Origin of the sequence: Hymenobacter sp. YIM 151500-1 (genome assembly GCF_025979885.1) — a bacterium.
Classification (GTDB): domain Bacteria; phylum Bacteroidota; class Bacteroidia; order Cytophagales; family Hymenobacteraceae; genus Hymenobacter.
Genome location: NZ_CP110139.1, coordinates 173015 through 288357 on the forward strand (window position 1 = coordinate 173015; position 115343 = coordinate 288357).

Annotated in this window: 86 protein-coding genes (2 of these 86 running past the window's edge); 37 read left to right on the forward strand and 49 right to left on the reverse strand. The window is 62.5% G+C overall.

Annotated features, from left to right (window positions below):
• Positions 1-2402, forward strand: the 3' portion of a protein-coding gene (gene cphA / locus OIS53_RS00665) for a cyanophycin synthetase (RefSeq protein ID WP_264680458.1). The gene continues 229 nt to the left of window position 1, outside the view; the window shows 2402 of its 2631 coding nt (coding positions 230-2631); its start codon lies off the left edge, out of view; its stop codon occupies positions 2400-2402.
• Positions 2403-2561: 159 nt separating this feature from the next.
• Here cphA and OIS53_RS00670 read toward each other — a convergent pair whose 3' ends face one another.
• Positions 2562-3509: a hypothetical protein gene (locus OIS53_RS00670; protein ID WP_264680459.1), complete on the reverse strand. Its 948-nt coding sequence runs from the start codon at positions 3507-3509 to the stop codon at positions 2562-2564.
• Positions 3510-3622: 113 nt separating this feature from the next.
• Here OIS53_RS00670 and OIS53_RS00675 point away from each other — a divergent pair, with 113 nt between their 5' ends.
• Together OIS53_RS00675 and kdsA are read left to right on the forward strand one after the other, a co-directional pair.
• The gene (locus OIS53_RS00675; protein WP_264680460.1) at positions 3623-4225 is read left to right on the forward strand and encodes a TPMT family class I SAM-dependent methyltransferase; all 603 of its coding nucleotides are present in this window, start codon (positions 3623-3625) and stop codon (positions 4223-4225) included.
• A gap of 93 nt (positions 4226-4318) precedes the next feature.
• Positions 4319-5143, forward strand: coding sequence for a 3-deoxy-8-phosphooctulonate synthase (gene kdsA, locus OIS53_RS00680; protein WP_264680461.1), 825 nt, complete (start codon positions 4319-4321; stop codon positions 5141-5143).
• 443 nt (positions 5144-5586) lie between these two features.
• Here the strand turns inward: kdsA and OIS53_RS00685 are convergent, their stop codons facing one another.
• On the reverse strand, positions 5587-6417 hold the full coding sequence (locus OIS53_RS00685) for an O-methyltransferase (RefSeq protein ID WP_264680462.1): 831 nt from the start codon (positions 6415-6417) through the stop codon (positions 5587-5589).
• A 179-nt stretch (positions 6418-6596) separates the two neighbouring features.
• Complete coding sequence (apaG, locus tag OIS53_RS00690; RefSeq protein ID WP_264680463.1) at positions 6597-6983, reverse strand: Co2+/Mg2+ efflux protein ApaG; 387 nt, start codon at positions 6981-6983, stop codon at positions 6597-6599.
• A gap of 114 nt (positions 6984-7097) precedes the next feature.
• On the opposite strand from apaG, the gene OIS53_RS00695 reads away from it, so the two are divergent.
• Positions 7098-7763: a uracil-DNA glycosylase gene (locus tag OIS53_RS00695; protein ID WP_264680464.1), complete on the forward strand. Its 666-nt coding sequence runs from the start codon at positions 7098-7100 to the stop codon at positions 7761-7763.
• A 146-nt stretch (positions 7764-7909) separates the two neighbouring features.
• On the opposite strand, the gene lepB is transcribed toward OIS53_RS00695, so the two are convergent.
• The 6 genes from lepB to OIS53_RS00725 all read right to left on the reverse strand — a co-directional run bounded on the left by lepB (position 7910) and on the right by OIS53_RS00725 (position 13820).
• The gene (gene lepB / locus OIS53_RS00700) at positions 7910-9115 is read right to left on the reverse strand and encodes a signal peptidase I (RefSeq protein ID WP_264680465.1); all 1206 of its coding nucleotides are present in this window, start codon (positions 9113-9115) and stop codon (positions 7910-7912) included.
• 208 nt (positions 9116-9323) lie between these two features.
• On the reverse strand, positions 9324-10043 hold the full coding sequence (gene dapB / locus OIS53_RS00705; protein WP_264680466.1) for a 4-hydroxy-tetrahydrodipicolinate reductase: 720 nt from the start codon (positions 10041-10043) through the stop codon (positions 9324-9326).
• Positions 10044-10128: 85 nt separating this feature from the next.
• The gene (locus tag OIS53_RS00710; protein ID WP_264680467.1) at positions 10129-10767 is read right to left on the reverse strand and encodes a DUF5683 domain-containing protein; all 639 of its coding nucleotides are present in this window, start codon (positions 10765-10767) and stop codon (positions 10129-10131) included.
• 15 nt (positions 10768-10782) lie between these two features.
• Complete coding sequence (locus OIS53_RS00715) at positions 10783-11742, reverse strand: ParB/RepB/Spo0J family partition protein (RefSeq protein WP_264680468.1); 960 nt, start codon at positions 11740-11742, stop codon at positions 10783-10785.
• A gap of 505 nt (positions 11743-12247) precedes the next feature.
• Positions 12248-13057 (reverse strand): ParA family protein, encoded by an 810-nt coding sequence (locus OIS53_RS00720; protein ID WP_264680469.1) that lies wholly within the window; start codon positions 13055-13057, stop codon positions 12248-12250.
• Positions 13058-13139: 82 nt separating this feature from the next.
• Entirely contained in the window at positions 13140-13820 is a 681-nt protein-coding gene (locus tag OIS53_RS00725) for a metal-dependent hydrolase (protein WP_264680470.1), read from the reverse strand.
• Positions 13821-13904: 84 nt separating this feature from the next.
• Between OIS53_RS00725 and OIS53_RS00730 the strand changes: the two genes are divergently transcribed.
• Positions 13905-15581: an ABC transporter substrate-binding protein gene (locus OIS53_RS00730; protein WP_264680471.1), complete on the forward strand. Its 1677-nt coding sequence runs from the start codon at positions 13905-13907 to the stop codon at positions 15579-15581.
• Positions 15582-15784: 203 nt separating this feature from the next.
• Here OIS53_RS00730 and yidC read toward each other — a convergent pair whose 3' ends face one another.
• The 4 genes from yidC to tssD all read right to left on the reverse strand — a co-directional run bounded on the left by yidC (position 15785) and on the right by tssD (position 21848).
• A complete protein-coding gene (yidC, locus tag OIS53_RS00735; protein ID WP_264680472.1) occupies positions 15785-17698 on the reverse strand; it encodes a membrane protein insertase YidC in 1914 nt (637 codons plus the stop codon).
• Between the two features lie 513 nt (positions 17699-18211).
• Positions 18212-19858 (reverse strand): CTP synthase, encoded by a 1647-nt coding sequence (locus OIS53_RS00740; RefSeq protein ID WP_264680473.1) that lies wholly within the window; start codon positions 19856-19858, stop codon positions 18212-18214.
• Between the two features lie 539 nt (positions 19859-20397).
• Complete coding sequence (locus OIS53_RS00745) at positions 20398-20856, reverse strand: SMI1/KNR4 family protein (protein WP_264680474.1); 459 nt, start codon at positions 20854-20856, stop codon at positions 20398-20400.
• Entirely contained in the window at positions 20856-21848 is a 993-nt protein-coding gene (tssD, locus tag OIS53_RS00750) for a type VI secretion system tube protein TssD (RefSeq protein WP_264680475.1), read from the reverse strand. The genes OIS53_RS00745 and tssD overlap by 1 nt, the downstream gene beginning before the upstream one ends.
• Positions 21849-21942: 94 nt before the next feature.
• Here tssD and OIS53_RS00755 point away from each other — a divergent pair, with 94 nt between their 5' ends.
• The 3 genes from OIS53_RS00755 (at position 21943) to OIS53_RS00765 (ending at position 26316) form a co-directional block, all read left to right on the forward strand.
• Positions 21943-23310 carry a D-alanyl-D-alanine carboxypeptidase/D-alanyl-D-alanine-endopeptidase gene (locus OIS53_RS00755; protein WP_264680476.1) on the forward strand — a complete coding sequence of 456 codons (1368 nt, stop codon included), beginning with the start codon at positions 21943-21945 and terminating at the stop codon, positions 23308-23310.
• Positions 23311-23434: 124 nt separating this feature from the next.
• Positions 23435-24472 (forward strand): PDDEXK nuclease domain-containing protein, encoded by a 1038-nt coding sequence (locus OIS53_RS00760; RefSeq protein WP_264680477.1) that lies wholly within the window; start codon positions 23435-23437, stop codon positions 24470-24472.
• Between the two features lie 173 nt (positions 24473-24645).
• Complete coding sequence (locus OIS53_RS00765; RefSeq protein ID WP_264680478.1) at positions 24646-26316, forward strand: OmpA family protein; 1671 nt, start codon at positions 24646-24648, stop codon at positions 26314-26316.
• A gap of 959 nt (positions 26317-27275) precedes the next feature.
• Here OIS53_RS00765 and serA read toward each other — a convergent pair.
• Positions 27276-29177: a phosphoglycerate dehydrogenase gene (serA, locus tag OIS53_RS00770; protein ID WP_264680479.1), complete on the reverse strand. Its 1902-nt coding sequence runs from the start codon at positions 29175-29177 to the stop codon at positions 27276-27278.
• 23 nt (positions 29178-29200) lie between these two features.
• Between serA and OIS53_RS00775 the strand changes: the two genes are divergently transcribed.
• Genes OIS53_RS00775 through OIS53_RS00785 form a run of 3 tightly spaced genes read left to right on the forward strand, consistent with a single transcriptional unit; the run spans position 29201 to position 32151 of the window.
• Entirely contained in the window at positions 29201-30253 is a 1053-nt protein-coding gene (locus tag OIS53_RS00775; RefSeq protein WP_264680480.1) for a hypothetical protein, read from the forward strand.
• Positions 30254-30280: 27 nt separating this feature from the next.
• Complete coding sequence (locus OIS53_RS00780; RefSeq protein ID WP_264680481.1) at positions 30281-30937, forward strand: hypothetical protein; 657 nt, start codon at positions 30281-30283, stop codon at positions 30935-30937.
• Between the two features lie 32 nt (positions 30938-30969).
• A complete protein-coding gene (locus OIS53_RS00785) occupies positions 30970-32151 on the forward strand; it encodes a serine hydrolase domain-containing protein (RefSeq protein WP_264680482.1) in 1182 nt (393 codons plus the stop codon).
• Positions 32152-32300: 149 nt separating this feature from the next.
• On the opposite strand, the gene OIS53_RS00790 is transcribed toward OIS53_RS00785, so the two are convergent.
• A complete protein-coding gene (locus OIS53_RS00790; RefSeq protein ID WP_264680483.1) occupies positions 32301-33023 on the reverse strand; it encodes a DUF421 domain-containing protein in 723 nt (240 codons plus the stop codon).
• 190 nt (positions 33024-33213) lie between these two features.
• Between OIS53_RS00790 and OIS53_RS00795 the strand changes: the two genes are divergently transcribed.
• Both OIS53_RS00795 and OIS53_RS00800 read left to right on the forward strand, forming a co-directional pair.
• A complete protein-coding gene (locus OIS53_RS00795; RefSeq protein ID WP_264680484.1) occupies positions 33214-33912 on the forward strand; it encodes an alpha/beta hydrolase in 699 nt (232 codons plus the stop codon).
• A gap of 126 nt (positions 33913-34038) precedes the next feature.
• The gene (locus OIS53_RS00800; RefSeq protein WP_264680485.1) at positions 34039-34605 is read left to right on the forward strand and encodes a glycosyl-4,4'-diaponeurosporenoate acyltransferase CrtO family protein; all 567 of its coding nucleotides are present in this window, start codon (positions 34039-34041) and stop codon (positions 34603-34605) included.
• Between the two features lie 55 nt (positions 34606-34660).
• Here OIS53_RS00800 and OIS53_RS00805 read toward each other — a convergent pair whose 3' ends face one another.
• Positions 34661-35611: an aldo/keto reductase gene (locus OIS53_RS00805; protein ID WP_264680486.1), complete on the reverse strand. Its 951-nt coding sequence runs from the start codon at positions 35609-35611 to the stop codon at positions 34661-34663.
• Between the two features lie 261 nt (positions 35612-35872).
• On the opposite strand from OIS53_RS00805, the gene OIS53_RS00810 reads away from it, so the two are divergent.
• The 3 genes from OIS53_RS00810 to OIS53_RS00820 all read left to right on the forward strand — a co-directional run bounded on the left by OIS53_RS00810 (position 35873) and on the right by OIS53_RS00820 (position 39705).
• Positions 35873-36451 carry a YdeI/OmpD-associated family protein gene (locus tag OIS53_RS00810; RefSeq protein ID WP_264680487.1) on the forward strand — a complete coding sequence of 193 codons (579 nt, stop codon included), beginning with the start codon at positions 35873-35875 and terminating at the stop codon, positions 36449-36451.
• A gap of 575 nt (positions 36452-37026) precedes the next feature.
• Positions 37027-37845, forward strand: a complete 819-nt coding sequence (blaOXA, locus tag OIS53_RS00815; protein ID WP_264680488.1) for a class D beta-lactamase — start codon at positions 37027-37029, stop codon at positions 37843-37845.
• 282 nt (positions 37846-38127) lie between these two features.
• On the forward strand, positions 38128-39705 hold the full coding sequence (locus OIS53_RS00820) for an N-acyl-D-amino-acid deacylase family protein (RefSeq protein ID WP_264680489.1): 1578 nt from the start codon (positions 38128-38130) through the stop codon (positions 39703-39705).
• A 104-nt stretch (positions 39706-39809) separates the two neighbouring features.
• Here OIS53_RS00820 and OIS53_RS00825 read toward each other — a convergent pair whose 3' ends face one another.
• The 4 genes from OIS53_RS00825 to OIS53_RS00840 all read right to left on the reverse strand — a co-directional run bounded on the left by OIS53_RS00825 (position 39810) and on the right by OIS53_RS00840 (position 46491).
• Positions 39810-41141 carry an alpha-amylase family glycosyl hydrolase gene (locus tag OIS53_RS00825; RefSeq protein WP_264680490.1) on the reverse strand — a complete coding sequence of 444 codons (1332 nt, stop codon included), beginning with the start codon at positions 41139-41141 and terminating at the stop codon, positions 39810-39812.
• A gap of 282 nt (positions 41142-41423) precedes the next feature.
• Positions 41424-41897 carry a DinB family protein gene (locus OIS53_RS00830; protein WP_264680491.1) on the reverse strand — a complete coding sequence of 158 codons (474 nt, stop codon included), beginning with the start codon at positions 41895-41897 and terminating at the stop codon, positions 41424-41426.
• A 31-nt stretch (positions 41898-41928) separates the two neighbouring features.
• Positions 41929-43353, reverse strand: a complete 1425-nt coding sequence (locus OIS53_RS00835) for an alpha-amylase family glycosyl hydrolase (RefSeq protein ID WP_264680492.1) — start codon at positions 43351-43353, stop codon at positions 41929-41931.
• 189 nt (positions 43354-43542) lie between these two features.
• Positions 43543-46491 (reverse strand): TIM-barrel domain-containing protein, encoded by a 2949-nt coding sequence (locus OIS53_RS00840; protein ID WP_264680493.1) that lies wholly within the window; start codon positions 46489-46491, stop codon positions 43543-43545.
• Between the two features lie 553 nt (positions 46492-47044).
• On the opposite strand from OIS53_RS00840, the gene OIS53_RS00845 reads away from it, so the two are divergent.
• The 3 genes from OIS53_RS00845 to OIS53_RS00855 all read left to right on the forward strand — a co-directional run bounded on the left by OIS53_RS00845 (position 47045) and on the right by OIS53_RS00855 (position 48229).
• On the forward strand, positions 47045-47386 hold the full coding sequence (locus OIS53_RS00845) for a hypothetical protein (protein ID WP_264680494.1): 342 nt from the start codon (positions 47045-47047) through the stop codon (positions 47384-47386).
• 65 nt (positions 47387-47451) lie between these two features.
• Positions 47452-47832 (forward strand): hypothetical protein, encoded by a 381-nt coding sequence (locus tag OIS53_RS00850; RefSeq protein WP_264680495.1) that lies wholly within the window; start codon positions 47452-47454, stop codon positions 47830-47832.
• Between the two features lie 43 nt (positions 47833-47875).
• Positions 47876-48229: a hypothetical protein gene (locus tag OIS53_RS00855; protein WP_264680496.1), complete on the forward strand. Its 354-nt coding sequence runs from the start codon at positions 47876-47878 to the stop codon at positions 48227-48229.
• Between the two features lie 195 nt (positions 48230-48424).
• On the opposite strand, the gene ggt is transcribed toward OIS53_RS00855, so the two are convergent.
• Complete coding sequence (gene ggt, locus OIS53_RS00860) at positions 48425-50170, reverse strand: gamma-glutamyltransferase (RefSeq protein WP_264680497.1); 1746 nt, start codon at positions 50168-50170, stop codon at positions 48425-48427.
• 433 nt (positions 50171-50603) lie between these two features.
• Between ggt and OIS53_RS00865 the strand changes: the two genes are divergently transcribed.
• Entirely contained in the window at positions 50604-52649 is a 2046-nt protein-coding gene (locus OIS53_RS00865) for an alpha-amylase family glycosyl hydrolase (protein WP_264680498.1), read from the forward strand.
• Positions 52650-53013: 364 nt separating this feature from the next.
• On the opposite strand, the gene OIS53_RS00870 is transcribed toward OIS53_RS00865, so the two are convergent.
• Both OIS53_RS00870 and OIS53_RS00875 read right to left on the reverse strand, forming a co-directional pair.
• The gene (locus OIS53_RS00870; RefSeq protein WP_264680499.1) at positions 53014-53499 is read right to left on the reverse strand and encodes a YdeI/OmpD-associated family protein; all 486 of its coding nucleotides are present in this window, start codon (positions 53497-53499) and stop codon (positions 53014-53016) included.
• Positions 53500-53529: 30 nt separating this feature from the next.
• Complete coding sequence (locus OIS53_RS00875; RefSeq protein WP_264680500.1) at positions 53530-54573, reverse strand: glycosyltransferase family 4 protein; 1044 nt, start codon at positions 54571-54573, stop codon at positions 53530-53532.
• A 394-nt stretch (positions 54574-54967) separates the two neighbouring features.
• Between OIS53_RS00875 and OIS53_RS00880 the strand changes: the two genes are divergently transcribed.
• A complete protein-coding gene (locus OIS53_RS00880) occupies positions 54968-57400 on the forward strand; it encodes a glycoside hydrolase family 31 protein (protein WP_264680501.1) in 2433 nt (810 codons plus the stop codon).
• A gap of 268 nt (positions 57401-57668) precedes the next feature.
• Here OIS53_RS00880 and OIS53_RS00885 read toward each other — a convergent pair whose 3' ends face one another.
• The 7 genes from OIS53_RS00885 to OIS53_RS00915 form a co-directional block, all read right to left on the reverse strand.
• A complete protein-coding gene (locus OIS53_RS00885; protein WP_264680502.1) occupies positions 57669-57830 on the reverse strand; it encodes a hypothetical protein in 162 nt (53 codons plus the stop codon).
• A 121-nt stretch (positions 57831-57951) separates the two neighbouring features.
• Entirely contained in the window at positions 57952-58392 is a 441-nt protein-coding gene (locus tag OIS53_RS00890; RefSeq protein ID WP_264680503.1) for a hypothetical protein, read from the reverse strand.
• 10 nt (positions 58393-58402) lie between these two features.
• Positions 58403-58852, reverse strand: a complete 450-nt coding sequence (locus tag OIS53_RS00895) for an SMI1/KNR4 family protein (RefSeq protein WP_264680504.1) — start codon at positions 58850-58852, stop codon at positions 58403-58405.
• 23 nt (positions 58853-58875) lie between these two features.
• A complete protein-coding gene (locus OIS53_RS00900) occupies positions 58876-60465 on the reverse strand; it encodes a polymorphic toxin-type HINT domain-containing protein (protein WP_264680505.1) in 1590 nt (529 codons plus the stop codon).
• Between the two features lie 8 nt (positions 60466-60473).
• Positions 60474-62105 (reverse strand): phage baseplate assembly protein V, encoded by a 1632-nt coding sequence (locus OIS53_RS00905; RefSeq protein ID WP_264680506.1) that lies wholly within the window; start codon positions 62103-62105, stop codon positions 60474-60476.
• A gap of 1028 nt (positions 62106-63133) precedes the next feature.
• The gene (locus OIS53_RS00910) at positions 63134-65284 is read right to left on the reverse strand and encodes a heparinase II/III domain-containing protein (RefSeq protein ID WP_264680507.1); all 2151 of its coding nucleotides are present in this window, start codon (positions 65282-65284) and stop codon (positions 63134-63136) included.
• 165 nt (positions 65285-65449) lie between these two features.
• The gene (locus tag OIS53_RS00915; protein ID WP_264680508.1) at positions 65450-67918 is read right to left on the reverse strand and encodes a zinc-dependent metalloprotease; all 2469 of its coding nucleotides are present in this window, start codon (positions 67916-67918) and stop codon (positions 65450-65452) included.
• Positions 67919-69164: 1246 nt separating this feature from the next.
• On the opposite strand from OIS53_RS00915, the gene OIS53_RS00920 reads away from it, so the two are divergent.
• Positions 69165-70742 carry an alpha/beta hydrolase gene (locus OIS53_RS00920; RefSeq protein WP_264680509.1) on the forward strand — a complete coding sequence of 526 codons (1578 nt, stop codon included), beginning with the start codon at positions 69165-69167 and terminating at the stop codon, positions 70740-70742.
• Between the two features lie 138 nt (positions 70743-70880).
• Here OIS53_RS00920 and OIS53_RS00925 read toward each other — a convergent pair whose 3' ends face one another.
• The 3 genes from OIS53_RS00925 to OIS53_RS00935 all read right to left on the reverse strand — a co-directional run bounded on the left by OIS53_RS00925 (position 70881) and on the right by OIS53_RS00935 (position 74118).
• Entirely contained in the window at positions 70881-72113 is a 1233-nt protein-coding gene (locus OIS53_RS00925) for an esterase/lipase family protein (protein WP_264680510.1), read from the reverse strand.
• 158 nt (positions 72114-72271) lie between these two features.
• Complete coding sequence (locus OIS53_RS00930) at positions 72272-73144, reverse strand: rhomboid family intramembrane serine protease (protein WP_264680511.1); 873 nt, start codon at positions 73142-73144, stop codon at positions 72272-72274.
• A 107-nt stretch (positions 73145-73251) separates the two neighbouring features.
• On the reverse strand, positions 73252-74118 hold the full coding sequence (locus OIS53_RS00935) for a hypothetical protein (RefSeq protein ID WP_264680512.1): 867 nt from the start codon (positions 74116-74118) through the stop codon (positions 73252-73254).
• Between the two features lie 182 nt (positions 74119-74300).
• Between OIS53_RS00935 and OIS53_RS00940 the strand changes: the two genes are divergently transcribed.
• From OIS53_RS00940 to OIS53_RS00955, 4 genes are all read left to right on the forward strand, one after another.
• Positions 74301-74507: a hypothetical protein gene (locus OIS53_RS00940; protein ID WP_264680513.1), complete on the forward strand. Its 207-nt coding sequence runs from the start codon at positions 74301-74303 to the stop codon at positions 74505-74507.
• 304 nt (positions 74508-74811) lie between these two features.
• Complete coding sequence (locus tag OIS53_RS00945) at positions 74812-76086, forward strand: class A beta-lactamase-related serine hydrolase (RefSeq protein WP_264680514.1); 1275 nt, start codon at positions 74812-74814, stop codon at positions 76084-76086.
• 66 nt (positions 76087-76152) lie between these two features.
• Positions 76153-76791: a M15 family metallopeptidase gene (locus OIS53_RS00950; RefSeq protein WP_264680515.1), complete on the forward strand. Its 639-nt coding sequence runs from the start codon at positions 76153-76155 to the stop codon at positions 76789-76791.
• Between the two features lie 558 nt (positions 76792-77349).
• Positions 77350-79110 carry a glycoside hydrolase family 10 protein gene (locus OIS53_RS00955; RefSeq protein WP_264680516.1) on the forward strand — a complete coding sequence of 587 codons (1761 nt, stop codon included), beginning with the start codon at positions 77350-77352 and terminating at the stop codon, positions 79108-79110.
• A 246-nt stretch (positions 79111-79356) separates the two neighbouring features.
• Here OIS53_RS00955 and OIS53_RS00960 read toward each other — a convergent pair whose 3' ends face one another.
• The 3 genes from OIS53_RS00960 to OIS53_RS00970 form a co-directional block, all read right to left on the reverse strand.
• Positions 79357-80664, reverse strand: coding sequence for a hypothetical protein (locus tag OIS53_RS00960; RefSeq protein WP_264680517.1), 1308 nt, complete (start codon positions 80662-80664; stop codon positions 79357-79359).
• A 42-nt stretch (positions 80665-80706) separates the two neighbouring features.
• Positions 80707-82293, reverse strand: a complete 1587-nt coding sequence (locus OIS53_RS00965; protein ID WP_264680518.1) for a SusD/RagB family nutrient-binding outer membrane lipoprotein — start codon at positions 82291-82293, stop codon at positions 80707-80709.
• Positions 82294-82381: 88 nt separating this feature from the next.
• A complete protein-coding gene (locus tag OIS53_RS00970) occupies positions 82382-85504 on the reverse strand; it encodes a SusC/RagA family TonB-linked outer membrane protein (protein ID WP_264680519.1) in 3123 nt (1040 codons plus the stop codon).
• Between the two features lie 394 nt (positions 85505-85898).
• Between OIS53_RS00970 and OIS53_RS00975 the strand changes: the two genes are divergently transcribed.
• Both OIS53_RS00975 and OIS53_RS00980 read left to right on the forward strand, forming a co-directional pair.
• Positions 85899-87098: an acyltransferase family protein gene (locus OIS53_RS00975; RefSeq protein ID WP_264680520.1), complete on the forward strand. Its 1200-nt coding sequence runs from the start codon at positions 85899-85901 to the stop codon at positions 87096-87098.
• A gap of 270 nt (positions 87099-87368) precedes the next feature.
• Entirely contained in the window at positions 87369-87875 is a 507-nt protein-coding gene (locus tag OIS53_RS00980) for a DUF2059 domain-containing protein (protein WP_264680521.1), read from the forward strand.
• A 214-nt stretch (positions 87876-88089) separates the two neighbouring features.
• Here the strand turns inward: OIS53_RS00980 and OIS53_RS00985 are convergent, their stop codons facing one another.
• The 3 genes from OIS53_RS00985 to OIS53_RS00995 all read right to left on the reverse strand — a co-directional run bounded on the left by OIS53_RS00985 (position 88090) and on the right by OIS53_RS00995 (position 93450).
• Entirely contained in the window at positions 88090-89718 is a 1629-nt protein-coding gene (locus tag OIS53_RS00985; RefSeq protein WP_264680522.1) for a 3-(methylthio)propionyl-CoA ligase, read from the reverse strand.
• Between the two features lie 51 nt (positions 89719-89769).
• Positions 89770-90153, reverse strand: a complete 384-nt coding sequence (locus tag OIS53_RS00990; RefSeq protein ID WP_264680523.1) for a GxxExxY protein — start codon at positions 90151-90153, stop codon at positions 89770-89772.
• 90 nt (positions 90154-90243) lie between these two features.
• Entirely contained in the window at positions 90244-93450 is a 3207-nt protein-coding gene (locus OIS53_RS00995) for a glycoside hydrolase family 3 N-terminal domain-containing protein (RefSeq protein ID WP_264680524.1), read from the reverse strand.
• Positions 93451-93701: 251 nt separating this feature from the next.
• On the opposite strand from OIS53_RS00995, the gene OIS53_RS01000 reads away from it, so the two are divergent.
• On the forward strand, positions 93702-94562 hold the full coding sequence (locus tag OIS53_RS01000; RefSeq protein WP_264680525.1) for a radical SAM protein: 861 nt from the start codon (positions 93702-93704) through the stop codon (positions 94560-94562).
• 210 nt (positions 94563-94772) lie between these two features.
• Here the strand turns inward: OIS53_RS01000 and OIS53_RS01005 are convergent, their stop codons facing one another.
• The gene (locus tag OIS53_RS01005; protein WP_413775170.1) at positions 94773-95522 is read right to left on the reverse strand and encodes a superoxide dismutase; all 750 of its coding nucleotides are present in this window, start codon (positions 95520-95522) and stop codon (positions 94773-94775) included.
• A gap of 202 nt (positions 95523-95724) precedes the next feature.
• Here OIS53_RS01005 and OIS53_RS01010 point away from each other — a divergent pair, with 202 nt between their 5' ends.
• A complete protein-coding gene (locus tag OIS53_RS01010; protein WP_264680526.1) occupies positions 95725-96990 on the forward strand; it encodes a carboxypeptidase-like regulatory domain-containing protein in 1266 nt (421 codons plus the stop codon).
• Positions 96991-97234: 244 nt separating this feature from the next.
• On the opposite strand, the gene OIS53_RS01015 is transcribed toward OIS53_RS01010, so the two are convergent.
• Positions 97235-97951 carry a 3-ketoacyl-ACP reductase gene (locus OIS53_RS01015; RefSeq protein WP_264680527.1) on the reverse strand — a complete coding sequence of 239 codons (717 nt, stop codon included), beginning with the start codon at positions 97949-97951 and terminating at the stop codon, positions 97235-97237.
• Positions 97952-98235: 284 nt separating this feature from the next.
• Here OIS53_RS01015 and OIS53_RS01020 point away from each other — a divergent pair, with 284 nt between their 5' ends.
• A complete protein-coding gene (locus OIS53_RS01020; RefSeq protein WP_264680528.1) occupies positions 98236-100044 on the forward strand; it encodes a DUF885 domain-containing protein in 1809 nt (602 codons plus the stop codon).
• Between the two features lie 86 nt (positions 100045-100130).
• Here the strand turns inward: OIS53_RS01020 and OIS53_RS01025 are convergent, their stop codons facing one another.
• A complete protein-coding gene (locus tag OIS53_RS01025) occupies positions 100131-103343 on the reverse strand; it encodes a TonB-dependent receptor (protein ID WP_264680529.1) in 3213 nt (1070 codons plus the stop codon).
• Between the two features lie 574 nt (positions 103344-103917).
• Here OIS53_RS01025 and OIS53_RS01030 point away from each other — a divergent pair.
• Positions 103918-104427, forward strand: coding sequence for a DUF4126 family protein (locus tag OIS53_RS01030; protein WP_264680530.1), 510 nt, complete (start codon positions 103918-103920; stop codon positions 104425-104427).
• A 141-nt stretch (positions 104428-104568) separates the two neighbouring features.
• Here the strand turns inward: OIS53_RS01030 and OIS53_RS01035 are convergent, their stop codons facing one another.
• On the reverse strand, positions 104569-104886 hold the full coding sequence (locus OIS53_RS01035) for a hypothetical protein (protein WP_264680531.1): 318 nt from the start codon (positions 104884-104886) through the stop codon (positions 104569-104571).
• 114 nt (positions 104887-105000) lie between these two features.
• Here OIS53_RS01035 and OIS53_RS01040 point away from each other — a divergent pair, with 114 nt between their 5' ends.
• A complete protein-coding gene (locus OIS53_RS01040) occupies positions 105001-105714 on the forward strand; it encodes a Dph6-related ATP pyrophosphatase (protein ID WP_264680532.1) in 714 nt (237 codons plus the stop codon).
• A 217-nt stretch (positions 105715-105931) separates the two neighbouring features.
• Here the strand turns inward: OIS53_RS01040 and OIS53_RS01045 are convergent, their stop codons facing one another.
• From OIS53_RS01045 to OIS53_RS01055, 3 genes are all read right to left on the reverse strand, one after another.
• Positions 105932-106840 (reverse strand): RES family NAD+ phosphorylase, encoded by a 909-nt coding sequence (locus OIS53_RS01045; RefSeq protein ID WP_264680533.1) that lies wholly within the window; start codon positions 106838-106840, stop codon positions 105932-105934.
• An 81-nt stretch (positions 106841-106921) separates the two neighbouring features.
• Positions 106922-107977, reverse strand: coding sequence for an MBL fold metallo-hydrolase (locus OIS53_RS01050; RefSeq protein ID WP_264680535.1), 1056 nt, complete (start codon positions 107975-107977; stop codon positions 106922-106924).
• A gap of 68 nt (positions 107978-108045) precedes the next feature.
• Positions 108046-109563 (reverse strand): HTTM domain-containing protein, encoded by a 1518-nt coding sequence (locus OIS53_RS01055; RefSeq protein WP_264680536.1) that lies wholly within the window; start codon positions 109561-109563, stop codon positions 108046-108048.
• 123 nt (positions 109564-109686) lie between these two features.
• Between OIS53_RS01055 and OIS53_RS01060 the strand changes: the two genes are divergently transcribed.
• Positions 109687-110373, forward strand: a complete 687-nt coding sequence (locus OIS53_RS01060) for a hypothetical protein (RefSeq protein WP_264680537.1) — start codon at positions 109687-109689, stop codon at positions 110371-110373.
• A 67-nt stretch (positions 110374-110440) separates the two neighbouring features.
• On the opposite strand, the gene OIS53_RS01065 is transcribed toward OIS53_RS01060, so the two are convergent.
• Complete coding sequence (locus OIS53_RS01065) at positions 110441-110884, reverse strand: hypothetical protein (protein WP_264680538.1); 444 nt, start codon at positions 110882-110884, stop codon at positions 110441-110443.
• A 410-nt stretch (positions 110885-111294) separates the two neighbouring features.
• Here OIS53_RS01065 and OIS53_RS01070 point away from each other — a divergent pair, with 410 nt between their 5' ends.
• From OIS53_RS01070 to OIS53_RS01080, 3 genes are all read left to right on the forward strand, one after another.
• Complete coding sequence (locus OIS53_RS01070) at positions 111295-111702, forward strand: thiol-disulfide oxidoreductase DCC family protein (protein WP_264680539.1); 408 nt, start codon at positions 111295-111297, stop codon at positions 111700-111702.
• Positions 111703-111816: 114 nt separating this feature from the next.
• Positions 111817-112821: a zinc-binding dehydrogenase gene (locus OIS53_RS01075; RefSeq protein ID WP_264680540.1), complete on the forward strand. Its 1005-nt coding sequence runs from the start codon at positions 111817-111819 to the stop codon at positions 112819-112821.
• A gap of 123 nt (positions 112822-112944) precedes the next feature.
• On the forward strand, positions 112945-113232 hold the full coding sequence (locus tag OIS53_RS01080) for a hypothetical protein (RefSeq protein ID WP_264680541.1): 288 nt from the start codon (positions 112945-112947) through the stop codon (positions 113230-113232).
• 152 nt (positions 113233-113384) lie between these two features.
• Here the strand turns inward: OIS53_RS01080 and OIS53_RS01085 are convergent, their stop codons facing one another.
• Together OIS53_RS01085 and rfaD are read right to left on the reverse strand one after the other, a co-directional pair.
• Positions 113385-114797 carry an FAD/NAD(P)-binding protein gene (locus OIS53_RS01085; RefSeq protein WP_264680542.1) on the reverse strand — a complete coding sequence of 471 codons (1413 nt, stop codon included), beginning with the start codon at positions 114795-114797 and terminating at the stop codon, positions 113385-113387.
• A gap of 532 nt (positions 114798-115329) precedes the next feature.
• Positions 115330-115343 carry the 3' portion of an ADP-glyceromanno-heptose 6-epimerase gene (rfaD, locus tag OIS53_RS01090; RefSeq protein ID WP_264680543.1) on the reverse strand. Its footprint extends 952 nt past the window's final position, so 14 of the gene's 966 nt are visible here — the last part of the coding sequence; its start codon lies beyond the right edge, outside the window — the gene reads right to left on this strand; the stop codon is at positions 115330-115332.

Consider the following 115343-nt stretch of genomic DNA (forward strand, 5'->3'; position numbering starts at 1 on the left):
TACTTGATGGTGAGCCGCTGGGACACGTAATTCAGCACGTGGCGCTGGCCTTGCAGCGCATGGCCGGCATGCCGGTGTACTGGGGCAAGTCGTACCCCGCGCACCAGCAGGGAGTGGAGTTTGTGGTGTTTGCCTACCAGGAGGAGCGGGCCGGCCGCGTGGCCGCCGAGGCGGCCGTGCAGCTTGTGGAAGACGTGTGCCAGGGGCGTAGCGTGAATGTAAAGCCCATCATTGATGAGCTGCACGAAATCCGGGAAGAAGAGTTTTTCGGCCCCAGCACCTATAGCATCGTAGCCGAGGCCGCCTCGCGCAATATTCCCTACATCCAGCTCAAAAACAGCAACATTATCCAGCTGGGCTACGGGGTCAACCAGAAGCGCATTTGGGCTACTACCACGTCGTATACCTCCCACGCCGGGGTGGAGGTAGCCGGTAATAAGAACCGCACCAAAGCCATGCTCCACGATGCCGGCGTGCCCGTACCCAATGGCACCACGGTGTACTCGGAAAACGGCCTGCGTGACGCCGTGGAGGAGTTGGGCTTCCCCATTGTGACCAAGCCTCTGGACGGCAACCACGGCAAGGGCGCCACCATCCGCATTATGAACTGGGAAGACGCGGTAGAAGGCCTGAAAGCTGCCCAGCACTATTCCAGAGCCGTCATCGTGGAGCAGTTTATCCAGGGCCACGACTACCGTATGCTGGTGGTAAACGGCAAGCTGATTGCGGCGGCCAAACGCACGCCGGCCGCCGTAACCGGCAACGGCGTCAGCAGCATTCAGCAGCTGATTGATGAAGTGAACAAGGACCCGCGCCGGGGCGTGGGCCACGAAAAGGTGCTGACCAGCATCAAGGCCGACCAGCACACGCTCGACATCCTGAAGCAGCACGACCTGACCCTGGACAGCGTGCTGCCCGCCGGCCAGGAAATCTACCTGAAGAGCACCGCCAACATCAGCACCGGCGGCACCGCCACCGACGTGACGGACCTCGTGCACCCCTATAACGTGCTGCTGGCCGAGCGCGTGGCTGGCATCGTGGGCCTCGACATCTGCGGCATCGACCTGCTGGCCTCCGACATTGCCATTCCGCTGAATGAGTCGCGTGGCGCCGTAATTGAGGTAAACGCGGCGCCGGGCTTCCGCATGCACATTTCGCCTACCGAAGGCCTGCCCCGCAACGTGGCCGAGCCGGTAGTGGACATGCTGTTCCCCAGGGGCACCACGGCGCGCATTCCGATTATGGCCGTGACGGGCACCAACGGTAAAACCACCACCACGCTGCTAATGGCACACATTGTGGCCACCAAAGGCTACAAAGTGGGCCATACCACCACCAACGGTATCTACATCCAGGGCGTGCAGCTGCAAAGCGGCGACTGTACGGGTGGGCAGAGCGCTGAGTTTGTGCTGAAAGACCCGACGGTGAACTTTGCGGTGCTGGAAACGGCGCGGGGCGGGATGCTTCGCTCGGGCCTGGGCTTCCACACCTGCGACGTGGCCGTGGTGACCAACGTGGCCGCCGACCACCTGGGCCTGCGCGACATCTACACGGTAGAGGAAATGGCGGCTGTGAAAGGCGTGCTGCCCCGCACCGTGCGCAAAAATGGCTGGGCCGTGCTCAACGCCGACGATGACCTGGTGTACGCCATGCGCGAAAAGGTGGACTGCAACGTGGCCCTGTTCAGCATGGATGAGCACAGCCAGCGCATCCGGGAGCATGTGGAAAACGGGGGCGTGGCGGCTGTGTACGAGGAAGGCTACATCACCATCTACAAAAACTCCTACAAGCTGCGCATCGACCGGGCCGCCGAGTTTCCGGTGACGTTCGGTGGCCGGGCCACCTTCAACATCGAAAACTGCCTGGCGGCGGCCCTGGCCTGCTACTGCTACGGCTTCGACAAGGACGACATCAAAACAGCTCTGCGCACATTCGTGCCATCGGCCACCAAGACGCCGGGCCGCATGAATGTCTACAAGTTTCCGCAGTTTGAGGTCATCGTCGATTACGCCCACAACACGGCCGGCATCGAGAAATTTGCCGAGTTCCTGAACGCCACCGAAGCCACCCACAAAGTCGGCATCGTATCAGGCCTGGGCGACCGGCGCGACGAAGACACGCTGGGTTTTGCCCGCGTCGCTGGCCGCATCTTCGACGAGGTGATTCTGCGCCAGGACCGGGACCTGCGCGGCAAAACCGCCGCCGAGCTGCGCGAAATCATGGAGCGGGGCCTGCGCCTCGATGCACCCAACCTGCCCATTACCTACATCGAAAACGAAATGGACGCCATCGACCACGCCCTGAACACCGCCCGGCCCGGCTCCGTTATCGTGCTCCTGACCGAAAACATCAAGGGCACCCTAAAGAAGCTGGACGAGTACGAGACGCTGATAGGGGCGTAAGTAGGGGCTCAGGGATTTAGTGCTTAGGGTCTTGGATGACGGCCAATTATGTAAGCCTCAACCCAACAAAAAAGCTCTGGCCAGTCTGGCCAGAGCTTTTTTGTTGGGTTCAAAATCAATAAAGACAAACGGGGGAGAACAGAACATTATCTTAAGTCCCTACTTCAGTGTAAACGTCGTTTTGCCAATCATCACACCGCCTTCGTACAGCTCCACGGTGTGCAGGCCGGTTTTGTAGGGGGCGCCTTTGGCGTACAGGAATTGCACGGGCTGGCGGGTGTTGTCGAATACGAGGTCCTGCTTGGCCGTGTAGAAGGCCTCGGCGCCGTCAATCATAAAGGTGCCGCCGCCGGTGCTCAGGTTGTAGAGGGCCGCGCCGTCGGGCTCAATCAGGCGCATCATGATTTGCTTGGTTTCCTTGGGCGTTACCTCGTTGCGGCCCAGGTTGAAGGTTACTTTGATTTTCTCGACGCGGCGGGCCTTGAACTCGTTGTCCTCGTCGTCCTTCTCTTTGTTGCGGCTGTTAACCACTCCCACCCGGATGTTTTCGGCTTGCAGGCGCGAGGCAATGCTCACCTTCTCGCTCAACTCCTGGTTGGAGCGCACCACCGTCGAAATGGTGTCGGTGAGGCGGTTCTGGCGCTCTTTCAGCGTGGTGGTTTCGGTGAACAGGGCTTCGTTGTCGGCTTTCAGCTGGGCAATTTCCTCGTCTTTCTTGCGCAGCTGAGCTTCCAGATTGGCCGCGCGCTGCTTGTAGCGGCGCTGCTCGGCAATGCTGAAGCTGCCCGCCTTAAAGGAGCGCAGCTTGAGCAGGTCGGCGTTGATTTGCGCAATCTTAGCTTCCAGCGAGTCGTTGGCTAGCCCCATAGCCTGTACTTCCTGGCTCTGGCGCTCGTAGTCCGACTTCAGTGCCTCGTACTGCTTGATCTGTTCTTCGAGCTTGGCATCCTTCACCTGCACATCGGCCTGCAGCTGCTCGTTCTGCTTGGTTTTCTGCTGGTTCATGTAGAACAGCACGCCGTTGATGCCCAGTAGCACCAGAATTAGCGCCACAATCAGCAGGATACGGTTGTTGTTCTTCGGCGCGGGGCTGTGGTCTTGTTCCATAGGAAAACAGGGTTAAGTGAGGTCCGGACAGTCCGGGACGAGATTGTACCTTTGGGGCAAAAATAACGGACTTCTGTACCCAGGCAAGCCCCAAGGTACAATGCCGCCGCATTATGTCACCAGAAGCACCCTTGGATGCCGCCTACTGGCAGCAACGCTACGCCGCCGGCCACACCGGCTGGGACGCGGGCCAGATAACGCCGCCACTCTTGAATTATTTTGTGCAGCTTGGACTTCCTGATGCCCGCCGCATTCTGATTCCGGGTGCCGGGCGGGCCTATGAAGCTGAGTATCTGCACCGTCAGGACTGGCCCAATATTTTCGTGGCCGACGTAGCGACGGCGCCGCTGCACGACCTACGCCAGCGCGTACCCGACTTCCCGGCGGAGCATCTGCTACTCGAGGATTTTTTTCAACTGGCCCCCACGCCGCCCTACGATTTGCTGGTGGAGCAGACGTTTTTTTGCGCCCTCGACCCCAGTCTGCGCCCAGCCTACGCCCGGCAGTGCGCCCAGTTGCTGCGGCCTGGTGGCACGCTCGTGGGCTTGCTCTTCGACACCGAGTTCAGCCAGCCTGGTCCGCCCTTCGGTGGGTCGCGGGAGGAGTACCGGCCTTATTTCGAGCCCTACTTTGAGTTTGTGCACTTTGACACGGCTACTAATTCCATTAAGCCCCGGCAGGGGCGGGAACTGTTCATCTGTCTGCGCCGGAAGTAAGGCTTCTTTTCTTTTTTCTCACTTGCTTGCGTACCGGCAGCTCACGCGCGGCGCAAGCTGAACCGCAGGAAAACGTAGTTAAGCGTACGCTATATGATTAATTCTCTTGCCCGCGCCCTGCCGCACTTCCGCCACACCGACTCGGGGCAGTTTTTTCTGATGGCTGGTCCCTGCGTGATTGAGGGCGAAGACATGGCCCTGCGCATTGCCGAGCAGGTACGCACCCTCTGCGACCGGCTCCAGATTCCATATATCTTCAAGGGCTCCTACCGCAAAGCCAACCGCAGCCGCCTCGACTCGTTCACCGGCATCGGCGACGAAACGGCCCTGCGCATCCTACAGAAAGTAGGCCGCGAAATCGGCGTGCCCACCGTCACCGACATCCACGAGTCGGACGAGGCAGCCTTGGCGGCCGAGTACGTGGACGTGCTGCAGATTCCGGCCTTCCTGTGCCGGCAGACGGATTTGCTGGTGGCCGCCGCTCAGACCGGCAAGGTCGTCAACATCAAGAAAGGCCAGTTTCTGAGCGGCGAGTCCATGCAGTTTGCCGTGGACAAGGTGCAGCAGTCGGGTAATGAGCACGTCATCCTCACCGACCGGGGTAACTCCTTCGGCTATTCCGACCTGGTGGTGGACTTCCGCAACCTGCCGGCCATGCGCCGCTTCGGGGTGCCCGTGGTGATGGACGTAACCCACTCCCTGCAACAGCCCAACCAGGGCAGCGGCGTCACGGGCGGCCAGCCCCAGCTCATCGAAACCATTGCCAAAGCCGCCATTGCCGTGGGTGCCGACGGCCTGTTCATTGAAACCCACCCGACGCCCGCCACGGCCAAGTCGGACGGTGCTAACATGCTGGCCCTGGACCAGTTAGAGGCTCTACTGGTTAAGCTTACACGGGTGAGGGAGGCCGTGCGCTAAGTTTAGGCGGCTGAGTTACGGTTGGTTGCATTTGGTTTCAAAACAAAGCCTATATTTGTTTCGTTGGAAGCGAAAGTAGCAGAGAGCTTCCGCCCCCTGCTACCGTTTCCGCTTAGGGGCTGAAGAGCATATATAATCCTCCTACGCCTCCCAAAGCAGCCAAAACCTTCACTACGAAGGTTGTGGTAACCCGGATGGAGCAATGAAATTGCAGCCCTTCCAGGTCGGTACGTCTCAAGCCCATAACCAAGTGGATTTGAGGGTGGCCTAAACACCCTTCTTATCCTGAAGCCCGTGTTACCGCACGGGCTTCGCTGTTTGTTAAGCAGCCGTGTTGGCGGGGTGACAACCGTACGTTATGCCAAATATACTAGTAATCGTGCGGGAGTGTTAAGCCTGCTTGCTAAAAAAAATAGTAAACATATTGGCCTCCTGCTTACTGTTCAGGTTGATAACCGCCGGGTCTGTTCCAGCAACTGGTCCAGCCAGTAGTCAAACCGCAGGGTAAAATGCTGTTTAGGTAAGTTGCGGCGAAAGAACACAAGGCCCACGTAGAACAGGTCGATGGTGAGCGTAACGTCGGGGTGCTGACGGATGGTGCGCCAAGCCCGCTCCATTTCCGAGGACCAGTGAATGTCGTCGAGCACAAACAGGCTGTGCTCGTTGCGGTGCAGGTTGAGTTGCTCGAAGTAGCGCACCGTGGGCTCGTAGCGGTGGTTGCCGTCAAAGAAAGCAAAGTCTACGGGCGCTGATAGCGCCGCCAGGGTAGGGGCGAGGGTATCGTCCAGGTTACCCTCTACCAGCTCCACATTACGGAGGCCCAGCTCCGCGAAGGTCTGGCGGGCTACGGCGGCCGTTTGGGGGCAGCCCTCGAAGGTAACAACGCGGGCCCGCGAATCGGCCGAAGCCAGGTAAGCCGTGCTCAGGCCCAGGGAAGTGCCCAGCTCCAGCACCGTGCGCGGCTGCATGAAGTTGACCAGCCGAAACAAGAGCTGCCCCAGCCGGGGCGGCTTGGCAGCCGTGCGGGCAATGTCGCGCAGGTGGCGGGTGCGGCCCGCGCCGGTGTGGGAGCCCGCCCCAAAATCCCTTACCGTAATCGTGGTGTCGTCGGTGAGCAGCTGCTGGCGCCGGGCTTCCACAGCTTCGTAGGCCGCAAAATGGCCGTCGTGGTGGATGACGTGGGCGTACAACCCGAACACAAAGGGCGAGTGCAGCCCGTGAGCGTTGCCCGAGCGCCACAAAAAGCGCAGGTAGCTGAGAAGTTGGAAAAGCAAAACGGGCGCAGCTTGAGTAGAAAAGCGCAACGAAGATAGATGGAGCGCGAATTATAAAGCTCGCGCTACGCTACGGCTGGCTACAAACGTATCTTCGTTGGCCTGCGGCTCGTGCTACACCATAAAAAAGGCCACCCCAGCACGAAGCCAGGGCGGCCAAAACCTAATCACAAGCCAGCTTAGTTCAGCCGATACGGCACCACCAGCGTGAATTCCGGAATCTCAACGGCAAACTCGCTGCCATCCATGAGGCGCTCCATCTGGTAGGAGCCGCGCATCTTGCCCAGGCCCGACTTGAGGTTGCAGCCCGATACGTACTGGTGCGACTCGCCGGGCTCCAGCACGGGCTGCTGGCCCACTACGCCTTCGCCTTCCACTTCGCGCACCACGCCGTTGGCATCGTAGATGTACCAATGGCGCCGCAACAGCTTCACGGTAAACTCGCTATTGTTGCGGATATCAATTTTGTATGCAAAGACGTAATGCTCCTGGCCCGGACTCGAGTAGTCGGGCAGGTAGTTGGTGGTAACGCTGACGGTTACGCCCTGTGTCGTGGTTGTGTTCATGGCTCCTGGGTGTCCGGGTAGGGGAAAGCTAACAGCCGTATGCAGAATTTGGTTTATCTACGCAGCTGGCTTGCGTAAAGCCTTACCAACCCGAATAAAAAAATCCTGTCCTGTATGTCGGTAAAGATAGAAGAAAGCTGGCGCAAGGTACTAGCCGCCGAATTTGAAAAACCCTATTTCCAACACCTCATTGCCTTCGTAAAAGGCGAGTACGCTACGGCCACCGTCTACCCACCGGGCCCGCAGATTTTTCACGCCTTCGAGGCCTGCCCTTTCGAGCAAACCAAGGTGGTGATTCTGGGCCAAGACCCCTACCACGGCAAAGGACAAGCGCACGGGCTGAGCTTCTCGGTGGCCGAGGGGGTCCGGACGCCGCCTTCTTTGCAAAACATCTTCAAGGAGCTGCAAAGCGACCTGCCCGGCACGCCGCCTGCGCCCAACGGCAACCTCGACCGGTGGGCCCGGCAGGGGGTGCTGCTGCTCAACGCCACGCTCACCGTGCGGGCCGGGGAGCCCGGCAGCCACCAGAAGAAGGGCTGGGAGCAGTTCACCGACGTGGTAATTCAGAAAGTATCGGAGCAGAAAGAGCACGTGGTATTCATCCTCTGGGGCGCCTACGCCCAGAAGAAGGTGGAGCTGATTGACACCCGCAAGCACCTCGTGCTCAAAGCCGCCCACCCCTCACCCTACGCCGCCGACCGAGGTTTCTTCGGCTCCCGCCCCTTTAGCCAAACCAACGCGTATCTAGAGCAGCACGGCCTGGAGCCAATTCAGTGGTGAGTCGCGGATTGACGCGGATTAAGTTGATTTCGGATACGGCAGCAGTTGTCGGCACTGTTTTAAAGCGCGAAAGCGAGCTTGCGTAATGCAAGCTCGCTTTCGTTATAATCGTCAGCAAAATCCACGAATTCCAGTGAATCCGTGATTTAATGCACTAGATTGAACAGGCGGTTCCAGCGGATTTTCTGCAGAAACGAAGCATGCGGGTCCACCGACAGCCAGATGAGGACAGCTTTGCCTACAATGTGGTCCTCGGGCACGAAGCCCCAGAAGCGCGAGTCGAGGGAGTTGTGGCGGTTGTCGCCCATCATAAAGTAGTAGTTCTGCTTGAAGGTGTAGCTCTTCAGCGGCTGCCCGTTCTGCAGAATCTGCCCGGTGGTGGCGTCTACGCTCATGCCTTCGTTGTGCTCGTAGCGCAGAATGATTTTCTGGTAGATGGGCGAATTCTGAGGCGTGAGCTGCACAGTCTGGCCTTCTTTGGGAATGGGCAGGGGACCGTAGTTGTCCTTGTTCCAGGCGGGGAAAGGCGGGTTGGCCAGGGCCTGGCTGTAGGGCGAGTCGGGGTTGTTGGGGAACACCTCCTCAGGCTGACTGGCGGGCGTTTTCAGGTCCACGATTCCCTTCACGTAGGGCTGCTGCTTGAAGTAGTCGTAGGCCGCCTGGGTCATGTGCACGGTGTAGCCCAGGCCGTACTGCTGCGTTTGGATGGGGGAAGGCAGGCCGTCGGGCGTGTCGTAGTTGACTACCCCGAGCCGCCTAAAGGCAGCCAGCAGGTCGTCGTTGGGCTGGGGCACTTGCAGGAAGTAGCTGCTCTGCATACCCGGCGTGTTGGGTGCCGGCTGGCCGTTGATGTACACCTGGCCCTGCTTAACTTCGAGCACGTCGCCGGCCAGACCAATGCACCGCTTGATGTAGTTGGTGCGCAGGTCGGCGGGGTGCTCGGCCTCGAAGGGCACGTTGAACACCACCACGTCGTTGTGCTTGATTTCCGAAAAGCCCGGCAGGCGGTAGCTGGGCAGCTGGATAGCGTCGGAGTAGCTTTTCAGGCTGGTTCCCCACAGGGTTTGATGGGTAAGGGGCACTTGCAAAGGCGTTTGCGGGGTGCGCGGGCCGTAGTGCAGCTTGCTTACAAACAGATAGTCGCCCACCAGCAGGGAGTTTTCCATGGAGGGCGTGGGGATGGTGTAGGCCTCGAAAGTGGCCCAGCGGATAAGCGTGGCCGCCACTACTGCAAACAGAATAGCGTCGCCCCACTCCCGAAACACGCTCTTGGGTTTCTTGGGCGGGCCGCCGGCCGGCGTAGCCGTCGGCTTTTGGTTTTCAAGGTATTTCTCCCAGGACTGAACAGCCATAAATAAATGGGCTAGAAAGTACGTAGCCGGCAGCTGCCGGCCGTCTTCCAGCTTCAACGCCGGAAGATGCGAAATAATGCGGGAAGGCGGAAAGTTGAGAAGTTTATAAGTTGAGAAGGTAGAAAGTTAAAAGGGCGGCTCAGTAGCGCCTTGCCATTATCTCACTCCTTAACTTTCTACCTTCTCAACTTCCCAACTTTCTATCTTCCTACAGTCCCAGCAGGTCCTGCATACCAAACACGCCGTGGCGGCCGGGTAGCCACTCGGCGGCCAGCAGGGCGCCCTGCACAAATCCGTCGCGGGTGTGGGCCTCGTGCTTCAGCTCCAGGCTGTCGGCAGCGGAGGTGTACGTAACAATGTGCGTGCCCACCACCGTGCCCGTGCGCTCCGACAGAATAGCCAACTCGTGCGGCTCGGTGGCGGCTTCGTTGCGCCAGGAGGTTTTTGCAGGGAAGTGGCGCAGAATGCCCTGGGCCGCCGTGAGGGCCGTGCCGCTGGGCTGGTCCACCTTCTGGGTGTGGTGAATCTCGCGGACCTGCACGTCGTAGCCCCCAAACTGGTGCATTTTGGCGGCTATGTACTCGTTGAAGTGAAAGAACAGGTTGACGCCCACGCTGTAGTTGGAGGCGTAGAACAGGGGCGTGCCGGTTTGCTCACTCAAGGCCTGAGCCTCGGGAAAGTGGTGCAGCCAGCCCGTAGAGCCGCACACCACCGGCAGGCCCTGGCGCAGGCAGGCCGCCACGTTAGCAAAAGCCGAATCGGGGTGGGTAAACTCGATGGCTACGTCAGCCTGCGCCGGCGAAAAATCGGTGATGCCCACCTCGGGGCGAGACGGGTCCACGATGCCGGCAATTCGGTGGCCCCGGCTCAGGGCCTGGGCTTCGATGGCCCGGCCCATTTTGCCGTAGCCAATCAGGAGAAGATTCATTTGCTAACGTTCTGAAAACGGTGGTTGGCGACGTTTGCACCAAAACGCCACCGGACGGCCTCAAGAAGCCGGGGAGAGAAAACACTTATTTAAGCTGAAGCGTGAGGGCTACGCCCGCCTGGGGCCGGACGCTGCCCCCCGCTGGCGGCAGCAAGGTAGGGTCAATCCGCAGGCTCAAATCTTCACTGACATCAAAGTCGCGCAGGTGGGCGTCCACTAAGGCATCCAGAATAGTGAGCGTGTACGCCAGGGCCGTGTAAGCAATAAAGGTGTCACGCTTACGGCGGTAGAAAACAATGCCGTTCTGCACATTTTGCACGCTGGTCTCCTGACTGGACCGTGGGCCAGGGTCGGGCTGGCCATTTTCGCGGGCCTGCTTGCCGCGTACGTATTCTTTGTAGCGAATCTGGTAGAAATACAAGCCGTAGCCGGTGCCGCCCAGCGCCCCATACACCAGCGGCAGCTTCCAGTACCGGCGGTTGTAGAGCTGGCCGGCGCCGGGCACCGCTGCCGCCAGGATAGCCGCTTTCTGGGGCCGCGTCACCCGGAAGCCCAGCAGCCGCTCGGTGCGTCGCAGCGAGTCGGTGCGGGCGTCCTGGGCCGGTGCTACCCGCGCCGAGTCGGGCCCGGTTGTCACAATTTGGGCGTGGGCGAAGCGGGCCAGCGGCAGCACCGCCAGCAGCACCGAGAGTAGTGCTACGTAGAATACTCCGCTCGTCTTCATGGGGTAGTTTATGTTTTACGCAGGATGCAGAATGTGCAAAATGCGTTGCATATCCTCCACCGAGTCGAAGGCAATCTTGATTTCGCCGCGGCCCTGGGGGCCGGGCTTTACCAGCACACGGGAGCCAAACCGCTCGGACAGGTGGCGCTCGGTGCGGCGCAGCTCGGCGGTGGGCACCAGCGAGGCGGCGGGCTCAGCGGCTTTCTTGGCGTCGTCGGGGGCGGGACTGGCGGGGCCGCTGCGCACCAGCTGCTCCACGCGGCGCACCGAGAGGTCCTCGGCTACGATGCGGTGGAACAAGCCCAGCTGCTGCTCGGTGCTCTCGATGTTGATGAGGGCGCGGGCGTGGCCCATGCTGATAACGTTGTCGCGCAGGCCAATCTGGATATCCGGGGGCAGCTTGAGCAGGCGCAGGTAGTTGGTCACGGTCGAGCGGTTCTTGCCCACCCGGTCGCCCAGCTCTTCCTGCTTCAGGCTGCACTCACTCACCAAGCGCTGGTAACTCAGGGCTATTTCGATGGCGTTGAGATTTTCGCGCTGGATGTTCTCAATCAGGGCCATTTCCAGCATCTGCTGGTCGTCGGCCTTGCGGATATAGGCCGGAATGGCGTCGAGGCCGGCCAGCTTGGAGGCTTGCAGGCGCCGCTCCCCGCTGATGAGCTGGTAGGCGTTGGTGCCGGTTTGGCGCACCGTTACGGGCTGGATGATGCCCTGAATCTTGATGCTCTCGGCCAGCTCCTGCAAAGCCTGCTGGTCGAAATGGGTGCGGGGCTGGTAGGGGTTAGCCTCAATCTGCCCTACCGGAATCAGCCCCACGGAGTTTACGGGGTGAGGCACCAGCCCCAGCCGCTCGCTCTTCTTCTCGTAGCTGCCTTCAATCAGGGCATTCAGGCCCCGGCCGAGGCCGCCGATTTTGCGCTTTGCCGCCGCGGGAGCCGCTGCCGGAGTATTCTTTTCTTCGTTTTTCTCGGACATACCTGCAATCAGCCCTCGCCCAATAGCACGTGGCGAAAGCGGGAGTCAAAAATACACAAACGCCGGGGATGGGCCGGAAATTTTATGTGGCACAAGCTTCAGCTTGTGGCCAGTGAGTGGAAGGCCAGAAAACCAGCAGCTTGTCCAGGGCTATTCCTCAACTGATAAGCTACGAAGACGAGAGCTAATGTTAGAACTAGAGGGTATTTTCCTCCTTTAAAAGGAGGAGCTAGGGGTGGTAGACTGTTGACCCCACCCCCAACCCCCTCTCCAGAAGGAGAGGGGGCTCTAGTTCTATGCTGTAGCTCTAATTGCTGTTCTGTCGATTGTCGACCACCCCTAACCCTCCTTTCCAAGGAGGGGAACTAGCTTGTAGTTTTAACCTTAGTTCTAATCCAAAGCCTGGGTTATTTCTGGAAACGCGCTGCTGGCCCATTGCCGGAAGCTACAAGCTGAAGCTTATGCTACAAAAAACGGCCGGCGAAACTCGCCGGCCGTTCTGGTGCTAGGCTGCGGTGTCTTCGGCGGCTTCCGGCTCGCCGGCCGCCTCCACGTTCTTTTCCACGATTTCGCGGGCCAAGTTGAGGTAGCTGATGGAGCCTTTGCTTTCAGCATCGTGCAGAATGACGGGGATGCCGAAGCTGGGCGACTCCGACAGCTTCACGTTGCGCGGGATGATGGTGTCGAAGACCAATTGCTGGAAGTGGAGCTTCACTTCTTCGACCACCTGGTTGCTCAGGCGCAGGCGCACGTCGTACATAGTGAGCAGGATGCCCTCAATTTCCAGCTCCTCATTCAGGCGGCTCTGGATGATTTTGATGGTGTTCAGCAGCTTGCCCAAGCCTTCGAGGGCGAAGTACTCGCATTGCACGGGGATGATAACCGAGTTGGCGGCCGTCAGCGCATTAACCGTAATCAGACCCAAGGAAGGAGAGCAGTCGATGATGATAAAGTCGTACTGCTCGGCCAGGGGGCGCAGGGCCTCCTTCATCTTTTCCTCCCGATTGGGTAGGTTGATCATTTCCACCTCGGCACCCACCAGGTCGATGTGGGAGGGCATCAGGTCGAGGTGGGGAAGCAGGGTGGTTTGCAGGATGATGTCCTGGGCGTTGATGCCGTCCACCATGCACTCGTAGATGCTGTTCTGAATGTCTTTGGGGTCGAAGCCTACGCCGGAGGTGGCGTTGGCCTGGGGGTCGGCATCCACGAGCAGGGTCCGATACTCCAGCGCCGCCAGCGAGGCGGCGAGGTTAATCGAGGAGGTGGTTTTGCCGACCCCGCCCTTTTGGTTGGCTACCGCAATGATTTTGCCCATATCGGGGGTGGTTGAGTGCTCGGGTCTAGCAGTGGCAACCTACAAAAATGCAGGAAAAGTCCACTGCCTGCCGCTAAGTGGCTTACAAAGTAACGGATTCGCCGATTTTCAGCAGCACCAGCTCTTTGCCAGCCTGCTGGGCTTTGGCCGTGGCCTCGGCGTGGTTGATGCTGATGGGCGGGAAGGAGTCGAAGTGCATGCCGATGATGCGGGAAGCGCCGGTCCAGTCGGCGGCCACCAGGGCATCGTCCACATCCATGGTAAAATGCCCGCCGATGGGCAGTAGGGCCACATCCAGCTTGTGCCGCTCCCCGATGATTTTCATGTCGTAGGTCAGGGCCGTGTCGCCGGCGAAGTACAGGGTCTTACCCTCGGCTTCGATGATAAAGCCGGCCGCTACCCCACCATACGAGCCATCGGGCAAGGAGCTGGAATGAGCGGCGGCCACCATCTTCACCGAGCCGAAGGGCAGCCGCACGGTGCCGCCCAGGTTGATGCCGTAGGTGGCGTTCAAGCCTTTCTGCTCAAACCACCCCACCACTTCCGCCACGCCCACCAGCTGGGCGCCGGTGCGCCGGCCGATTTCCTCTACGTCGGCCACATGGTCGCCGTGGCCGTGGCTGAGCAGGATGAAGTCGGCGGGAATGGCCTCCACGTCAACTTCCTGAGCCAACGGGTTGGGCCGGATGAAGGGGTCGAAGAGGACAGCGCTGCCGCCCGCCCGGAGCAGGAAGCAGGAGTGGCCGTAGTAGGTCAGCTGCATACAGAAAGGATAGGTGGACGGCGCAAGGGCCGCAAACCCCGGATGTGGGATACCTTTGCAAATATACACTGTTTCGCCGTTCCCATGCTCCCGTTTTTGCGCTGTGCCGCCGGTTTTGGCTTGCTCTCGACCAGCCTGCTACCCGCCTGCTCGGGCCCCGCGCCGGCCACCGATGCGCGCCGCGTCTTCCGTTACAACCAGCCGGAAAGCCTCACTTCCCTCGACCCGGCTTTTGCCCGCAACCAGGCCAATACCTGGGCCGTGACCCAGCTCTACAACGGCCTGGTGGAGCTGGACGATAGCCTCAAGCCCGGCCCCAGCCTGGCCCGCCGCTACGACATCAGCCCCGATGGCCGCCGCTACACCTTCACCCTGCGCCCCAACGTGTTTTTTCACGACTCGGAGGTGTTTGCGGGGGGCAAGGGCCGGCGCGTCACGGCCCAGGACTTCGTGTATTCGTTTCGGCGCCTGCTGGACGGGGCCACGGCCAGCCCCGGCGGCTGGATTTTTCGGGGCAAGGTGCTGGAAAAAGCCGATGGGGAGCCCTCGGACACCTGCTTCGTGGCCGTGAATGATTCCACCCTGCGCATTCATTTGCAGGAGCCGTTTATTCCGTTTCTGGGCATCCTGACCATGCCCTACGCCTACGTGGTGCCGCGCGAGGCCGTGCAGCGGTACGGTAAAGACTTCCGGGAGCATCCGGTGGGCACGGGGCCGTTTCAGTTCAAGGAGTGGGACGAGGGCAACGCCATCATCTACCACCGCAACCCCGGCTACTGGAAGAAGGATGCCCAGGGCCAACGCCTGCCCTACCTCGATGCCGTGCAGATCAGCTTTATCCAGGACCGCAAAACCGAGTTCCTGACGTTTATGCAGGGCAAGCTGGACTTTCTGAGCGGCATCCGGGCCGGCTCCCGCGACCTGCTGATGTATCCGGACGGCCGGGTGCGGGACGACTTCCAGGGCAAGTTCCGCCTCCAGAAAGTACCTTACCTGAACACCGAGTACCTAGGCATGCAGCAGGACCTACGGAACTTACGCGGCGACAACCTGGCCACCGGCCAGGCCTTGCAAGACAAGCGGGTGCGTCAGGCCCTGAACTACGCCCTCAACAAACCCGAGCTGCTGGCCTATTTTCTCAATAACGTGGGCAAACCGGGCCATTCGGGTTTCGTGCCGGCCTCGCTGCCCTCGTTTGATGCTCAGCAGGTGCCCGGCTACACCTACCAGCCCGACAAGGCCCGGCAGCTGCTGCGCGCCGCCGGCTACGGCCCCGGCCTCAAGCCCCTGCGCCTGCGCCTGAGCACCGTGGCCGAAACCAAGGAATACGCCGAGTACTACCAGAAAAAGTGGGCCGAAGTAGGCGTGCAGGTCGACATCGACGTGAACCAGGGCGCCGCCCACGGGGAGCTAATCGACAATGGCCGCGCTGCCTTCTTCACCCGCAGCTGGCTGGGCGACTACCCCGACGCCGAAAACTACCTGGCCTTGTTTTATAGCAAGAACTTCGCCCCGGCCGGCCCCAACAAAACCCACTTCCGCCGCCCCGCCTACGACCAACTCTACGAGCAAGCCAAGCTGGAGCAGAACACCCAGGAACGCTACGCCCTCTACCAGCAGATGGACCGCCTCATCGTGGAAGAGTGCCCCGTCATTGCCGTGTACTACGACGAGGTAGTGCGCCTCACCCAGAACAACGTGCGCGGCCTCACGCCCAACCCCATGAACCAGCTGGTGCTGGAGCGGGTGCGGAAGGAGTAGTTGCCTCACCCCCTAGCCCCCTATCCTTCCGAGAGGGGAAACTAGCTGCTAGTTTTTTAGAGCTAAAATCAGATAGTAATTCTAAAGCTAGTCCCCCCTCTCTGAAGGAGAGGGGGCTAGGGGGTGAGGCACCTACAGCTAGAGAAGAAAAAACCCCGCTACCATCCGGCAGCGGGGCTTTGTGTACTTAAACGCAGCTTAACCTACGACCTCCGCGTTTTGCGCGGGCGTTTCGGCGACACGTCGGCGGCGCCGGTGCCGGGTTCGGCGTCGGTATCGTCGGCGGCGGGAGTGGGGCGGTTGCCGCCCTGGCGCTGCTGGGCTTCGCGCTCCTGGGCAGCTTTCATGGCATCCTGGAGACGGGCAGCGAAACCGGTGGGCTTCTTGTCCTTGTTCTTGATTTTGTTGGCCTCCAGCTTGGCCCGTACCTTGGTGTCGTCGACGAAGCGGCGGGTAATGGCCTGCTGGGCCAGGGTTACCAGGTTCGATACGAGGTAATACCAGGTGAGGCCGGCGGCGAAGTCGTTGAGCACGAACAGGAACACCACCGGCATCAGGTAGCTGTAGAACTTCATCGGGCCCTGCATGGCCGTGGGGTTCATGCTGTTGCTCTGGTAGGTCATGAACAGGGTCGAAATCGTCATCAGCACCGTGAACAGGCTGATGTGGTTGCCGAGGAAGGGCAACGCGAAGGGCAGCTTGATGGGGTCGTCGTAGGTGCTCAGGTCCTTGGCCCACAGGAAGCTTTCCTGGCGCAGCTCGATGGCGTTGGGGAAAAACTGGAACAAAGCCAGCAGAATCGGGATGGTGAGCAGGGTGGGGATGCACCCACTCAGCGGCGACACGCCCATGGTCTGGTACAGCTTCATAGTTTCCTGCTGCTGCTTCATGGCGTCGTCGGGGTGCTTTTCCTTGATGGCGTCGATTTCCGGCTTCAGCACCTTCATGCGCGCCTGCGACTCGTAGGTTTTGTAGGTCAGCGGCCAGGTCACGAGCTTAATCAGCACCACCAGCAGGGCGATGATGATGCCGTAGGAGCTGATGAACTGCTCCAGAAAGTGGAACACCGGCAACACCACGAAGCGGTTCATCCAGCGGAAAATTCCCCAGCCCAGGTACACGTTCCGGTCGAAGCCGGGCGCCACATCCTTGAGCACGTTGAAGGCGTTGGGGCCGAAGTAGAAGCGGAACTGGGCCTTGCCCTGCTGCACGTCGGCGGCCGGCACGGTGAGCGTGGTGCTCAGGGTCTTGATGAAGGTGGTGTCCTGGAGGTTCACCGTCGAGGTAAACTGGCCCGAGGCAAACGGCGCCCCGTCGGCAATCAGCCCCGCCACAAAGAAGTCGTGCTTGTGGGCGGCCCACTTCAGCGGCTCCGTCACCTTGATTTCCTCCGGGTTCTCGGAGGCTTCGGTCAGGGCGCCGTGGTCTTCGGAAGCCAGGTAGTGGTTGATGGTGGTGTGGTTGCGGTTCTGCTTGCGGTCCTGCTCGGTCTGGCGCACGTGGTCCACGAAGGTCAGCGTCAGCGGCTCCTGGGCTACGGTGGAGGTCAGGTTCTGGAAGCGCAGGCTGTAGCCCACCTCGTAGCTGTCATCAAACAAGGTGTAGGCCTGCTCCATCTGCCCCCCGGCCACGGCGGCCGTAAAGGTCAGGCGCTGGCCTTTACGCTCTCCCTCAGTTACGGGCTGCGCAGCGCCAGGCTGAAAATACAAATCCGACAAACGCACCGTGCGGCCGTCGGTGGTTTGGAAGCGGGCGTCGAGCTGGGCGCTTTGGGCATCAAACAGGTCGAGGGGCTGGCCGAAGAACGTCTTGTACTTGTTCAGGCGCACGGCCTCCACGCGGCCTCCTTTGGAGGAAAAGGTAACGGTCAGGTTGTCGTTTTTCAGCTGAACCTGCTGGATCGTGCCCTGAGCCGCTGTGGCAAACGCGCCCAACTGCCGGGCCAAGGCGGCCGAATCCAACGGCGCGGGCGCGGCGTTGGGGGCGGCCGGGGCGGCAGTTTCCGTTTTGGCCGGTGCCGCGGCCGAGTCCGGTTTGGGCTTCTGGGCGAAGAACTGAAGATAAATCAAGAGCAAGGCCGCCATCAAAAACAGGCCAATTGCTGAATTTCTGTCCATTAGTAGAGGTGCGTACAGAGAAGTGAGAGGTGAGACGCGGACGAGGTAGGCCACAGCCCGTGCTCAATAATCCGGCTATATCCCCGCAAAGGTCGGAGTTGTCAGGCGAATATTTTTCGCCGCGGCTGTTTTGTCAGCCTGGCGGCAGACTTAGCCAGCAGAGCTGGCGCGTCTGCCCGCCGGGAAATGGGGCAAGTCTCCGGACTTGCGGCCGCGCAGCGGCCAGCCGGTGCCGCGCCGCATGAACAAGGAGTGGGGCAGAAGACTGTAACGCGAAGTTGTACTTCGCGAGGCGCGTGGACGATTGGTGTGGCATCGTTCCAACGCCTCGCGAAGTACAACTTCGCGTTACACATTTCAAGTCTTGTACACGGTTGTATGCGGCGCGGTGCCGCTTGGCCGCCTGCGGCAGGCGCAAGTCGGGAGACTTGCCCCATGTTCGTGGCTAGAAGTCGCGCCGCCTGTGGCGGCAAGACTTCTGCCAGGGTTGCCACCGGCGTCTGCTGCCAAGCCTTACACTTTTCGGTGCTGGATGGCGGCTTTCACGAAGCGCACGAACAGCGGGTGGGGATTTTGCACGGTGCTTTTCAGCTCGGGGTGAAACTGCCCGGCCACGAACCAGGGGTGGTTGAGAATTTCTACCACTTCCACTAGGCCGGTTTCGGGGTTGATGCCGGAGGGGACCATGCCGGCCTCCTCGAAGCGGGCCAGGTACTCGTTGTTGAACTCGTAGCGGTGGCGGTGCCGCTCGCTGATGTGGTTGCGGGCGTAGGCTTTGGCCGCCTTCGAGCCCCGGCGCAGCTCGCAGTCGTAGGCACCCAGGCGCATGGTGCCTCCTTTCTGGGTGATGCTCTTCTGCTCCTCCATCATAGCAATCACGGGGTCCGGGGTGTGCGGATTCATCTCCGTGGAGTTGGCTTCGGGCAGGCCCAGCACGTGGCGCCCGAACTCCACCACCGCCACCTGCATCCCCAGGCAGATGCCGAAGAACGGAATGCCGTTTTCGCGCACGTAGCGCACGGCCGCAATCTTGCCCTCGAAGCCCCGCTCCCCGAAGCCCGGCGCCACCAGCACCCCGTCGCAGCCGTGCAGAAGCTGGGCTACGTTGTCGGCGTTCAGGTGCTCACTCTGGATGCTGCGCACCGTGACTTTGCACTCGTTTTGGGCGCCGGCGTGCACGAAGGCCTCGTTGATGGACTTGTAGGCGTCGGGCAGCTCCACGTACTTGCCCACCAGGGCAATGGTCACTTCCTCGGTGGGGTTTTTCAGGCGGCCTAGGAAGTCTTTCCAGGCGTCGAGGTCGGGGTGGGGGGCGCCGCCCGTGAGCTTGAGCTTCTTGATAACCCGGTCGTCGAGCTGCTCCTTGAGCATGAGCAGGGGCACGGAGTAGATGCTGTCGGCGTCGAGGCTCTCGATAACGGAGTTGATTTTGACGTTGCAGAACAGCGCAATCTTGCGGCGCATCTCCATCGGAATCGGGTGCTCGGAGCGGCACACCAGAATGTCGGGCTGGAGGCCGGCCTCGCGCAGGTCGCGCACCGAGTGCTGGGTTGGCTTGGTTTTCAACTCCCCGGCCGCCGCCAGGTAGGGCAGCAGGGTCAGGTGAATGACGAGTGAATCGTTGGGCGGCAGCTCCCAGCGCAGCTGGCGCACGGCCTCCACGAAGGGCAGGCTCTCGATGTCGCCGATGCAACCCCCGATTTCGGTTATCACCACGTCGAACTCGCCGGTCTGGCCCAGCAGGAGCATGCGCCGCTTGATTTCGTCGGTGATGTGGGGCACCACCTGCACGGTTTTGCCCAGGTAGGCGCCTTCGCGCTCCTGCCGAATCACGTGGTCGTAGATGCGGCCGGTGGTGACGTTGTTGGCCTGGGAGGTGGGCGTGTTCAGAAACCGCTCGTAGTGGCCCAGGTCGAGGTCGGTTTCGGCCCCGTCGTCGGTCACGAAGCACTCCCCGTGCTCATAGGGGTTGAGCGTGCCGGGGTCGATGTTGATGTAGGGGTCGAACTTCTGGATGGTAACCCGGAAGCCGCGGGCCTGGAGCAGCTTGGCCAGGGAGGCCGAGATGATGCCTTTGCCCAGCGAGGACGTAACGCCGCCCGTTACGAAAATAAACTTGGCCGTAGTGGCAGCCGCGGAGGTGGAAGTTCGGTCTGGCATAACGGGAAACAAAGCTACAGGATTCTGCCGGGCCGCCGGGCTTGCAGGTAGTTTTATTTCGGCGTAGGGAGGGGGCTGACGGCGAGGGGGTGCGCTTCTTTGCAGGACGATCAGCGCGAGCAGCTGCTGAATTACAAGCTGATGGTGTACGTGTGCAGCGGCGACGAAAGCGAGAAGCTGCAATGGTTTCGCACTATCAACATTGCGGGCGAGCGGCTGACCGAGCAGGAAATTCGCAACGCCGTGTTTGCCGGGCCGTGGCTGAGTGACGCCCGCCGCTACTCCCATAAGACTGGCTGCCCTGCCTATCAAATAGGACCTTGGCCGGCAGTACTATTCAAAAGCCTTTGTCCAGTGCGGACAAGGGCTTTTTACTCTTCTTCCTTATTCGGGCGGGTCCGCGAAACACACCCGCCCGGCAGAAGGCAAATCTTCCCTGTCAGGCGGGGTGGAGATGTACATTCGTAAATTATCGTATTCCTGGCCGATGCTTCCACAACAGAGCCGGTTACGCTTCCGATAGCGAGGACAAATACAACTTAGACCGTAGCGGGCTTATGGTCTTTCAGCAAGTCACAAAACTCAGTGAAAGTATCTGCCAAAAAGTAGGTATCTCCCTCATCCTCACGAGATTTGGCAAAAAAGTGGTTGTGGTCCCAATAGTACACGCCCTTATCCTCCCCTTCGGTGATGAGCAAGATTTGGTGTCCGCCTGGGTCGTGGCCTATAACCAACTCTTTTTCCCCTATTTCTTCATCGTGTTCTGCTAGCCAATAGCCCAGCGTGAGGCCGCGGCTTTGCTCGTTCGTCAACCCATACAGGACGTGTAGTAACACCTCTTGGTCAAGGTCTTTCACGAAAAATGTTTGTTTGTTCACTCTCGCGCCGTTATGCTTGATGAGGAACTGGCGGTAGTCCTCTGGCAGCGAAAAGCCTATTTGTTGCTCAAATGCCCGAACGGCTTCCTCGCTGTTTTCTCCCCAGGGTGAGATATTCATCATGGCTGCTTTTTTCTTAAAACGCGCTTCGTAACGGGTGCTGAATCGGACTGGGTAGGGGCTGAGTTGGCCTGCTGCTTGAGCAATGAGCGGGCCCCGTAGTGGGTAAAGCGCCTATGAATGGTAAAATCTACCTCCTGCATAGTCCGCATGTTTTGCTTGTGGTGCCACGTGTTGCCATCTAAAATGGGCCCCAATGGCGCTAATTCGTCTGCCTTCGCAAAGTCTTTGTCGCAGTCCCCAATCATCCCCTCAATATCGACTTGCTGCCGGGCGTACTTGTCAAAGTTAGGCTCGTCGCCTTCATAGACAACTGAATTGTGCTCCCAATCAGTGTACTTCCAGTTGCCGTTGTCCAGCAGCTCGATGATGCCGCCTTTGCGGTACCACTTGGCAATCGCAGGAGCGTAGAGCGGCTTCTGCTGCGGGTCGAGAGCTGTCTTGGGCGGCTTGGGTGCCTGCGGCGGGGCAGCCGTTGGCGGAAGGGGAGGGGGCGCTGAACGTAGGGTGGCGCGCAAGGCGGGGGAAGGCAATAGCTCCGGCGGCTTGTTCAGGGCATTGAAGCGGACAACCGGGTCTTTCTCCCACCAGAGCTTGCTGTAGTTTTCCACCCGCGTCCCATCCAGGTTGATAGCCGTGGGCGCGAAGTACACATCGGTTTCCAGGGAGGACCGGCCGTTCTGGCCTCGGGCATCGAAGTGGACTGTGTAGTGTACGCAGTAGGCATCGTAGAACGTGAGGCGGCGGAAGGTGTGGCCTTCTTCGTGAAAGAAGCCCACGTGCCCGCTCACCTGCCGGTAGGAGTCTACCGCCAGCTCAGCCCAGAGGTTCTCCAGGGCCTCCAGCCCGGTAAGCGTAAGCCGGATGAGGCCGGCCAGCATGTCGGTGGTGGGCTGGCCCGTGTGGGCGACACGTTGCAGCAGAGAGTGTTGCGTGGAGGTGCAGGAAGCCCGATGACCGGCAACCTGCGCTTCGGCATGTAGGATGGGCACGACGAATAGCGTTGGTTAGCCCACCAAAATAGCTTTTTTCTGATTCAGGTTCTGTGGCATTGCCTGCACATCTTGCAGCTTCTAGCTCCAACCTATGCCCCGCCGCTTCCGCTCCCTGCTGCTCCTGTTGCTGCTTGCCGTTGCCCAAACCGGTGCCGCCCACGGCCCCGGCGACGATGAAGCACCCGAAACCAACGTGCTGCGGGGCCGCGGCCCGCGCTGGCTTAACCGGCTGCTCACGGAGTCGGCGGTGCTGCGCCAGCACCACGTGGGCATGAGCTTGACCGACGTAGCTACCGGCGAGAAACTGTATGAGCTGAACGCCGACCGGTACTTCACTCCGGCCAGCACCATGAAGCTGTTCAGCTTGTACGCGGCCCTCAAGCTGCTGCCGCCCGATTCGCTGCCGGCCCTGCGCTACGTGGTGCGCGGCGACTCGCTTATCTTCTGGGGTACCGGCGACCCGACCCTGCTGCACGGCGACGTGCCCAGCCGCCGCGCCCTCGACTTCCTGCGCACCCGCCCCCAGCAGCTGTTCTATACCGATATTCCCTGCGTGCCCGCCTTCGGGCCGGGGTGGGGCTGGGACGACTACAACTATTATTACCAGCCCGAGCGGGGCGCCTTTCCGGTGTACGGCCATACGGTGCGTTTCTATGCCACGGCCGGGCAGGCGTTGCCGCGCGTGCACCCGCGGTTTTTCAAGGATGCCACCCGCCCGGTGCCCGCCGGCACGCCCAATCCCGCCCAGGACCACGTGCGCCGGCCGCTGCTGGAAAATCAGTTTTGGGTGTATCCGAGCCCGAAGAACTGGGTGGATGAAACGCCCTTCCGCACCAGCCCCGCCCTGCTGCGCCAGCTGCTCCAGGATACCCTGCGCCGGCCCGTGGGGCAGGTGCCGTTTCGGGTGCGGCCCCAGGACTCGGTGCGCACCCTGCGCGGCCTGCCCGTTGATTCGCTTTACCGCCGTATGCTGCGGGTGAGCGACAATTTCCTGGCCGAGCAGGTACTGCTGCTGTGCTCCAGCCAGCTTGGCCTTGATTCCCTCGATACGGGCCGCGTTATCCGGCTCATGCAGCGCCAGCACTTGCAGGGCCTGCCCGACGCCCCGCAGTGGGCCGACGGCTCCGGCCTCTCGCGCCTTAACCTCGTCACGCCCCGCACGCTCACGGCCCTGCTGCTGCGCCTGCATCAGGAAGTGCCCGAGCCGCGCCTGCTGGACCTGCTGGCCGCCGGGGGCCGCCAAGGCTCTTTGCGCCGCCGCTACCGCGACCCGGCCGGGCCCTGGCTCTGGGGCAAAACCGGCACGCTCACCAACAACCACAACCTCTGCGGCTACCTGCGCACCCGCTCCGGCCGGCTACTAGCCTTCACATTCATGAACAACAACCTGCCCGGCGACGACACCGCCGTGCGCAACGAGATGGAGCGCATCCTGGGCGAAGTGCGGCGAAGGCTGTAGGGGCGCGTCGCACGCGACCGACTGGCAGACCATCTGCAACCTTGCTACCACAAGTGACGCCGCCCGGCAGCCCAATCAAGCGGCGTATTCATCAGCGTATTACCTCTTACCTTATCACTTCTTTATGCAGTCTACCCTTCACGACTACCAGCAGCTGCTCGCCGACATCAAGCAGCGGGTACGGGCCGCCCAGTACCGCGCCTTGCAAGCCGTCAATCAGGAGCAAATGCAGCTCTATTGGGAGCTGGGCCGCCTCATTGCCGAACGTCAACACCAGCAAGGCTGGGGCAAAAGCGTGGTTGAAACGCTGGCCCGCGACCTGCAAGCCGAGTTTGTTGGCGTCAGCGGATTTTCAGCGCAGAACTTGTGGTATATGCGGCAGTTTTATCTGGAATACAGCGCCTCAGAAATTCTCCAACCACTGGTTGGAGAAATCAGCTGGGCCAAGCACCTGCTGATACTGAGCAAGTGTAAAGACCCGCAGGAGCGACTGTTCTACACGCTGCAAACCCGCCGGAACAACTGGACCAAGGCCGTGCTGCTGCACCAACTCAAAGCCCAGGCCTATCAAAAAACGCTGCTTGCCCAGCATAATTTCTCCGCCACGCTGCCCGCCGCCCAACAGGCCCCCGCTACGCTGGCGCTGAAAGACGAGTATTTGTTTGACTTTCTGGAGCTGAGCGCCGAGCACTCCGAATATGAGCTGGAGCAGGCCCTGCTGGGCAACGTCCGGCGCTTCCTGAGCGAAATGGGCGGCGACTTCACCTTCATCGGCAACCAGTACCGCCTGGAGCTGGAGGGCAACGAGTACTTCGTGGACCTGCTGCTGTTTCACCGGGAGCTGCAGTGCCTGGTGGCCGTGGAGCTGAAGATTGACGAGTTCCGGCCGGAGTACGCAGGCAAGATGAATTTTTATCTGTCGCTGCTCAACGCGCAGGTGCGCAAGCCGCACGAGCAGCCCAGCATCGGCATCATCATCTGCCAGAGCAAGCAGCGCACCGTAGTGGAGTTTGCCCTGCGCGACATCAACAAGCCCATTGGCGTGGCCACGTACACCTACACCGACACGCTACCGCAGGAGCTGCGGCCGTTCTTCCCCAGCAATGAAGAGCTGGTGCGCCGCCTGGAGGCCGTGACCACCGCACTGAAAGGACCAGCGTAGGCCCGGCCGGCGGTGGCGACGAGCCGTAAGGCCACCGCTTGCCGCCGCGAAGGCGCGGAAAAACGTGTGGTATGCTCCGGCTCTGGTGCAGGTTGTGAGTTTCAGCTTATCTTGAGAGGCTGGCGCGGCACCACGTTGCCGTTAAATACGCGCCTGTGCTGATTATACCCTCGATGAAGCACTTGTATCGGAGCATTCGTTGGGCGGTGGGTGGCTTGGTTCTGCTCACGCCCGTAGTAGCCGCCGCCCAAACTGCTGAGCGGCGCACCAGCATTGGCATTACCGCCAACGCCTTGCAGTACCAGGGCCGCTTCGGCTCCGACTTCTGGAAGTGGGACCAGAACCAGTACGCGCCCGGCCTGGTTATCAACCAGTATCTGGGCCGCGGGCTGGACATAAACACGCAGCTATTCTACGCTGAGCTGAAAGGTCGCAGCGCGCCCACCCGGTTTTTTGCCACCACCCTCGTCAATGCCAATGCCAGCCTGAAGCTGAAGCTCAACAATGGCTGGGCCCTGAAAGAAAACGCCGTGGTGCAGCCTTACCTGCTGGCTGGTACCGGCCTGGCCTACGTGAGCCGCACGGGGCAGGCCGACACCGTGCGCGTCGACAACCAGCAGAGCTTTCTGGACCTGCACGCCGGGGCCGGCATCAGCCTGCGCCTGGGGCCGGTGGTGAGCCTTTTTGTGCAAAGCAGCCAGCACCGCCCCCGCCACGCCCGCTTCGACGGCCTGCCAAACCCCGCGGGGCGTGCCGACCAGCTGTGGCAGCACGCCGCCGGGCTGACCTTCAGCCTGGGCCAGGCTCCCGACGCCGATGAAGACGGCGTGCCCGACCGGGAAGACAAATGCCCTGGCACGCTTGCCTACGTGAGCGTGGACGAGCGCGGGTGCCCGCCCGATGCCGACCAGGACGGCGTACCCGACTTCCAGGACCAGTGCCCCGACCAGGCCGGCAACTTCAGTCTCGGCGGCTGCCCCGATGCCGACGACGACACCGTGCCCGACGCCGAAGACGCCTGCCCCAACGAAGCCGGCTCTATCGCCCTGCAAGGCTGCCCCGACACCGACCAGGACGGCGTGCCCGACAAAGACGACCTGTGCCTGGACACACCCGCTGGCGCGGCCGTAGACGCAAAAGGCTGCACCGTGGGCACTGCCACCACCACCACGCCCCCAACCGCCCCCGCCAACGACCCTGACAACGACGGCGTGACCGGCGCCGCCGACCGGTGCCCCGCCAGCCCCGGCCCGGCTGCCAACCGCGGCTGCCCGGAACTGAAAGCGGAAGCGCGCACCCTGCTGCGCGAAGCCACCCGCCGCATCGGGTTCGAGCTGAACCGGGCCACGCTGCTGCCCTCGTCGTATGCCGTGCTCGACAGCCTGGCCCAGCTGCTGCGCCGCTACCCCGACTACTCGCTCAGCATTGCCGGCCACACCGACAGCCGCGGTCCGGCCGCTTACAACCTGCGCCTTTCCCGCGAGCGGGCCGCCGCCGCCCGGCAGTACCTAATAGCCCAGGGCGTATCGGCCGCGCGCGTGGAAGGCCGCGGCTATGCCGCCCGCCACCCCCTGGCCTCCAACGCCACCGACGCCGGCCGCGCCCGCAACCGCCGCGTCGAGTTTGACCTGTTCCTGACCGGTGACCCCAACGCCGCCCAGGTCAAGTACGGCCCCGAGCCCACGGCCGCCGCCGCGGCGCCCGCCCGGAAAAAAGCGTCAAAGAAGCCTACAGCCCGAAAAGCGCGAACCAAAGCACAAAAGCGGCCGGTACCCGGCAAAGGCAAAAAGGCCGGTCGGCGCCCTCCTGGACAGAGCAGCAGGCACGACCAGCCCAAATGGTAGCCCGCCGCTACCTTGCTGCGTACGCCTGTCCCACGCGCCCCGTTATCAAAACCCAGCACAAAGCCGAAACCGAGGAAGCGCCGCGCCGCTACTTCTGGAGCCTGACGCCCCGGCAGCGGCTGGAACTGGCCATGAAACTGAACCAGCAGGCACGAGCCATTTATGCCGCGAATCCTGCTAACGTGCCGCAATCCATAGCTTCCACTGATGGAAGAAAAGTATTTAAATCTGCTACGCCTATTCCGCGCCAAGAGCGTTGAAGGTGCAGAAGCAGAGGTGTGATTATAAGCAGCAGCCGGTCAACATATCTTAACGGCTGCTCCTAGGTCGTGTGGGAGGCGGAGTAAGGATTATTGACGAAGGCGGTTGATTTCTTAAGCGCGTAGCAAAAGAATCCACAACGCTGTACACCTTGTGGTTTTGGCGGTTGTGTGTTGATAGGGCTATTCTCCACACAGATGGGTCGTAGTTCCCGTAAGTCAAGCCCAAGCTGTCATATTGCGCCGGCGAACAAGCTCTACCCAGTACTTTCTTTGTTATAATTCTGTAAAAAGCGTCACGGTACGCGTCACGGTAATATGTCCCCGGAGTTATAAGTTCGAGACCTGTGGCAATAAGAATTAGTTTGTTATCAAATTCCGCATAAGTGTTTGGACGGCAAAAATCAACGATTGGCACAAATTCACCAGCGGGATACAAAACCATTTGTAGGCTGTCATACGCTATGGTTTCATATTCCAGACAGTACAGCGAACTGCTGCCCCAGCGCTTGTCATAAGCCCGAATCAGACGTTTCAGCCCTTCATCCAGCGGAGTCTTTTGTGGTGCACTAGCTCGTTGTATAGTTTCTTCCAAGGCCACTGCCTTGGAGGGGTTAACGTCTGGTTGACATCCTGTCACAAGATAGACCAGCACCAGAAGCCGCAATACCAACATGAATCACTTACTTTTTAATACTCCTAATACAGCACCCGAAACTTGATGGTGTGCTCCACTTTGCGCAGCTCGCCGATTACCTCCTGCTCGTATTCTTTGTCGATGTCGGTGATGACGTAGCCGATGTGCTCGTTGGTTTTCAGGTACTGGCCGAGGATGTTGACGTGGTGCTGGGCCAGCACGTTGTTGATGCGGGCCAGCACGCCGGGCACGTTGTGGTGGATGTGGATGAGGCGGTGGGCCTGCTGCTCGGGCAGCTGAATATTGGGGAAGTTGACTGACTGCTGGGTGTTGCCGGTGTTGACGTACTGCATGATGCGCTCCGGCACAAACTCGGCAATGTTGCGCTGGGCCTCGGCCGTGGAGCCGCCGATGTGGGGCGTGAGCAGCACGTTGGGCAGGCCGCGCAGCTCACTCTCGAAGGTTTCCTGGTTGGTTTTGGGCTCGTAGGGAAACACGTCGACGGCGGCCCCGCCCAGGTGGCCCGAGCGGAGCACGGCGGCCAGGGCCGGCACGTCCACCACGTGGCCGCGGGCGTTGTTTAGGAGCAGGGCGCCGGGCTTCATCAGGGCTAGCTCCCGCGCCCCGATGAGGTTGGTGTTGGCAGGGCGGCCGTCTACGTGCAGGGTCACGATGTCGGCCTGCTGGAGCAGCTCGTCGAGGGTGCGGCACTTCACGGCGTTGCCCAGCTGGAGCTTTTCGGCCACGTCGTAGTAGAGCACCTGCATGCCCACGGCCTCGGCCACCACCGAGAGCTGGCTCCCGATGTTGCCGTAGCCCACGATGCCCAGCTTCTTGCCCCGGATTTCAAACGAGCCCCGCGCCGACTTATCCCACTCGCCCTGATGCATTTTGGGGTTTTTCTCCGGGATGCGGCGGGCCAGCATGATGATTTCGCCCAGGGCCAGCTCCACCACCGAGCGGGTGTTGGAGAAGGGCGCGTTGAACACGGCCACGCCCCGCTTCATGCAGCCCACCAAGTCAATCTGGTTGGTGCCAATGCAGAACGCCCCGATACCGATGAGGCGGTTGGCGGCATCCAGCACCCGCTGCGTTACCTGGGTTTTGCTCCGGATGCCCAAAATGCTTACGCCCTCAATCTGCTGCACCAGCTCGTCCTCGTCGAGGCCGCCGGGCACGGTGTCCACCTGGTAGCCCTCCTGCCGGAACAGCTCGGCGGCGCGCGGGTCGGGGTTTTCGAGGAGCAGCACGCGGATGCGGTTTTTGGGGTAGGAGAGCGTCATGGGCAGCTTGTTCTGGTAGAGAAATTCGTCGAAGGAGGGCAGCACCTCGTCGGCGCGGGCCACTACGGCGGCGCGGTGCACGTTTTCGGTGAAGGCGTAGAAGCGGTGGGCCAGGCCGGCCTCGCGGATTTGGTAGTCGGTGTAGCCGTCGCCGAGCACGTACACTGGGCCGGCGAGGTCCAGCTCGCGCAGCTGCCGGATTTTGCCGCCGTCCTGGCTGAGCACGTTGGAGGCGTCGAAGCCCGTAATGCGGCCCTCGGCGTCGAAGGTAAACGTGTTGGCCAGCACGTGGTCGGGGCGGATGCCGAAGTCGGCCACCACGGGCTCGATGAACTCCCGGAAGCCGCTGCTGACGATGTACACCCGCCCCGGAAACTGCTCGAAGAAGCGGCGGTTGCGCCGGATGCTCTCCGACACCTTGCCCTTAAGCCGCTCCACCAGCAGCCCCAGATGCTCGCGCCGCGCCGGCAGCAGGGCCAGCCGCTCCCGCAGCGACTCCGCAAAGCGCAGTTCCCCGCTCATGCCCCGGTCCGTCAGGGCCCGAATCTGGCCCACAACTTCCTCCCGGTTGGGCTGGCCCTGCAAGGCAATGTCGGCCAGCTCATCCAGCCCCTCTACTTGCGTAAAGGTGGAGTCGAAGTCGATGATGAGGTAAGGGAGGGGAGCGGGTTGGTCGGGCATAGCGGGGGCAATATCGGGCGGAATTGGAGGATGGCCGCACAGCGCCGCGGAAGAAGTTGCCGCCACCCGCTTCTGGCAGGGCACCCGCTCAAAGTGCTGGGCCGGATGAAGTATATGCTGAATCAGAAATATTTAGGTATGATTGTCCCATCCTCCTACTTGGTGCCTTTACCCACATGAAACGTTTTATGATACTCGTTTGCGGAATTTTTCAAAACATAGCGGCCAGCGCAGCCAGCAAGTACATTGGCAACTACAGCATTGATATAGGCGGGGGCGACGCCATGTCGGCGGTACACCTGCACATCTTGCCGAGCGGGAAGTATGCAGTTACATATTTCGGCGGCATGCAAACCGGGGTGTGGCAAGAATTGCCGAACGGCAAGCTGCAGCTGCAGCAGGACCACGACCCGGTGTATTTCTACGTGTATGCCCGGCAGAACTCGGCGCTGAAAGACTCGATCAAATTCAATTTCGATAATTGCGCCGAAGGGTCGGCCAAGGTTGCTTTTGCCGCCAAGAAAGGCTTCAGCAACACACTACGGCCGGTTTTCAGCCCGGATGGGCGGCGGTATTCCGAAGGCAACGAAGTCAGCCTGCCTGCGAGTGAGGTAACGGCGTTGTACCTGCTCGAAAACAACGAGTTCAAAAAGAAGCTGCACGAAGCCGAACGTCCCCGCACCCTAGACAATCTGCTGTATTCCTTCCCGGTCGACAAGAAGTACAACGACTACAAGATTATTCTGAACAAAGCCGCCAGCCAGCAGCCCAGTAACTATGTCGGCGAGTTTGTGGATGGTAACTTACTGCTGTACGGCACGGGGCCGTACCCGGAAACGATAAACTGCCGGGAAAAGCGGGAGCTGCGCGAGGAAGAGCGCAAGGAGCTGGAGGAGATGATGCAGGTGTACGGCGGCCGCTATGGCAGCCAAGCGCAAGCCACAGAGCATGCGAATGATGGACCGGTGAAAGTTGTGTACCAGCGACTCAAAGGCACGACGCAGGCAGTTAACCTAGGCGCCGTGACTTTCATAAAACCCTTGTTCCCGGCGGAAGCGCCGGCCGACAGCCGGTAAGCAGCAGCTGTATACTCCATTTCGGCTATGCACTATCTGTTTTTTCTGCTGCTGAGCGTTTTTCCCACGCCGCGCGCCGCGCCGCCTGCTGCCGTGGTACGCTTCAGCCCTATTTCGGCCGCCGCCTACGCGCAAGGCCGGCGCCAGACCCGGCCTGCCGTCGCGCCGGTGACCTTCCTGGTGCGTAAGCGCAACGGGCAGCTCATCATCCCGACCAACAAAGGCCCCCAGGTGTACCGCGACGTGGTAGTGGACGAAGCCTCCATCCGGCGCGGCATCGGTGACGAGGCAACGACTACCTACACCTACCGCGGCTTTCTGACCCGGTTTCAGCGGCATGTGGTAGAAGTAAACTTCTACGAAACTTCCGAATGGTGGCTGATTGGCAACGACGGCCGCCGGCTCACCCTGTACGGGCCGCCGCAGTACTCCCCCGACCAGCAGAGCATAGCCACCATTTGCCCCGGCCTCGAATACAGCGGCGGTCAGCCCAACGCCCTGCAACTGTTTCGGCTGCAGGACGGTATGCTGCGTAAGGCGTGGGAGCTACGCCCTGAGAACTGGGAGCCGGCGGAAATATTTTGGCTGAATAACAACACGCTGTACTTGAAGCGGGAGACCTGGACCGTAGGAGCAAACGGCAACGTGAGCTATTGGAAGATGTCCTTTCAACAGACCGACTAACTTTTTGTAGCACGTTTTCACCCCTCTACGCTATGCGCCAGTTTGCCGCCTCCGCCGCGCTTCTGCTGCTGTCCGCCGCCCTGCCGGCCGCGGCCCAGCGTGCCGTCTTCCGCACCCTCGACGGCCGCCGCCTCAGCGCCGCCAGCATCGACCGGACCGTGCAGCAGCTCATGGACTCGACGCGGGTGCCGGGACTGGCCGTGGCCCTGCTCGACGGCAACAAGGTAAGCTACCTACGCACCTACGGCCTGCGCAACGTGGCCGAGAAAGCGCCGCTCACACCCGAAACGGCCATGTACGGGGCTTCCTTCAGCAAGGCCGTATTTGCCTACCTGGTCATGCAGCTGGTGCAGGAAAAGCGCCTCGACCTCGACCGGCCGTTGCACGAATACCTGCCCAAGCCCCTGCCCGAGTACGAGGCCTACCAGGACCTGGCCGGCGACGAGCGGTGGCGCCGCCTCACGGCCCACATGGCCCTCACCCACACCACCGGCCTGCCCAACTGGCGCTGGATAGAGCCCGACAAAAAGCTGCGCTTCAAGTTTGAGCCGGGGGCCCGCTACGGCTACTCCGGTGAAGGGCTGCAGCTGCTGCAGTTGGCCGTGGAAACCATTGCCGGGCAAGGGCTGACGGAGCTAAGCCAGGCCCGTGTGTTCGGCCCGCTGGGCTTGCAGCGCAGCAGCTACGTGTGGCAGCCCGCCTTCGAGCAGAATTATGCCCTGGGCTACGACGAGCAGGGCCAGCCGCTAAAAAAGCGTAAGCGCAGCAAAGCCCAGGGCGCCGGCTCCCTCGAAACCACTCCCGCCGACTACGCCGCGTTTCTGGCCGCCGTGATGCAGGGCCAGGGCCTCGCGCCCGCCGCCCGGCAGGAAATGACCCGCACTCAGGTGCGCATTCCGTTTCGGGCGCAGTTTGGGCCGCTGGCCACCGCGGCCGTGCCCGACAGCAACCGCGCCATTCGGCTAGGCTACGGCCTGGGCTGGGGCACGTTCGACTCGCCGAAGTACGGGCACGTCTACTTCAAAGAAGGCCACGACGACGGTTGGGAAAACCACAGCGTGGTGTTTGCCGATCAGAAAAAAGGGCTGGTGCTCATGGGCAACTCCTCCAACGCCGACGGCATCTTTCGGGCCCTGCTGGCCCGCCTGCTCGGCGACACCGACACACCCTGGCAGTGGGAAGACTACGTGCCGTACCAGAACTTGGGCAAGTAGAGCCGCGGCCTGCAACTACCGGGCGGCTTCAGCGTACACCAGCCCGCATACCATGCAAGCCCACCCGGTGTGGGTGGCCACCGCAGCGCCCCAGTCCGCAAGGCTGGGGCGCTGCTTTGGGCGCTGCGCTCTGAGCCGCAGCGGCGTGTTTAGGCCACGCGCCGGGCCTCGCAGGCGGGTAGCCACTTATCCTGCTGGCACACGTGGCAGCGGGCTACGCCACCCTGGGCCAGCTCCCGTACGTGGCCGCAACAGGCGCAGGCCTGGGGGCCCGCCTGCTCGGCGCGGGGCCGGGCCGCGGCCAGCTTTTCGGGCCAGATGGGCAGGCCGGGCCGCACGTCCTCGTCCTCGAAAAAGTAGATGCTGATGTTGCCGGTAGCCTCAATATAGGCGCGGCGCACCTGGCCCAGGTGCTCTACCTGGTGCTGGCGCAATTCTCCGAATAGCTCCTTCTGGGTCAGGTTTTGTTGTTTGAAGTTGGGGAGCTGAATGAGCCCATCTTCAATCAGCAACACCGGGGCGCCCTCCAGCCAGTCGGAGAAGCGGGGGAAACGCTCGGTGAGGCGGTTGAAGAGCAGGTACAGCCCCGACACCATCACAAACACCACCAGCACGTGCAGCAGCGGCACGTCGTCGTAGAACATGGCGTCGCCGGCGGCCGAGCCCAGGGCCAGGATGATGCTCAGCTCGAAAATGGACAGCTGCCGTACCCCGCGCCGGCCCGTCACGCGCAAGGCCCCGATGATAAGCAGGTAGGTGACGACGCAGCGGCCCGCCACTTCAAGCAGGAACAACAGCGGAGCATCTTCGGAAACCAGAATCCGTTGCCAGTCGAAGGGCTTGATGTCGGCGGCGAGAAGCAGAGGGAGCATAGGCAGGATACGTGGTGAGGTCCTAACGCAAACTCCCCGGCAAGTGTTGAGCTAGTGCGGGTTGCACTGCAAATTCAGGGAACGGGCCCGGCAGGGCCAGCCGCCGTAGTGGCCTCGGCCGCTCCACCTCGGCTATACCCATTTGCGGGCGTTGCAGTACATAGTGCCAGCAGACAAGCAGACCATCGATATGGCCAGGCAGAAACAGCAGCGGGAATTTGTATTGGAAAAAGTGACGGTTCAGGGCGCGGCAGATGGGGTGGAGGAGGTACTGCTCGAAACCAACGCCGGCCCCCTGCCGGCCCGCCTGCACCCGGCCGCCGAAGGCCGCGCCGCGGTGGTGTGGGTGGGCGGAGCCGGGGGCGGCCTCGACGGACCAGCCTGGGGCATGTACCCGCGCCTGGCCAGCCAGCTGGCCGCCCACCACGGCATTGCCTCCCTGCGCCTGCACTACCGCCACCCCAATTATTATGAAGAGTGCGTGCTCGACACGTTGCTGGCCGTGCAGTACCTAGTGCAGCAGCGCCGGCACCCGGCCGTGGCCCTGGTGGGGCATTCCTTCGGCGGGGCCGTGGTGGTTACGGCCGGAGCCCTGAGCCCGGACGTAGCGGCGGTGGTGGCCATGAGCAGCCAGACCTACGGCACCGACCTGGCCCCCAAGGTGAGCCCCCGGCCCCTGCTGCTGGTGCACGGCACCGCCGACGAAATCCTCCCCGATACCTGCTCGCGCAGCATCTACCAGCGGGCCCAGCAGCCCAAGGAACTCAAGCTCTACCCCGGCTGCCGCCACGGCCTCGACGAGTGCCGCGACCAGGTAGATGCCGATGTGGTGGGCTGGCTTACCCGGCAGCTAAGCGCGGCTCTGGCTCCCCATTCCGGCCGTGAGTAGCGGTAGCTAGAGCCACAGGGCGGAGCCGCTTACAGGAGGCGCTACACCACCGGGCCGCCACGAGCAGCCGCGGCGCGCAGGCCCGAAAACCGTATCTTCGGGCTTACTGCCTGCGCGCTCAGTGGCATGAAGTCTCTCGGAAAATCGGTGCTGTTTCTGGGTATAGCCGGCCTGTTGCTGCTGCTGGTGTGGTCTATGCTGCGGAAGCTGACGGAGGCGCCGGGGCAGCCCTCGGTAACGGGAGCTTTTGGGGGCGGACTGATGTACACGCTGGGCGTAACGGGGGTATTTGGGATGCTGAACCAAGCCCTGCCCCTGTACCAGCTGCTCGGGCCACGCTACTATGCCCTTCGGGGCGCCGAGCAAATCAGCTGGCTGTACCGGGTGCTGCGGGTGGAGTGGCTGCGGCGGTTTTTGTGCTGGGTACACTACCACCGGCCCCAGCCCCGGCGTACCTTTTTCGGCGGCCGACGCGCCGACTTACCGGAGCTACTCAAGAACATTCAGGGAGCCGAATGCACCCACTTGCTGGCGCTGCTGGCCATGCTGGCCCTGCCTCCGTACTTCCTGTACCTGGGCCGCTATGATTTGGCGGCAGGCGCGGCAGTAGGAAATTTCTTCGGCAACTTTTACCCTATCGTGCTCCAGCGCCACCACCGAGGGCGCCTGCTGCGGCTCCACTCTGCGCTGTAGCGCAGCCCCACCCCTGGCCCCTCTCTACCGGGGAAGAGGCTGAAAGCAGGGCTGCTTAGCTGCTGGCCTTGTCCAGCTCGGTCAGGTCCTGGGGGCCTAGCTGCAGCTCGGTGGCGCCCAGCAGCTCCGCTACTTGCTCGGGGCTGGTGGCGCTGGCAATGGGTGCCGTGAGGCCAGGCTGGGTCATGATCCAAGCCAGAGCCACCTGGGCGGGCGTGGCCTGCTGGCGGGCAGCCACCGCATCGAGAGCCGCCAGGATGCGGTGGCCCCGGTCGTTAAGGTATTTTTGGCCGATGCCGCCACCCCGGGCGCTTTTTTGCAGGTCGGCGGCGGTGCGGTACTTACCGGTGAGGAAACCGGCGGCTAGGCCGTAGTACGGAATCACGCCTAGCTGCTCCTGCTGGCACACGGGCAGCAGCTCCCGCTCAAACTCGGCCCGGTCGTAGAGGTTATACAGCGGCTGCAGGCTCTCGTAGCGCGGCAGGTTGTGGCGCTGGCTGGCCTCCAATGACTCCCGCAGCCGGCCCGCCGAAAAGTTGGACGCCCCAATGGCCCGCACCTTACCCGCCCGCACCAACTGGGCGTAGGCTTCCAGGGTTTCTTCCACCGGCACCGCGGGGTCGTCTTTGTGCGACTGGTACAGGTCGATATAATCGGTCTGGAGGCGGCGCAGGGAGCTTTCCACGGCCCGCAGAATGTAGTCTTTCCGCAGGCCCTTTTGCTGGGCGTTGATTTCCCAGCCTACTTTAGTGGCCAGCAGCACGTCGTCGCGGCGGCCGCGCCGGCGCAGCCACCGCCCGATGATGGTTTCGGACTCGCCGCCCTGGTGGCCGGGCACCCATACGGAGTAGGCGTCGGCCGTGTCGATGGCGTTGCCGCCCCCGGCCACAAAGGCATCCAGAATGCGGAAGGAAGTAGCCTCGTCGGCCGTCCAGCCGAAGACGTTGCCGCCCAGCATGAGCGGCGCCAGGTGCAGGCCGGAGCGGCCCAGTTCGCGGGTTTGCATGTTGGGAGTGAGTGAATGAGTGAATGAGTGAATGAGTGAATGAGTGAATGAGTGATTGTCTCTGTGAATCGTCCTACGCAAGTGGCGCATCAAGCCAATGTTGAAAAACCTTATCAGGGCCAAACACTACAAGTTTCTTTTAGGTACTGCCGCTGGACATTCTTATGCGGAATACGCTCTGTTACGTGAATGCCAGATTCAGGCGCCCAATTTTTACCTTCACTCATTTACTCATTCACTCATTCACTCATTCACTCTCCCGTGCCTTCCAAGCTCGACACCCTGCCGCACGTTGACGCCCCCGACCGCCCAGCCTGGCGGGCCTGGCTGGCGGCCCACCATCAGCAGCCCGACGGCATCTGGCTGATTCTCTACAAAAAAGCCAGCGGCCAGCAGCGCATGACCTACGACGACGTGGTGGAAGAAGCCCTGTGCTTTGGCTGGATTGACTCGCTGCCGCGCCGCCTCGACGCGGCCCGCTCCCTGCTGCTCATCACGCCCCGCAAGAAGGGTAGCGTGTGGTCGGCGCTGAACAAGCGGCGGGTAGCCAAGCTGGAGGCCGCCGGCCTGCTCGCCCCAGCCGGCCAGGCCAAAATCGAAGCCGCCAAACAGGACGGCAGCTGGCAAGCCCTGGACGCCGTGGAAGCCCTCGAAATGCCCGCCGACCTGGCCGCAGCCCTGGCCGCCAACGCGGAAGCCCAGCGCCACTTTGCCGCCTTTCCGCCCGGTGTGCGCAAGCAAACCTTGCAGCAGCTGGCCGCCGCCAAACGCCCCGCCACCCGGCAGCAGCGCATAGCCCGCATCGTAGAAAAAGCCGCCCGTAACGAGCGAACCAACTAAATCACAGATTGTGCAGATTAGTTGGATTTCACTGATTTCTACTACGCTTGCTCCTGAAGTGCAGAGACGCACTACGGTGCGTCTCGTCGTTGAACGACGCCACTGGAACCCCATCCATGTGAACCACAGCCATACGGCGCGGACAAGCAGACGTGATCCGCAGGTGGGTGCAGCCGGGGCGTTGCTACATTTGATTGCTAATACGCCCAGTAAAAGCCGCGGCAAGCTTTGTCTAAATCAATGAAGCTGTTTCGGAAGTTGAAAGAACATACCGGAACGTCCTGCTGAGCGGAGCTGGAGGCGAAGTCGAAGCATCTCTACCTCTAACTAACTCCTAACGCTTGCTCAACGAAGCGGTAGAGGTGCTTCGACTTCGCCTCCAGCTCCGCTCAGCAGGACGGTTTATCAACTTCCTAAACGGCTTCAGTTTTTGCAGCGCCTGCATGGTACAGCAACGCAACCGGTGAAGCTTCGTCGTTGGACGACTTGCCCGCGAGAAGATGCAAAATAGTGCGTCTTTACATCGTGCGAGGGCAGGTGCTGGCTCACTTAAACAGCTTCTTTAACGAACGACTATGCTCCGAATCTGCTGGTTTATGCTGCTCAATGGCCTGCTGCTGTGTCTGGGTGCTGCGCCGGCCCCGCCCGTTACGGAGCGCGACTTCGGGCGGCAATTTGAGCAGCACGGTGTACAGGGCTCGTTTCTGTTCTACGACGGGGCCGCTGGGCGCTACACCGCCTACAACCTGGCGCGGTGCCGCCGGGGCTTTCTGCCGGCATCTACCTTCAAAATTCCGAATACCCTCATCGGCCTGGAAACCGGCGCCCTGCCCGATACCGCCGCGCTGTACCGGTGGGACGGCGTGGCACGCTCCTTCCCGCAGTGGAACCAGGACATGACCTACGCGCGGGCCCTGCGCGTGTCGTGCGTGCCCTGCTACCAGCAACTGGCCCGCCAGGTGGGCGCGGCTGCGTACCGGCAGTGGCTGGCAAAGCTGCGCTACGGCCGCATGCACGTCACGCCCGCCAATGTAGACACGTTCTGGCTCGACGGCGACTCGCGCATCACTCAGTTTGAGCAGGTAGACTTTCTGCGCCGCCTCCAGGCCGAGACGCTGCCCCTGGCCGCGCGCCACCAGCGGGCCGTGAAGCAGCTGCTGGTGCTGCAAAAGACACCCACCTACACCCTGTATGGCAAAACTGGCTGGCGGTTCCGCTCGGCCCGCAACCCCGACAACGGCTGGCTGGTAGGGTGGCTGACCCGCGCCGACGGCCGCACGGCCTTCTTCGCCCTGAACGTGGAGCCCCAGCCCGGCCCCCCGGACGATGCCCGGTTTCTGGCCAGCCGCCGCGCCGTAGCGGAAGCCGTGCTCAAGGAAATGGGCTGGCTGTAGCTGCCCAATGGCGCGGACCTCCAGCCCCGCGCCGCCTATGTAGGAGGCTCCGGCTTCCCCCGTCAGAACGAGCTAACGAAACGGGTGTAGAGGGTGTAGAGACGCAACATCTTGCGTCTCGTCGTCCGCGCCGGCAGAACGATGGATGTTCAGGCGGGGTCGTTCAACGAGAAGACGCAATATCTTGCGTCTCTACACCCATCTCAATGGCGCGGACGAAGGCGGCCGGAGCCCCGCGCCCTCGGGGCTTCATAAGCTACCCAAACCGTGCTACATTCCGGCATGCTACACCACCGTCTGCTGCCTCTGCTACTGCTGCTGCTCGCCCCAGCTGCCCTGGCCCAAACGCCCCGCGCCGACCTTCTTATCCGCAACGGCCGCGTGTACGACGGTGCGGGCGGCCCGGCCGTGCTGGCCGATGTGGCCGTGCGGCAGGGCCGCATTGTGGCCGTGGGAACGCTGCCGGCCGATTATCCGGCTGACACGGTGCTGGATGCGCGGGGGCTGGCGGTGGCGCCGGGCTTTATCGACGTGCACACCCACATCGAGGACGACGAAGTGCGCCAGCCCACGGCCGACAATTTCCTGCTGGATGGCGTCACAACCGTCGTAACCGGCAACTGCGGGTCTTCGCGCCCCAGCCTGCGCCGCTACTTTCGCACCTTGGACAGCCTGCATTTGTCGGTGAACGTGGCCTCGCTCATCGGGCACGGCGACGTGCGCGAGGCCGTGCTGGGCCAGGCCCGCCGCGCCCCCACCGAGGCCGAGCTGACGCAGATGGAAGCCTTGGTAGACAGCGCCATGCGGGCCGGGGCCGTGGGCTTGTCGTCGGGGCTGATTTATGTGCCCGGCACCTACGCCCGCACCCCGGAGCTGGTGCGCCTGGCGCGGGTGGTGGCTCGCCACCGGGGCCTCTACGCCACCCACATGCGCAGCGAGGGCGACAGTATCACCTGGGCCATAGCCGAGGCGTTGCAGGTGGGCCGCGAAGCCAAGCTGCCCGTGCAGATTTCCCACCTCAAGCTCAGCGGCCCGCCCAACTGGGGCCGCACCACCGAGATTCTGGGCCAGATTGAAGCCGCCCGCGCGGCCGGCCAGGCCGTTACCATCGACCAGTACCCCTACACGGCTTCCAGCACCAGCCTCAGCACCCTGCTGCCCGACGAGGTGCAGGCCGACGGGCGCGACTCGCTGCGGGCCCGGCTGGCCCGGCCGGCCGTGCGGCGCGAGGTGGTGGCGGGCCTGCTGCGCCGCCTGCGCCGGCGGGGCCTGCGCCACTTCAGCTACGCCGTAGTAGCCAGCTTCCCACCCGACACCAGCCTGCAAGGCCTGAGCATCGAGCAGATAAACCGCCGCCGGGGCCGGCCCCACCACGCCCGCCACGAAGCCGCCACCATCCTGGACCTGGTGGCGCGCTACAACGCCGGCATGGTATTTCATGGCATGAGCGAAACCGACGTGCAGGCCATTATGCGGTACCCGCACAACATGGTGGCCTCCGACGCCAGCATTCGGGTGTGGCGCCAGGGCGTGCCCCACCCGCGTGGCTACGGCTCCAATGCCCGCGTGCTGGGCCGCTACGTGCGCGAGCAGCAGGTGCTGCCCCTGGAAGAAGCCCTACGGCGCATGACTAGCCTGCCCGCCGCCACCTTCGGCTTCCAGGACCGCGGCCTGCTCCGCCCCGGTTTCGCCGCCGACATCGTCGTGTTTGACCCCGCCACCGTGCAGGACCGCTCCACCTTCGAGCAGCCGCACCAGTACTCGGTAGGAATGCGCTACGTGCTCGTCAACGGCCGCCTGACCGTATCGGAAGGCCGCCACACCGGTGCCCGCAGCGGTCAGGTGCTGCGGAAGTTTTAGCTTGTGCTGCGGCCACCGGCCGCAATGCGGAACCGCGCCGTTCAACAGTGCGCCAAGTGGCTCAGCCCCAAATTGCGGCCGGTGGGCGCAGCACAAGCTAAAGCTTATGCTACTTTCTCCAGCACACGCCAGCCGTGCGCAGGCACTGCCAGCTCGCCCGCTGTGACCTGCACTTCATTGAATACGTCAGTCCAGGGGCCGACTTCGATAGGCAAGGATAGGGGCTCAGCGGAGCTGTTGACTACGCATAGCACGGCCCGGCCTTCTTTTTCGCGCACAAACGCATAGAGACTTTCCGACGAAGACGGCAGGCGGCGGAAGCGGCTGAGCGGGTCGCCGTTGCGCAGGGCGGGGTGGCGGCGCTTGAACTGAAGCAGGCGGGTGTAAAAGTCCTGGAGCGGATAATCCTGCCAGTCGATAGGGTCGGGGTCGAAGAAGGCCAGGCGGCGGTTGAGGGCGGCTTCCTGGCCGCTGTACACCAGGGGCATGCCGGGCAGCAGCACCGTGAGCACCGCAAAGAGTAGGGCCAGCGGCCCCAGTCGCTCGTACTCGGTGCCGTCCCAGCTGTTCACGTCGTGGTTGCTGGTGAAGTGCATCAGGTACACCGTGGACGGGTACTTGGCCCGCTCGGCGGCCAGGTAGGCGTCGATGTCGGCCAGCTGGGCCTTGCCTTCGGCAATGTGGTCGAGCAGGTAGTGCAGGCGCAGGCCAAAGGTCATGTCGAAGGCTTGCTCCAGCAGCTTGGTGTCGCCGTCGAAATTGTCCCAGGTCAGCCCACCCGACGGGTACAGCTCGTCCCACTCGGCCAGCATAAACACGGGTTTCACCTGGTCGAGGGCGCGGCGGGCGTCGTTCCAGAAGCTGGTGGGCACCAGCCCGGCCACGTCGCAGCGGTAGCCGTCGATGTCGGCTTCGCGCACCCAGTACAGCAGGGCCTCGGTCATGTAGCGGCGCAGCTCGGGCTGGCGGTAGTCCAGGGCTACCACGTCGGTCCAGTCGGGCACGGGCGGCACCAGTTGGCCCTGGGCGTCGCGCTGGTACCAATCGGGGTGCTCGTGCACGAGTGGGTTGTCCCAGCTGGTGTGGTTGGCCACCCAATCCAGCAGCACCCGCAGGCCCAGCCGGTGGGCCTGCTGCACCAGCTGGCGCAAGTCGTCGAGAGTGCCGAACTCCGGGTTCACCCCAAAATAGTCCTGCACGGCGTACTGGCTGCCCCGCGTGCCTTTGCGGCTCACTTCCCCGATGGGGTGAATGGGCATCAGCCACACGATGCTAACGCCCATAGCTGCCAGCCGCGGCAGATGCTCAGCAAAGGCCCGCAGCGTGCCCTCCGACGTGTATTGGCGGATGTTGACTTCGTAGATAGTTGCATCGGCGGCCCAGGCCGGATGTTTCACCGGAAACAGGTGAGCGTGAGGGTGCAGGTCGTCAGACACGAAGAAATGAGGAAAGTTTTGCCGTTGAACGACCAGCCCGCCGCGCAGTTGCCTAGCGGCTGGCTAGCGACTGGCTAGCGACTGGCGCGAGTTTAGCGCAGCGTAACTCGTGCCCACTATGACGGGAGGCTGTGCCTCCCCACACCAGAACGACTGACGCCAGCACAGCCCGGTACCGGCTTGCCGCTGGCGCGGCAGTGGAGGCACAGCCTCCACCTCATTTTCGGCACGAGGTACGCTGCGCTAACCTCGCGCCAGATAGGCGTCAGATAGTGCCAGGTACTAAAACCGAATTACATCGGTGTCTACGGGCGGGTAGCCCAGCTGCCGGGCCATGCTCAGGAGCTGGCCTTTGTGGTGAAACTCGTGGGTGATGACGTGAGTGAACAGCTCTAGCGGCGTCAGGGTCAGCGGCGCGGGTCGGCCGGGCACGGATAGAGTCTGTGGCCGCTGCCACGCCCCTTCCTGCTGCTGCACAAAGCTTGTCACCAGTGCGTCTACCTTCCCAAACACCTGCCGTGCAGCGGCCACGTCGGGCACCGTGGCCGGGTCGAAGTAGGGGCGCGGCTGGCCCTGGGCTATTACTCCGAGCCAGTGCCGGTAGCAGTTGGCTACGTGCACCAGCAAGTCGCGAAGGCTGCTGTGGTTAAAGGTTGCCACTGGCGCCAGAAAGTCGGCTGGCGGCAGCGTAGCCAGCTGGTCGAGCAGCACGGCGCGGGCACTCTGAACCAGGGCATATTGGGCGGCAAGAAGCATAGGTGAAAGTAGCGCGGAACAGACGTTCGTGCTACCGTTTTTCCAATACCCGCCAGCCGCGGGCCGGTATGGCCAGCTGCTCCTGCGGCTTCAGCTCCACAGTCTCACCCGAAAAAACGTCCCGGAAGCGGCCGGCCGGGGCGGCGGGCAGCGGCATCGACTGGCTGGCATCGGTGAAGTTGACGGCGGTGAAGACGGCGGCGTTGTTCTTCGTCCGGGTGAAGGCGTAGGTGCCTTCCGGCGAGGCCAGGCGGGTGAACTGACTGCACGGGTCGCCGTTGCGCAGGGCAGGGTGGCGGCGCTTGAGCTGAAGCAGGCGGGTATAGAAGTTTTGGAGCGGGAAGTTGTTCCACGGAATAATGTCTTTGTCGAAGAAGCGCAGGCGCTTTTTCAGGGCCGCTTCCTGGCCGCTGTACACCATCGGGATGCCCGGCAGCAGGGCCGTCAGCACGGCCTGGGGCTGGGCGTCGGGGCCCAGGCGCTCATACTCGGTGCCGTCCCAGGAGTTGATGTCGTGGCTGGAAGTGAAGTACATGAGGTAGGCCGTGGCCGGGTACCGGGCCCGCTCTACCTGCCGGTACCGGTCGAGGGCGGCTACGGGCTGCCGGCCGCGGCTGATGCTGTCGAGCAAATACCGCAGGCGCAGGGCGTAGGTGGCGTCGAAGGCCTGCTCCAGCATGCCGGTGTTGGGGTCGAACTGGCCCTTTTTCAGAAAGGGCGGGTCGTGCAGCTCGTCCCATTCGGCCAGCATAAACACGGGCTTCACCTGCTCCAGCTCCCGGCGGGTCTGGTTCCAGAAGTCCATGGGCACGAGGCCGGCCACATCGGCCCGGAAGCCATCAAAGCCTACGTCCTGCACCCACCACCGCATCGTCTCGGCCATGTAGCGCCGCAGCTCAGGCTGGCGGTAATCCAGGTCGATAACGTCCTGCCAGTCGGCCACGGGCGGCACGAAGCGGCCCTGGGCGTCGCGGGTAAACCAGTCGGGGTGCTGCTGCACGAGCCGGCTGTCCCAGGCGGTATGGTTGGCCACCCAGTCCAGAATCACGTGCATACCGCGTCCGTGCGCTTCCCGGATAAGATGGCGCAGGTCGTCCAGCGTGCCAAACTCCGGGTTTACGGCCCGGTAGTCCCGAATGGAATACTGACTGCCCAGCGTGCCTTTGCGGTTTTTCTGGCCGATGGGCTGCACCGGCATCAGCCACAGGATGCCCACGCCCATTTGTTGCAGCCGCGGCAGGTGCCGCTCAAACGCCCGAAACGTGCCCTCCGGCGTGTACTGCCGAATATTGACCTCGTAGATGCTGGCCGAATCGGCCCAGGCCGGGTGCCGGATGGTGTACTCGGGCGGAGCCGCCGGCGCGCAAGTCACGGCCGTTTCAGCGGGCGGGTTATGGCGGCAGGCGGCCAAGGCCAGCAAGCCGCTGAGCAGGAGGGAGGCGCGGAGGTGAGGCATGGGGGAGTGGTGAGGTGGTAAGTATAATGACCGGCATGCGGAGCGCAGCCGAAGCATCTCTCCCGCTTCGTCCGCACGATTAGAATTACCCTCAGTAGAGATGCTTCGACTTCGCCTCCGGCTGCGCGGACGCTAGATGAAGCATGACCGTTCTTTTTACCTTTCACTCGCTACCACCTCACCATTTCACTACTCACCAATCACCACCAGCCGCTGGCGCTGGCCGGCTAGCTCGGCCCAGTACACGCCGCCCGGCACGAAGCGACCCTGGTCGCTGATGGCGTTCCAGCGCAGGGTGTGGGGGCCGGTTTCGGTGGCGGGTTGCAGGGTGCGTATTACCTGACCGCGAGCGTTGAGGATGCGCAGCGGGCCGGGCTGGCCGGGCTGGTGCAGGGTGTAGCGTAGCGCAGTGCCCTCGGCCGGCCCGAATGTGCGGCTGTCGGGTGCTTCCAGCGTTAGGGCTTCGGGGCTGAGGTTGGGGGCGGGTGTGGTGTTCAGTACCAGGCCCTGCACGCGCACAGTGGCGGGCTGGCCGGCTTCCAGCGGAAAGCGCACCAGCAGGGTTCGGGCCGTGGCATTGTACTCGTAGCCGGTGGGCGGCAGGGTGGCGCCGTTGAGCTGCACGGCTGCCGGCTCCTGGGCCACGCGGGGCAGTAGCAGGGCCACGGTGCGGCGGCCAGGGGCACCCTCGTAGGGCTGGCCCTGCACGGCGGCCGTGATGGTGGCCTGGGTGGCGGTGGTGTAGCCCTGGAAGCTGACGAGCTGGTACTGCCCGCTCTGCGGGGCCTGGGCCGAGTGGCCGTCGTCGTCGTAGAGGGTGTAGGTGGTGGGGCCCGCGGCGGCATCGGCGTAGTAGCGCACCTGGAGGGTGTCGGGGCGGTAGTCGGCGGTGGTGGGGGCGTAGCGGGTCAGGGGCAGGAAGGCCCCGGCCCGCACCAGCAGGGGCAGGCGGGCCAGCGGGGCCGGGCGGCCCACGGTGCGGCCACCGGGCACGGTTTCGTGGGTGAAGAAGTCAATCCAGGTGCCGGCCGGCAGCACCACGTTGCGGCGGCGCTGGCCCGGCTGCAGCACCGGGGCCACCAGCAGGCTGGAGCCCAGCAAAAACTGGTCGTTGACGTTGGCCAGCTCGGCCGTATTCTGAGCCGCAAACTGCCGCCGCCGCCGCTGGGTAAGCTGCTCGGCGCCCCAAGCGCTGGAGGCCGTGGTGTTCCAGTTCCAGACCGCAGCCGGCTGCCCATTCGGCCGCGGGGCCTCCGCTGCCACCGATTCGGCCTGCACATACGTTTCTCCAAAGTTCAGGGGCCGGGTGAGGGGCGCGCCGGTGCGGGAATTTTCCCAGGCCAGGGTGTACAGATAGGGCAGGAGTTGGTAGCGCAGATGGGTAGCCTGGCGCACGCTGCTCTGGTAGGGCTCCGGGTACCAGTACGGCTCGGGCGGCACGCCTTCGCCGTGCGGGCGCAGGATGGAGCCGAGGCTGGCCATCTGGAGCCAGCGGGTGTACAACTCACTGTCCACGGGACCCACGCAGAAGCCGCCGGCGTCCGAGTGCATGTAGCCCACCCCGCCCAAACCCATGCTCAGCATGATGGGCACCTGGGCCTGGTAGCCCGACCACGACCGGTTCACGTCGCCCGACCACGGGAAGATGCTGTGGCGCTGCATGCCCGCCCAGCCCGAGCGGGCCAGGTTGAACAGGCGCTCCTGCGGGTACTGGCGCCGGTAGTTTTCGCTCAGAATGCTGGCCCAGGCCTGTCCGTAGGCGTTATGAATGCGGCGGGTGGGGCCCAGGTCGTACACCATGTCGGCGGGCTGATTTTCCGGCTCGCCCAGGTCGCACCACCAGCCGCCTACGCCGTCCTGCTTCAGTCTATCGTACTGCTGCCACATCCACTGCCGGGCCGCGGGCCGAAACATATCCAGCAGCGTAGCCGGCCCGGCCCAGAACGAGGCCACCGTGTAGGGCTGGCCCGCCGAGTCGCGCCCCACCAGGTTCTGGCCGCGCACCAGTGAGTCGTTGCGGGAGGTGCGCATCACGTAGGGCTCCGAAATCAGCAGGGTTTTGACGCCCGCCGAGTCGAGGCGGCGCATCATGCGCTTGGGGTCGGGAAAGTTTTCGGGCACCCACCGGAAGTCGCCCTGCTGCTTGGTGCCCCCGAACCAGTACAGGTCCAGCACCAGCCCATCCAGGGGGAAGCCGGCCCGGCGCATCCGGCCGGCCACTTGGTGCATCTCCTGCTCTGTCTTATAGCCAAAGCGGCTCTGAATCAGACCCATGCCCCAGCGCGGCGGCAGGGGCTGGCGGCCGGTGAGGGCGGTGTAACGGTCCAGGATTTCGGCGTAGGAAGAACCGGCCACGAGGAAGTAAGCCAAGTTGTTTAGCCCTTCGCCCCGGTATTCGAGCACGTTCGTATCGGTGGCGCCCAGGTCGAGGGTGCCGGCCGTGTGGTTGTCGAAGAACAGCATGTAGCCCCGGCTGCTGACTACGGTGGGCAGGGTTACGTTCAGGGTTGGCTCGCCGTTCTGGTAGCTGTAGTGGGCCTCGTTGTAGAGGGTGAGCCGACGGCCGCGCCGGTCCAGGGGCAGGGCCCGGGAGCCGGTACCGTACAGGTGCTCGTCGGGGCTGAGGCGAAACGACACGCCCGCGCCACCCGGCCCTTTAGCCGCCGTAGTCTGCTGAAACACACCGCCGGCTTCGGCCACCAGGGGTTGGCCGCCGCGCTGGTAGCTGACCCGCAGCGGATTTTTCTGGATAATGACGGTGGTGACGGGGTCCGTCTGCCACTCCAGGCGACCGGCTACGGAACGCGGCGCTGCCGGCCGCGCCAGCCGCGGCTCCTGCACCACGCTCACCGACGCAATATCCGGCCCCGACTGGCCGGCCGGAAAAAACTCAACCCGCACCACGCCCTCGGCCCACGCCCGCACGCGCAGGGTGCTGCCTTCGGTGCTGCGGATGGTGAGGATGCCATTCTGGTACGTGTGGCTGCGGTAGTTGCCGATGGCGCGCACGGGCGCGGCGGCCTCTTTCCGGCCAAACGGGTCCTGCGTAGGAGGCCCATCGGTGGCGCGCTGGGCGTGAGCCGCCGGCAGCAGCGGGAGCAATAAAAAGGGCAGCAAAGGCAGGGAGCGGCGAAGCATACGCGGGCAAAGCAGTAATTGGGCCGGCAAGATAAGAGAGCTTCCAGCCTGTTCAGCCAGCTTACAGCATCATAGTTCACCGCTCTTTCCAGTTGCATAAGTGCAGCGGTTTGAAATGGAGAGCTAAAAGGTTAAGAGCGTGTTAGGGAATTGGCCTGCTCCATCTGGCGTCCGCTTGTCGAAGCATTTCTCCCGCTTCGTTGCAGTCGGCAGAAGCTACCTCTGGCAGAGATGCTTCGACTTCGCCTCCGGCTGCGCGGACGCCAGATGGAGCAGGGCCTAAACCGTGTGTTGCTAAATTCCCCAACACGCTCTTAAAGCAAGAACTAGCAGCTAGCTCCCCTCCTTGTACATGAGGGACTAGGGGTGGTGGACACTCAGTAGAGCAGCAGCTAGAAACTACAGCTAGAGCCCCTCTCCTTTTCCGGAGAGGGGTGGGGGTGAGGCAACTAGCTCTAACCTAAGCCGCTTTAGCAGCTTGCCGCTTCTCAAGCAACGCCCGCGCGCTGGCTGGCGTACAGTTCTTTATCCCTTCACCTCTCAACCCTGCGCCATGAACCACGTGGAACGCATCGAACGCACGATTACTGGCATCTACGCCGCTCTCGAACAGCCCAGCAGCCACCCCGTTGATGCCGGCCTGGGCTACATCGACAACTGGATTCATGCCCTCGATGGGTTGGGCGGCTCGGCCATTACGGGCCTGCAAAACGAGCTGCGCAGCCTGCGCGGCCACGTGGAGCGCGACGACCGGCCCGCCATTACCGGCTCCTTGCAGCACCTGGGCCAGGAGGTGTCGCGCATCGCCCGCGACATGCACGACGCCACCGGCGACCATCTGCGCCACCTGGGTCAAGCCCTCGTCACCGCCGCTGGTAATCTCAAAATGTCCTAACCGAACTTACTCCGGGATGCTGGTTCTGACATCCTTAACCCTACACGTCATTCTTCCTTCTGCCTATGCACCCTGATCCTAGCAACCCTGGCCACTCGCCCGGCTCGGCCCTGGCCGGTGTGGAGTCCCACTTGGGCGCCACCCTGCACGCCCTGCAAACCGACCACCTGCCCAGCCTGCTCCCCGCCGCTGGCGACAACCTCTACCGCTGGATGCACTTGCTGCAAACTGCCCCCCATGACGAGTTTGCCGACCTGATTGCCGAGCTACAGCGCCTCTACAATGCCCTGGGCCACGGCACCCCTTCCGACGTTGCCCAGATCAGGGAGTGCCTGTACCGGCTTGCCGAGCTGACCACCCAAAGCGCCCCCGCCGCCGGCCCCCAGGTGCAGCCGCAGCTGGAGCAGCTAGGCCAGGCCCTGCAACAAGCTGCCGGTACGCTGTAGCCCCCGCCCAGGCATTCCCTTTTCATATAAAAACCACGTCCTTATGTCCATTTCCCATTCCGCCAGTGCCGACCACCTCACGGCCACCCTGCGCCTGTTTGAGGGCGGAAATCTGTCCGAAGCCGCTGCTACGGCTCCGGCTAACATCGACGGCTGGATTCAGCTGCTGCGCGCCAGCGGCGACGATGCCCACCAGACCATTGCCGCCGACCTGGTGCAGCTGAAAGGCTACCTCGCCGACCCCCGCCCCGACCCGGCACCCATCGGCAGCGCCCTCTTCACCCTGGCCGAGCACATCAACAGCCTGGTCGACAACGCCAACCCCCGCTACATCGACTCTCTCAACCAGCTCGCCCAAGCCCTCAGCGACGCCGGCCGCCAGCTGCAGCAGGCCTGAATCACGCACTGCCGCGGATTTTTCAGATTGCGCGGATTTCGGTGACGATTGAATGATTGACTGCGCCACTGTCTAGCCGCTCATTTCCTGTTCAGCACGCCCTCCCACAGCATCATGCAAAAGAGCTTGCCAGCTGGCAAGCTCTTTTCATGTGGGCGGACACATGACGTGACCAAAACCCGCGTAATCCACATTTCAGAACCCCCCGGCCGTATCGTCGCCGCGCGGGTCGGCGCCGCCTTCGAGTCGGCCGCCGGGCAGCACCCGAATCACCTCGACGCGGCCCCAGGGCGCGCGCGGGTTCAGGCGGTAGCCGCGGGCACGTAGCGAGTCCTGGGCGGCAGGCAGCAGGGCGCCTTCTTCCACGTCAATCTGGTCGGGCAGCCATTGGTGGTGCAGGCGCGGGGCGGCCACGGCCTGCTGGGCGTTCTGGCCGTAGTCCAGCGTGTTCAGAATGGCTTGCAGCACGCTGGTGATGATGGTGGAGCCGCCGGGTGTGCCCACTACCAGGGCCAGCTTCCGGTTTTTGGTGAGGATGGCCGGGGTCATCGACGACAACATGCGCTTGCCGGGCCGGATGGCGTTGGCCGCGCCGCCCACTAGGCCGTAGGCGTTGGGCGTGCCGGGCTTGGCGCTGAAGTCGTCCATTTCATTGTTCAGTAGAAAGCCCGCCCCGGCCACCACCACTTTGCTGCCGTAAGCCCCATTCAGGGTGGTAGTGCAGGCCACGGCGTTGCCCTGGGCGTCTACCACATTGTAGTGCGTCGTCTGGTCCGACTCGTAGCCGGGCAGGCCTGCGCCGGCCGGTACCTGGGCGCTGGGCGTAGCCTGGTAGGGCAGGGTGGAGGCCATGCGCTGCTTGTTGTAAGTCGGGTTTAAGAGTTGGGCCACAGGCACATGGCCAAAGTCCGGGTCGCCGAGGTAGGTGGCGCGGTCGGCGTACACGCGGCGTTGAGCTTCGGTAATCCAGTGCACGGCCTGGGGCGTGTGCCAGCCGGCTTGCCGCAGGTCGTAGAGTTCCAGCATCTGTAGCATTTGCAGCAACGCCACGCCCCCGGAGCTGGGCGGCGGAAATGTCAGCACCTCGTAGCCGCGGTACTGGCCGTGCAGGGGTGTGCGCCACTTGGGTTGATAATTGGCTAGGTCTTGCTTAGTGATAATACCTTTGCCGCGCTGCATTTCGGCCACGATGAGGTCGGCCGTTTGGCCCTCGTAGAAACCGGCGCGCCCCTGGTCCCGGATGCGCTCCAGAGTGCGGGCCAGGTCGGGGTAGCGCACCACGTCGCCGGCCTGCCAGGGGCGGGTGGCACCATCGGGGCGCACGTAGGCCGGGGGCGTGCTGGGGTTGTACTTCAGAAAGGCCTCGCGCTGGCGGTTGAGGCCGGCGGCTTCTTTTTCCGTCAGCTTGAGCCCTTGAGCGGCTAAGTCCACGGCCGGTTGCACCAACTCGCGCCAGGGCAGCTTGCCCAGCTTCTGATGCAGCGCAGCCATGCCCGCCACTGTGCCCGGCACCCCGGCTGCCAGGTGGCCCAGGGTACTTAGGTCGGGGATGATGTTACCCTGCTGGTCGAGGTACATGTCGCGCGAGGCGGCAGCGGGGGCGGTTTCGCGAAAGTCAAGGGCGCCTTCCCGGCCGTCGGCAGCCCGGTAGAGCACGAAGCCCCCGCCCCCGATGTTGCCGGCGGTGGGCAAGGCCACGGCCAGGGCAAACTGCACGGCCACGGCGGCATCCCAGGCAGTACCGCCCCGGCGCAGCACCTCCACCCCAATGCGCGTCGCCTCCGGGTGCGCCGACGTGACCATGGCCCGCTCGGTAATAACCGGCGTAACGGCTGGCACGGGAGCAGCCAGAGTAGCCGCTGGAGTGGAAGCCGGGCGCGTGGCAGTAGTGGAGCAGCCCAGCAGCAGGGCCAGGGTAAGCGGGTAGAGCAGGCGTTTCATAGAGGTGAAGATAGCAACCCTGGCGGCAGACTTCTTGCCTTTGGCGAGGCGTCTGCTCGCCGGCCCATGGGGCAAGTCTCCGGACTTGCGGCCGCGCAGCGGCCAGCCGGTACCGCGCCGTATAGACCGGTAGGGAAGAAAAATGTAACGCGAAGTTCCACTTCGCGAGGCGCGTTGACGATTGGTGTGGCATCGTTCCAACGCCTCGCGAAGTACAACTTCGCGTTACAGTCTTTTAGCTGAGCGACAAATCCACGCGGCGCGGTTCCGGCTGGCCGCCTGCGGCGGCCGCCAGTCGGGAGACTGGCCCAATTCCCCGGCAGGCCGACGCCTCGCCAAAGGCGAGAAGTCTGCCGCCAGCCTTACCACCTCGCGTAGTAAACGTTACAGCCAATCCCCGTAGTTTTGAGCCTGACCTGAACCGTGCTGCGCCATGACTACCGAACCAACCGCCTCCGACTCATCCGCCGCCGTGCTGCCGCTGGTGCAGCAAGACTCCTGGCTCACGCCCTACGAGCCCGTGCTGCTACGACGCCAGCAGCGCCTCGCTCAGCGCCTAGCCGACATCACGGCTCAGTGCGGGTCATTGGGCCGGTTTGCGCTGGCTCATCAGCGCCTGGGACTGAACTACGACGCCCGCCGCCGCGGCTATTGGTTTCGGGAGTGGGCGCCGGCCGCTGAAGGGTTGTTTCTGGTGGGCGACTTCAACGGCTGGGACCGGCAGGCTACGCCCCTGCGCCGCCTCGAAGACGGCGTGTGGGAAGTGTTTCTGAGTGACAAAGACTACCAGGACCGCCTCACGCCCGGCTCCCGCTACAAGGTGCACGTCGTGACCCAGCACGGGGCCAAAGACCGGCTGCCGGCCACCCTGCGCCGCGCCGTGCAGGACGAAGCCACCAAGGACTTCGCCGCCCAAGTGTGGCGCCCCGACACGCCTTTTACCTGGACCGACCAGAAGTTCCGGGTGCCCAACGCCGTGCGCGAGCCGCTGATTTACGAAGCTCACGTGGGCATGGCCCTGGAGGAAGGCCGCGTGGGCACCTACCGCGAGTTTGCCGACCATATCCTGCCCCGCATCCAGGCTGGCGGCTACAACTGCGTGCAGCTTATGGCCGTGATGGAGCACCCGTACTACGGCTCCTTCGGCTACCACGTGGCTAATTTCTTCGCCGTATCCTCCCGCTTCGGCACCCCCGACGACCTTAAGTACCTCGTCAACGAAGCGCACAATCGGGGCTTGGCCGTGCTGCTTGATGTGGTGCACTCCCACGCCGTGAAGAATGAGGCCGAAGGGCTGGCTGACTTCGACGGCTCGGGTGGGCAGTACTTTCACCCCGGCCCCCGCGGCAACCACCCCGGCTGGGACTCCAAGCTATTCGACTACGGCAAGCCCGAGGTGCAGCAGTTTCTGCTCAGCAACCTGCGCTACTGGCTCGAGGAGTTCCACTTCGACGGCTTCCGCTTCGACGGCATCACCTCCATGCTCTATCATCACCACGGCGAGGGCGTGAGCTTCGGGAGCTACGACCAGTATTTCGGGCCCGAGGTGGACGAAGACGCAGTGCTGTACTTGCAGCTGGCCGCCACGCTGACTCGCGAAATCAAGCGCAGCGCCCTGCTTATTGCCGAAGACATGAGCGGTATGCCCGGCCTGTGCCGGCCCATCCGGGAAGGCGGCATTGGTTTCGATTACCGCCTGGGCATGGGCATCCCGGACTACTGGATCAAGCTGCTCAAGCACACCCGCGACGAAGACTGGAACCTGCATGACCTCTGGCACGTGCTTACCAACCGCCGCCCCGGCGAGAAAACCGTAGCCTACGCTGAAAGCCACGACCAGGCCCTGGTGGGCGACAAAACCCTGGCCCACTGGCTGCTGGACCGCGCCATCTACGACCACATGCACCGCGACGACCCCAGCCCCGTCGCGGCCCGCGGCGTGGCCTTGCACAAGCTCATCCGGCTGGCCACCCTGAGCCTGGGCGGCGAGGCCTACCTCAACTTTATCGGCAACGAGTTCGGCCACCCCGAATGGGTGGACTTTCCACGGGAAGGCAACAACTGGAGCCACCACTTCGCGCGCCGCCAGTGGAGCCTGGCCGATAATCCCGACCTGAAGTATCAGTTTCTGCTTCACTTCGACCAGGCCATGCTGCACCTGGCCCGCACCACCCGCCTACTGGCGGCCGGCCCCGCCCGCCTGCTCAACCTCGACCCCACCAACCAAGTCCTCATTTTTGAGCGCGGCGGCCTGGTGTTCGTCTTCAGCTTCCACGTAGACCGCAGCGTGCCCGACTACCGCTTTTTCGTGCCCCAGCCCGGCCGCTACCGCGTCCTGCTGTCCTCCGACGCCACCCGTTTCGGCGGCTTCGGCCGCGTGGATGAGCAGTTTGTGTACGAAACCTTCCGGGAAGATGGAGTGGACAAGCTGAGCCTGTACGTGACGAACCGCACGGCGCTGGTGCTGGCGCGAATGTAGCCGCTGGCGGCAGACTTGCCAGCAGAGCTGGCGCGTCTGCCCGCCGGTAGATGGGGCAAGTCTCCCGACTTGCGGCCGCCGCAGGCGGCTAGCCGGCATGGCGCCGCGTGGATTTGTCGCTCAGCTAAAAGACTGTAACGCGAAGTTTCACTTCGCGAGGCGTTGGAACGATGCCACACCAATCGTCCACGTGCCTCGCGAAGTACAACTTCGCGTTACAGTCTTCTGTCCCACTCCTTGTTCATGCGGCGCGGTACCGGCTGGCCGCTGCGCGGCCGCAAGTCGGGAGACTTGCCCCATTCCCCGGCGGGCAGACGCGCCAGCAAAGCTGGCAAGTCTGCCGCCAGAAGTCTGCCGCCAGTAATTACTGCTTTGTCTTTCGGCCGGAACGGGCTATTTCCAGGGCGTCTTCGATGCGCTGGGTGCGGGCATCGGGTTTTTTGGTGCGGGCAATGCGCTGGGCTAGCTCTTTGCGCTTGGCGTAGGGCAGCTCGTCGAAGCGGGGGCGCAGGCCGGCCCGGTCCAGGGCCCGGTCCAGGTCGTCGGGGAGTTGCAGGCCGGTGGCGTCGGTGTCGCGCTCCAGCACCACGCGCACGGTTTCGGTCCAGGTCTTGCCGATGGCGTTGCGGATTTCCTTTTTCACCGGCAGCACGTGCTGCCCGTCGCCCAGGGGCGTCAGGTTGAGGCGGATGGGGAAGCCGTCGATGGTGCCGCGCACGGGCAGCACGCCCTTCACGCCGTACACCTCGGGCACGCTGAAGGGCACCAGCAGAAACACGCCGCTGTCGGCGCCGTCCATTTCCAGCGCGGCCTCAAACTCGTGGCGCGGCGCCGCTACAGATTCACTCATGAGCTAGAAAAACGAAGAGAAAACAACCAGCTAGCGGCCGGCAAAAGATGATTCCAGGCGCTGCAGAGCCGCGTGCACGGCCTCGGCATCGGTGGCGGCGGCCACCCGCAGACGGTGGGGCGGCAGCGGGTAGGTGGCGCGCAGGCGCTGGGCCAGCTCCTCAGAAGAAGCCAGCACCAGGTCGGCGCGGCGCAGGGCCAGGCGCTCCAGCTCCTGGCCCCAGCCCCGGTCGGCGGGGGTGGGGCGGTCCTGGGCCAGGGAGTGCACGTGCAGGGCCAGGGGCCGGCCGGTTTGCTGCCGGATTTCCAGGGCCGCCAGCCAGGTAGGCCACTCGGTAGCATAAATCACGGCAAACTCCTCCGCCAGCGCCCGGCGCGTAGCCAGGCGGGCGTACTGAATTACCTGCCGGTTGAGGTCGGCGTCGGGGGAAAGCTCAGCGGCCAGCGCGGCGGGCACCGCCGGCACCGGCTCGGCCGCGGTTGGCGCGTCCGGCACCAGGTCATCGGCGGGTTGGCTGAGGGCGTGGGCCTCGGTAGCGGCCGGCTCAGCGGGGGTGGCAAAGTCGTCCTCGTTGAGCAAGAGTTCCGCGGCTGGTGCAGCAAGAGTAGCCAAAGCGGCAGCCGTTGTCGGCTCCCCCTGTTCGGCATCATCGGCTGGCGAAGCGGCCGAAAAGCCGGGTCCGGCCTCCGCGTTTTCCCCCGTGCTGCTGGCCGCCACTGGCGCCGGCGTGCTGCCCAGGTACGGGGCCGCGGGCACGGCCCGGCCGGGGCGGGTGCCGGGCGCCTGGGCCGCGGCATCGGCGCCCTGGTACGGGGCGGCTGGGTGCTGCCAGCCGGCAGGCCGGGCCGGACGCGCCGGAGTAGGCAGGTCAGAGGGCGGAAAGCTGAAAACAGCAGTGGCCCAAATGCCCGTCGCAGCCAGGGCGGGAGCCGCATGAGGCAGCAGCACGGTCAGGGCGGCGCGCGAAGTCAGGCCCCGCAGCAACTCAGGCAAGTGCGCCGCCGGAGCCCCGCCAGCTAGGGGAGAAGCGCCGTTCCAGCCAAGCAACAACACAGGAACAGGAGCAGATATCATAGTGAAAACAGTACGGGCCAGCTGTGGCAAGGTAGAGAAAAATGCGGCCCGCCGTGCCTCTGATATAGTATTTAACTGTTGCTGAGCTTGTTTGGAAGCAGAAGCTAAAAGCTAGAGCTGGTTGCTTTCCTTGTCAACTGTCGCGCATCAAGCGAGGGTGGGCTAGAGGTGGTTGATAGATGGCAGAACGTCAACTAGAAGCTAGCGCTAGAGCTCCTCTCCTTTTCGGAGAGGGGTGGGGGTGAGGCAACCAGAGCTAAAAATTCGCCTTAGCCACATTCCTGCTACCTCCACCGCAGGAAGTGGGTCGAATCGTTTTTACCTTGCAGTCTTTCCGCAACAGCATCCGGTGTGGCCCGAAGTTGTTGCCTTCTCTTTCCCGCATTCTTGCCGTATGGCCGACTCTTTCCAGGAAAACAATTACATGGTCAACGACCTGGCCGCGCGTTCCAAGCAGGAACTCGTCCCCGGCCGGGTTCTAACAGGCGAGCAGCAGGGCGCCGACTTCCTGTTTCGCTGCGACAATGGGGCGCAGCTGCTGCTCCAGGTTATTTCCGATAAAATTCTGCGCTTCCGCTACGCCACGGAGGCCGGTTTCGCGCCCGATTTCAGCTACGCCTTCCCCGAGGGCGTGCCCGCCCGCCAAGCGCCCGAGTTTCTGGAGTTCCGGGACAAGGCCGACCACTTCCGCATCACCACCGACCGGCTTATCTGCGTGGTTGACAAGGAAAACCTGCGTACCCGCGTGCTCAACCGCTCGGGCTTGGTGCTGAGCGAAGACGAAAAAGGCTTTCACTGGGAGTACGAGTACGAAACCGGCAACGACATCGTGAAGATGAGCAAGCTGGTGCAGAGCGGCGCCCACTACTACGGCCTCGGCGACAAGCCCGACAACATGAACCTGCGCGGGCGGCAGTTCACCAACTGGGGCACCGACACCTACGGCTACCAGAAAGGCTCCGACCCGCTCTACAAGAATATTCCCTTCTTCCTGGCTCTGCACCAGCGCATTGCCCACGGCATCTTCTTCGACAACTCCTTCCGGGCCGGGTTCGACTTTGCGGCCGAGCGCGCCGACGTGGCTTCGTTCTGGGCCCAGGGCGGGGAGATGAATTACTACTTCATCTACGGCCCCTCGCTGCTGGAAGTCACCCAGGAATACACCCGCCTCACGTGCCCACCCGAGCTGCCCCCGCTCTGGGCCCTGGGCTACCACCAGTGCAAGTGGAGCTACTACCCCGAAAGCCAGGTCAAGGCTATTGCCCAGGGCTTCAGGAGCCGGCAAATTCCCTGCGACGCCCTGTATCTAGACATCGACTACATGGACGGCTACCGGTGCTTTACCTGGAGCCCCACCCACTTCCCCGAGCCCCGGCGCATGGTGCAGGAGCTGGCCGAAGACGGCTTCAAGACCATCGTCATCATCGACCCCGGTATCAAGATTGACCCCAACTATTCCGTCTACCGCGAAGGGCTGGAGCACGACTACTTCTGCCGCCGCGCCGATGGGCCGCTGATGAAGGGCTCGGTGTGGCCCGGCCTCTGCAACTTCCCCGATTACACCCGCCCGCAGGTGCGAGAGTGGTGGGCAGGTTTATTTAAAGGCCTGATCCAGGAAACCGGCGTGCGGGGCGTGTGGAACGACATGAACGAGCCGGCCGTGTTCGAGAAGGGTACTTTCCCCGATGATGTGCGCTTCCACTACGAAGGCCACTCCGCCTCCCACCGCAAGGCCCACAACATCTACGGCATGCAGATGGCGCGGGCCACGGCCGCGGGCGTCAAGCAGTTCAGCTACCCCAACCGGCCCTTCACCATCACGCGCAGCACCTACGCCGGCGGGCAGCGCTACTCCTCCGGCTGGACCGGCGACAACATCGCCAGCTGGGAGCACCTGTGGCTGGCCAACATTCAGTGCCAGCGCCTGAGCATCAGCGGGTTCAGCTTTATCGGGTCCGATATCGGCGGGTTTATCGACACGCCCGACGGCGAGCTGTACGTGCGCTGGGTGGCCCTGGGGGCCTTCCACCCCTTCTTCCGCACCCACTCCTCCGGCGACCACGGCGACCAGGAGCCCTGGAGCTTCGGCGAGGACTACATGGCCCTGGCCCGCAGCTTCATTGAGCTGCGCTACCGCCTGCTGCCCTACATGTACACCACGTTTTGGCAGTACGTGCAGCAGGGCACGCCCATGCTGCGCCCCCTGGCCTTCCTCGACCAGACCGACCCCGAAACCTACCTGCGCATGGCCGAGTTCAGCCTCGGCGACCACCTGCTGGTGTGCCCCATCACCCAGGCCGGCGCCGATGGCCGCTGGATGTACCTGCCCAAAGGGGAATGGTTCTACTACTACACCGACGAGCCCAAGCAGGGTGGGGCCGAGGTGTGGGCCGCCGCCGGCCTCGACCGGATTCCGCTGTTTGTGCGGGCCGGGGCCGTGGTGCCCATGTACCCACTCATGCAATATGTGGGCGAGAAAACGGTGGATGAGCTGACCCTGCACGTCTACTTCAAGCAGGGCCAGCAAACCAGCGTGCTTTACGACGACGGCGGCGAAGGCTACGGCTACGAGCAGGGCCAGCACACCACCCGCCACTTCCGCGTCACGGGCACAGAGCAGGGCCTGTTGCTGCAGCAGGAAATCGAAGGCCCGTACCAGCCCACCTGGACCGCCTACCGCGTGGTGCTACACGGCTTGCCCTTCGCCGCCACCGCCTTCAGCACCGACGGCCAGCCCGCCGAAGCCACCGAGTTCACCACCGAAACCGGCTTGATGCTGCCCGCTGTGATAGTAGGGGCTGACTTCACGGAACTGGTGGTGGGGTAGAAAGGACTAGAAAAAGAGTTACGCCGTTCAGCAGGGTATAATGCCCGCTGCTGAGCCTAGTGCGGGCGCCCGTTAGCGACATACATCACGAAGTTGCCATCGGTTTGCTTGGTGCAAAACGCGCCGGGTTGCTTTGGATGCAAAAACTCCAACGCACGGAACCATCCGACTGGCGATGCATCACCATGTTGCCGCCGCCTTACATACACATCCAGTACTGGCCACCGCTCAATTGCAGGTACTGGCCGGCCTTGCGCCGCTCGTTGATTCACAAGGCACTTTCGCCGTTGGCATCGGCGGTAGCGGAAGCAGCGACGGGTGCCTTGGGGGTGGTAGGCTCTTGTTTGGAGCGGCCGGTGGCCAGCACGGCCAGCAGCGAAAAGGAAAAGAGGCTTTTCCATTGGCGGTACAAAGCGAGGTAACAGTTCATTGTCCGCGCTTCGGTGAAACCAAGCTTAGGCAGCTACCGAAACCGCTTTTAGAGCCAAACTGCAGGCAAATATCACCTTATCTTATACCAGTGCTTTTCTCTACGCCCACTGCAAGCAAAATTACAAAAGCCACTCAGGTATTGATTTAGCTGGTCGCGGGTAAACTTTCAAGTCTTGTTTGTAGAGTGCAATCGGTATGGGTTCTTCAAATGCGGGCTGGTTGTAATAATCATAGCGCACTGTTGGCGTTCTGCCGTCCTTATAAAAACGTATTTCTATTGTATACCACGCACCCCTTGTAGCGTCATATGTTAACTCTCTTATCTGCTCCAGAAAGTTGCCAATTGCATTGTTGTCGCTATCTTCATTGATATAATCCAAGTCAAATGTGCTATACTCAATTTCCTCATCATTGTTTGATATTGTATACCACGATCTTGTTTCAGTTACGGAACCTACAATGTATCCTTCAATTCGGAGCAAATTCCAATTTTTCTCCGGCACTAATGTAGTGGCAATACGAAGTATTTGAGTTAAGCAAAAATCTATTTCCTTTTGCATGTCTTAAGCATTAAGATTCGTTAGGCTGTAGTAAATGTACAAATTCTGTGAACGAATCAGCTATATGAGTTAAATTTTCAAAGTAATCGGAGCCATTTTCTTCTGCTTCTTCTTCATGTCTCCAAAACGCAATCACTCCTTTATTTTTCTTATACAAAGACATAATATACAGGTTGCCGCCAGAGTCAGTGCCAATTGGCATGTACCACGATGGTATACGCCCTTCATAAACATCCAGCGCATTAAACAAACTAGCCCAGGCGGGTTCTTCTATCATACTATACAACCATTTCACCTCCACATCAGTACCGGCTACCTTGCTATACAAAGGCCGGCCTCCATTATGTTGAAGTAAGAAATCTTTGTAATCACTGGGTAGTGTAATCTCATTTGTTTCCTCAAATTCAGCAATGTCTGCTGGATTTACTGGGCCAAAAGGGTTGCTGTTCTCAAGTTGCATGACGAGGCAAGTTAGGTTACTTTTTATCTGTAAGCTTTAGGGTTTCCCGTTAACTGGCGGAACAACTGTGATCCGCCCGAGTGCCGGGCCGCATCGTGAGGTCCAGATTCTACTAATATTATTTTATTATAATACTTAAAAGTACCATCTGGCATCTTTTTTTTCGTTACTACCTCAGTATGGTGCCAAGTATAATTAGCCGGCTGTTTACTAAACCCAGCTGCTTTTGTAGCTGCCGTAAAATCATCATAGTACTTGCCGGTCATTTCGATAGTCACTGTGTTTTTTTCAGGACCCTTATACAAAAAGTTTCTGAAGTCAGGATAGCCGTTTTTCTTTACGGGTACGTTGTATCCCTTCTTTTTCGCCTCCGGATTTAGCCGTCCTCGGTGCTTGCTATTCGTAATTACCTTGCCACTCGCCGTCCTTAGGGGTTTCTGATTGTTGTTAGCGCACGCGTTATGCACGACAAGCATCCACTCCCCAACCAAATAAGTATGCCAGTCGGCCACCTCTACGTTGTAGACGGGCACTGGTTCGCCGATGCGGTGCTCGGCCTCGTGCAGGCCCACTAGCTGCCCGTCCGAGCGCAGCACGCGCGCGTCTTCCTCCAGCCGGCCCGCCTCCACCCAGCCGGCCGGCGTCCAGAACGGGTGCTCCGGCGTGGTCACGACGGAGGCGGGCCCCACTTGCAGCTCGACCAGGGTGGTGGCCTCATGCCGCATGGTTTGCAGCACGGGCTTGAGGGCCAGCTCCCCCGTCTCCTCGTGCCACGACCACACCAGGTCGCCCACGCGCACCTCCTCGATGTTCTTATAGCCGCCTTCTACGGCTACGGGGGTGCCCGCCACAAAGCACCCCGTTACGGGCTTATACTTTCCGGTGAGTCGTTTTACTACGTTTGGCAGACTCTTACTCAAATTCTGAGCCTTGGTTGCTACGGTCAGCAGCTGTTTCTTGGCTAAACCCAGCGTCACCTTCGCTCCGGTAACTCTGGCTGCTGCTGTAGTTGCTCCTTTCTTCACTATTGTTCCCGTACCCAATGTAGCAACATCAAGTGCGAGAGAAAGTGTGTTGAATACCCCTTTCTTCTGATCTCCATCCCGTATTGCCTCCCCTACTCCTTGGGCAGGTCCTAGTATAGGAATCCAGCCCAGGATACTGGATTCGCCTTGAGATTTTCTTTCTTCGATCCCCTGTCTGACAGCTGCGAATGCTTCCTGCTTTAATTGGTTGACTTCGTTAACCACTTCGGGTGGCACTGGTGCCTGCCCTGATGTTACAAAGCTAATTTTGCCTTTACCCAAAGGACAATTAATGCAAGATTGAAACACCAGTGCTTCGGCTCCACCTACTTTCACCGGGGAGTAAGCTTTCTGCCAGGTCTCGGGCTGAGGAAAACAAGGTTGCGGTACTCCCTTCGCCCTCTTAGTCAGGCTCTTACACACGGCAAACGTATGAATGTTGCGAGCTGCCCTGTTGTCCGTGATGTTTCCTATCAGAAGCCCCTGAACCTTGGTGGTGCGGGGAGTGGCTTTGAATGGGGACGGAATCAAGCCCTGGCTGCATTGCAGCAACGCCCCGGAAATAACATATTCGAGTGGATGTGGCATGGCAGAACCTATACGATGTCGGTGTCGCGCGAGCTCATTCTGATTTTGTTCTCCGCCTTCATGGTGTATTTCTTCGTCTTCATAGAAATTTTCTGCTGGGCCTCGAACGAGATACTTTTAGCGTGCATTTTGATTTCTCCTTCATCACCCGCTTCAAGTGTTATATTTCCTTTGGTTTTAAGGGAAATACTTCCATCGCCTTTAAAGTTAATTTCTACAGATGTATCCTCTTTATTGCCATTAGAAATAAGGATTTTTTGTTCACCAGGTGTATCAGTAAATACAAGTTTATTTCCGCCTGCCGTTTGAATTCCCTTGATATCAGGAGAATAAGTTGCGTTTTGTTTGTTATGGACGTGGAATAAATTGCCCATTATTAATGGATATTCAGCACGGTTATGTTCGTAAACCACAAGCACCTGCGAGCCTACTTCTGGTATACATAATATTCCTTTACCATCACCGCTGTATGGAGTTACGTGCCTGATCCATACACTTTCAGCATGCTGAGGCTTCTTAACTGGCCAATGATAGCGCACTCTGACGCGACCGAGCTTAAGTGGATCTTTTATATCTATAACATCAGCCAACTCAGCTTCCGCAACCGGCGGAATCACTGTCGGATTAGCAGGTGGTGTAGATAAGGAATGTAATATAGCAACAAACATATTTTCATAATTATGTTGTTGATCTACATAGTGACTAATAGTGATAACACGGTATTTTCCTACCGAAATAATGCCAGAATGGTCGCTTCCTAAGCCCGTAGCTGTAACTTCAATGAGCATACCGATTTGAATATTCGGATTACCACTTCGGCCATGGAAAGTTAGGTGAGCACCGGCGCGGGAAAGATCAGATGTTTGGGCAGCTTGAGTTAAGCTGCTTTGGCTAGTAGCAGGAAGTACTGGCTGGCTATATGATGTTTGTCCATATAATTTATTTGAAACTTCATAAGTGGCTTTAGCCAACGGATTTACATTTAACTCTTTTGTGTCTACACTATTAAAACTTAGCCAATGCTCATGATACAGAGGATTATAATATGATAGCTTTTGCTGAGGAGGATGAACCTTTGTCATTAATTGGTAAGAACCCCATACACCATCCAAAAATAAAAGTTCCGTAGATTCTTGAGTGGGTGAACCAATCTGTAATCTTTGTCCATCATAATAAAACCATTCATGATGTTCATGCAATAGTCTATTTAGAAAATCAAAATTATTTTCTTTGTACTGTACAACATATTCTAATGGTTTATCAACCAAATTATTACTACGGTGCAATATATTGATAGGGTATAGTTCTAATATTTGGTTTACAATATCAGCTAGTGTTTGATTGCAAAATGCACGCTTATGTACGCTGTCTACTAATAAATAAGTAGGGCTTTGTCCTTTAATAAGAATGCTACCAGTATAATCATTGTCGCTAGTAATTATAAATTCTGTAATTATACCTAAAAAAGATAATTTATGAGGTGTATATGTAAGATAATGTAAGGCGGTTATTTCAATTGTACTGCCAATTAATTCGCGATGAGTGTTTGTAATAAATCCAAGTTCTCGATTCTCCAATAAGTCGAATGGAATATTGATTTCAAAATTATGATGTGTGTACACACTTTGATGAATACTCATGTAGTTTATTCCGCGAACAGGCAACCTACGGCCGGCGCAGTGAATATGTATGTGCACTTGTCGTGTCATAAGAAAAAACTTAATGGTTTATTTGAGTTGAGCTATTACTAGTAATGTCCTCCGTCATAGTGGGGTAATAATGATTATGGTGTAAATAAATAATGTATAAAGTTTTTAGCATACCAATTATAAAAAATAGCTTAGCCATCACTTTGTCAATCACTTGTATAGTGTAAAAACAAGGTATATTTATATAAAAGTTAAAAATCAGCAGATTATTAATTAAGGCGGTGGTATATAGCGAAGTATGACGGTTTCGGGAACGGTGTGGCTGGGATGTAGCGCAAACGCGACTCTTCGCGTCTGCGCGTTGCTCGCCCGATTAATACCGCAACGGTTCCACCGGTGCGCACGAGCAGACGCGCCGGGCCATGTCTTTATACAGAGTGTACACTGCTTTTGAAACCGCTGTAATCCCCCCATGTGTCAGGCTCTGACGAAAAAAGCTTAGGCAATGGAGACCGTTTTCAGAGGTAATTTGGAAACAGAAACCACCTTAAGCTTTACACCACCGCCTTATTTTCGCTAAACATATGCCAAAGCACTATGTAGGCTGCTTAACAAGCTTTAGTTGAATACAAGATTTTGATAATCAGGACCATAATGTAAAGTGCTAGTGAGTGAGCAACAAATAGTCCGATGTAGTAAGCGTCACTATTTCTGTGACTTCTCACAGGGGATATACAAAATATGGTATAACTATAAATCACCTGACAGCCTTTGCAGATGACTACTCAAATAATGTGGGCGCAGCCAAGAATGATGAATGTAAAACAGCTGAAGCAGATAGCATCGCAGCACTCATTGTACCAGTGACGGCAGCGGACGTAGGTGAGCTATAGTAGTTTTGTGCATAGTGTGTCCACCACGCGAGTGTAGCGGCGCGACCCGTCGCGTCTGCTCGTTGACTGAGTAGTGTTCTGACAGCGTGGACAAGCAGACGCGACGGGTCGCGCCGCTACCACTGGCTACTCCCTGCTCACCTCCAGCTTCTGATGAAAACGCTGCTCCGGGGTGTGGATAGTAAGCAGGTAGAGGCCTGGGGGCAGGGCCTGCCGGGGAATAAGCAGGCTGGTGCCCCGCGTGGGCGCCTGATGCACGAGCTGGCCGCTCAGCGTGTGCAGGGTTACGTGGGTGGCGGCTGGTGGGAGTTGCGGCAGGTGCAGGGGCTGAGCGGCGGCCGGCCAGGGGTTGGGAAACGGCGCCACTGACCCGGCTAAGCCGGCGGACTGGCTGCTGAGGGTGCGGCTCCAGGCGGCCAGGGGCTGCACCGGGGGCGCGGCGGCCGTACTGCCAGCCGGCACGAAGCGCACCGCAATAGTAGTGTTGGTAGTGCGGGCCGGGAACTGCACGGTGAGGTTTTTTACACCAGTGTTACGCTCCTCGGGCTGAGGCGGCTGGGCATCCACTACTACAAACTGCGCCCCGGCCGGAGCCAGAATGTGCACCCGCATGGTTTCGCCGCCCTGCGTAAGCGTGGCGGTAGCGCCGCTGATGGCAATGGCGGCTTTGGTGTGGAAATTCCAGATAACCTCGACTGGACTGCTGGCCTGCACTTCATCCTGCACCAGCACCTGCTGGTTGCCCAGCAGCCGTATGCCGCGCTCCACGCGCGTGAGGGCACGGGCGTCGGTGGAGAAAGGCAGGTAGGCGTTGGTCATGTTGGTAATGGCGAAAGGCGCAGCGGCGTCGAAGCGGGTAATGCGGGCCGCGCCCTGGGGGTGCTGGTTGGCGAAGCGCAGGGGCTGCTGGTCGTTGGCGCTGATGGTGAGCGTGTTGTGGCCCTCGGTGCGGATGCGGTAGTAGGTGTTGCGCCGGCTGCCGTTGGCAAACTTGTACGTCTCCTGCTCGATGCCCAGGTCGAGGCCCCACCGCTGGCCGTTGGCGTCCAGCACAAAGCTGCCAATGTCGAGGTGGGCGTGGTTGGCCTGGTTGTCGCCGGCCTTGAAGCCCACATACCAGGCGCGCGGGTCGGTCCAGCTGCTGCGCAGGGTCGCCACGTCAATCCGGTCGAATCTGGCGTTGAGCGGCACCACGTTGGGAGTGGGCTGGCCCAGGCTGGGCTCGTACCAGAGCAGGGCCAGCACGCCGCCAGCCCCGTTGCGGTCCAGCTCGGCGCGGGCGTAAAAGCGGTTGTTAAACTGTCGGGCCAGCCACAGCATCACGGGCGCGCCAAACACCGACTCGTTCTGGTCGGCGTAATTGAAGCTGCGGTCCAGGGGACCAATCATGTGCAGGCGGTAGTCGCCGGTCTGGCTGAAGCCGGGGCGCTGTAGCAGGCCCAGGTCGGTGCTCAGCGCCGACTGCGCCGCCGCAATAAACAGGCAGTTGTAGCGCGTGCCGTAGTTCCAGTAGGTCAGGCCTTCTTCGGAGCCGCCGTCGGGGGCGTACAGCTGCATGGTCACGGGCAGGTTGCGGGCCACGTAGGTCAGGATAGAGTCGGCCAGGGGAGGCTGCTCGTCGGCTATGGCCAGGGCCGCCGTGCCCAGGCCGCCGTTGCACACCTGCCCCCAGTTGCTCTGCTTATTGGTCCACCAAGTGCCGCGCTGGTAGTGGCGCTGTCCGGGGCGCAGCCCTTTCTCCACCAGGGCTCGCCGGATGGTGGCGCGGTCGGCCGCCGACAGCCGGTCGTACACCCAATCGTAGCCCAGGGCCACGGCTAGGCTCATTTCGCCGGTGTCGAGGAAGTGCGCGGGGTGCCAGTCAGGAAAAGCCGACACCGCCAGCAGGTTGGCACGGGTGGCCTCGGCCCAGCGGGCTTCGCCGCTGAGCTGGTACAGCAGCCCCAGCGTGGTAAGGCGGTTTACGGCCTCCCGGCTCACGTCGAGCAGCCGGTCGTTGGTGATGACGTACTGCAGGGCCGGCTCCTGCAGCAGCGCCGTGCCCCGGCTAACCAGGCTGGCGTACTGTTGCCGCAGAAACGGGTCCGTCACAATCAGGCCGCGGCGGGTCTGCACCTCGGCTGGCGTAAGCAGCAGGCGGGGATGCCCGGCTCGCAGGGAGGCCAGGTTGCCTTGCTGGGCCCGGCCCGGCAGGGCGGTGAGCAGCCAGCCGGCCGTCAGCAACCAGGCCAGCAGGCGGCGGGAGTTCTTCTTCTGGGAAGCGTTGCGTAGGTGCATGGCGAAAAAGCGGGGCTAACGTTCAGAGAATAACATTCTTCCAAATATGTCAAGTGGAAGTTAGAAACCTAAAGTCAGCCCCGCACCCCCTCTCCTGGCCTGGCCGGAAGAGGGGATGCTGTTGCAGCGCGTGCCGCAGCGCCTAGCGCTTATCCCACCACCAGACTATTCCACCACCAGGCGCCGGGCCTGCCCGCCGCCGCGCACCACGTACACGCCGGGAGCCAGCCCGGCGGGCAGCTCAAGCTGGAGGGAGCCGGTGGCGGGGAAGGTGGTCGTGAGCAGGACGCGGCCGGCCAGGTCGAGGAGCTGCACGGGCTGGCCGGCCGCCAGGCCAACTGCCGTAACGGAGCCGCGGGTGGGGTTGGGCCACAGCCGCAGGGTGGCGGCCAGGCCGGTAGGCACCACCACGGCCCGCACCGGCGACAAGGTTTCGGTGCCGTCGGTGTCGAGCTGGCGCAGGCGGTAGTACACGGTGGTGGCCCGGTAAGAAGCCAGGGCGGCATCCTCGAAGCGGTAGGTGCTCGGCAGCGGCGTGCTGCCCTGGCCCGGCACCCAGCCGAGGCGGCGGAAGTCGGCGCCATCAGCCGAGGCTTCCACGGCAAAGCCGCGGTTGTTGCGCTCGGCGGCCGTGGTCCAGGCCAGGTGCGCCACGGCGCCGCGGGCTTCGGCCGTAAAGGAGGCCAGCTCCACGGGCAGGGGCGTCAGGGGGCCGCTCAGGGTCAGGTTGGCGTTGTTGATGGCGAAGAAGATGTTGCCCACAGCTTGTACTTTCAGGCGGCCTTTGGTGGTGAGCAAGTTGGGCAGCCGCACCGAGGCCGAGCCGTCGTTGGGCGTGCTGGCCACCAGCACCGTGGGAAAGGTGAGGCCGCCATCCTCCGAAAACAGCACCTGCACATTGGCGCAGCTTACCGGCGCCTGGTCGGTGCCCAGCACGTCCCAGGTTAGGGTGTAAAGACTGCCGGGCGCGGCCGTAAAGGCTTCATTGGGAGCCGTAATCCGAAACGGACCGGCTTCAGCCACGGCCACCGCTACGTTAGCCGCCGCTACACCGCCCCCTCTGTGGTGGTTGTCGCGCACGGTGAGGCGGAAGTTGAGCTGGCGGGCCACCAAGGGCAGAATCTCGCCCACCGAAGCAGTATTGCTCAGAATAGCCGACAGCGCCGGAAATGTGCGCACCGGAGTGGCTACCGGTGCAAACGAGCGGAACAGCGGCGGGCCCGTGGGGTCGGTGGCGGCGTTGGCCAGGCCGGTAGGGTCGCCGCGGTCCAGCTGCTCCCAGGAATAGGTGAGGGTGTCGCCATCCAGGTCGGAGCCGCGGCCGGCCAGGCTGAAGGGCGTGCCTTTAGGAATGGTGTAGGTGCTGGGCGGCACGCTCACGCTTGGCGGCCGGTTGCTGGTCGGCACCACGGTGCCGCAGGTTTGGCTGATGCGGGACAGGATGGCGCTGATGCTGCCGGCGTGAAAGTAGTCGATGCCACCGCCCACGTTGTCGGGGGCGCACCGCGAGTCGTACGACATAATGGTGTTGCCGGCGCCCGGCTCGAAGGCCAGCTCAGTGCCGCGGTTGCCGTTGCCGCAGTTGCCCTTGTCGCCATTGAACGTGTGGCCGGAGCCGAGCTGGTGGCCGATTTCGTGCACCAGCACATCAGCCATACTGCGCGCCGACGAACCCGTTGAAGAGCCCCCGCCTTTGTGGCTGGCTCGGCACGTAACGCCCACGTAGGCTATGCCCGAGTAGCCGTTGCTGCGGTAGCCCAGCACGTGGCCTATGTCGTACGCATCCGAGCCCAGCACGGTAGTAACCTGCGTGCGGTTGGTTTCCATCAGGTCCGAAGGACTGGCATTATCGTATGGGTCGGTGGCCGGGTCGAGGTAGATGAGCTTATCGGTGCCAGCTACCAGCACGAGCCGGAGCGCCAGGTCCCGCTCATAAATGGCGTTCAGGGAGTTGACCAGCCTGTTCATGCTCTCCACGGTGCCCTGTACACTGTTGCCCCCCAGCTTCTGCACGTACTCGCCCGTAGCGGCCAGGGCCAGGCGCAAAACCCGAATCTGGGAGCCGTAGGGCGCTGGCGCGGCGGGCGGAGTGCCGCCCTGGGGCCGCTGGGCCTGGCCCGGCACGGGCAGGGCCAGGCAGGTAAACTCCGGCCGCTCCTGGGGCTGGCTCTGATACAAGGCGGGGTTAGCGGCGTCGGCCTGCACCTGCACGGTTCCCGTAGCTGTCAGGATTTGGGCGTGCAGGCCCTGAGACGTCCACTCCAGCCGGGCCGTGGTGGCAGGCTCGTCGAGGGCACGGGCGGCGTAGGTCCGGATCTGAGGGTAGCGGGCCGCCAACGCCGGGGCCATTACCGGCACTTGCGTCACCAGAAAGCGGTGCAGGGTGCCGTCGGGGTAGGGCAGCTCCAGCGGTACGGCTTCGGTGGGGCGGGTTTCGGGCGGGGCCTGGGCCAGGCGGGCCGTAAGGCGGGCGGCATCCAGCCGAAACCACTGGCCCGGCGCGGCTGCGGTGCCCCGCGCCGCCGGCCCCGGCACCGCCCGCCACAACGGCTGCTCGTCCGATTGGCCCCAGCCGGGCCTGGCTAACAGAAATAATCCAACAAGCAGCGTAGTAAGCCGGTAGTTTCGTTTCATAGCGTGGTAAGTGGGACAGAAGCAACTGCTCACGGCCTGTGGCCGTAACTTGCTGTCGGCCAAGTTGGCAGTGAGAAAGCAAAACAAGCAACCAACGAGGCGCTGGTTCCCCACCAGTGCAGCCCAGGCACGGCTAATCACGAGTAAGTATAAACGAGTATTGGAAATGGTAAATCGTCTTTAAAAAATCTTGCTTTTAGCAATAAGCGGTATTGGTATTATACCATACAAGATTTTGGCCTCGGTGCAACTACTGTATGTGCACAGATAGAAAGCTCCCGCTGTGCTCGTGCCTCCTCAAGCCTGCACTGAATAAATAGACGATTTTGCGGCGCCGGCCGAAGCATCTGGCACCCTGACGCTACAGTTACCAGTACACGTGAGTGCCTGAACAAGCGCGGCAAGACGATGTATCTGCTGCTCCTCGCTGCCTGTCGACGTAGCTTGGTAAGGTTGCAATTATGGTGTGAGGGCGGCGTGGAAAGCAAGTAAGCAAGCTGACCCCGCACAAATTATTTGCGCTCTTATATATTATATAATATCAATGTATTCTGAAATTCGCCCAACTTTCCCCAATTTTGACAATTGGTACAAACGTGTCCTCAACCTACTATTCAGGTAGCCCAAACGGATTTAACTGCCGCAATCTGCCTGAGTTTCAATTTCGTTGTTAGGACGGTTTGCCCCGGTGCTGCTCACTACCTCTGCTTCTCACACCAGTATTGCTCATGAAATACCCGTTACTCAAGCGCAGTAACAGCCTGATTCTGGGGGCGCTGCTTAGCGGCTGCAACCAGCAGTCAGCTCTTGCGCCTGCCGCTGCCGGCTGGCCGCAGCTGCTCCCAGCTTCCAGGCCGTGAAACACGCCGTAAGTCAGGGCGAACTAGCCGGGATGCTGGTATCTGAGGCGTGGAGCGAGTACGCCGCTTTACTTTCCCAAAGCTGCCTCTGCGCAGCCGGGCGGTACTCGGGTGCCTGACTGCCAAACCTGCAAAAGTCCTGTTTGGCTGCTACCCCCTGCCCGATAACCCACGGCAGCCGGGTTGGCACTGAGTTGCGGCCCTGGCTTACCTTTGGCAAGTGTAGCCAGCCGGCCTGGTCTGGTCCCGAGGTATTCTGACGGGATACCAGCTCTATATTTTCGCTTCTACTCTCTTACTTCCTTACTTCTCATTGCTCATCTTACCCTTTTGTTTTTTACATGAAGATCTGTAAACAGCAGATTGACAATAGGTTGTCTACGTGCATGATTCTTGCTTCTTCTGAGTTGGTTTTGAAAAAGCCGGTGCGTGGCCTAGGGTGGCGCGCGGTGCTGGCGCTGCTACTGGGTTGGCTGGCTGCTACGGGCGCGCAGGCGCAGGCGCCAGCGGTGCCGCGCCACTCCCTGGAGGGCCAGTGGCGCGGCGCCCTCACGGTGCCCGGTGGCAGCCTGCCCCTCATGATTACCATAACGGAAATGGCCGACGGCAACCGGTTTGCCGTGCTCGACGTGCCCATGCAGCGCGTCAACCGGGAGCCCATGACCATGACGTCCCGCGGCGATACGCTGGTTTTCGAGACCAGCCAGGCAGGTTTCCGGTTTGTGAGCCTGCGCTCCGCCGACGGGCTGCAACTGCTGGGCACCTGGCAGCAGCCCGGCTATACCGTGCCGCTCACGCTGTCGTTTGTGCCGCCGGCAGTTGCCCCCAAAGCCTTCAAGTTTCCGCCGCCCTACCGCGTTGAGGAAGTAACCGTGGCGGCCGCCGACTCGGTGAAGCTGGCAGGCACCCTCACCATACCCGCCGGCACCGGACCCTTCACGGCCGTGGTGCTGCTCTCGGGCCAGGACCCGCAAACCCGCGACGCCGTGTATGGCGACTACCCCTTCCTGGGCAACCTGGCCGACTACCTCACCCGCCACGGCATTGCCGTGCTGCGCCTCGACGACCGGGGCACGGGCCAGTCGGGCGGCGACTCCACGGCTACCACCATTGCCGACCGGACGCGCGACGCGCAGGCGGCGCTGGCGTTTCTGCGCACCCGTCCGCTGATCAACGCCAGCAACCTGGGCCTGGTGGGGCACGGCGAGGGCGGCAACGTGGCCTTGCTGGCCGCGGCCCAGCCGCTGGGGCCCAAGTTTGTGGTAACGATGGGGGCCTCGGGCATGCCGGGCCGGGAGCTGCTGACCCAGCAGCGGCCGTCGCTGCTGCTACGGGCCGGCACCCTCGATACGGCATTGCTGAACCGGGCCCGGCGGCAGGGAGAGGCCTTGCAGGCTGCCAAGCGCCAGGCGGACAAGATGCGGGCCGCTGGCGCTACCACGCTGGAGGTCGAAACCTTCCTGGCGCAGCAGTACACGCGCCAGAAAGCCGACGACAAACGCTACACGGAGGCCCAGCTCAAGCGCCGCCGCGCTATGTTCGACATCATTGCCACGACGCCGGATAACACCCAGGCGCAGGCCGGCATTGCCGACATGCTTCGGCAGGAGGCGCCCGGCCTCGATGCCGCCGCCGTGCAGGCTGCCGCGGCCCGGCTGACCACGCCCGCTTACCGTTCCTACCTCCGGCTTATTCCGCAGGCCGAGCTGCCGAAAGTGCGGACCTCCGTGCTCCTGCTCCACGGCACCGCCGACGACCGGGCCGATGCTCAAACCAACCTCGATCTGCTGACCAGCGGCCTCAAGGGCGCCCGCCTCACGGTGCCGAAGCTGGCGGGCATCAACCACTTATTTCAGGCCCCCACCACCGAGTGGCCCCTCATCAACGGCCAGCCCCGCCCCGTGGTGTCCCCGGCTGTGCTCAAGCTTATGCTGGAGTGGATGCAGAAAGAAGCCAAAAAGTAAACCGGTCCCGCGCCTGACACGCACAAGTCAGGAGGTAGTAGGTGCAGGCAGTAAGCTGATATCGAAGCAGTTCAACAACGCCTGAACCGCTTCTTCAGTCCCTAAGAAAACCGCTCAGCGTCACGCTGGGCGGTTTTTTTATGCTGCCAGCTGGTCGCGCAGGTACTGGTACACCTCGGGGTTGCTAAGCAGGGTGCCGTGGTGGAGCTGGGAGAAAACGCGGGTGGTGATGCGCACGTCGGGTGGGGCGGCGGGGTCCTGAAACACGCGGCCCCGGGCGCTGCCCGCCCCCACCAGCCCGTCGCCGAAGTAGTCGTGCAGCACGGAATTGGCCGACTTCAGCAGGGAGCCCACCAGTACGTGGTAGCGCACCCCCGGCAGGGGCGGCACCACCGTGCGCGGCGGAAACAGGTCGTCGGCGTGCTCGTTCTGCCAGTCTTCGTCTACCAGCCGGGCGTGGCGCAGGTCCTTGATGCCATTGCTGCGCTTGTCCAGCAGGCCGCTGATGGCGCGGGTGGGCCAGAGGTTGATTTTGCGCAGCACCAGGGCCGTCAGGTGGCTGTTCTGCTCCAGAAACGAGCCGTCGTTGGGTACGCCCAGCAAAAACACGTCGCGCAGATGGCTAAGCCAGTGGGGAGCGGCGGATGGGTCGGCCCCGGCTGCGGCCTGCGGTTCGGTTGTCTGGTTATCGGGAAGGAAAGCAGGCTGACTGTATTTTTCTGACTCAGCACGGGGGGCTTCTGCGGCTTTGCCCAGACCATTTTTAATTTTTAATTCTTCATTCTTACTTCTCCCGTAATACCCCGCGCTGCGGATAACCAGGCCGCCCATGCTGTGCCCCACCAGGGCCAGCTCGCCCACGGCGGCGGGAAAGGCCCGGACCAGCTCGGTGAGTAACTGGTGCAGCAGGCGGCCATTTTCGGAGATGTGCAGGCCGGAGTTGTAGCGCACGTAGAGGCACTGCACGCCCAGCTCCTGCTGTAGGCGCGGCCCGAAGCGCACATCTTCGGGGCCGCTGCCGGTTTGCCAAATGATTTCGTCGCCCATCAGCCCATGCACAAACACCACCGTTTTGCGAGGCTGGCCCGCGGCGTCCGGGGTTAGGTGCAGGTCGGCCACGGGTACATCGGCGCCGTAGCGGCGGAAGCTCATCCGGATGGCCCGACGGTCGTGGCGGGCGGCCAGCTGGTCGCCAAAGGCGCCGTTGAGCACGGGCAAGGTGAAGTGCAGATTTTCCTGGCCCACCTGGTAGAGAAACTCGGCCCCGGCCAGCGGGGCCCGCGCCACGCGGCTCACCGCTGCCGCCGCCCGGCGCCAGCGCGAAGAAGAATCGGGGGCAGCAGAAGCAGTAGGAGTGTCGTCGGGAGTCACGGCAGAGGTGGTTTAGGAGGCAGCGCGGGCTGCTGCGCAAAAGATACGGCTTACCGCAGCATCAGTTTGCGCGCAGCGGGACCAGCGGCCGTGTCGAGGTGCAGCAGGGGCAATACCGGAGCCGCAGACGCGCAAATGAAAACTGCCGGCTTGTGTGGTCAGCCCAACTTCTGCTCTGCGGGCGGTGGCAGTCGGCGGCTCCGGGGCCAGGCGCCCATCAGCAGGCCCACGAGCAGGCCACCCACGTGGGCGGCATTGTCGGTGGCGTGAGCTTGCAGGCCGGCCCCCAGGCTGCTAAACAGCAAATACACCCCAAACACCAGCAACGAGCGGCGCGCGGCGTGGTCGGGTAAGGTGGCAGGGTACAGGGCCAGAGTAGCCAGCAGCAGGCCGTACAGCCCAAAAATGGCACCCGAAGCGCCGACCGAGTTTACGCCCTGAGGCAGGTGCCACCACAGGCTGGCCACGCTGCCGCCCACTCCGCTCAGCAGGTAGCCCGCCAGCAGGCGGCCCCGGCCTACCAGCGGCTCAGTAAGCAGCCCCAGAAACACCAGGGAGGACATATTCAGCAGCAGGTGGGCCGGGCCGCCGTGCACAAAGCAGCTGGTGAGCAGGCGCCAGGGCTGGCCGCCCAGGCTGAGGGGCGAGAAGTTGGAGCCCCACCGTACCAGGTCGGGACCAGTGGGCGCCAGGGCGTCAACGCCGTTCAAGGCCATCAGCGCGTACACCAGCAGGTTGAGGGCCAGCAGCAGGGGCGCCACGAAGTAGCCGGGCCGGGGCCAGAACACGCCCCGCAACACGGCGCCCACCCCCGCAGCAGGCGCTTCGGCCGGCGGGGCGGGTGGGGCAACCGGCAACTCGGCGGGTGGAGCCGGCACCAGGCCCCGCCGTTGCAGCTCTTGCACAGCGGCCTCCACCACCGGCGCCGGGTAGCGCTGGGGCTGCTGAGCCAGATAGAGCAACTCGGCATCCGTCTTGTGCCGAAACAGCTCGGCGGCGGGGTTGGGCGAGGAGTCGGGAGACGACGACATAGGCAGCAGCCCCGCGACACAGGCCCCGGAGCCAGCGGCGCGGCGTCATAAACCCTGCCAGCCCCGGCAACCTGACAGAATGCAGGTGGCCGGGCCGCAAGCTGCGGCTACAGCTCGGAAAGATTGCCGCGCACTGGGGCCTGCCGCCCGCCGCGGCCGCGCAGGTCTTCCGCAATCAGCTGAGCTTCGTGGCTGTCGGCGCGCATCTGCTTGTCGGGGTGAGGCTTGCCGGTGGCTTCGTAATTCCGCTTGATATAGTTCAGGGAGGTGCGGCGCAGGCCCAGGCCCTTCTGCATCTGCGTCAGGCGCTCTTCCATAAACGGGGTCAGGTGCTGATTATAGGCCTTGGCCCGCATAAACCAGCTGATGCGCTCCTGCGTGAGGTCGACCTGGCCGGGAAGGGTGCCCGTGAGCGAGTCGGCCAACGCCAAGCGGGTGAGGTAAGCGGCCTGGTTTTCGGCCAGCCAGTAGCGGCGGGCCATGCGCAGGTAGCGGCCCGTGGCGGTGGTGTCGGCGCGGTCGGCGACGGGCAGCTGGCGGCGCACTTCCTGCACCTGCTTGGCGGTAAGAGCCTCGAAGGTGGGCAAGGGGCGCGCCACCACGGCCTCCAGCTCGGTGGGCACTTCTACAGCGGCGGCGGGGCTGGCCGGCGGTGGGGGAGGGGTGGGAGCCAGCGCCCACCAGCCCAGCCCGGCTACGGCCACGCCCGCCACGGCGGCAGCTGCCCAGCGCCGGGTGCGGGGCCGCGGGGCTTCTTCCGCGGCCTCATCGGCGGGCACATTGGCGGGCACATTGGCGGGCAAGACCGGGGCGGCGCGGGAGATAGACTGAGGTAGGGCTACCCCGCGGCGGCGCAGCTCGCGCCCGGCCCGAAACACCAGGTCGGGGTGGTAAAACTCGGGATGCTGCACCAGGTAGAGCAGCTCATCATCGGATTTTTGCAGAAGAGAATCGGGGGCAGCGTTGGCGGCCATGCGGTAGACTGGTATAAAGAATAAAATGGAAGCTCCCGACGGCTCGGCGCGTTCGGGTGCCGTAAGGTAAGAGGTCTGGGCCGGAAATGCCTGCCGCCAACCGCGCCGCCGGCTTGGCGTATAGCCTGCGTGAGTGGCCGCGCGCTGCCCTTCGTATCTGCAACCTTCACCTAGTTTCACTTATGGCAACTTCCCAATCTTCTCCTCAGCCGCCTCGCCCCCAGGAATCTACTACTGCCCCTCAAAAGCCCACTACCACCCAGGAAGACCTGACCACCGACGACGGCGCCGGCATCCGGGGCGGCTACGGCGACAGTGACCAAACCAACGGCCTCGAAGGCGGCGCCAACAGCGACGACGCCGGAGACGACGCCGGGCAGGGCCAGTAAGCGGACCCCACCCCCTAGCCCCCTCTCCACAAGAGAGGGGGAGCTAGCAACCCCACCCCAACCCCTCCCCAAAAGGGAGGGGCTCTAGTTCTAGTTCGTTAGAGCTAGAGTCCCTTATTGGAGAGGCTAGGGGTGGTTGATGGTAGTTGAGCAGTAGGCTAATAGAACATCAGCTAAAAACTAGCGCTAGAGCCCCTCTCCTTTTCGGAGAGGGGTGGGGGTGAGGCAACTAGAGCTAATTCCTCCTCTCTTGTGGAGAGGGGGCTAGGGGGTGAGGCCCGGATGTGCCGTACCTTGCCGGGGTATGACGACGAGCTTGCTTCGACTTTTGGCCGCGGTGCTGGCGCTTGGAATATGGACCTCAGAGGCCTGGGCCCAATCCGGGGCGGCGTGGCGGCGGCAGCTGCGGCAAGATTCGGTGCTGGGGCCCGTGCTGCGCCAGCCGGCGCAGCATCGGGTGCAGATTCTCTACACCCGCATCCGCCGCGACGCCCAGGGCCGGCCCCACTTTCGTTCTTTCCGCTACCGGGTGCGGCCGCGGGAGTATTTCTACCCGGCCAGCGCCATCAAGCTGCCCGCCGCCGTAGTGGCCCTGGAAAAGCTGCGTGGCCTGAGCCAGCAGGTACCCGGCCTCACGCCGGAGTCGCCGCTGCGGATTGATTCGGCGGCCTGGGGCCAGACGCGCGTGGTGCGCGACACGAGCAGCGCCACCGGCCGCGCCAGCGTGGCGCAGTACGTACGTAAGCTGCTGCTGGTCAGTGATAATGATGCGTATAACCGGTTGTATGAGTTTGTAGGTCCCCAGGACTTACAGGTTAGCCTGCGCCGCTGTGGCCTGCGCCATACCGTGCTGCGCCACCGCCTGTCGGTCGGTGACCAGGATTCTACGGCTCGCCGCACCAATCCGGTAGCTTTCTACGCTGACACTGCCCTCACGCGGCCCTTGTACGTGCAGCCGGCCGCCACCTTCACGGGCTCCTGGCCCCGGCGCCGCTTGCGTGGGCTGGGTATTGGTACGGCGTATATGAAGGGTGAGCAGCGCATCAACGAGCCCCTGGATTTCAGCCAGAAGAATGTTACTTCCCTGCCCGATTTGCAGCGGGTTCTACGGGCGGTGCTGTTTCCGGAGAGCCTGCCGCCGCGCCGCCGCTTCCAGCTGGCCCCGGCCGACTACACCCTACTGCGCGACTACCTGCACCGTCTGCCCCGCCAGAGCCGGCACCCGCGCTACAGCCCCCAGGAGTTTCCCGACAACTACGCCAAGTTTCTGCTGGTAGGCAGCGCCCAGCCCGCACCTCTGCCCGCCGGAGTGCGCATCTACAATAAAATCGGGCAGGCCTACGGCTTCCTCATCGACAACGCCTACGTGGCCGACTCAGCGCGCAGAGTAGAATTTCTGCTCAGCGCCGTGGTGTATGTGAATGCCGACGGCGTGCTCAACGACGACCAGTACGAGTACAACACCGTGGGCCTGCCGTTTCTGCGGCGCCTGGGGCAGCTGGTGTACGAGGCCGAGCTGCGCCGCGCAGGGCGCTTCGTAGCGCAGAAACCCGTTCCGCAACGAGCCGCAGGCGAGTAGCCGGCAGCACTGCCTGGCCTGCCCACTTCGAGCCTCTACTTCTCCATTTCATCAGCTCGCCTTCTCATGTCTTTCACGTATCCGGGGCTTGCGGTGGTGTCGTCGGGGGCGGAGTACCGGCGGCAGGTGGCGGGGCAGCCGGCGGGTGAGCTGGTTGATTTGGCCCGCCATATTCCGGATCTCGTGCTGGATATTCGCTATGCCACCGCGCAAAACCTGCTGGGCCGGCCCGTGTACGAGCTGGCTCGTGCCTACCTGCGCCGCCCGGTGGCCGAGGCCCTGGCCCGCGTGCAGGCTGCGTTGGCCGGCCGGGGGCTGGGCTTATGCGTGTACGACGCCTACCGCCCCTACCACGTCACGGTGCGCTTCTACGAGCATGTGCAGGACGAAACCTTTGCCGCCCCGCCCTGGCGCGGCTCCCGCCACAACCGGGGCGCCTCCGTCGACGTGGGCCTGGTGGAGCTGCCATCGGGACGCCCGGTGCCTCTGCCCACCGATTTCGACGAGCTGACGCCCGCCGCCCACGCGCGCTATGCTCAGCTGCCGGCGCACGTGCTGCTTAATCGTTGCGTATTATTGGCTGCCATGCAGGCCCAGGGCTTTGTCAACTACCCCGGCGAGTGGTGGCACTTCGACCACGCCAGCTGGGCCAGCTTCGGCTTGCTGGACTTACCGTTTGAAGCCCTGGAAAACCCCGAGCCATAACAGCGCAGGTTGTGCAGCAGAAGATGTATTTTTCAGAAAGATCTTTAAGCCTATCAGGCTGGCGGCAAAACGGCTGACCAAAAGCACATAGCCAGAGTTTTTCGGGTGCCCAACTGCGGGACAACGGGACGCAGACTGTCAGGCTCCTGCTACCGCTATTTACTGCTACCCCAACCATTTATAAACGTTCTGTCACTGTTTAGCTTCACTGCCAATGATCATTAAGTCTGCCACAGTGCACGGCCACCTGATTACTATTCGTATCAGCCTCTGAAGCGGCAAAGAGCAGGTGCTTTACGACGACCGAGTGGTGTCCGAGAAGAGCAGCTTTTTATTTGTCACTCCGCACTCTTTTACCATTGACGAGGGTGGGGAAGCAAGTACGTATGAGGTAAATGTGCTGAGCGGCTTTTTTAGCCTGGGCTACATTGTGCGCCGCAATGGCATCATAGTGGCGCATCAGCCGTAAGGAGCGAGTTATTTCGATAGTAGGTCCAAATTTCCAGTCCGCCCGCTCACTTCCCTGCGTACTTTTGGGGCCGATTACCATTCGTGCCAATGCCCCGACTGTTTGCCGCTCTTTGCCTGGTGTTGTTAAGTGAAATAAGCCTGCTGGGGCTGCCAGCGGCCGTGGGCCAGAGCCTCCCGCCCAAGCGGGAGCTGCGGGGCGTGTGGATTGCTACCGTCGAAAACATCGACTGGCCCAGCTCCCGCACGCTTACCCCGGAGCAGCAGCGCCGCGAGTACCGCCGGATGCTGGACGAGCACCAGCGCAGCGGCATCAACGCCGTGTTCGTGCAGGTGCGGCCCGCCTCCGATGCCTTTTACCAGAGCAGCCTGGAGCCCTGGAGCAAGTGGCTCACCGGCACCCAGGGCAAGGCGCCCACCCCGCTCTACGACCCGCTGCCCTTTCTTATTGAAGAAGCCCACAACCGGGGCATGGAGTTTCACGCCTGGTTTAACCCCTACCGCGCCTCCCTCGATTCCGTAACGCGCCGCCTGGCGCCCAGCCACCCGTTTCGGCAGCATCCGGAGTGGTTTCTGCGCTACTCCGGCAAGCTGCTCTACAACCCCGGCCTGCCCGAAGTGCGCCACTACATCACCCGCGTTATCCTGGACGTGGTGCGGCGCTACGACATCGACGGCGTGCACTTCGACGACTACTTCTACCCCTATCCGGAAGGTGGGCAGGTGATTCACGACGAGGCCGCCTTTGCCCAGCACAACCCCCAGAGCCTACCCCTGGCCGACTGGCGCCGCCAGAATGTCAACCAGCTCGTCCAGACCGTGCACGACTCTATCCGCAGCGCCAAACGGTGGGTGAAGTTCGGCATCTCGCCGTTTGGGGTCTGGATGAACCAGCGCAGCCACCCCGAAGGCTCGGCCACCGCGGCCTTCCAGGGCTACGAGGGCCTCTACGCCGACGCCCGCGAGTGGCTGCGCCAGGGTTGGGTCGACTACATCCTGCCTCAGTTGTACTGGAGCAGCACCTTCAAGGTGGCCGCTTACCCTACGCTGGTGGAGTGGTGGGCCCGCAACCGGTTTGAGCGCCACCTCTACATCGGGCACGGGGCCTACCGCATGTTGGAGAAGAGCAAGGCCGATACCACCTGGCACAACCCCCGTGAGCTGCCCCGCCAGATTCGCCTCAACCGCGCCTTCCCGGCCGACGTGAGCGGGAGCGTGTTCTTCAGCTCGAAGTCCCTGCTTTCCAACCCCCTGCACACTACCGACTCCCTGCGCCAGCACGAGTTTCGGTACCCGGCCCTGGTGCCGGCCATGCCCTGGCTTGATGCGGTGCCCCCGCGCCCGGCCCGGCAGCTCACCGTCACGGCCTCGGTGCGGGCCAACACCCTCACCTGGCAGCCCGGTCCCGCCGCCCCCGACGGCGACGCGGCTACCTACTACGCCCTCTACCGCTTCCCGGAAGGCCAGACGCCCACCCCCGACGACCCGCGCCACCTGCTGGCCCTGGTGCGCCCCCAGCCCAGCCGCGGCCTCGCCTACGTGGACACCACCGCCCGCCCCGGCCTAGCCTACGCCTACTACCTCACCGCCCTCGACCGCCTGCACAACGAAAGCCGCCCCGTGCACGTGCGCACCACCGGCCGCCCCGCCGAAATCATTGTAGCCCAGGCCCCCGCGCCCGAACTGCCCGGCTCCGACTCGGCACCCCAGCCCGCGCCGCCCGCCCGCCCCGCGTCACGCCCAGCCCCGCGGCCAGCAGCCAGCGCCAGCAGCGGTGCTGCTACGAAGGTGAAAGTCAAGACCAAGAAGAAGCGCCGCGGCGGCCTGTTCCGGTGGCTGTTTGGGCGGTAGGGCCTCACCCCCCGGCCCCCTCTCCCGTGGAGAGGGGGAGCCAGTCAACATGGTTCGACGCTGCCTCTTCGGCTGAGGGCCTCAGAAGCAGCTTCCCAGCACTAGAAAAGCAAAGCGCCACTACTGAACAGTAGTGGCGCTTTGTGATTGGTAGCCGTTCCGGAGGCGCCAGCCGAAGGGGCGGCGTAGAACGACCTAGCGTCAGGCTCCCCCTCTCCACGGGAGAGGGGGCCGGGGGGTGAGGCCCTACAACGCCTTCACCGCCAGTGTCAGGGCCACGTCCGTGGTGGAGGTGCGGTTGATGCTCGTAACGGTGAAGATGACGTATTGGTCGGCGGCGCGCAGGCGGGCTACTATTACGTCGCCCACCGCTACGTTGTCGAGCGTGGCTACCTGGCTGGCGGCGGCTGTCGTCTGGTAGAGCTGGCGGATGCTGTTGAGCGTAGCGTTGGTGTAGGCCGCCGCGCCGCCCGTGGTCAGGCGTACCAAGCGGGTCGTGTTCAGGGCCCGCAGCTGCACAGCGTTGCTGGCGGTGCTGCTGATGCTCAGATCCTTACTGGCCGTGGCCCCGGCGGCTGGTACCACCGTGAAGGTGGTTAGGTCAATGGCCGCCTGGTCGCCGCCGCTGGTGCCGGCGAAGCTCAGCGTTACGGTGCGGGGCGTCGCCAAAGGGGTAGCCGTGCCCGGCGTGATGGGTGCCGCCGACACGGTAGCCGTGCGGATGCTGGGCGCGGCCGGCGGGGGCGTGTTCTGGAAGCGCGACTTGGCCTCAAAGCGGTACTGCACTACCTGCCCGCTGCTACCGGCCGGGATGGTCACATCTACGTTCACGCTGCTCTGCGCCCCCGACTGCGCCGCGGGGCTGGCGGCGGGCAGGCGCTGGCGCAACAGGCGCCGCTCGGCCGCCGCGCCCACCTTCACGTAAGTAATCAGGCTGTCGAGGTTGTTGTACAGCGTGCCTGGAGTTGTCAGGGCCGTGGCGGCGTTGATGCCGCCTTCGTTCAGCAGCACGCTGTAGCGCACTACATCGCCGGGCACTGGGGTGGCGCCGGCCGGGGCCGTGAGGGTGGTCGTCGAGTTAAGCTTGATGGTGGGACCGGGGTCGGCCAGGCGAAAGGCAAACGAGCGGGTTCTCGTCTGGCTGTTCTCGGCCACGATAACGGCATCCACGCGCACGTTGGCCTTGTTCTGGCCCGCTGGTACGGTGTAGTTCACCACCAGCGTATCGGCCTGCCGGCGCCGGGAGAAGGCCGCGCGGTAGGGCAGGGTTTGCACCAGCACCGAGTCGCGGCCGGGCTCCACCTTCTGCAAAATCCGGATTTCACGGATGGGCGAGGTCTGCTGGGCAAACTGTAGCTCAAACTGCACCACTTCACCGGTAGCGTACTTGGCTTGGGTGCCCAGCGTGTTGGCCAGCAGGGTCGGAAACTGCCCGCCGCTTTCCTGGTAGTAGGTGTCAAGCTCCTTGTCGCAGCCCGCCAGCAGCAAAACCGCCGCAGCCAGCCCCAGTGCCGGCAGCCGGCGCCGCCCGGAAAGAGAAATATTAGTATTCATTGGAGAGAGTCGTTTTACGATACCTGAAAGTCCGGGCCGGGCTTAGCGCTGGTCCCACCACACGGGCTTGGTGATGTAGTCGTCGGTGCCCGCGGCGCCCACCGCGGCCAGCACGGCGGCCACGTTCTGCGGGTTGTACTGCGTCTCGGTCAGGGCCGGGGGCAGGCGGCGGGGCCAGCGGTTTTTGTAGTCAGCCTGATTAGCCAGCACCGTGTTGGCATTCACCGGGTAGCGCAGGTTCACGTACAAGGCCGGGTCGAAGTCGTGGCGGCGCAGGTCGGACCACGTTTCCGGGTTCAGGAACATCGAAATGTACTTCTGCTCCAGAATCCGGCGCAGATCCACCTGGTCGGGCGTCTGGGCCACGGCGGCGCTGGCCAGGTAGGCATCAATCTGGGCCTGGCTGATGACGGGGAAAGTCACGGCCGGCACGGCGTTGGAGCCGCCCACGCCAATCTTACGCATGTGGGCCGTGATGCCCTCCCGGTAGGCCCGGAAAGCGCGGGCTTTGTCGCCGGTGAGCAGGGCAGCTTCGGCCTCGATAAACTTCAGCTCGTGGAAGGTGATAATCTCGAAGTAACCCAGGTCGCGGGCGTACCAGGAGCTGTAGAAGTCGGTGGCATTGCCGGTAGCCGCCGAAATGGGCGTGCCGCCATTCACGCCGGGGTCGGTGCCGGTGCTGATGGGCGTGGCAATGATGGGAAAGCGCGGGTCCACGACGCCGGCATAGGTGGCGCCGGGCGCGTTGCCGTTCAGGTACTTGATAATGTTCGAAGAGAACGTGGCCGACGTGGAAGCCGTGGCAAATTGAGCCCGCGTGGTGCCGAAGATGTTGGTGGTGCCCGTCAGCGGCGCCACCGCCACCTCAAACTGAATCTGCGCGTCGTCGGCCGACGACTGGAAACTCTCGCTCACCAGCTGGAGCACCTGGGGCGCCACCTGGCCCACGTAGTTGCTTTTCTTGGTAAGATGGTGGAGCTGCCGCGCCTTCAGGGCCTTGGCCAGCCGAATCCAGCGGTCAGTGTTGCCGCGGTACAGAATGTCGCCGCTGACGCTCGGGGCCGTGATATACAGGGGGCGGAAGTTGGCCGAGGCCGGCTTCTGCATTTCCGCAATGCCCTCGTCGAGCAGTTGGCTGATGTTCTGGTAGAGCTGCTCCTGCGGGTCATACTTGGGCGTGAAGTTCTGAGCACCCCGGAAGGCTTCGGAGTAGGGCACGTCGCCCATCATGTCGGTGAGGTGGGCCAGGCCCATAGCCAGCACAATTTTAGCGGCGCCTACGTAGTGGGGCGAGCCTTCTTTCTGGGCCGCGTCGAGCACCTCGCGGGCGTTGCCGGCCGAGTAGAAGTAGAAGTAGTTGAAGGTGTTGTTGCCGTTGCCGGTGGTCAGGAAAAACTGGTCGGTGCTGGCTACGGGCGGGCGCCGCACAATGTACTGGGTGATGTAAGGTGTGGTGAGGGCCGTAAGCATCTGCTGCTGAAACGCCTGCGAAATAGCGCCGGGCAGCAGGAAGTTCGCGGTGGCGTCCACCGGGTTGTTGGGGTCGTCGTTCACGTCCAGGAAACTGTCGCAGGACGTCATCAGCCCCCCACCCAGCAGCAGCCCGAGGGCCAGAATATGTTTTTTCATGGGTACAATACTGTTGAGTTTCGCCTCTGCCCAAAGGCAAGCCGCGGCTCACGCCTGGCGTGCTGCGGCGGGAAGGCGAAATGAAAGCTTAGAAATTGACGCGCAGGGCCATATCCACGCCGCGGGTGCCGGGGATGCTGCCGTAGTCGAAGCCCCCGGAGCCGCCCCCGCGCACGCCGGCACCGGCCGAAGCCGTTTCGGGGTCGGCGCCGCTATAGTCGGTGAGCAGCAGCAGGTTGCGGCCGGTTACGCTCAGGTTCACGCCCTTCACGAAGGAGTCGCCGAGTAAGGCCGCGGGCAGATTGTAGCTCAGCGTCACGTAGCGCAGGCGCGTCCAGGAGGCATCCTCAATAAAGGGCGTGCCAATGGCACCCAGAATGCTTTGGTAGTAGCCCTGGGTCAGCTCCACCGGGCGGGTGTTTGGCACGTAGGTGCCATCCGACTGCCGCACCACCCCGTCGAACACCACCTGCTTGTAGCGGTCCAGGGTCCGCTCACTCAGGCCCGTCGACGTGGCAAGGTAGTCGTTGCCGTTCACCACCTTGCCACCCTTGCGGAAGTCCAGCAGGAAGGCCAGCTCCAGCCCTTTGTAGCTCAGCGTGTTGGTTATCTGCGTAGTAAAGTCGGGGGCCCGGTCGCCGGCGTACACGTAAGTGGAGGTGTTGATGAGCGGGTAGCCGGTGGCGCCAATCAGAATACGACCATCGGGGGCGCGTTGAAAGTCGAGGGCCGCGATAGACGTAATGGGCCGGCCGGGGAAGGCGCTGCCGCGGGCCGCGTTAATCACCCAGGAATCCGCCTGGTTGACCTCGGTCAGGAAGCTGGGCAGCTTCTTGGCGCGGTTCTCATTGTGGAAGAAGTTGGCCAGCACGCTCCACTCGAAGCCGCCCGCCGTGCGCACCGGCGTACCATTCAGGGCCAGCTCCACACCTTCGTTCACCACAGTGCCACCGTTCAGGTACTGAAAAATAAAACCCGAAGCCTGGCTTACGCGCGGAGCAATTAGCTGGTCGTCGGTCTGCTGGTAGTAGTAGCCCGCGTTCAGGCCCAGGCGGCCCTTCAGGAATTGCAGGTCCACGCCGGCCTCGTAGGCCGTCACCAGCTCCGGCTTTAGCAGCGGGTTCGAGCCAAAAAAGCCCTGCCGAAAGCCCCCGCCGATGTAGGTGCTCTGCGCCAGCGGCGACAGTACCCGGTACGGGCCCGTGTCCTTGCGTACCTGCGCAATGGAGCCGCGCAGCTTACCGTAGCTGAGCCAAGGGTTATTGTCGAGGCCCAGCGTGCGGGTAAACTCGTAGCCCACCGAGGCCGACCCGTAGGGAAACCATTTGCCGTAGTTCTTGCCCTGGTCGGGGCGGGGCAGGGTCGAGGAGCCGTCGTAGCGCCCAGCCAGCTCCACCGTCACCTGCCGGAACAGGTCCAGGTTCAGGCGGGCCACGTTACCGATAATGCGGCGGGTGGTGTTGGTGGTGAGGGCGTTGCGGTTAACCGTGTTGTTGATGCTTACGAAGTCGGGGTTTTGAAAAATCAGCCCGATGACGTCGGTGATTTCGCGGGTCTGCTGCTCCACGGTGTTGCCCAGCAGCAGCGTGGCCCCTACGTTTTCGCCAAACTGCTTGGTGAACTGCACCAGCAGGTTGGAGGTGAGGGCGCGGCTGAGGGTAGTGCTTTCCGAGATGCCGCCGTTCTGGTTGTTGGGCTGGGAAGTGCCTACGGCCCGCACCGAGCGAAACCGGTCGGTGTACAGGTCGGAGCCGATGTTGTAGCTAATGCGCAGCCAGGCCGTGGGGTCGTAGGCCAGCTGCACGTTGCCCAGGAAGCGGTTGTTCCGGTCGGTCTGCGGGTTGTTGTAGGCGGTCCAGTAGGGGTTGTCGGCGTCGGCCGAGCCCACGGAGGCCGGCGTGAGGCGGCGGCGCGAGCCGTTGGGGTTGAGGTAGTTGCGGGCGTCGTCATTGCGGGGCCAGTTGAGCAGGCTCACGAAGAAGCCACCCGAGCCGCCAAACAGGCCAGGCCCCTGCAAGGGCCGTATTCCGCCCGAATTGAAGTACTGGGCTGAGCCTGAACCGCTGATTTTGGGCGAAAACTTCATGGTGCCGGCCAGGCGCACCGTGGTCCGGTCAAACTTATTTTCCGGCGTTACCCCGCGCGAGTCCAGCCGCGACGACGATACGACGAACGTGCCCTTCTCAGTGCCGCCCGACAGGGTCAGGAAGTTCTGGTAAGAATAGCCTTTGCGGAAGAAGTTGCCCAGGTTGTCGTACACCGTCTCGCCCGGCGCAAAGCGCGGCCCCCAGGAGCCCCGCACATTCGGGTCGAACACGCCCCCGTTGCCCTGCTTATACTGGTCTTGGAGCTTGGGCAGGCGGTTGACTTCCTCCACCGAAACCTGCGTGCGGAAATCGACGCGGGTGGCGCCGGCCTTGCCTTTTTTGGTGGTGATGATAACTACGCCGTTGGCCCCGCGCAGGCCGTAGAGGGCCGTGCCGGCTGGGCCCTTAAGCACGGTCATGCTCTCGATATCCTCCGGGTTCAGGTCGCCGGCGCGGTTGGGCGAGCCCACCGAGCGGCCCAGAATGCCGTTGAAGGCCGAACCCCCGCCGGGCGCCGTGCTTTCCGTGAAGGAGGAGTTGTCCATCACAATGCCGTCGATGACGAACAAAGGCTGGTTGTCGCCGTCGAGGGAGCTGCCGCCCCGGATAACAATGGCGGCGCCTTCGCCGGCCCCGCCTCCCGAGGAAGTAATCTGCACGCCGGCCACCTTGCCCTGCAAGGCATTCACGATGTTGGGCTGGCGGGAGTCAATCAGGTCCTTGGCCCGCACCTCCTGCGCCCCGAAGTTGATTTGGCGGCGCTCCTGCTGAATACCAAACGAGGTGGTTACCAGCACTTCCTGCAGGTTCTGGGCGTCGGCGGCCAGGGTCACGTCCTGGGTGTCGGCGGAGGCGGGGCGCTCCACGGTGGCGTACCCGATGAAGCTGAACACCAGCGTGGCACCTTCGGGCACGCCCGCCAGGCTGTAGCGGCCGGTGCCGTCGGTTTGGGTGCCCTGGCTGGTGCCTTTCACCAGCACGTTGACGCCGGGTAACGGGGTGCGGCCGTTGGCGTCGGTTACGGTGCCCTGCACCGTGCGAGTCGCCGTCTGCTGGGCCTGGGCCGGCGCGGCGGCCAGCACGGCACTCAGCCAGAGCGGCGAGGACCATAAAAGTTTCTTCATAAGCGGTGGGAGAAAATGAAGGAAATAAGCCGCCGCGGCAAGGTTAGGGTCGCCGGAGCGGAGTGGAAAAAAGTGACTTTTACCGGAAAACTGAGCGAGAGCCGTCGGTAAGAAAAAGTGGGGGCCAGTGCCGAAAAGCCGGACCACGGGCGCAAGTCAGAAGAAATAGTTGTACTGAGCGTCGGGCGAAGCCACTTTCTGGGGGCAGGCTAGCAATTTTCTGGCAGCTAAAGCTACTTCGCACGCCAACAGAAGTCAACTATATATGGTATTTTCTAAAGGCGAGCTTATCTTTTGTTTTCGGAGCGGCGGCTCCAAAATTATTCTCAATTTGGCGGCTGCCTTTCAGCCCCAATCCGGGCTCCTACTTTCCTTTCTTTCGACTGCCAGCCGCATGCAAACCACCACCCAAGCTGCCGGGCGCCCCGCCGGCGCCGCTCCTCTGGCCGAACCGGGGAGAAATGCCGCCCAAGCCGTCCCGCCCGGCCGCCTCGTGTCGCTCGACGTGTTTCGGGGCCTCACGGTCATGGCCATGATTCTGGTGAACAACCCCGGCGACTGGGGCCACATCTACGCTCCGCTCAGGCACGCCCGCTGGCACGGCTGTACGCCTACGGACCTGATTTTCCCGTTCTTCCTGTTCATCGTTGGGGTCAGCATCACCTACGCCCTCGACGGCGCCCGGCGCCAACCCGCTACCCACGGCCGCACCCTGCGGCGCGTGCTGAAACGAGCGGCCATTCTGTTTGGGCTGGGGCTGTTTTCGGCCTTGTTCCCAACGTTTGATTTCAGCACGGTGCGCATTCCGGGGGTGCTGGCCCGCATTGCGGTGGTGTTTCTGGTGTGCGGGGTGGTGTTTCTGAAAACTTCGCGCCGTCAGCAGCTTGGGCTGCTGGCGTTTCTGCTCGTCTTCTACAATGTGCTCATGCAGCTGGTGCCCGTGCCTGGCTTCGGCCCCGCCAACCTGGAGGCCGGCACCAACCTGGGCGCCTGGCTCGATAGGACCGTGCTGGGCGAGGCCCACCTCTGGAAGCAGAGCCGCACCTGGGACCCAGAAGGGCTGCTGAGCACTCTGCCCGCCATCGGGACGGGGCTGCTGGGCCTGCTGGCCGGGCAGTGGCTGCGCCGCTCCGACGTGGACGCGGCCACGCGCGTGGCCTGGCTGTTTGTGTGGGGCGGCGCCTGCGTGCTGCTGGGCCTGGGCTGGAACAGCTGGTTTCCCATCAACAAAAGCCTGTGGACTAGCTCTTACGTGCTCTACACCGGCGGCCTGGCCCTGGCTACGCTGGCCGGCCTCTACTGGCTGACCGATGTGCAGGGCCACCGCGGCTGGATCAAGGCCTCGCTCGTGTACGGAGTCAATGCCATTACCGTGTTCTTCCTCTCGGGCCTGATTCCGCGCCTGCTCCAACTACTCAAAGTGCCCGGCGCCAACGGCCAGGAAGTAGGCCTGCGCACCTGGCTGTACGACACCTTCTTCGTGCCCTATTTCAGCCCCATCAATGCTTCCCTGGCCGGCGCCATCGTGTGCGTGCTCATCTGGCTGGGTATTTTGTGGTGGATGTACAAAAAGCAGATTATTATCAAGGTGTAGTGAGGAGGTAAGAAGGTGAAGGTCAGTCCCCACGGGGCGGCACCCAACGTCGGCGGACGGTAGGTGTCGCCCCGTGGGGCTTGGTTTCAGTATTGGTGTCTGTTGTCTACCGATATGCCGCCCCGCTGGAGCTTGTCGTTCACCCCTACATTCACTCATTCACTCATTCACTCACCCACTCATTTACTCATTCACTTATCCAGAATGACGTTCTTTGTGGTCTATTCCTGGCTCAATTCATCCCGTTTCACCTCGTTTTCCTTTGTGTATATGAAACACGGCATCATACTGGCTGCGGCGCTGCTGCTGGCAGCTCCGGCGGCCACCGCCCAGTCTACTACGGCAGCGGCGGCACCTGCCGCGTCCCTCTCGGCGGGGCACCGCAAGGCTGCCGAAGACCTGCTGCAAGCCTCCAACGCCGAAAAGAACATGGCCGAGTCCATCGACCGGATTCTGACCATGCAAACCACGCAGAACCCCGCGCTGAAGACCGTAGAGCCCGAGATGCGCGCCTACCTGAACAAGTACATGGGCTGGTCCGTGATGAAGGAAGACCTGGTGCAGCTGTACGCCCGCGAGTTCACGGAAAAGGAACTGAAGGAGCTAACCAAGTTCTACCAAACTCCCGTGGGCCGCAAAACCATGGAGAAGATGCCCCAGCTGCTACAAGCTGGCATGGAAATCGGGCAGCGCCGCACCCAGGAGCACCTGCCGGAGCTGCAACAAGCCATTGCCGAAAAAATGAAACAGCAGGAAGGCAAGCCAGCGGAGAAGTAGCCTGATTGCCCCACTCCCCGGCCTCAAACAGAAAGCCCTGTCGGTGCGCCCGGCAGGGCCTTCTGTTTTCTGGAGCAAGCAAAAACAGCTGTCAGACCCCAATTGCACATGTTGGAATATGCAAAAACAGGTGTCAGGTAGCATGCCAATTTGCGGAACATAGAAAAACGCCCGCCGAAGTTCATTCCGCGTTTTGGAAGGTAAGTTGACCGCCTCACCCTAGGGTGTACCCGGCAAAGTCTTTCCGGATCTGGGTTTTGAGCAGCTTGCCGGTGGCGGTGTGGGGCAGCTCCGGCACAAACTCCACGGCGTCGGGCTTCCACCAGGAAGCTACTTTACCGTCGTAGAAAGCCAGCAGCTCCGCGGCCGATACGTCCTGGCCGGGCTTGCGCACCACTATCAGCAGGGGCCGCTCACTCCATTTGGAGTGGGGCACGCCGATGACGGCGGCTTCGGCTACGGCGGGGTGAGCCACAGCCAGGTTTTCCAGCGCTATGCTCGAAATCCACTCGCCACCCGACTTAATCACGTCCTTGCTACGGTCGGTAATCTGCATGAAGCCGGCCGCGTCGATGGTGGCCACGTCGCCGGTGCGAAACCAGCCGCTGGCCGTGAGCTGGCCCGGCTGCTCGGCTCCGTAGTAGTCGGCCACCACGAAAGGGCCACGCACCAGCAGGTCGCCGAAGGCTTGGCCGTCGTGGGGCAGGGCGCGGCCCGCGTCGTCCACGATTTCCATGTCGATGCCGAACAGGCTGCGGCCTTGCTTGGTCTGGATGGCAAACTGCTCGTCGGGGCTGAGCTGTAGGTGCTGGCTTTTGAGAGTGGAGACGGTGCCCAGGGGCGAGGTTTCGGTCATGCCCCAGGCGTGGCGAATTTCTACGCCCAACTCCTCATCAAACGCCTTGAGCAGGGCCGGCGGACAGGCAGCTCCGCCCACAATCATGCGGCGCAAAGTGCTGAAGCGCCGCTGCTTTTCGCGCATAAACTGGAGCAGGCCAAACCAGATGGTCGGCACGCCGGCCGAAAAGGTCACGCCTTCCTGCTCAAACAGCTCGTAGAGGCTGGCCGCGTCGAGGCCGGGGCCGGGCAGCACCAGCTTGCAGCCGTTCATGGGGCCCAGGTACGGAATGCCCCAGGCGTTGACGTGAAACATGGGCACCACGGGCAGCACCACGTCGCGGGCCGAGCAGTTGAAGCAGTCGGGCAGGGAGGCGGCGTAGGCGTGCAGCACCGTGGAGCGGTGGGAGTAGAGCACGCCCTTGGGCTGGTCGGTGGTGCCGGAAGTGTAGCAGAGCGAGGCGGCCGTGTTTTCGTCGAAGGTGGGCCACTCGTAGCGGGCACTTTGGGCGGAGAGCAGGTCTTCGTAGGTGAGCAGGTTGGGCAGGGCCGAGGTAGCGGGCCGGTGGCCGGGGCCGGTCAGCAGCACCCAGCTTTCCACGGTGGGGCAGTGCGGAGCCAGCTTTTCTACCAAAGGCAAAAAGGTCAGGTCGAAAAACAGCAGCCGGTCCTGGGCGTGGTTGATGATGTAGATGAGCTGCTCCGGAAACAGGCGCGGGTTGATGGTGTGGCACACCGCCCCGGAGCCCGACACGGCGTAGTACAGCTCCAGGTGGCGGTGGGTGTTCCAGGCCAGCGTACCCACCCGGTCACCCTCCCGGATGCCCAACTCAGCTAGGGCATTGGCCAGCTGCCGGCTGCGGTAGCCCAGGTCGGCGTAGGTGTAGCGGTGGATGCCGCCCTCCGGCAGGCGGCTGACGATTTCCGTGTCGGCGTGCCATTTCTCGGCGTGCTCCAGCAGCCCCGCAATGCGCAGGGGCGTGTTCATCATGAGGCCTTGTAGCATTTTCACGCAGTGTTTCGCAGTGGTAAGCCGCAGTGGTACGCAGTGTTGTTCTTACAAGCCGTTCACGAGGCGGTGCATGTGGTCTTTGAGGTGAACGACGTTGAAGTTGATGAGCTGGCCGAGTTTGAGGCCGGAAAGTTTAAGATAAGTCAGAAGCTGCTTAAAATGAACTTCCTGTAGTGCTTCAACTGACTTTATTTCTACAATCACTTTACCAGCTACCACCAAATCCAGACGAAATCCTGCGTCTATATGGAGCTGGACCCCGGCATACATCATCGGCAGCGAAAGTTGCCGCAGCACCTGTAGGCCCACCTGTTGCAGCTCATGCGCCAGCGCCACTTCATACACCGATTCCAACAAGCCCGGACCAAGGGTAGTATGCACCTTAAATGCTGCTTTTCTTATCTCAAACGAAATATCATTCTCATGCATAAATCATTTAGTTTGTCTGGAATACAAGCACAACACTGCGAACCACTGCGCTTTTCCACTGCGGAACACTGCGAGAAAACCGGATCAGACCTACTCTTCCACCGTCGTTTCCACCTCCTGCTTTACCGGCTGCCGCACACTCTCCAAGGCTATTTGCAGCACCCGGCTCCGCACGCTCAGGTCGGAGATTTTATTGTTGCGGCGGGTGGGGTTGACGCGGTTGGTCAGCACAATGCAGAACAGCTCCTCCTTGGGGTCAACCCAGAAGTAGGTGCCCGTGTAGCCGGTGTGCCCGTAGCTAAGCTGCGACACGCTTTTGGCCGAGTTGACGCTTGGGTTCTGGGCGGGTCTATCGAAGCCCAGGGCGCGGCGGTTGTCGGGGCAAAACTGGCAGCGGGTGTACTCCTGCAAAGTTTCCGGCTTCAGGAGCTGCTGCCCGCCGTAGCGCCCGTTCCAGGCGTAGAGCTGCACCAGCTTGGCCAGGTCGTTGGCGGAGCCAAACAGGCCCGCGTGGCCGGAGAGGCCGCCCAGCAGGGCCGCGCCCTCGTCGTGCACGGTGCCGTGCAGCTGGCCGTGGCGGAACAGGGAGTCGTATTCGGTGGGGGCAATGCGGCTGAGCGGGAAGCGGCGGGTAGGGTTGAAGCCTAGTGTGGCAGCGCCCAGGGGCCGGTACAGCTCGTCGATCACAAACTGGTCGAGGCCCTTGCCCGTGGCGGCCTCTACAAAGCGCGGGTACAGGATAAACGACAGGTCGGAGTACACGTAGCCGGGCTTCTCATTCAGCGGCGACTCGGCAATGGCCTGGAAAATCAGCTCCGGAAAGTCTTTGCGCGCCCACAAGTTGGTGGCGGCCTGGTACGGGAAGCGGGCCGAGGAGTCGGCGCGGAAGTAGCGGCGGTTCAGCTTCGCGGGCTGGTTCACGGGCACATCCTGGGCCTCGGGGCTCTTGCCGAGCAAGGCGTTCAGCAAGCCGCGGGGCTTGGTGTAGTCGCGCCAGAACGGAATCCAGGCCTTCAGGCGAGCCTGGTGGGTGAGCACGTCGCGCAGCTTCAGGTCCTGCTTGTTGGTGCCTTGCAGCTCGGGCAGCAACTGGCCCATGGTCATGTCGGGGTTGAACTTGCCCTGGTCTTGCAGGCGCATCAGGGCCGGCAGCGCCGCCGATACCTTGGTCACGGAAGCCAGGTCGTACAGGTCGGTGTCACGGACGCGGCGGGCCGGCTTGCCGGCCGCGGGGTAGGAGTGGGTGCCGTAGCTTTTGCGCAGCACCACCGTGCCGCGCCGGGCAATCAGCACCTCGCCACCGGGAAAGGCGCGGGCCGCAATAGCCGCTTCCATCAGCGAATCGATGCGGCTTTCCAGGTTATTATTCATGCCCACGGCTTCGGGGAAGCTGTAGCGCAGGCGCAGGCCGCCCTGGGTCGTGAGCCCGGCGCCGTACGAGTATCGGTCACTTACCGTCACGGGTAGCTTACCGCTGGCCGCCAAGCCTCCAAACAGCACTTCGGCGGCTACTTCCTGGGCATTTTTGCTTTCCTGGTAGGCCAGCACGACGGCGTCGGCGCGGTCCAGGTCGCGGAGGCGGGCCACGGCGTAGGCCGAGCCGAACACCGTCACCACCAGCTTCTGCCCTTTGCCACCCAGCTCCCGCAGCAGCACGTTGGCCTCGGGACTCACGCCAAAGTTGGTGGCCGGCGCCCGGCCCAGGTTGTTTACCCCAATCAATACCAGGTTATACGGCTTCAGCGTCTCGCGCATCCGGGCCAGCTCATCCAACGAAGGCGAAGCCGGCAGCCAGAAATGGCGGGCCGGGGCGTAGTCGGCCACCAGGCGCTGAAAGTCGGTGGTGTCCTTGGTGCCAATGGTGAGCGTGGCCAGGCGCAGGGTATCGAGGCGCTGCAAGGGCAGCAGCTGGCGCTGGTTGCGCAGCACCGTCACGCTCAGCTCCGACAGCTGCCGGCTCAGGTACTGGGCGTGGGGCGTGTTCAAGTCCTGGGTGATATTGCGCAGGTCGATGGGGCGGTACCGGTCGAGGCCGGCCCACTGCTTCAGTGCCAACACCTTACGGCAGCGCCGGTCAATTTCCTCCTGCGTAATCTCGCCCCGGTTAATGGCCTCGCGCACCATTTGCAGGGCCAGCGGAATGTTTTTCGAGAACTCCAGAATGTCGTTGCCGGCCAGCAGGGCGCGCAGGTCGGCCTCGCCGGGCGGGTACTTCGAGATGACGCCCTTCATGTTCATGGCGTCAGTGAAGATGATACCCTCGAAGCCCAGCTTCTGCTGCAACAGCCCCTGGATAATCGGCTTGGAAAGCGTAGACGGTACGCCCGTGGTATCCAGAGCCGGAATGTTGAGGTGGGCCACCATCATGCCCCCGATGCCGCGCTGAATTAGGCTCTTAAATGGAAACAACTCCAGCGTGTCGAGGCGCTTCCGGTCGATGCGCAGCAGGGGCAGGGCCAGGTGGGAGTCCACGTCGGTGTCGCCGTGGCCGGGAAAGTGCTTAGCTACGGCCAGCACGCCCGCGTCCTGCATGCCCTTCATGTAGAGGTAGCTCTTTTCAGTGACGTTCTCACGGTTTTCGCCCCAGCTCCGGAAGCCAATGACCGGGTTTTGGGCGTTGTTGTTGACGTCGATAACCGGGGCGAAGTTGACGTGCATACCCAGGCGCTTGAACTGGGCCGCCACCTCCGTGCCCATGTCGTAGATGAGCTGGTTTTGCCGGATGCCGCCCAGGCTCATCTGAAACGGAAAGCGCACCACGCTGTCCAGGCGCATGCCCACGCCCCACTCGGCGTCCATGGCCACCAGCAGCGGCACTTTGGCCTGGCTCTGGTAGCGGTTCAGCAGCTTGCTCTGGCGTACCGGCCCGCCCTGAAAGAAAATCAGCCCCCCAATGCCGTACTGCTGAATCAGGGCCGACACCGAGTCCTCGTCCACGCGGGTGCGGTTGGAGTAGGCGGCCACCATAAACAGCTGAGCCACCCGCTGATCGGGCGTCAGCGTCGTCATCACTGAGTCTACCCACCGGGACTGGCCCAGCTGCCCGGCAAACGGTACCGGCAGGTTGCGGCTCTTGCCCTGGCTGGCGGCCTTGGCCACCAGTTTCGGCGCCGTTGCTGGGGTGGTCCGCTTCTCTGCCCTGGCCGGTGCTGGTTTCGGCTTGGGCTTGGCCTTGCCGGCGCTGGCTCGCCAGGCCACCGTGCGCGTCGTCGTCTTAGGCCGCGAGGCGGATTTCTTACGCCGCCGCTGCGCCGAACCATCGAAAGGGCTGAGCAACAGCAAAACCAGGAATGCCAACAGGAGTGGGAGGGGACGAGAGCAGGTCAAGCGAAAAGAAAATAAAGTGGGGTTGCGAAGTTAAAAGAATAGGGTGAGCAGGTGCACGGAGGGGTGGGGCATAGGAAATAAGATGCTGGGCCAGTGAAGCAGCCTGCTTGGCTCCTGCTTTTGCAGGGAAAGAGCCCTAGCTGGAGGCTGAGCCCCGAAGGGTGTAGTTGGTAACAAGGTAGTAGCCGGCTGCTCCAAACGGCGCACCCCTTACCTTGCCTATGCTTCCGACTTTTCTCCTTATGCTCGACCCCAAAATCACGCTCTACGCCATGCTGAACAAGGCCTTGCTGGACCGCCTGTTTTACGTGCCGTTCTGGGACTGCCCCTACGAGTGTTCTTTCTGCTGCGTCGATTCGCGGCCGGGCGCGGCACCCGGCTGGCCCGATGCCGGCGAGGAGGCGCTGTTTGCCCTGGCCCAGGAAATGAGCTGCCGCTACGGCCGGCCCGTGCAGCTGCATTTCTACGGCGGAGAGCCCATGCTGCGGGCCGGCTACGTAGAGCACGTGGCCCGGCGCGTGCGCGAAAGTCCGTTTATCAGCAAGCTGGTGCTGTACACCACGTTGCGCAGCGGCTCCCCGCGCCAGGTGCTCAACATTCTGGGGCCGAAGCGCCTGGAAATCCTCGTCAACCCCGACACGGTGAACGAGCGGGTGACGGCCGCGCTTCGGGAGCTGCGCGGGGTGGCCCGGCTCAACCTGCTGCCCGTGCATTTCGTGACCGGGCGCGGGGCCGTGGAGCTGCGCCCCGACCAGTACCGCTGGCTACCCGTGGGCTGGCCCGGTCACAGTTGCTTTGCTCGCACCTCGGGCCCGCTCGTCAACGGCCCGCAAGGTACTGTGCACGTGTGCTGCCTGCCCCAAAGCCCGCTGCTAGGCTCCTTCGACGACGCGCCCGCCCTGCTCCTGGACCGCTACGACGCGGCTCTGCGCACCGTGCCCCGCGCCCTCAACCGCGCCTGCCGCGCCGAAGGCCTCGTGCACCCCTGCGCCGTGTGCAACCGCTACACCGGCTACCAGTCCCAAGCCGGCCCCAGCCACAACGCCTTTTCTGTGGAAAAGGCGTTGTCACTTAAGAATTAAGAGCGTGTTTGAGAACTGTCCTGCTGAGCTTGTCGAAGCATCTCTACCGGGGGCAACTCTCATCGTGTGCGGACGAGGCGGTAGAGATGCTTCGACAAGCTCAGCAGGACCTAAACCATGTTTTGCTAAATTCCCCAACATGCTCTAAAAATTAGGAATTGGCCGTTCAACAACACCTGCACGGAGTGTTGAACGGCCAATTCCTACTCCCTAACTCTTAAGTGACTCGTCGTAGCGGCGGCCGCACTCGGACCAGTTTACGACGTTCCAGAAGGCTTTTACGTAGTCGGGGCGCTTGTTCTGGTACTTGAGGTAGTAGGCGTGCTCCCACACATCGAGGCCCAGCAGGGGCGTGCCGCGCTGCACGCCGGTGAGGTCCATCAGCGGGTTGTCCTGGTTGGGGGTGGAGGTAATGGCGAGCTTGCCGGCTTTCTTGTCGTGGATGAGCCAAGCCCAGCCGGAGCCGAAGCGGCCGGTGGCGGCTTTGGTGAATTCTTCCTGGAACTTCTCGAAGGAGCCGAAGTCTTTGGTAATGGCCGCGGCCAGCGTCCCGGTAGGTTGCCCGCCGCCCTTGGCCGATAGAATTTGCCAGAAAAACGAGTGGTTCCAGTGGCCGCCGGCGTTGTTGCGGACGGCATCTGGCTGCTTGCTGGCCGAGGCCAGTAGCTGGGCCAGGCTCAGCTTTTCCTCCGGCTTGCCCATCACGGCCTCGTTCAGCTTCGAGACGTAGGTTTTGTGGTGGGCATCGTGGTGGATTTCCATGGTGCGCGCATCAATGTGGGGCTCCAGGGCCGTGAAGGCGTAGGGCAGGGCCGGCAGCGTAAACGGCCCCTCGGCCAGGGGCATGGCGCGGGCTTCGCGCAGCAGCTGTTCTTCATGGGCGGCCGCCAGCACGGCGGGGCTCACCAGGGCACCTACTGCCGCCAGCAGGCTGTTTTTCAGAAAATCTCGCTTGAGCATATACTTCAGAGTGGGAAAGAAAAGTGGAAAGAGGAGCCTGGCCCCAGCCAAGGCGCTGAGTAAGGTACTGCACTTACCCGCAATGGCGCGCCGCTGTTGCGTTTGGGGCTATTTTTGTAGGAACGTATATGAGCCCGAACCGCGTGTGCGTTACCGAATCGGGTGCTCAACTCCGTCTTCCGCTTCTTCCTCCTACTTCATTATGACGTTTTCTGCTTCGTCTTTTTCCGGGCGGTGGTGGCTGGGCCGCCGGGCGCTGGCCGTGCTGGTGCTGCTGCTCGGCCTGGCCCACCTCGGCCGGGCCCAGGTGCAGCTGCGCGGCACCGTGCGCGACAAAGAAACCCGCGAGGTGCTGCCCTTTGCCACGGTGGCCGTGCCGGGCTCCGGCAACGGCACCACCACCAACCTGGAGGGCGAGTTTACCCTCACCGTGGCCAGCCTGCCGGTTACGCTACTGGTTTCGGAACTGGGCCACGTAAGAGATACCATCCGCGTAACGTCGGCCAGTGAGCCGCTGGCCCTGGCCCTGGCGCCGGCCACGGTGGTGCTGCCCGAGGTGAAAGTAGGCAGCTACCCGTTTCAGCTCGTAGACCGGGCCTTCCGCCACTTGCAGCGCAACTACCGGCGCCAGTACTTCGGCAAAGCCTTTTACCGGCAGATTACCCGCATCAGCAACGAGCCCACCGAGTTGCAGGAGGTGGTCTGGAACGTGAAGTCGAACCCGGCGCGCATGGAGGGCACCACCCTGGCCCAGGGCCGCTACGCCGGCCGCCCCGCCATTACCAACTTCAGCAACTTCTCGCTCTACACCCGCTCCTTCGGCCTCTACGACCCGCGCCAGGACAGCACCAAGTCGCTGGCTTTGCTCAGCCCCAACGTGGAGAAAAACTACCTGCTGGAGCTGGTGGGCATTGTGGGCCAGGATTCCACGGGCGGCGTGGCCGAAATCAAGTTCGAGACCCGCCCCGAGCTGACCAAGTACCGCGCCGAGGGCACCGTCTGGATTGATATCAACACCTATCAGGTGGTGCGCTACCGCATGAGCACGCCCAACTTCACGGCTACCACCAACAACCCCAGCCAGCAGTACCGCAACCCCAGGCTCAACATCGAAATGGACTTCCAGGACGGCGAAGCGGCCGTGGCGCCGCTGGAGCTGATGAAGGTGGACCTCACGGCCGAGTTAACTCAGCCCGGCAAGCCGGCCACGCCCATCAGCGTGTCGTCGTTTACCTTCTTCTACGACCAGGGCACCACGCCCACCGGCCTGCCCTACGCCCGCGTGAGCGTGGACGACCGGGACCTGGACGCCATCCGGGCCAAGCCCTACGACCCGGAGTTCTGGGCCAACAACCCCGTCGTGAAGCGCACCCCCGCCGAAGACGAGGTTATTGCCGCCTTTGAAAAGAAAGGCGCTTTCGGTACCATGGTTAAGAAGCCCGCCCCCAAGCCCGGCGCCCGCCGGTAGCCTCACCCCCCGGCCCCCTCTCCCGCGGAGAGGGGGAGCCAGTTCCGAGTCGTTCTACGCCGCGTCTTCGGCTGAAGGCCTCAGAAGCGGCTTCCCAGCACTAGAGAAGCGAAGCGCCACTATTACTGAAGAATAGTGGCGCTTTCTCTTGGTAGCCGTTCCGGAGGCGGGAGCCGACGGAGCGGCGTAGAACATCAATCGTCCGGCTCCCCCTCTCCGCGGGAGAGGGGGCCGGGGGGTAAGGCTACGGATTCGTGCTCCACATACCGGCTTCTTTGATGAAGATGCGGCGGTTGAGCTTGAGTTGGGCCACTATGAACTCGGCTAGGTCTTCGGGCTGCATCACCCGGTCGGGGTTGCCGTCGGTGAGGTTGTTGCCGATGGCCAGCTCGGTGGCCACGGTGCTGGGCGTGAGGGCCGATACGCGGATGTTGGCCTTGCGCACCTCCTGCATCAGCGACTCGGTGAGGCCCAGCAGGCCAAATTTGGAAGCGCTGTAGGCGCTGGTGGTGGCCGCTCCGCGCTGCCCGGCCGTGGAGGCCACGTTGATGATGTCGCCGGTCTGGCGCTCCAGCATCTGCGGCAGCACGGCGCGCGTCACGTAGTAGGTCCCCAGCAAGTTCACCTGAATTATCCGCTCCCACTCGGCCGGCTCCATGTCGACGAGCTTGGCGAAGGTGCCGATGCCGGCGTTGTTGATAAGAATGTCGATGGTGCCTAAAGCTTGCAGCGCCTGCGCTACGGCCGCCTCTACGGCGGCGCGGTCGGCTACGTCGGCGGCCACCACCACGGCCGTGCCGCCCTGGGCCTCGATTTCCTGGGCTACTTCGCGTAGCTGCTGCTCGTTGCGGGCCAGCAGAGCCACCCGCACCCCTTCCTGAGCCAGGGCTAGGGCCACAGCCCGTCCGATTCCTTTGCCTGCGCCCGTCACCAGGGCCGTTTTTCCAGCTAGTGTTTCCATTGTATCTTGGGTTGGTTCGTAAACAGCCCATCAAGTCCGCAGAATAGGCTAGCCAGGTAAAGCCCCGGCCGCCCGAAAATGTTACAGTGGGCGGAGGCGAAAAGAAGCTGCCTGCTGGACCGGTTGCGGGCCCGGCACCATGAGGCACGCGGACAGCTTCGCGCTACTGGTCGTAGTATCGGCCTTGTGCTTCAACCCGCTACGTCGCTTTTGTGTGGCTTGTGCTGCGGCAATGCGGCGGACCGTGTACCTTGTCGGGGCAAAAAATGCCTTGTTCACTTTCCATGAAAACACTTGCCCTTACCGGCCTGCTGGCCGGGGCGCTGCTGGCTGGCTGCAGCCAGCGCAACACGGCCGCGTCGGAAGCCACCACGGCCACCGCCACCAGCCTAGCCGACGTGAAAGACCTGCCCACGTTGTTTGAAGCCTACTGGGAGGAAAACGCCCGGTTCTTCCCCCTGGAAGCCACCGCCCAGGGCGACAACCGCTACAACGACCAGCTACCCAACGACGGCACCCGCCAGTTTCGGGAGCAGCTGCGCGGCTTCTACCAGAAGTACCTCGACGGCTTGCGGAAATTCGACCGCGCCAGCCTGTCGGAAAACGACCAGATCAGCTACGACATCTTCCGGTACGACCTCGAAAACAAGCTGGAAGGCCTGAAGCTGAACACCTGGATGATGCCGTTTCAGCAGTTCTGGGGCCTGCCCATCAGCCTGGGTCAGTACGGCTCGGGCGAAGGAATCCAGCCCTTTAAAACCGTGCAGGACTACGACAACTGGCTGGGCCGGGTAAAGGGGTTCACGGTGTGGACCGACACGGCCATCGGCAATTTCCGCCAGGGCCTGCGCGCCGGCGTGGTGCTGCCTAGGGCCCTGGTGCAGAAAATGATTCCGCAGCTGCGGGCCATGGAAACCCCGGACCCCACCAAGAACCTGTTCTACGGCCCCATCAACCGCCTGCCCGAAGGCGTGTCGGCCGCCGATAAGCAGCGTCTCGCGCAAGCCTACCAGCAGGCCATCCGGCAGGAGCTGATGCCTAGCTATAAGAAGCTGGCCGACTTCCTCGAAACCGAATACCTGCCCAAAGCCCGCCCCAGCACCGGCATTGCGGCCATCCCGAACGGGCCCGCGCTGTACCGCTTCTACGTGCGCACCTGGACCACCACCGACAAAATCCCGGACGAAATCTATCAGACCGGCCTGAAGGAAGTGGCCCGCATCAGGGGCGAGATGGAGAAGGTAAAGGCCCAGGTAGGCTACAAGGGCGACCTGAAAAGCTTCTTCGAGAGCCTGAAAACCGACCCCAAGCTCATGCCTTACAAAACGCCCGAAGACGTACTCAACGCCTTCCGGGCCATCCAGGCTAAAATCGACCCCAACCTGAAAAAGATGTTCGGCCGGGTGCCCAAAACGCCCTTTGAAATCCGGCAGACCGAAGCCTTCCGGGCGGCCTCGGCTTCGGCCGAGTACAACCAGGGCAACCCCGACGGCTCCCGCCCCGGCGTGTTCTACGTGCCCATCCTGGACGCCACCAAGTTCAACGTGACGTCGGGCATGGAGTCGTTGTTTCTGCACGAAGCCATTCCGGGCCACCACTACCAAATCAGCTTGCAGCAGGAAAATACCGACCTGCCCAAGTTCCGGCGCTTTGCCTGGTACGGGGCCATGGGCGAAGGCTGGGCCCTCTACACCGAAAGCCTGGGCCGGGAGCTAGGCCTCTACCAGGACCCCTACCAGTACATGGGCGCCCTGGGCGACGAAATTCACCGCGCCATCCGGCTGGTGGTAGACGTGGGCATGCACTCCAAGAACATGACCCGTGAGCAAGCCATCCGGTACATGATGGACAACGAAGCCATCAGCGAAGAAGGCGCCACCGCCGAAATTGAGCGGTACATGGCTATTCCGGGCCAGGCTCTGAGCTATAAAATCGGGGCCTTGCGCATCCGGGAGCTGCGCCAGAAGTACCAGCAGCAGCTGGGCGCCAAGTTCAACCTGAGCAACTTCCACGACGAGCTGTTGAAAGACGGCGTAATGCCCCTGGCCGTGCTGGAGCGCAAAATGGACGCCTGGGCCGCCACCCAGAAGTAAACGCCCGAGCCGTACTATTCAAGCCAGCAAAAAGCCCGAAGCGTATTGTTTCGGGCTTTCTATTGGCTTTTGTCTTGTAAGGTCGCCTAATCCAGAATGTAGCGGATGCCCACCTGAGCACGCCAGCGGCTCAGCAGGTCGGTGTTGTTGACGAAGGTTTGGCTGCCCCCGCTGAAGTTGAATACCGGCGCGTCGGGGCTGGTGGGCAGGTAGGCGGCTTCAATCAGGCGGTTGTTGCCCACGAAGCGGCGGATGCCCCAGTCCGGATTCAGCAGGTTGCCCAGGTTCTGCACGTCGAGGCTGAGCTGCAAGGTGTGCTTCTTTTTCTCGCCATTGATGGAGAAGTCTTGGAGCAGCTTCATGTCCAGCTGGGTGTACCAGGGGCTGAGGGCGCCGTTGCGCTCCGTGTACCGGCCACGGCGGCTGCGTAGGTAGTCGTCCTGCTCGATGTAGGCGTTCAGGCGCTGCCACTGCTGGTCGGCGGTGGCCACCACGTTGCCTTGGTCGTCCACGGCGTCCACCAGGTTGATCTGGTCGCGGGAGGCGGGCACAAACAGCAGGTCGTTGCCGGGGATGCCGTCCCGGTTCAGGTCGCCGGCGTAGGTGTAGCTGAAGCGGTTGCCCTGGGCCGCCTCAAAAAAGAAGCTGATGGTGGTAGCCAGCTGGTCGTTGGCATACGCGAAGCGCTTGCCGGCAGCCCCAATAACGCGGTGCTGCAAGCCAAAGTCGCTGAAGGCCAGCTGGGGCTCGTTGGCATTGCCGATTACGGGGTTGCGCTGGAAGGCATCAGCCGCAATTTCGCCGGGGTTCGACGTCACGTCTTTGGCCCGCGAGAAAGTGTAGGCCGCCTGGGCGTACAGGCCGTTGGCGAAGTCCTTTTTCAGCTGCCCGGTCAGGGAATACTGGTAGCCCTTGTTGGTGTTTTCCAGCACAATCACGCCGGCATCCAGGAAGCTGAACTGCTCGTTGGGACCGGTAAAGCCGGGCGTAATGCGCGGCCCGGAGGCCGGGTAAATCAGGCGGTTGTCGGCCCCGGCCAGGCGCTGGGTGGGCACCACCAGGTTGTAGTTGCGGTGAATAGCGGCGTTGCGGTCCTTGGAGTAAATGGCTTCGATGGTGGCTACTAGCCCGCCGGGCAGCTGCTGATCCACGGCCAGGTTGGAGCGCCACACCTGCGGAAACTTAAAGTCGCGGGCCGTGCCGTTGATCTGGAAGGTGTAGCCGTTGTCGAACTGGGCGTTGGAGGCTTGGTTGCTGATCCACACGAACGGAATGCGGCCGGTGAAGATGCCCGTACCGCCGCGCACCTGGGTGGTAAAGTCGCCACCCTCGCGGGAGTAGTTGAAGCCCAGGCGCGGCGACCATAGCGGCGTGGCTTTCGGAAAGCGCGTCACGTCTACCCGCGCCGGCTCACCACTGCCACTCAGCAGCGGGGCATTCAGAATCTGCTCGTTCTGGGGCACGGTGGTGTCGTAGATGGGCAGGTCGGCCCGGATGCCCAGCGTCAGCTTGAAGGCCGGCGTCACGTTCCACTCATCCTGGGCGTACAGGCCCAGCTGCGCCACGTTCACGTCCACGGATTTCACCGGCCGCTGGCCACCTGCGGCGGCAATGGCGTTCAGGTCCACGAAGCTTGGGTTGCTGCGGTCCGTTACCTGAAAGAACCGGTCGATGTCCAGCCCGCCGAAGAAGGGGTAGCCGTAGCGTTGCAGGTTGAAGGCATTCACGAAGCCGAACCGCTCGTAGGTGAGGCCGCCCGTGAGCACGTGGGCCCCGGCAAAGTAGCTCAGGTTGTCCGTGAACTGCAGGATGTTCTGGTCCAGGCGGTTCTCGGCCGAAAACTGCTCCGTGCCCACGCTCACGTAGGTAGTGCCGTTGCGGGTAATGTCGATGAAGGGGAAGAACGTGCCGGAAGGCAGGTCGCGGAAGTCGCGGAAAGCCGAGAAGCTTAGCTGGGCCTTGTTGCTCCACTTCTCGCCGAAGCGGGAGTTCAGCTCGCCCACCACCGAGTTCAGGTTGTTGTTGATGGTGTAGCCGGAATTAGAGTATTGCAGCGTGTTCACGCCCTGCACCCGCGACGACGGCGCAATGGCAATGGGGTGGGGGCCCTGCTCGCGGGAGCTTTTCAGGTAGTTGTAGCGCAGCGAAAAGGTGTTGCTGGGGTTGATATTCCAGTCCAGCTTCACCAGAACCTTGTTGTCGCGGGTGCGGTACACGAAGTCGCGGTAGGTGCCGGGGTCGTAGCCGTACACGTCAATCAGGCGCTGGCGGATGGCGGCCAGGTCACTTTCCAGCACCCGGCTTACCCCGCTCACCTGGCCGTTCAGGGCGGCTTCGGCCTCGGCGGCACTCTGGGCCGGCCGGAACGTCAGGCCGGGGTCTTCGCGCCGGGTGAGTTCGGCGTTGGCGAAGAAGAACAGCTTGTTTTTCAAAATCGGGCCGCCCACGGCAAAGCCGCTTTGGTTGAAGTTGAGTTCGGGGTTCCGCACGCGCACGTCGCCCACTCGCTCCCCAATCAGGTTTTCATTGCGAAAAAACGAGTACACTGTGCCTTTCACGTCGTTGGTGCCGCTCTTGGTTACGGCATTCACGCCGGCCCCCGTAAAGCCGCCCTGGCGCACGTCGTACGGGGCCAGGCTCACCTCCAGCTGGTCGATGGCATCGAGGCTCACGGGCTGGGAGTTGGTTTGGCCGCCCGGCGTGGGCGCGTCCAGCCCGAAGGAGTTGTTGAAAATGGAGCCGTCGAGCGAGAAGTTGTTGTACAGGGCGTTGCGGCCCCCGAAGCTTAGCCCGTTGCTCTGGGGAGTGAGGCGCGTAAAGTCCTCCTGGGAGCGGCTGATAGTGGGCAGCGTCCGGATGGCAGCGCTGCTGATGTTGGTGGAGGCGCCGGTGCGGTCCTTGTTGATTTGGCCGTCGCGGTTGCCCTTCACCACCACTTCACCCAGGGCCTGGGTGCCTTCACTGAGCTGAATGCGGCTCTCAAAAGTTTTGCCCAAAGCTAGCTGTATACCGGTGGCCGTATACGTCTGCGCGCCCACAAACGACACCTTCAGTTCGTAAGGACCACCGACGCGCATGTTCAGCAGGTCGAACTGGCCGTTGTCGCGGGTGGCGGTGCCGTATTGGGTGCCCGAGGGCACGTGCGTGGCAACTACGGAAGCTCCTGGCAGCGGCTCACCCTTTACATCCAACACCAATCCCTTCATTGCGGAGGTGGTTACCCCTTGCGCCAACACTGTGTTGCTACTCGTGAAAAGCACAAAGCCGAGCAGTAAAAACAGGATAATTCTGTTTTTCATGGTAAAGAGCTTTTTTATTTATCAGCGGCACTTCCCCTGACTTTCGCTGTAAAGGTAGATTACAGAATTGTGAAGCAACCTTGCGTAACAGTTTCGTAAAGATTTGGAAACATTAAGATGCCTTAGGTATTAGGTAAACATCTGACAACCACTTGTATAAGTTTAATATTCAAAATATTGAATCCGCCTCAAAGCTGACAATGATTCACTGTTTATAATTTTGTCGATATACTTGAAATATTTTCAGAGAATAGATTTTCTACTATTATCCAATAATTTAAAAAATCCAGATATGATATTAAAATGGATTTGAGTAGCGCGCAAAATTTAAAATAAACATTTTGGCAGCGCTGCTGCATTTCGGCTGCTGCCAGCCGTTTGGCGAATGGTGCGCGTAGCGGGCAGCCACCTGCTCACTGCACACATCGGCCCTGAAACGGCTATACTCTGGCTGCGCTGTGCATCCGGAGTAACTTGGCTACGTTAGAGAGGGAAGACGCTGCCTGGTTTGGGCTTGTCTTGTTGGCGGGGCCTGCTGAGGAGCGTCATACGTCCATCTGTACTCCTAAAAAATATGAGCAAACATCTGTGGCAAACCCTGGGCCTTGGCGCCATTGCCGGCTTCCGGAGCATGACGGCCCCGGCCCTGCTGAGCAGTAATCTGCTTTCCACTACTCCCCAGGCTCTTGCCGGCTCACCGCTGCGCCTGCTCCAAAAGCCGCTGGTGGCCCACGGCCTCAAGCTGCTGGCCGCCAGCGAAATGGCCGGCGACAAGCTCCCGCAGATGCCCGACCGGATTGCCCCGGCCGGGCTGGCGGGCCGCGCTGCCATGGGCGCTTTGGTGGGAGCTACGCTGTATAAAATAAACCGTGACCAGCCGGTGACGGGTGCCTTGTTGGGAGGCTTAGCTGCCGTAGCCGCCACCTACGGCAGCTACTACCTGCGCCAGCAAGCCACCAAGTCGTCGGGCTGGCCCAGTGCAGTGGTGGGCGGCCTCGAAGATGCCCTGACCATGGCTATGGGGCTGGCTCTGGCTAAAGGCACCAACGCCGGCCAGCCCCAGCGCCGGCAGTGGGTATTATAACAACATAACAACTTGCAGAAGCGGGCCAGCCGGGCTTCTGCCCCCTGCTTCGGTAGGGCAGCCTGCTTTCCACGGGGCCAGACACAGCAAAGCCGGCCAGGACTTTCCTGGCCGGCTTTGCTGTGTCTGGTTCGCCCGTGGCTACTCGCGGGCGGTGCTTTGCGTTTGCGCGGACTGCTCGGGCTGGCCGGCGGTGGGCGAGTTGGCATTGCCGGGGGCCGCGTTCAGACCCGCGTCAACCGAGGTTTGCTGGTCAGCAGCCGAGCCTACGCCGCCGGGCTCGTACACATCCTGGCGGCCAGTGATGCTGTCAAGATTGGTTTCGGTGGCACGGGCTGGGGGATAGGTGCTGAAGTCCTGGCTTCGGAAGGGCTCCACGCCGGGGGTGTTGCGGTAGTCGCAGGCAGAAAGGGAGGCCAGCAGCAGAGCCGGCACAAGCAAATGAAAAGCACGTTTCATATCGGGCGTGAGTAGGGAAGGGAGAAGAACAGGCTGCGCCGCAGGGGGCAGCGTACAGGCTAGACGAAATTCGGCCGGCTTCTGTTACGAAGCCCGGCAGCCTACCTTTGCCGCATGCCCGCCTCAGCCCTGATGAACTGGAGCGGGGGCAAAGATTCGGCCCTCGCCCTGTACGAAGCCCTACGCACTCCGCAGCTGCGCGTCGACGCCCTGCTCACCAGCGTCAACCAGCACTACCGGCGCGTGTCGATGCACGGCGTGCGTCTGGAGCTGCTCCGGGAGCAGGCCCGGCAAATTGGGCTGCCCCTGACGCTGCTGGAGCTGCCCGAAGCCCCCGACATGGCTACCTACGAAGCTTGCATGCAGGCCACGCTGGCCCCGTTGCAGCGCCAGGGCATCACCCACGCCGTGTTCGGCGACTTGCACTTGCAGGACCTGCGCCAGTACCGGGAGCAGCAGCTGGCGCGCCTAGGTTGGCGGGCCGAGTTTCCGCTGTGGCAGCGCCCCAACGCCGACCTGCTGCGCCAGTACCTGGACTTGGGCTTCCGGGCGGTGGTGGTGTGCGTCAACGAGCAGCACCTGGACCGCAGCTTCTGCGGCCGCCTGCTCGACGAAGATTTCCTGCGCGACCTGCCGCCGGGCGTCGATTCCTGCGGCGAAAACGGCGAGTACCACACCTTTGTGTTTGAGGCGCCTTATTTCCGGCAGCCCATTCCATTCACAAAAGGCGAAGTAGTGCGCCGCACGTATCCCGCTCCCGCCGGCACCACGCCCGCCGAAGCCGGCTTCTGGTATTGCGACCTGCTGCCGGCCGGGGAGGAGAAGTAAAGCAGCCTTGGCCGTGAGTGTTTTACTCCTTGTTAAGAAGCTATTTAGGTAAGATGCACGAGTGGTCCGACGAGGTAGAGACGCAATATTTTGCGTCTCGTCGTTGAAAGACTCCGCCTCAACAGATAACTGTGCAGACAGCGCGGACGAAGAGACGCAACAGTTGCCTCTCTACCTCATGTTGAAACCGCTGTAAGCTTGCTCTGCGCGCTACAGACTAGTGCCTCTGTAGCTGCCACTTCCCTTCTACAAACCGGCACTCCGAGGCGCGGGCGCCTTCGCGCAGCACCCAGTTGCCGGGGCGGTTCAGCCATTGCAGCCGGCTGTCGTCGTTGCCTGGGGCGTGGGCAAAGTCCAGGGAGCACACGTCAATGGTTTCGGTTTCGACGCGGTTTACGCGCAAATGCTCCACGTACTCCAGCGCCAGCTTGCCCGCGTCGATGCAGGATGGGTGCAGGGCCAGGTTGTGGGCCGGGCTGGGCATGGCCGCCGACGGGTACAACAGTCCGTCGAAGGCCGTGCCGAGCTGGCAGCATTCGGCTACAGCAATCGACAGGCGGTAGAAGTGGGCGGTATCTTCGGAAGTGGCCTGGGTAAACACGCTGGTCAGAAAGCTGGCCAGCTGGCGAATATCGGGCGGCAGCTGTTGCAGAGCGCGGCGCAGGGCCTTGTCCCGGTCGGAGTGGGGGTCGTCGGCGCACACGTCGGCGTACCCGAAGCTGACGATGCGCAGCGGCTGCACGGTTCGCCAGCGGCAAATCACGATTTGGTCGTGGCGTTGCACCCCCGACTCGAAAAAGGGCGGGTGCCACGTGGCGCTGCAGTAAAACATGGGCACTCCGGCCCGGTTGGCGCGCTGGTCGGCCTGCACCCGCTCGGCTGGCGGGTACGACACTTCCCTGACCAGTTCAGGGCGCGCCTGCACCGTCAGGCCCCGGTACAGCACCAAGCCGGGGTTAAACTCCAGGCAGTGCAGGGCCTGGCCTTGCAGCAGCTGGCTTACGCGCTGCACCAAATCATCTACGGAGTGCTTGCGCAGGTCGAGGCGGCGCAGCGAGGCCACCTGGCGCCGCAGCTGCTGTGCGTGGTCCTCATTCTTCTGGGTAGTGGAAGCAGAACCCGGCATAAAAGATTTCAGCTGAAGTTGAGGAAAAGAAAACAGGTGCGCCGGGCCAGCCCAACGCACCTGCTGAACACTACCGCTAGGCTATTGATACTGCGCAAATGGGCGCGGACCCTGGCGCTGGCCGCCTTCCTTGCGGGCCCGGCGCGCCGCCAGGTCGTACACGCCCGAGGAGCTTCCGCCACCAGTGCGCGAAGCCAGCAGCGCAGCTCCCAGCACCACTGCGCCCCCCGCCAGCCACCACGCCAGCGGCACCGGCGCCGCCGGCGGCAGCGACACTACCCCCGTCTCGTCGGCCTGGGCGGCTTGCTGCACATAACGGCCTTGGGCGGGCACGGCTTTCTTATCGAAATCCCGAACCAGCTCCTGCAATTGGCGGCGCATCTCCTCGCCCTGCATCGGAATGCCGTGGCCGGCCGCTGCCACCTGGGGCTCCAGCTCGGCCAGCCGGGCCACCGACTCGCGGGCCTGCTGCCAGTTGGGGGTGAAGTAGGCCGGCGGGCCGTGCACCTCCTGCTGCTGGGTGTAGGTAGCCGTGCCCGACTCGGCAAACACCGTCACGAAAGCGTCGCCGACCACCAGAGTCCGGTCGTACTCGCGGAAGAAGGAGACGTGGCCGGGCGTGTGGCCCGGCGTAAACACCCAGCGCCACCCGGCCAGGAAGGGTACCGAGCCGTCTTCGGGCAGGGCCTTCACCCGCCCACCCAGGTCAATGGGCTTTTTGGGATAGAGAAACGACATCGTGGCCATAAGGCCCTTGCCCACGGTGGGGTCGGGCGGCGGGTACGACGAGCGGCCGGTCAGGTAGGGCAGCTCCAGCGGGTGAGCGTACACCAGCGCCGACGGCCAGGCTTCCAGCAAGCTGGGCAGGGCCCCCACGTGGTCGAAGTGGCCGTGGGTGAGCAGAATGGCGGCCGGCGGGTTGTTGGGGCCAAAGATTTCTTCGGCGCGCTGCTTGATTTTGTCGCCCGAGCCGGGCAGGCCGGCGTCAATCAGCACCCAAGGGTCGGCGGGCGAATTGGGGTTGCGGACGAAGTAGAGGTTGGCGAAAACGTCGCGCAGCCCCCACACGCCCGGCACCACGCTCTGCAAGGCCGGCGTGGTAGCGCGGGTGGCGTGGTTGGCGGAAGGAGTACTCATCGGCTAAGTGAAGTGAGAAGTGAAAAAGGAAAACAGCCTGCCAGGGCAGGGCTATAGGATACGGCAGATTACGGCTCACAGCTGCATAGCACCTCCCGCGTGGGTTTGGATACCTGGTAGTCGGGCAATGATTTTTCCATCATATACACCACGTCGAGGCGGCGCAGGCGGGGGCGGCTAGGGTCTTCGTGCCAGATGCGCAGCAGGTAGTTGCAGTAGTAGGGCCGCATGTAGGCGTTGTCAACGAACAGGTAGTTCTCGGAATACTTGCGCCACCGGTCGTTCTTGAAAAGCGCCACTACGGCGTCAGGTTTACGGTAGGTGAGGGGCTGGCCGTTGCGGTTGAGGTCCACGTGCTGCCCCGTGGTGGTAGTACCGTCCAGAATATACCAGCCATCATCTTTAAACACCGTAGGCGCAAACATGCCCCAGTGCTGGTCGGTGCGTACGAGGTAGCCCAGCCAGCGCAGGGGCTGCTGCATGGTCCAGCGCGGGCTCGTGATGTTGTCGAAATTCCACCAGCACACATACACCAGAATGCCCAGCACCAGCCCGTCGCGCACCCCGCGCAGCAGGTTGCGCTGGCTCTGGCTGAGGTTCCAGCTGGCTTCGAGGCGCAGGCGCACGGCCGGCTGCCACGTGCGCAGGCGCTGCTGCCAGGGCTGCCAGCGGGCGGCCACGCGCGGGGCCAGCTGCTGGGCGCGGGGCACCAGCCTCTGCTCCAGCCAGTCCATCACCCCGGAGGGCAGCAGCCCCAGCACCGAGGCCATGTTGATCAGGAAAAACAGGCCCACAAACAACGTGAGGCTGATACTGAGGTGAAATCCGTACATCACCACCACAAACAGCAGCCGCCACCACGCCACCCGAAACGGAATGAACAGCACGAACGGCAGTACCAGCTCGGTGTAGTAGGCCGCAAACGTGAGCCCCCGCAGCACCTCGGGGTAGGGGTAGAGCAGCCGCCCGCCCGGCATCAGAATCTGGTCGAGGCTGAAGGCGTAGTACAGCGCCGTGCCGTCCTGGGTCCACTCGGTGCCGGTTTTGAGCAGGGCCGTGCACCAGTATACCAAGGCCAGCTGCACAACGTAGGCCACCGTAGCCATGCTGCAATAGGTGAGCTGCTCGGGGGCCGGCTGGCGGCGCGCATCCAGCGAGTATACCCGGCCCCAGGGCAGAAAAAAGCCCCAGAACAGCAGCATGCGCAGCAGGTCGTCGCCGCCCTGCGAAATCAGCGGGTTACGGTTTTGCACTGATACCAGCAGCAGCCAGCTTAGGGCCGTAACGAGGCGGGTGCGGTGCCCAAGCAGCAGGGCCACTGCCGCTGCCGCCGCTGCCAGAAACAACAGTGCCTGCCCCTGCCACAAGCCGGTGCTGGCGTGCAGCGAAAACAGGTAGGGGTTCCAGTTGTGCTCGATGAGCACGGGCAGAGGCAGCACCCCCAGGTTGGAATAGTGGGCCTCCAGGTCGGTGCTGCGAATGCCCAGATCAAGCAATAAAACCAGCGCCACCGTTATCCGCAAAAGGGCCAGGGCGCGCAGGTCGAGCGTGAAAGGTCGTTGGATGAGGGATAGAAGCCGGAGCATGCCGTACCAAGAGAGGCCAGAAAAAAGAAGGCGAAAAAGCAGTACTGGAGTGCAGCAAACCGCCTTTTCGCCTTCTGTTTTGATGCTGCATTCAAGCAGCTCCCGCTACGCTAGTAGCCGGTAGTGGAGCCGCCGGTAGAGCCGGAAGTAGTAGAGCCAGACGTGCTGCTACCCGAAGTCGTCCGGCCGCTTGTGGTACGGCCACTGGTGCTGCGGCCGCTGCCCGAGCCGGAGGTCGTCCGGCCGGACTTCACGCGGCCCGAGGTAGAGCTACCCGACGTAGAGCGGCCCGAGCGGCCGGCAGTGGTGCTGCCCGACGTGGAGCCGCCAGTCGTCATCGAGCCCGAGCCCGTAGTAGAACCCGACGTGCTACCGCCGCCCGTGGTAGAGCCCGAGGTGCTACCCGAAGTAGAACCCGTTGTGCTGCCCGACGTGGTCATGGAGCCCGAAGTGGAACCACCGCCCGTGGTAGAGCCCGAGGTAGAACCCGCCGTGGTCATCGAGCCCGAAGTAGAGCCTGCTGTGGAGCCGCCGGTGGTGGCAGAGCCCGACGTAGTGCCGCTGGTAGAGCCGCCGCCCGTAGTAGAGCCGGAAGTGCTACCCGAGGTAGTGCCGCCCGTAGTGGAGCCTCCGCCCGTGGTAGAGCCACCCGAAGTGGTAGTGCCCTGGTCGGCGAAGTGTACTTCCGCGTTTGGCGACGCTGTGGTCGTGTTCAGGCTGGTGAGTGCCAGGCCGGCCGTGCAAAATGCAGTTGTAAGTCCAAGGCCCCAGGCCGCAAATGTGTTCTTTTTCATAGCGTCAAAGAAATGAGTGAAGGGTTATGTGAAAAACAAAACCAGTCCTGGCACGTGGCCAAGACTGGTTTTTTGGGCGGAGCTTAGCGCGTGCCCGTGGTGCTACCGCCTCCGGCAGTGCTGCCACCGCCAGTAGTGGAGCCTCCGGCGGTGGACCCACCCGTGGTAGTGCTGCCAGCTGTTGAGCCACCGGCAGTGGTATTGCCTGAAGTGGTGCTACCAGCCGTCGTGCCCCCTGCGGTGGAGCCGCCAGCTGTCGAGCTGCCGTCCGTGGAGCTGCCAGCCGTGGAGCCCGAGCCGCCGGTCGAACCTGCGTCGCCGCTCATCGAGCCGTCGCTGCCACTCATGCTACCCGAGCCGCTACCGCCCATGCCGGTGGTATCGGTGCCCGAGGTGCCCGTGGAGCTTTCAGTGCCGGTTCCAGCGCCGCTGCCGGTGCCGCCTTCTTGCTGGTTGCCACTGCAGGCGCTCAGCGCCAGAGCCGAACCCAGAACAGCCGTCAGCACTGCTATTTTTTGCTTGTACATAAAGTAGGTGTATGGTGAATGGAAAAGAAGAATGCGCTATCTAGCTCCCTCATCCGCCCGCCTAGCTGCTCCTCCCACTATACTGCCTGCGAAGAGCTGCCCAGCTCGGCGGAGTGGCAGCACATGGCAACTATACGCGTCCTGGCGGCAGATAATGGAAAATTGCTCTACTGAATAAATACGTATTTTTCAATGCTTTACCTTGCGTTAAATACGTAGTCCGCACAAAAATCGGCCTCACAGCATTCAGGCAGGCCTCCTCGGGCAACAGCCGCTGCCCGGTTGACGCTAACTTTTGGGGCTTGATTGGGTTACGAAAGTCTGAACACTGTGCGGGGTCTTGCGTACCAAAAGCCACGCTCACCCAGAGCAACCACTCATCTCAACGCTGCTCCGGCAGTCCTGTTTGCGTGTCGGCTTCTTCCGCAACTATTCTCTTCGACGGCGTTTGCAACCTCTGCAACGGCTTTGTGCAGTTTGTTATCCAGCGTGATGCCAGCGGGCAGCTGCGCTTCGCCGCCTTGCAGTCTGATGCGGGCCGGGCCTTGCTCACTGCTCACGCCCTGCCGGCTCCCGCCACCCCCGACTCCATTGTGCTGCTCGAAAACGGCCGGGCGTACACTCACTCGGAGGCGGCCCTGGGCATTTTGCGCAAGCTGGGCGGGGGCTGGGCTCTGCTGGCGGCCGTAGTAGGCGCGTTGCCTCGCTTCGCCCGCGACGCCGCCTACCGCTACGTGGCCCGCAACCGCTACCGGTGGTTTGGCCAGCAAGACGCCTGCTGGCTGCCCACGCCGGAGCTGGCTGCCCGCTTCCTGTAGCTTTTTCCCTTGCAAGGCACTGGCGTAGTGCGTTCAGTGCACTTCCTTGCGTAGTGAGCTAGTTGTTGCCGGCCTTCAGCTGATTGCCAAAGACTTCACTTTCACCTTTCGCTTATGAAAGCTCTTGTTCTGGATGGTGTCAACCAGCCTCTGCAACTCCGCGACGTGCCCACGCCCCAGCCCGGCCCCGGCGAAGTGCTGGTGCAGCTTCGGGCGGCGGCCCTCAACCACCGCGACGTCTGGATTCAGAAAGGCCAGTACGCCGGCCTCAGGTTTCCCTGCATTCTGGGCTCCGATGGGGCCGGTATCATCACGGCTGTAGGGGAGGGGGCACCGGCCGAGCTGCTGCACCAGAAGGTCGTTATCAACCCCGGCCAGGGCTGGGGCGACAACCCGGCGGCCCAGTCCCGGGCGTTTACCATTCTGGGGCTGCCCGCGCAGGGCACATTTGCCGAGTACGTGGCAGTGCCGGCCCGCTACATCTACGCCAAGCCCGCTCACCTGAGCTTCGAGCAGGCGGCGGCCCTGCCCCTGGGCGGCGTTACGGCCTACCGCGCCACGTTTACGCGGGCCGGCCTGCGCCCCGGCGAGCGGGTACTAATTACGGGAGTAGGCGGAGGCGTGGCCCTGCTGGCCCTGCAAATGGCCGTGGCCATTGGCGCCGAAGTATGGGTAACCTCCGGGTCGGAAGAGAAGATTAACCGGGCTGTAGCCATGGGAGCCCGCGGCGGCGCCAGCTACCGCACCCTCAAATGGGCCGAAGAGCTTGTTCAGCGGGCCGGCGGGGCCTTCGATGTGATTGTGGACAGCGCGGCGGGCCCCGGCTTCAACGACCTGCTCGATGTCGCGGCGCCGGGTGGGCGTATCGTGTTTTTTGGCGGCACCCAGGGCGCCATAACCCAGATGCCGCCCGCCAAAGTCTTCTGGAAGCAGCTGTCTATCCTGGGTTCGACCATGGGCACCGAGCAGGACTTTGCCGACATGGTGCGCCTGTTTGAGCAGTACCAGATAGTGCCCGTGGTGGATGAGCAGTTCCCCTTGTCCCAGGGTGAGCACGCCATGCGCCGCATGGATGAAGGGCTGCAGTTTGGTAAGATTGTCTTACAGATAAATAGCTGATATAGAGGTGTTTGGTGGAGGTAGATTTCTAAGAAATTTCCAACTGAAAGCGCTGCTTGCGGGAATGAAATAGGTGATGTGGCTGTTCTATAGCCGACGACAATCTGACGTAACTTTCTGCCGATGAAAACGCCCGCTGAATACCTGAACTGCCCGGTTTTTGAAATGACCTACCCCACGGGCGAAGCTGCCGAATCGGTACCCGTAGTGGCCTACGACGACGCGCTGCGGGCCATAGATGCCGCCCTGGCCGACGCGGAGAAGTACAAATATCTGCTGATGCGCGCTCTGCGCCGCCACGCGGCCTCAACCCAGGCCCAGACATTTCCGGCCATGCCCATGCTGCCGCTGCCCGAAGAGCCGGCCACCGATAGTCCGGTGCTGCCCATGTATCCTGGCATAGCTGCCTAGCTCCCGCTCAGCCTCGGGCTTATAGCTACCAAAAAAAGCCTTTTCCATAGGTAGGAAAAGGCTTTTTTTGGTAGCACCACGTCCAGTAAGCAAAGCGAAGCGTGAAGTGCTAAGCAGAAGTCTCACTGCTGAGGTCTGTCCTCTCATATCTATTATTTCTCCGCCAAGGCCAGCAAGCGGCGGCCTAGCTCCTGAGCCAGGGCTTCGGCCTGCTGCCGCAGCTCCGGCACGGCCGTCGATTCAAAGTAGGCGGGCCGGCGGCTGGAGCCCAGCGTAAACAAAACTTCCGAGGCCTGCCCGTGGGCGTTGACCAAGGCGCCGTGCTCGTCGGTCTGCATGCCCAGCCGCAGCGGGTCAGGGCAGAGGTGGCCCGCGGCGCGCAGGGCCGGCACGGGCGCCTGCTCAATGCGGCTGTAGTCGAGCAAGGGGCCGGTGCAGGCTACCACGTGGCGAGCGGTGAGCAGCGGGGCCGGACTACTGGCCCGCGTGCGCACGTGTACCGACAGCTGGTTGAGGCCGGTAGGCAGAATCTGGTCGACGCGGCCACGCACCATCCGCACCTGCCCAGTGGCCATCATATCGTCCAGCGCCGCTGCGCTTTGGGGTGGACTGCGGTGCCGCACCACCGACCAGATACCGGCCAGATGGCGCAGAAACCGGGCTTGCTCCGCCGGCGGCCACGTGGCCCAGATGCAGCCCGCGTACGGCCGCAGCGAGTCAATGACGGAGCGCCAGTCGAAGCCCTGGGCCTGAGCCGCCCGCACGTGCCGGCGCACGATGCGCAACACTTCGGCCACGCGGGTACACCCACTCAGCTCCGCGGCATAAAAGCTGGGGTAAGACGCCTCAGGAAGCAGCCGGTGGGCTGCCGGCCAGCGCCCGTGCCCCGAAACCACCGTGATGGGCGCCCGGTGGCCATCGGCGCGCAGGCCCAGCAGCACGTCCACTGCCGTCAGCCCTGAGCCAATCAGCACCACCGAATCGTCGGCCGCAATGCTGCTCAGGGCGCCCTGAGCCCACGGGTCGCCGTGGTAGTTGGGGTGGGTGAGGTATTGCAGGTTGGACTGCGCAGGTGGGAGCGGCGGAAAGTTACCCAGGGCCAGCACCACAAAGTCGCTGGGCAGCCGGGTGCCATCGGCCAGCTCCACCGTGGCGCGGTGTGGCCCGGCAAGGTCAATGGCCGTGGCAGGCTGGGCGTGCCAGTGGCAGCTAATGCCGTTCGGTGACGGCCACTCCAGCACTTGCCCGATGAGCTGCTGCAAGTAGCGGCCGTAGCTTTGGCGCGAACAGAAAGAATGGTCGCAGGAGTCGGCTTTGGTGATGCGCAGCCAGTTGAGAAAGTGGTCGGGCTGGTCGGGAAATGCGCTGAGAAACTGACTGCGCACATTCAGCAGGTACTCGGGCCGCCGGGCCGTGTACGCCAGGCCGGGCCCCGGCACGGCGCGCGGCTCCACCACGTGTACATCGCAGGCGAAACGCTGGCCGCCCGCAAGCCGCGCCAGCTGCACGGCCAGCATAGAACCTGAAAATCCCCCGCCTACAATCGTTATGGTTCGTGTGCGCAAAGTAGTGGTGGGTTGGGCGCCAAAAGGTTGAAATTTATCGGGAATAAATGATATTCAACGTAAGCCGAAGCATATTTTTCACCTCTCCCGTTTTAATAAATGGGTGTAGGCCAGCTAGATAGGTAGGAAATGCTGTTTAGCAGAAGCCAGAAATGGCCAAAATCATGTGAGCTGCACCGCCGCGTAAAGACGCACTGGCTACAGTCTCGTCACCGACCGACCCCGCCCGAACAGCCTTTGTTGTAGCGGCGCAGACGACCAAACTCCAGCTGTTACGCCTCCATGCCGTTCATAAAGCTGCTTACGCTATCCAGGCAACGAAAAGCCCCGCTGCCGATACGACGAACAGCGGGGCAAATAAGCGGAAGGATGCCAACTGAGGCAGGTTTCACGCGTCAACGGCCCGGCAAGACAGCTCTGCTGAGCGACCCGCTCACACCACTCAGAACGTAGAAGCGCTTGGCAGTAGTTGTTGCGGCATCTCTACGCTGTGTAACCGACCTAGTGGCGCAACGCCAACCGCTGCTTAGAGTCAATAATACAAGC

Excerpts from the sequence above, each read along its gene's own strand:
- OIS53_RS00840 (WP_264680493.1), bottom strand. The coding sequence starts at position 46,491 with ATGCTTCGCCGCTCCCTGCCTTTGCTGCCCTTTTTATTGCTCCCGCTG.
- OIS53_RS01075 (WP_264680540.1), top strand. The coding sequence starts at position 111,817 with ATGAAAGCTCTTGTTCTGGATGGTGTCAACCAGCCTCTGCAACTCCGC.
- serA (WP_264680479.1), bottom strand. The coding sequence starts at position 29,177 with ATGCCCGACCAACCCGCTCCCCTCCCTTACCTCATCATCGACTTCGAC.
- OIS53_RS01065 (WP_264680538.1), bottom strand. The coding sequence starts at position 110,884 with ATGTACAAGCAAAAAATAGCAGTGCTGACGGCTGTTCTGGGTTCGGCT.
- OIS53_RS00755 (WP_264680476.1), top strand. The coding sequence starts at position 21,943 with ATGCCCCGCCGCTTCCGCTCCCTGCTGCTCCTGTTGCTGCTTGCCGTT.
- OIS53_RS00765 (WP_264680478.1), top strand. The coding sequence starts at position 24,646 with ATGAAGCACTTGTATCGGAGCATTCGTTGGGCGGTGGGTGGCTTGGTT.
- OIS53_RS00805 (WP_264680486.1), bottom strand. The coding sequence starts at position 35,611 with ATGCAAACCCGCGAACTGGGCCGCTCCGGCCTGCACCTGGCGCCGCTC.
- yidC (WP_264680472.1), bottom strand. The coding sequence starts at position 17,698 with ATGGACAGAAATTCAGCAATTGGCCTGTTTTTGATGGCGGCCTTGCTC.
- OIS53_RS00795 (WP_264680484.1), top strand. The coding sequence starts at position 33,214 with ATGGCCAGGCAGAAACAGCAGCGGGAATTTGTATTGGAAAAAGTGACG.
- OIS53_RS01035 (WP_264680531.1), bottom strand. The coding sequence starts at position 104,886 with ATGAAACGTGCTTTTCATTTGCTTGTGCCGGCTCTGCTGCTGGCCTCC.
- OIS53_RS00990 (WP_264680523.1), bottom strand. The coding sequence starts at position 90,153 with ATGCATGAGAATGATATTTCGTTTGAGATAAGAAAAGCAGCATTTAAG.
- OIS53_RS00905 (WP_264680506.1), bottom strand. The coding sequence starts at position 62,105 with ATGAGTATTCATCAAAGTGTGTACACACATCATAATTTTGAAATCAAT.
- OIS53_RS00725 (WP_264680470.1), bottom strand. The coding sequence starts at position 13,820 with ATGCAGCTGACCTACTACGGCCACTCCTGCTTCCTGCTCCGGGCGGGC.
- OIS53_RS00970 (WP_264680519.1), bottom strand. The coding sequence starts at position 85,504 with ATGAAGAAACTTTTATGGTCCTCGCCGCTCTGGCTGAGTGCCGTGCTG.
- OIS53_RS00790 (WP_264680483.1), bottom strand. The coding sequence starts at position 33,023 with ATGCTCCCTCTGCTTCTCGCCGCCGACATCAAGCCCTTCGACTGGCAA.
- lepB (WP_264680465.1), bottom strand. The coding sequence starts at position 9,115 with ATGGCTGTTCAGTCCTGGGAGAAATACCTTGAAAACCAAAAGCCGACG.
- OIS53_RS01020 (WP_264680528.1), top strand. The coding sequence starts at position 98,236 with ATGAAAACACTTGCCCTTACCGGCCTGCTGGCCGGGGCGCTGCTGGCT.
- OIS53_RS01025 (WP_264680529.1), bottom strand. The coding sequence starts at position 103,343 with ATGAAAAACAGAATTATCCTGTTTTTACTGCTCGGCTTTGTGCTTTTC.
- OIS53_RS00880 (WP_264680501.1), top strand. The coding sequence starts at position 54,968 with ATGGCCGACTCTTTCCAGGAAAACAATTACATGGTCAACGACCTGGCC.
- OIS53_RS00745 (WP_264680474.1), bottom strand. The coding sequence starts at position 20,856 with ATGAATATCTCACCCTGGGGAGAAAACAGCGAGGAAGCCGTTCGGGCA.
- OIS53_RS00910 (WP_264680507.1), bottom strand. The coding sequence starts at position 65,284 with ATGCACCTACGCAACGCTTCCCAGAAGAAGAACTCCCGCCGCCTGCTG.
- OIS53_RS00730 (WP_264680471.1), top strand. The coding sequence starts at position 13,905 with ATGCTCCCGTTTTTGCGCTGTGCCGCCGGTTTTGGCTTGCTCTCGACC.
- OIS53_RS00835 (WP_264680492.1), bottom strand. The coding sequence starts at position 43,353 with ATGCCTCACCTCCGCGCCTCCCTCCTGCTCAGCGGCTTGCTGGCCTTG.
- OIS53_RS01040 (WP_264680532.1), top strand. The coding sequence starts at position 105,001 with ATGCCCGCCTCAGCCCTGATGAACTGGAGCGGGGGCAAAGATTCGGCC.
- OIS53_RS00900 (WP_264680505.1), bottom strand. The coding sequence starts at position 60,465 with ATGCCACATCCACTCGAATATGTTATTTCCGGGGCGTTGCTGCAATGC.
- OIS53_RS00870 (WP_264680499.1), bottom strand. The coding sequence starts at position 53,499 with ATGAGTGAATCTGTAGCGGCGCCGCGCCACGAGTTTGAGGCCGCGCTG.
- OIS53_RS00760 (WP_264680477.1), top strand. The coding sequence starts at position 23,435 with ATGCAGTCTACCCTTCACGACTACCAGCAGCTGCTCGCCGACATCAAG.
- OIS53_RS00740 (WP_264680473.1), bottom strand. The coding sequence starts at position 19,858 with ATGCCAGACCGAACTTCCACCTCCGCGGCTGCCACTACGGCCAAGTTT.
- OIS53_RS00865 (WP_264680498.1), top strand. The coding sequence starts at position 50,604 with ATGACTACCGAACCAACCGCCTCCGACTCATCCGCCGCCGTGCTGCCG.
- OIS53_RS01000 (WP_264680525.1), top strand. The coding sequence starts at position 93,702 with ATGCTTCCGACTTTTCTCCTTATGCTCGACCCCAAAATCACGCTCTAC.
- kdsA (WP_264680461.1), top strand. The coding sequence starts at position 4,319 with ATGATTAATTCTCTTGCCCGCGCCCTGCCGCACTTCCGCCACACCGAC.
- OIS53_RS00985 (WP_264680522.1), bottom strand. The coding sequence starts at position 89,718 with ATGCTACAAGGCCTCATGATGAACACGCCCCTGCGCATTGCGGGGCTG.
- OIS53_RS00950 (WP_264680515.1), top strand. The coding sequence starts at position 76,153 with ATGTCTTTCACGTATCCGGGGCTTGCGGTGGTGTCGTCGGGGGCGGAG.
- OIS53_RS00720 (WP_264680469.1), bottom strand. The coding sequence starts at position 13,057 with ATGGGCAAAATCATTGCGGTAGCCAACCAAAAGGGCGGGGTCGGCAAA.
- OIS53_RS01030 (WP_264680530.1), top strand. The coding sequence starts at position 103,918 with ATGAGCAAACATCTGTGGCAAACCCTGGGCCTTGGCGCCATTGCCGGC.
- OIS53_RS00715 (WP_264680468.1), bottom strand. The coding sequence starts at position 11,742 with ATGTCCGAGAAAAACGAAGAAAAGAATACTCCGGCAGCGGCTCCCGCG.
- OIS53_RS01045 (WP_264680533.1), bottom strand. The coding sequence starts at position 106,840 with ATGCCGGGTTCTGCTTCCACTACCCAGAAGAATGAGGACCACGCACAG.
- OIS53_RS00920 (WP_264680509.1), top strand. The coding sequence starts at position 69,165 with ATGATTCTTGCTTCTTCTGAGTTGGTTTTGAAAAAGCCGGTGCGTGGC.
- dapB (WP_264680466.1), bottom strand. The coding sequence starts at position 10,043 with ATGAATCTTCTCCTGATTGGCTACGGCAAAATGGGCCGGGCCATCGAA.
- OIS53_RS00980 (WP_264680521.1), top strand. The coding sequence starts at position 87,369 with ATGAAACACGGCATCATACTGGCTGCGGCGCTGCTGCTGGCAGCTCCG.
- OIS53_RS00710 (WP_264680467.1), bottom strand. The coding sequence starts at position 10,767 with ATGAAGACGAGCGGAGTATTCTACGTAGCACTACTCTCGGTGCTGCTG.
- OIS53_RS00890 (WP_264680503.1), bottom strand. The coding sequence starts at position 58,392 with ATGCAAAAGGAAATAGATTTTTGCTTAACTCAAATACTTCGTATTGCC.
- OIS53_RS01005 (WP_413775170.1), bottom strand. The coding sequence starts at position 95,522 with ATGCTCAAGCGAGATTTTCTGAAAAACAGCCTGCTGGCGGCAGTAGGT.
- OIS53_RS00675 (WP_264680460.1), top strand. The coding sequence starts at position 3,623 with ATGTCACCAGAAGCACCCTTGGATGCCGCCTACTGGCAGCAACGCTAC.
- OIS53_RS00830 (WP_264680491.1), bottom strand. The coding sequence starts at position 41,897 with ATGCTTCTTGCCGCCCAATATGCCCTGGTTCAGAGTGCCCGCGCCGTG.
- OIS53_RS00885 (WP_264680502.1), bottom strand. The coding sequence starts at position 57,830 with ATGAACTGTTACCTCGCTTTGTACCGCCAATGGAAAAGCCTCTTTTCC.
- OIS53_RS00820 (WP_264680489.1), top strand. The coding sequence starts at position 38,128 with ATGCTACACCACCGTCTGCTGCCTCTGCTACTGCTGCTGCTCGCCCCA.
- OIS53_RS00670 (WP_264680459.1), bottom strand. The coding sequence starts at position 3,509 with ATGGAACAAGACCACAGCCCCGCGCCGAAGAACAACAACCGTATCCTG.
- OIS53_RS01050 (WP_264680535.1), bottom strand. The coding sequence starts at position 107,977 with ATGAGTACTCCTTCCGCCAACCACGCCACCCGCGCTACCACGCCGGCC.
- OIS53_RS00785 (WP_264680482.1), top strand. The coding sequence starts at position 30,970 with ATGCGCCAGTTTGCCGCCTCCGCCGCGCTTCTGCTGCTGTCCGCCGCC.
- OIS53_RS01015 (WP_264680527.1), bottom strand. The coding sequence starts at position 97,951 with ATGGAAACACTAGCTGGAAAAACGGCCCTGGTGACGGGCGCAGGCAAA.
- OIS53_RS00850 (WP_264680495.1), top strand. The coding sequence starts at position 47,452 with ATGCACCCTGATCCTAGCAACCCTGGCCACTCGCCCGGCTCGGCCCTG.
- OIS53_RS00800 (WP_264680485.1), top strand. The coding sequence starts at position 34,039 with ATGAAGTCTCTCGGAAAATCGGTGCTGTTTCTGGGTATAGCCGGCCTG.
- OIS53_RS01010 (WP_264680526.1), top strand. The coding sequence starts at position 95,725 with ATGACGTTTTCTGCTTCGTCTTTTTCCGGGCGGTGGTGGCTGGGCCGC.
- OIS53_RS00935 (WP_264680512.1), bottom strand. The coding sequence starts at position 74,118 with ATGGCCGCCAACGCTGCCCCCGATTCTCTTCTGCAAAAATCCGATGAT.
- OIS53_RS01080 (WP_264680541.1), top strand. The coding sequence starts at position 112,945 with ATGAAAACGCCCGCTGAATACCTGAACTGCCCGGTTTTTGAAATGACC.
- OIS53_RS00895 (WP_264680504.1), bottom strand. The coding sequence starts at position 58,852 with ATGCAACTTGAGAACAGCAACCCTTTTGGCCCAGTAAATCCAGCAGAC.
- OIS53_RS00965 (WP_264680518.1), bottom strand. The coding sequence starts at position 82,293 with ATGAAAAAACATATTCTGGCCCTCGGGCTGCTGCTGGGTGGGGGGCTG.
- OIS53_RS00855 (WP_264680496.1), top strand. The coding sequence starts at position 47,876 with ATGTCCATTTCCCATTCCGCCAGTGCCGACCACCTCACGGCCACCCTG.
- blaOXA (WP_264680488.1), top strand. The coding sequence starts at position 37,027 with ATGCTCCGAATCTGCTGGTTTATGCTGCTCAATGGCCTGCTGCTGTGT.
- OIS53_RS00845 (WP_264680494.1), top strand. The coding sequence starts at position 47,045 with ATGAACCACGTGGAACGCATCGAACGCACGATTACTGGCATCTACGCC.
- OIS53_RS00960 (WP_264680517.1), bottom strand. The coding sequence starts at position 80,664 with ATGAATACTAATATTTCTCTTTCCGGGCGGCGCCGGCTGCCGGCACTG.
- apaG (WP_264680463.1), bottom strand. The coding sequence starts at position 6,983 with ATGAACACAACCACGACACAGGGCGTAACCGTCAGCGTTACCACCAAC.
- OIS53_RS00695 (WP_264680464.1), top strand. The coding sequence starts at position 7,098 with ATGTCGGTAAAGATAGAAGAAAGCTGGCGCAAGGTACTAGCCGCCGAA.
- OIS53_RS01055 (WP_264680536.1), bottom strand. The coding sequence starts at position 109,563 with ATGCTCCGGCTTCTATCCCTCATCCAACGACCTTTCACGCTCGACCTG.
- ggt (WP_264680497.1), bottom strand. The coding sequence starts at position 50,170 with ATGAAACGCCTGCTCTACCCGCTTACCCTGGCCCTGCTGCTGGGCTGC.
- OIS53_RS00945 (WP_264680514.1), top strand. The coding sequence starts at position 74,812 with ATGACGACGAGCTTGCTTCGACTTTTGGCCGCGGTGCTGGCGCTTGGA.
- OIS53_RS00940 (WP_264680513.1), top strand. The coding sequence starts at position 74,301 with ATGGCAACTTCCCAATCTTCTCCTCAGCCGCCTCGCCCCCAGGAATCT.
- OIS53_RS00780 (WP_264680481.1), top strand. The coding sequence starts at position 30,281 with ATGCACTATCTGTTTTTTCTGCTGCTGAGCGTTTTTCCCACGCCGCGC.
- OIS53_RS00955 (WP_264680516.1), top strand. The coding sequence starts at position 77,350 with ATGCCCCGACTGTTTGCCGCTCTTTGCCTGGTGTTGTTAAGTGAAATA.
- OIS53_RS00915 (WP_264680508.1), bottom strand. The coding sequence starts at position 67,918 with ATGAAACGAAACTACCGGCTTACTACGCTGCTTGTTGGATTATTTCTG.
- OIS53_RS00975 (WP_264680520.1), top strand. The coding sequence starts at position 85,899 with ATGCAAACCACCACCCAAGCTGCCGGGCGCCCCGCCGGCGCCGCTCCT.
- OIS53_RS00930 (WP_264680511.1), bottom strand. The coding sequence starts at position 73,144 with ATGTCGTCGTCTCCCGACTCCTCGCCCAACCCCGCCGCCGAGCTGTTT.
- OIS53_RS00875 (WP_264680500.1), bottom strand. The coding sequence starts at position 54,573 with ATGATATCTGCTCCTGTTCCTGTGTTGTTGCTTGGCTGGAACGGCGCT.